This is a genomic window from Terrabacter aeriphilus (assembly GCF_039542985.1).
Taxonomy (GTDB): Bacteria; Actinomycetota; Actinomycetes; order Actinomycetales; family Dermatophilaceae; genus Terrabacter; species Terrabacter aeriphilus.
Genome location: NZ_BAABIW010000028.1, coordinates 111630 through 224235, shown reverse-complemented (window position 1 = coordinate 224235; position 112606 = coordinate 111630). Strand labels below are relative to the sequence as shown.

The window sequence follows — 112606 nt, the reverse complement described above, 5'->3', positions numbered from 1 at the left end:
CGGGCGGGCACGCGAAGACGGCCGAGCCATTGTGTTCGATGTACTCGTTCAGCCCGTCGGCCTTGGCGAGCGCGCGCTGCATCGGCACGAACTGCCGACCGGGGTCGCGCATGTAGGCGAGGAAGAAGAGGCCGGCGTCGAGGTGCCCGACGCCGTCGGAACCGTCGGTGAAGTTGTAGCCGCGGCGCAGCAGCCGGATGCCGCGGAGGTGGCTCTCGTGGGCGAGGCGCACGTGGGCGTTCATCGGGATCGCCGGCGTGCCGTCGGGGCTCTTCCTGGCGAAGTCGGGGGCGTCGAACTCCTTGGTCTGGCCCAGAGGGGCGCCCTCCTTCTTGTCGCGACCGATGACGTCCTCCTGCTCCTGCAGGCTCGTCCGGTCCCACACCTCGACGTGCATGCGGATGCGACGGGCGACGAGGTAGGAGCCGCCGGCCATCCAGGCTCCGCCACCGGTCTCGTCGTCGGGCCCCACCCACACGTGCTGCGCGAGGCCCTCGGGCTCCTCGGCCTTGAGGTTGTTGGTGCCGTCCTTGAAGCCGAACATGTTCCGCGGCGTGGCCTGCGCGGTCGAGGTCGACGACGTGCGACCGAAGCCGAGCTGCGACCACCGCACGGCCACGACGCCGAAGCCGAGCCGCACGAGGTTGCGCACGGCGTGCACCGCGACCTGCGGGTCGTTCGCGCAGGCCTGGATGCAGAGGTCGCCACCGGTGCGGCGCGGGTCGAGCTGGTCGCCGGTGAAGGCGGGCAGCTCCCGCAGCGCGGCGGGCCGCCTCGGCGCGAGGCCGAAGCGGTCGTCGAAGAGCGACGGGCCGTAGCCGATGGTGATCGTGAGGCCGGATGCCGGCAACCCGTAGGCCTCGCCCGTGTCCTCGGGTGCCCGGTTGGGTCCGCCGCCGACGAGGCCGCCGGGGGCGGCCTCGGCGCCGGCCGTCATCCGCTCGGCCGCCCGCGTCCACTGCTCGAGGAGCGCTCGCAGCTGCTCCCGGTCCGTCGTCACCACGTCGAGCGCGACGAAGTGCAGGCGGTCCTGCGCGGGCGTGACGATGCCGGCCTGGTGCTCGCCGCGGAACGGGACGGCCGCGTCGAGCGCCAGCGCAGGCGCTGCGGTGGGCGACGGGGCGCCTGCCGCGCCGGCGTCGTCACCGCGCGAGACGGCATACGCCGTCCCGGCACCGGCGACCGCGACTGCGGCCGTCCCGGAGACGCCGAGGAGCCGGCGACGGCTGAGGCCCCCGTCGGTCACCTGGCCTCCAGGACTCCGGGCACCTTCGACACCTGCTCGGAGAGCGCGTCGAGCGAGACCGTGAGGGCCTTGATGTCGGCGTCGGTGAGGGCCGTGTAGCTGACGTAGTCGGCACCGTCGTGGTGCTTCGCCAGCAGGCTCGACAGCTCGGTGAAGCGGGCGTCGAGGGCCTTCTGCAGCGCGGGGTCGCGCTCGGCGACGACCGGGCGCAGCACGGCGAGCGCCTGGCGCGAGCCCTCGAGGTTGCCGTCGAAGTCCCAGAGGTCGGTGTGCGAGTAGCGCTCCTCCTCGCCCGTGACCTTGCCGGTGGCGACCTCGTCGAGCAGGGCCTTGGCGCCGTTCGCGATCGACAGGGCGGTGGGCTCGACGGTCTTGCTCTTGCCCGCGATCTCGGTGACGTCGGCGAGCAGGCGGTCGGCGATGGCGCCGGAGTCCTTCTGCAGGCCGTCCTTCCAGAGGTCCTTCTCGAGGCGGTGGTAGCCGGTGAACTCCATGCCGTCGGCGATGACGTCCTCGCGGCCGTCGATCCTGGGGTCGAGGTCGCCGAAGCTCTCGGCGACGGGCTCGATGGCCTCCCACGGGTGGCGCGCCTTCGCGTAGAGCGACTTGGCCTTCGCGACGTCGCCGGCCTTGACGGCCGCGACGAAGCCCTCGGTGTTCTCGACGAGCTCGTCCGCCTCCGACGCGACGTAGGCCCGGTAGTCGGTGATCGCCGTGGCGACCGTGGCGTCGGCGCTGCCCTTGACGGCCGTGCCGGTCACGGTGAACGGTGCCCGGATGCCGTCGCCGACCATCCCCGGCTTGCACGCGGTCGTCAGGGTGCCGGGCTCGGTGATCTCGACCTTGAGCTCGCGCGTCAGGCCCGGGGTGATGTTCTCGACCTCGGAGACGATGCGGTCGCCCTCGGCGTAGAGGTAGAACTCGTTGACCTTGGTGCCGGTGTTGTTCACCTGGAAGGTGACGGTCCCGGCCTTGGCCGTCGTGGCGCTCAGCGTGCAGGCGGTGTCGGTGGCCTCGACGGTGATCGGCCCGCCCGCGCCGCCGGCGGCGGTCGAGCCCGCCGTCGCGGCGGGCTTGTCGGTGCACGCGCCGAGCCCGAGGCCGGCGACGAGCGTGAGGGCGAGTGGCAGGGCGGTGCGGGGCAGGGTGGGGCGGGGCATGGCGAGGTCTCCTGTGGTGCTTCGGTGCGAGAAGGGGGGCCGCGTCAGGCGGCGACGGTGGGGCGCGAGCCGGCCGGGCACGCGGCGGCGGGCGTCGCCGGGGTGGGGCGGGCCGGGCGCAGGAAGAGCGTCAGCACGACGGCGACGTAGAGCACCCACGCGACCGCCTGGAGCAGCGTCGTGGCGGGTGTGAAGTTGAAGATGCCCTTGAGCAGGGTGGCGTACCAGCTGCCCGGGTCGACGGTGGCGCTGACGTCGAAGGCCAGGGTGGTGAGACCGGGCAGGAAACGCGCCTCCTGCAGGTCGTGGATGCCGTAGGCGAGGATGCCGGCCGCGACGACGACGAGCAGGATGCCGGTCCAGCGGAAGAAGACGGCGAGGTTGATCCTCACCGCGCCGCGGTAGATGAGCCACCCGAGCACCACGGCGCCGGCGAGCCCGACGACCCAGCCGATGAGCGGCTGGTTGTTGCCCGCGCCGGCTGCCTCGGTCGTCGCGTAGAAGAAGATCGCGGTCTCGAGGCCCTCGCGCCCGACGCCGAGGAAGGCGACGAGGGCGATCGCGAAGGGGCCGAGGTCGAGGGCGCGGTCGAGCTTGCCCTTGAGCTCGCCCGAGATGGTGCGCGACGCGGACTTCATCCAGAAGACCATCACCGTGACGAAGCCGACGGCGAGGATCGAGGCGCTGCCGCCGATGAGCTCCTGCGCCTCGAAGGACAGCTGCTTCGTGCCGTAGGTGAGCAGCGCGCCGAGCGCGACCGAGAGGGCCACGGCGACCCCGACGCCGGTCCACACGTGGCGCAGCGCCCAGCGGCGGTCGGACTTGACGAGGAAGGCGACGAGGATGACGACCACCAGGGCGGCCTCGAGTCCCTCGCGGAGTCCGATGAGCGCGTTGCTCGCGAGCACGGCGTGCCCTCTCTCTCAGGATGTTCCCAGCAATTACGCCACAGCGACGTGACGGAATTCAGGAAAGCACAGGCAAGGCTTGCCTAACAACCCGGTCCCGGTGTCAGAGTCGCCACATGAGCCCGCCGACCCCCTTCGCCGGCTTCCCGCCCGGCGCCCTGTCCTTCTACGCCGAGCTGGAGGAGCGCAACTCGCGCGACTGGTGGCTCACCCACAAGGCGGCCTACGAGCGCGACGTCCGCGAGCCGATGCTCGCCCTGCTCGACGCGCTCGAGGACGAGTTCGGTCCGGCGAAGCTCTTCCGGCCCAACCGCGACGTGCGCTTCAGCGCCGACACGTCGCCCTACAAGACCCACCAGGGCGCGCTCGTCGGGTCGGGCTCGGTGCTCGGCTATTACGTGCAGGTCAGCGCCGACGGGCTGCGGGCCGGGGGCGGCTTCCGGGCCGCGAGTCCCGCGACGACCCGGCGCTTCCGGGCCGCCGTCGACGCGCCGGCGAGCGGCACGGCGCTCGAACGCGTGCTCGCGGCCCTCGACGCCGAGGGCTTCGAGCAGCTCGGCGAGCGGGTGCGCACCACCCCGCGGGGGTATGCCGCCGACCACCCGCGCATCGAGACGCTGCGCCACAAGGAGCTCATGGTCGTGCGCGACCACGGCGCGCCGGACTGGCTCGCCACGACCGAGGCGCTGGACCGGGTGCGTGACACCTGGCGCACGGTGCGCCCGCTCCACGAGTGGGTCAGCGAGCACCTCGGCACCGACTGAGCACCAGGCCCCGATCCGACGGAAACCCCCCACGGCCCGGCGCACGGCGAGACCATCGGAGCGACGGGTGGGGAAGGGGGTCGGCCATGCACGTGCTGCGGGCGCGACGGGTGTTCGACGGCGAGCGGTTCGTCCCCGACCACGGGCGCGGCGCCGACGTCGTCGTCGACGGGCCGCGCATCGTCGAGGTCGGGCCGCTCCGGGAGCATTCGGTCGACGTGCGGGTGGACGACCTCGGCGACGCGACGATCCTGCCGGGGCTCGTGGACGGCCACCAGCACCTGACGTGGGACTGCTCGCCCGCACCCCTGGCCTGGCACGAGGCCGCGGACGACGACGCCCTCCTCGCGCGCGGCCGCGCGAACGCGCGGCGGGCGCTCGCGGCCGGCGTCACGACGGTGCGCGACCTCGGCGGCCGGGGCCTCGTGACCCTCGCCCTGCGCGACGAGCTGGCCCGCGCCCCCGCGGCCGGGCCGGGAGTGCTCGCGGCAGGGCCGGCCCTCACGACCCCCGGCGGGCACTGCTGGTTCCTCGGCGGCGAGTGCTCCGACGTGACCGAGCTCCGGTCCGCGGTGACCCGGCTGGCCGCGGCGGGCGCCGACGTCGTCAAGGTGATGGTGACCGGGGGCAACGTGACGCCGGGGTCGCTGCCGCACGAGTCGCAGTTCGGCGCGGTAGCGGTGCGGTCGGTGGTGCGCACGGCCCACGAGCTGGGGCTGCCCGTCGCCGCCCACGCCCACGGCACCGACGGGGTCGCCGCCGCGCTGGAGGCGGGCGTCGACACCATCGAGCACGCGACCTTCATGACGGCCGAGGGCGTCGCCCGGGACCCGGCGCTCGTCGAGCGCCTCGTCCGCTCGGGCACCCCGGTGTCGCTGACCGGCGGGGCCGCGCCCGGTCCGCTGCCGCCGGCCATCGCCGCGCGGATGCCGGCCATCCTCGACCACGTGCGGGGCCTGCTCGCGAGCGGCGCCCGGTGCTTCTTCTCCACCGACGCCGGGATCGGGCCACCGAAGCCGCACGACGTGCTCGTGCAGGGGGTCACCCAGGTCGTCATCCAGCTCGACGTGGCACCCGAACGTGCGCTCGCCATGGTGACCGGGCTGGCCGCCGACGCCCTGGGGATCGCCGGCCGCGCGGGTCGGCTGCGGCCGGGCGCCCCGGCCGACGTGCTCGTCGTGCGGGGCCGCGTCGACGAGGACGTCGAGGCGCTGCTGCGCCCGATCCGGGTGCTGCACCACGGGGTCGACGTGCTCGAAGCGCCGCCGACCCCGACGCCGGCGGACTAGATTCGCGGCGTGACCCGAGCGAACCGACCTGTCGACGCCCACATCATCGGGGCCGGCCCCGCCGGGCTCGCGACGGCGGCCGCCCTGCGGCAGCGCGGTCTCCATGCCGTCGTGCTCGAGCGCAGCGACGGCGTCGGCAGCTCGTGGCGGGCGCACTACGACCGGCTGCACCTGCACACGCCCCGTGAGCTGTCGGGGCTGCCGGGGCTGGCGATCCCGCGCGAGATGGGCCGGTGGGTGGCCCGCGACGACGTCGTGCGCTACCTCGAGCTCTACGCCGACCACCACGACCTCGACGTGCGGCTGCGCACCGGCGTCAGCCGGGTCGACCCGACGCCCGACGGGCGGTCGTGGACGGTGACCCTGGAGGACGGCACGGGCCTCACGGCGCCCTACGCCGTCGTGGCCACGGGCTTCAACCACACCCCGCGCGAGCCCGACGTGCCCGGGCTGGCGGACTACACGGGCGAGGTCGCGCTCGCCCGGCACTACCGCAACGGCGCCGCGCACGCCGGGCGCGACGTGCTCGTCGTCGGCACCGGCAACACCGGCACCGAGCTCGCGGTCGACCTCGTCGAGCACGGCGCGGGCCGGGTGCGGCTCGCCGTGCGCACCGTGCCGCACATCCTGCGCCGCAACACCGGGCCGTATGCCGCGCAGTACACCGGGATCGCCGTGCGACGGCTGCCCGCCGCCTTCGTCGACCGCGCGGCGGCGGTCGTGGAACGGCTGCAGGTGCCCGACCTCTCGGCCCGGGGCCTGCCGCGGCCCGACACCGGTCTGCTCACCCGGGTCGAGCGCGACAACGCGATCCCCGTGCAGGACGTCGGGATCGTCGACGCGATCCGCCGCGGTGCGGTCGAGCCCGTCGCGGCCCTCCGAGCGTTCGACGGCGACGCCGTCGTGCTGGCCGACGGGTCGCGGATCACGCCCGACCTCGTCGTGCTCGCCACCGGCTACGGCCAGGGGCTCGAGCCGCTCGTCGGGCACCTGGGCGTGCTCGACGAGCGCGGCCGGCCGGTCGAGAGCGGCGGTCGCACGGCACGCGGGGCCCGGGGCCTCTGGTACGTCGGCTACACGAACCCGATCTCCGGCATGCTGCGCGAGATCTCGATCGACGCCCGACGGATCGCCCTGGCGATGGCCCTGCGCAAGCGCGAGGAGATCCGGCAGCTCCGCGCCGCCACCCCCTGACGCCCGGGGCTCAGGGCTGGTGCCGGCCGCCGAGGCCGAGGAAGGCGGCCGCCACACCCTCCGTCTCGGCGACCGCCCGCGCGAGCGCCTCGTCGCTCGGCACGCCGGTCGCGAGCAGCGCGTGGTGGCGCGTCATCGCGGCCGCGGCGACGTCGTCGGGCACCGGCGCCACGGCCGCGACCACCGAGCGCGCGCCGAGCGAGAGCAGCGAGAGGGCGAGGCCGAGCGACTCGTGGCCGGGCCGGGCCGACGCGAGGCCGACGTCGCAGGCCGAGAGCACGACGTGGTCGGCGCGCACACCGGTCGGCTGCAGCTCGTGCGCGAAGACGGGGCCGTCGTGCAGCTGGAGCGAGGAGAAGAGCGGCGACTCGGGCTGGTGGGTGCCGTGCGCGGCGACGTGGACGATGCCGGGACGGGCCAGGGCGGCCACGAGCTCGCCCCGGCGGGAGGGCTCGGCGAGCCGCGCCGTCGCCCCCCACGTGCGGACGATGGCGCGCCCCTCCGCGGCGGCGCGGGGCACCGACGGGCCCACGCTGACGTGCACGTCCGCCGGCACGTCCAGGAGCGCGTGCGCCGCGGCGTCGCGCCCCGCGGCCCGGCGGGCGAACGACGTCAGCGACAAGGCGCTCGTGAAGGGCCGCCCGCCCATCGAGGGCAGCAGCGCCCACGGCAGGGCCGTCAGCTCGGGCGAGGCCACGAGCACGAGCCCGCGGTCGGTGCGCCACGGCCGCAGCAGCGCGTCGTCGAGCTCGGTCGCGCTGCTGCGCAACGACGACCACACGGCGCCGGCCAGCGGACCGAGGTGGTGCGTGGCGGCTGCCCGCAGGTCGGCCCGCACGCGGTGCGCGAGCTCGGCCGCCCGGTCGGCGGGCATGAGGTCGCGCAGGTGCGCCCGGCCTCCGACCACCCCGACGGCGCCGATCCGTCCGCGGTGGCGGAAGAACCAGACGAGGTCGCGGTCGAGCCGGAGCAGGTGGTCGCGTGCCTCGCGCACACGCACCGGCACCGCTCGCGAGGCCGCACCGCTGCGGCTGAGCGCCCAGTCGCGGTCGCGGATCTGGCGCTCGAGGCGAGCGGCGTGCTCGTCGAGCTCGCGCAGCTGGGCCGGGTCGGCCTCGCCACGCGCCTGGGCCCGCACCGCGCGCAACGCCTCGGTCAGCCGGGCGAGGCGCTCGTCGTCGGGTCGGCCGAGCGAGGGCAGCCGGTCGGTGGCGCTGCGCCAGCGCTCGAGCGCCTCGAGCACCGCCGCGCTCCCCCGCGGCACGGCCAGCTCGAGGTCGAGCTCGGCGAGGCGGGCGCCGTGCACCGCCCTCGCCGTGCGCAGGTCGAGGCTCGCGCTGCCCTCCTGGCCGGCCGCGAGCCGACGCGACGCGCGCGCGAGGATGCGCCGCGCGGGTGCCGCCTCACCGGTCGCGACGAGGGTCATCGCCGTGACCGCGGCTGCGTCGAGCTCGTCGGAGAGCGACCCGGTCGAGACGCGTTCGAGGCTGAGCAGGCGGGTGTTGGCGGCGGGCGCGTCACCGGCGAGCAGGAGGGCCTGGGCGGCGACGACGCGCGCGGCGTCGGCGAGCTCGGGGTCGCCGAGCTCGGTCGCCGACTCGACGAGCGCGTCGGCCGTCGCCGCTGCCGTCGCTGCTGCCGTCGTCGCGGCCGTGGGGGCCGCGAGCGCCGGCGGAACCGCTCCCTCGGGGTCCCGGTTCGCCCGGCGCTCCCGGTCGAGGTCGACGAGCAGCCCGACGAGCACCGCCTTGGCCTCCCAGGCCGTCGCCCCGAGGCGGGCGTAGGCCTGGCGCGCCGCCGCTGCCGCAGCCGCCGCGAGGTCGAGGCGGCCGAGCAGCCGGTTGGCCCTCGCGAGCTCGAGGTCGAACTCGGCGCGGATCTGGTCGTGCCCCTCGCCCGTCAGCGACGCGAGGCCGGCGTCGAGGGCCTCGGCCGCCTCCTTGACGAGCCCCGCCTCGAGGAGCACGCGCGCCCGGTCGAGGCGCGCCGGGCCCTTCCAGACGTCGGCCTCGACCTCCTCCGCGTCGGCCATGTCGGCGAGCGAGCGCGGCACGTCGCCGAGCAGGTAGGCGGCATACCCCTCGTTGTGCCGCGCCATGAACTCCTGCTCGCGCGCACCGAGGTCGCGCGCGAGCCGGGCGGCCTCGCTGAAGGAGTCGAGCGCCTCCTGCGGGCGCAGCAGCTCGAAGGCGAGCATGCCGCGGCTCAGGTGCACCGAGCACTGCTCCTGCTCGGTGAAGGCGTCGAGCCGGCGCACCGCGCCCTCGAGGCCGGCCCATGCCGACGCGAGATCACCGACCCGGCCGTGCAGGTTGGCCCGCTGGTAGTCGAGCCGGGCCCGCAGGGCGTCGTCGCCGAGCGCGTCGACGACCTCCTCCGCCTCGGCGAGGCGCAGCCGGGCGGGCTCGAGGCCCTCGAGCATGAACTCGGTCAGCGCCAGCGTGATGAGGGTCTTGCAGCGCAGCTCGAGCGCCGCGACCGTGGGCCGCGCGCCCCCCGCGCGGTCGATCTGGTCGAGGGCGGCCGCGAGCTGCCGGGCCGCCTCGGCCGGGCGTCCCGCGACGTTGGCTGCGGCGCCCTGCTCGCGCAGGGTGCGGGCGCTCTCGAGCAGATCGATGGTCCCGCCGGCCTTCCCTCAGGCGCCGGCCACCCGCTCCCGCACGAAGCCCAGGCCCGGGTCTCAGATCTGGATCGTCGGGGTGATGACCGGACGCACGTCCTTGTCGTCGGGGTCGGTCACGACGAAGTGCACCGGCCCATGGGGTAGATCATCCAGAACGAACCGGCCGTGCGCATCCGAAATCACGACAGAGCTCCCCTCGGAGGTCACCGCCTCGATCTGCGCACCCGGGGTCGTCACCCAGCCGTCGACCCGCACGAGGTCGCCGTCGGCGGCCTCGCTGGGACCGGCCGAGACCATGAGGCTGACCGACGCGGCCGTGAAGGTCACCGAGTCGGTCGGCGTCGGCTCCACCCCCGCCCCGACACCGGCCTCCGCCCCGCGCGTCGTGAGGAGGGCGGAGTCCATCAGCTCGGCGACCTCGGCGTGCAGCGCCCGCACCGTGATCTCGAACTTCACCCGCTCCGCGAGCTCGCCGGGCACGGGGTCGGCGTGCGCGAAGAGATCCCGCACGTGCGCCAGGTTGGCGAGGTCGCGGTCGTCGAGGGCGTCGGTGTGAGATGACATGTCAGGCCGCCCATCCGGGGTCGGAGCCGAGGGTCGTCCTCAGCTTCTGGAGGCACCGGCCGCGGGTCGGGCCGATGCTGCCGACCGGCATGCCGAGCGCCTGCGCGATCGCGGCGTAGTCGGGCCGGTCGGCGAACGCGATGACGCGGAGCAGCTCCTGGCACCGCGGTGACAGGCTCGACACGTGCTTCCACAGCACGCGCTGGCGCTCGGTGAGGACCGCCTGGGCCTCCGGGCCGAGCTGCTGGGCCGGTGCCTCGGGCACCTCCTCGACGCCGATCTCGCGGCGCGCGCCGCGGCCGATGCGCCACACCTCGCGCTTGACGACGACGACGAGCCAGCCGAGCACCGCGGCCGGCTCGTGGATCGAGTCGGCGCGGTCGACGAGCTGGAGGAACGCCGTCTGGATGGCGTCCTCGCACGAGGCGGGCGAGCCGCCCTGCGATCGGGCCGCGTTCCACAGCACGGGGGTCACGAGGTCGACGAGCTCGGAGAGTCGCTCGCGCTCGCCCTCCCGGTAGGCCGCGAAGGCGCGGCCCGCGAGAGTGCCCAGGCCGTCGGAGGCGGTGGGGGTCGGTGTCATGGCTTCGTCCTTCCGATGCAGGTGCGCAGGGCCCGGATCGCCCGCTTGCGCATGGCGGGGGCCGAGACGTCGGTGAGGTCGCCCTCGTCGACGAGGGTCGCGGCGAGCTCCGCGGCGAAGACGGGGGTCGAGAACGACGTGCCGCTCCACACCCCGAAGCCGCCGGTGTAGTCGTCGGGGTCGACGGTGCACCGCACGGCGCCGTCGGTGGTGACCTGCGACGACGGCTGGCCCATCCCGTTCGTCAGCGGCAGGGTGCTGACGACGGACGCGCCGGCCCGCACCGCGCTGACGAGCGGGAGGGTGTTGGAGAAGAGCGCCACGCTGGCGCCGTCCGGGTTGGTCGCCCCGACGCTCGCCAGCGGCGGCACCGACCTCGCAGTGACCCGCTTGGGCGGCTCGGCCGCGAGCGCCGCGGGCACGAACGGCGCGCTCGTGCCGTCGTTGCCGACGCCGGCCGCGACGAGCACCCCGCGCTCGGCGAAGCGGTCGAGCAGGTCGGCGACGGGACCGGAGGTGTAGGTGCGGTCCTCGGCGTAGTAGCCGAGCGAGAGGTTGAGCACGTCGACGACCTCGGAGGGGTCGTGCTCCTGGCCGTGCACGTGCCGGTCGAGGAGGGCCTGCAGGACGTCGAGCAGGTAGCTCTCGTCGACGACGCCGTCGTCACCCATGACCCGGATCGACAGGATGGTCGCCTCGGGGCAGACCTGCCGCACGAGCCCGGCGATGAACGTCGCGTGGCCCTGGAGCAGGCCCACCGGCTCGCTCGGAGCCGGGCTCGAGCCCGCCCCCGTCGACCCCGTCGAACCGGGCCCCCCGGTCGTGAGCAGCGGCACGAGCCGCCCCTCGCGCAGCTCCATCCGCACGACCCGAGAGGTGGGTCCGAACCACGGGTGGTCGGCGACCGCCGTGTCGGGCACGACGACGACGGGGTGGCGGTCGAGGGGCCGGGCGCGCAGCGCGGGGTCGGGAAGGGCCAGCGCGACCGGCATCCGTCCGCCGCGGCCGGGCACGGCGTACTCCTGCAGCGCCGAGCCACCCACGCCACCCCAGTAGCCGCCTACCCCGCCCCAGTAGCCGCCGACCCCGCCCCAGTAGCCGCCCACGCCGCCCCAGTAGCCGTCGGCCGGTCGGAGCACGTGCTCGAGGCTGAGCGCCTCCGCGACCGGGTCGCCCGCCTCCCGGAGCCGCTGCAGCACGCTCCAGGCGTCGACGGGGTCGATGGGCGAGCGCGTCGACCGCAGCGTGATGCTCGTGCCCCACGAGGGCGCGTCGGGGTCGCGCGGGCTGCCGTCGGCGCGCGGCGTCACGTCGAAGTCGAGCTCCAGCCGGCCGAGCGCCTCGCGGAGGTCGCCGAGCCCGCGCGGCCGTCCACGGACCGTCCGCAGCAGCAGCCGGTCGGACAGGTAGAGCGCCGGCAGCGGCGTCGCGCCGTCGGTCAGCCGCAGCGCCGTGGCGGGGTCGAGCGCGCGGACCGGCGGCCGCTCGGGGCGGCCGGGGGTGTCGGGACCCGACTCTGACATCGACGTTCCTCCTTCAGCGACGGACTCCGGGGCGGTCGACCCCGTGTGAAAAGACCCTGTCACCGGACTGAGTGCGCGTACTCGTTTTCCTGATACATCGACCCGCCCGAAACACCTCGATCCGGGATGTATCAGGCTGCCCGCTCACGACTCTCTCTCGCAGGGGGACGTGGTCGTCGGGCTGCAGCAGGGGGCTGTGGAGGGGCAGCCGGCCCGAGGACCGTGCAGGGAGACCGGTGGGTGGCGGGGGGCCACCGCCGGTGCGTGGGGCGTCGGTGCGGGAGGCACCGGCGCCCCCGTCCCCGCCCCACCGCCGCCTCGTCACGATCGTTGCCGAGCCGGTATGCCGGCACGCCGCGTCGCGCTCGCCTCACCCGGTCGCGGGGCCGCATACTTCTCGAAACGCCCACGGGGGCGGGCGACACGACGACGGGGAGCTCCATGGCACGGCCGGCACGACGGACAGCACGCGCACGCACGACGGACGGCGCACGGGGCACGAGGACCGGGCACGCCGGCGCCGGAGTGGTGGTCGCGCTGACGGCCGCCCTGACCCTCGGCGCCTGCAGCAGCTCGACCCCGAGCACGCCCGCCGCTGCGACGCCGTCCGTGACCGCCTCCGCAGTCGGCCCGGAGACGACGGCTCCGAACGACCCCCTGCCCGTGCCGACCGAGTCGGCCGACCCGCTGACCCCGACCCGCCCCACGCCGAGCGCCACCACGCCCCCGCCGAGCACCCCCGCCACCGTGTCGCCCACCCCGGCCCCCACGCCCCCCACACCCGCAGCGACCACCGCGACGGCGGACCCCGGCTCGGTGGCCGGTTCGTGCGAGCGGACGCTGACGGCCTACCCCGTCCTCGCGCCGGGGGCGAGCGGACCAGCGGTGCGCGCGCTCCAGTGCTTCCTCAACGACGCGGACTACGGGCCGGTCGCCGTCGACGGCGTCTACGGCGCGCAGACGCGGGCGGCCGTCAAGCGGGTCGAGGCGACCTACGAGGGCCCGGCGCCCCAGCCCGGCCGCATCGACTCCGGCACGTGGGTCCTGCTCATCGCCCGGTCGCTCGGCACCGCGACCCTGGAGCAGGGCGCCAAGGGCCCGGACGTGACCACCCTGCAGCGCGCGCTGCGCGCCGCCGGGGCGACCGTCACCGTCGACGGGGTCTTCGGGGCCGCGACGAAGCGCGCCGTGCAGCGGCTGCAGGACGCCAACCGCATCGGGGCGGACGGCGTCGTCGGCGAGGAGACGCTCTTCCTGCTCAAGATGGGCGCGACGATCGGCTGACGGCCCTTTCCGCCCATTCCGGGCCCGGGCCCGGACCGCCCGCGCGGCCGGCGCCGGCTCAGGCGCGCAGCTGCTCGAGCCAGGCCCGGGCGGTGTCGAAGTCCGCGTCGGCCGTGCCCGGTCGCACCGTGGGGCGGGCCTTGTCCGCGCGCGGGTAGGAGCCGAGGAAGCGCACCTCGGCGCACACGCGGCGCAGGCCCATCAGGGTCTCGCCGACGCGCGCGTCGAGCACGTGGCCCTCGACGTCGATCGAGAAGCAGTAGGACCCCATCGCCTCACCGGTGGGCCGGGACTCGAGCCGGGTCAGGTTGACCCCGCGCACGGCGAACTGCTCGAGCAGCTCGAGCAGGCCACCGGCGTGGTCGTCCTTCTGGAAGAGCACGACCGTGGTCTTGTCGGCGCCGGTGGGCTCGGGCAGCGTGCCCGGCCGCGAGACGAGGACGAAGCGCGTCACCGCGGAGGCGTTGTCGCCGATCCCCTCGGCGAGCACGTCGAGGCCCTCGTTGCGTGCCGCGACCGGCGCGCACACCCCGGCGTCGAACATGACGTCACCGGGTGCGCCGAGCGCGGCCGCGCTCGCGGCGGTCGAGAGCGTCGGCACGTAGACGGCATCCGGCAGGTGCTCGCCCATCCAGCCGCGCACCTGCGCCCACGCGTGCGAGTGGGTGCCGACGCTGCGGACCTGCTCGAGGGCGACCCCGGGGCGCGCGCAGAGCACGAAGGTGATCGGCACGAGCACCTCGCCGAGCACGACGAGCGGGTCGCCGGTCGCGAGGGAGTCGAGCGTCGCGGACACGCCGCCCTCGACGGAGTTCTCGATGGGCACCATGGCCGCGTCGATCGCGCCGGCCCGCAGTGCAGCGAGCGCGGCGTCGACCGACCCGTAGGGCAGGTGCTCACGCCCCTGTGCCCCGTCCCAGGCGTCGAGGGCCATCTGGGTGAAGGTGCCGCGCGGGCCGAGGTAGCCGAAGCGCTGCAGCTCGTCGGGGGTGCGGGGCGGGGTCACGACGCGTCCCTGGCCCGCTCGGGCGAGGCGCCCCCGCGGTCCGCCGGGGCCGTGCCGCTCTCGCCCTTGGTGGCCGAGACGAGCGCCTGCTGCTCCTCGGGCGTCAGCGTGATGCTCGAGCGGCCGCCGACGACACCCTTGGCATAGGTGCGCGACTCCCCGCGGGCGTGGATCGAGCTGAGCACGATGCCGTCGCCGAGGTCGTCGACGACGGCCGCGGAGAAGGACAGCCGACCACCCATGTCGCCGAAGGCGTCGTACCGCACGACGGCGACGTTGCGCAGGCTCTGGCGCACGTCCTCCTCGGTGCTCTCGAGGCTCGCCCGCAACCGCGCGAGCTCGGCGGCGAGCCGGTCGATCCGGTGGTTCTGCGAGGCGGCGACCCGGGCGATGTCGGTCACGCCGTCGTCGCCGAGCACGGCGAAGTCACGGCGCACCCGGGCCAGGCGGAGCTGCGCGCCGACCGCGACCGCGAGTGCGAGCAGCGCGACGACGACGGCGGCGATGGCCACGGTCGTCAGCGTCGAGTCGTCCACGGTCGCCCACCCTAGCCGCGGGCGGGGGCCACCACCGCCCGGTTCCAGCCCGTGGCCGGCAACCCCACGGACAGACCCGGTTTGTACGCTTCATGCGTGATCCGCCACCACCCCGTCAAGACGCTCGTCGTCCTGCTCGTCGCGCTCGTGGCCGGACTCACGCTCGCCTACGCCAACCGCACGACCGTTCCGGTGCCGCCGACCGCCGAGCCGAGGCCGGGCGAGTCGCTCGTCGTCGTCGGCCTCGGCGGCCTCTCGTGGGACGACGTGTCGGCGAAGGACACGCCCACGCTGTGGGGCCTGCTCCGCGACGGCGCCGCCGCGTCGGTGTCGGTCAAGGGCCTGCGGCTCACGACCTGCCCCACCGACGGCTGGGCCACCGTCTCCGCCGGCGAGGCGGCCGGGCCCGAGTCGGGCGAGGCGCGGCCGGAGTGCGCGCCGCTGCCCTCCGTGCTCGGCGACGCGACGTCGGGCTTCACCGTCGACGGCTTCGACGCCCTCGCGACCGCGTCGCGCGACGCCGAGTTCCGGGCCCGCCTGGGCCTGCTCGGCGACAGCTTCGCCGCGGGGCCGGGCTGCCTGCAGGCCGTCGGCCCCGGCGGTGCCCTCGCGGCATCGACGTCCGACGGCACGGTGGCGAGGTACGCGCCGTTCCAGGCCACGACCCTGACCTCCGACCTCGCCCAGTGCCCGGTCAGCATCGTCGACGTCGGCGGCATCGAGACGACCGACCCCGACCCGGTGCGCCACCGCGAGCGGGTCGCCGGCATCGAGCGCCGCCTCGACATCGTGCTCGACGCGATGCCCAACGGCGCCGACCTGCTCGTCGTCGGCCTCGCCGACCGCGACCGCCAGGAGCGGCTGCGACTGCTCGCCGCGACCGGGCCGCACTACGCCCCGGGGATGCTCGCGTCGGCCTCGACGCGCCTCGTCGGCGTCGCCCAGCTCTCCGACGTCACCGCGACGATCCTCCAGCGCGGCGGCGTCGCCCCCGTCGCGGCCATCGGCGGGCGCGCCCTCAGCGTCGTGCCGGCCGCCAACAACAGCGAGTCGACGGCCGCCGCCAAGCTGACCTCGCTCACCGACGTCGACACGCTCGCCGACGCGATGCACCGCATCGTCGCGCCCTTCCTCGTCGTCTGGCTCGGCGCCACCCTGCTCGCCATGGGCGGCCTCTGGCTCGTGCTGCGGCGCGCGCGGCCGTGGGACCACCGGATGACGCGCGCCCGGGTGCTGCGCCTCGTCCGGCTCGTCGGGATGGGCTCGGCGGCCATGCCCGCCGCGACGTTCCTCGCGAACCTCGTGCCGTGGTGGCGGGCCTCGACCACGACGCCGGTGCTCGTCCTGCTGCTGCTCGCCCTCGTGCTCGCCATCAGCGCCGTGCTGACGGTGGTCTGCCTGCAGGGCCCGTGGGACACCTCGGCGCTCGGCCCGCTCGCCGCCATGTCGGCCGTCACGGCGGGCGTCATCGGCATCGACGTCGTCACCGGCTCGGCGCTGCAGATCTCGTCGATCTTCGGCCTGCAGCCGCTCGTGGGCGGCCGCTTCTACGGCATGGGCAACGTCGCCTTCGCCGTGTACGCCGCCGCCGTGCTGCTGCTCTGCGCGGCCCTCGCGCACGCCCTGGTGCGCCGCGACGCCCCACGGCTCGCCGTCACCGCGGTCGTCGTCGTGGGCGGCGCGGCGCTCGCCGTCGACGTCCTGCCCGCCTGGGGTGCCGACTTCGGCGGCCCCATCGCCCTCGTGCCCGCGCTCGGCTTCCTGCTCATGGGCGTCATGGGGTGGCGCACCTCCGTGCGCAACGTCGGGGTCATCGCGCTCGCGGCCGGGCTCGTCGTCGGGCTCGTCTGCTACCTCGACTGGCGCCGACCCGAGGCCGAGCGCTCGCACCCCGGTCGCTTCCTCCAGACGGTCATCGACGGCGGCGCGTGGGACGTCGTCTCGCGCAAGCTCTGGGCCAACGTCGTGCTCGCGGTCCACCTGCCCGTGCTGCTCGTGGTCGTCGTCGGCCTCATGGTCGTCGTCGGCATCGTCGTCGCTCGGCCGGGCCGGCTCGGCACCGAGCCGCTGCGCCGCCTGCTCGAGGAGGCGCCGCTGCTGCACCGCGGCCTGCTCGCCGTCATCCTGATGGCCGTCCTCGGCTTCCTGACGAACGACTCGGGCGCCGCCATCCCGCCCGTGGCCGCGCTCTTCACCGTGCCGCTCGTGACATCGGCCGTCATGCACTTCCTCGCCATCGAGGCCCGCCGCGCGCCGGTGCGCCGCCGCCGCGACCGCCACCACCTCTGAAGGCTCCCGGCCTCTTCCCCGGCAACACACCGAGGAAGAGGCAAACCACCGGGATCGGATGCCGGTGCGTTGCGTCTTCCTCGGTGTGTTGCGTGGGGGTGGGGTGGGGGTGGGGTGGGTCAGCCGGGGCCGAGGCGGCGGCGCAGGCGGCGCACGCCGAGCGCCAGCGCCACGTCGCGGTACTGCGCGGCCCGGTGCACCTGCGAGCGCCAGTCGCTGCCGGTCACCCGGTGGTGCAGGTCGCAGGGAACCTCGAGGATCGTCAGGCCCGCGTCGAGCACGTCGACCGTCATGCCGACCTCGACGCCCCACCCGCGGGCGAACGGCGTCGCGGCCTCGACGGCGGCCGGCGAGAGGCACCGCATGCCCGACAGCGGCTGGGTCGGCGTCCAGCCGGTGAGCTCCTCGATGCCGGTGCGGGCGAGGCCGACGACGAGGCCGTGGCCGCCGGCGGTGCCGCGCTGCGTGGGCAGGATCGCGATGGTGAGGTCGGCCTCGCCCCGGTGGACCGGGCCGACGAGCGCCCCGACCGCGCCGGCCGACGACTCGAGGTCGGCGTCGGCGAAGAGCACCGCGGCGTCGCGCGCGAGGCGCCCGACGCGCTGCAGGCCGGTGACCCGGCCGAGGCCGCTCATCATGGCGTCGGCCTTGCCGTGGTTGCGCGCGAGCCGCACGACCTCCGCGCCCTCGCGGGCGGCGACCGTCGCGGTGCCGTCGCTCGACCCGTCGTCGACGACGACGACGGTCGCCACCCCGGGGATGGTGCGGACGCCGCGGATCGTCGCGGCGATCCGGGACGCCTCGTCCTTGGCAGGGATGACGACGGCAACGGCGGGCGATGGCGTCGTCATGGCGGGCAGCGGGTCAGCGCAGCGTGACCTGGCGGTTGGTGAGCCCGGCCCGGGCACCCCGCTCGGCCGCGGTGAGCGGCTCGGTCGCAGCGGCCGCCGCGTCGATCTTCGTGCGCATCGCCGCGACCGCCTCCTCGAAGTCGGCGGCCCCGGCCTGCGGGTCGACCTCCCAGACGGGGATGAGCAGGCCGCTCGAGCGGAAGCAGCCGAGCAGCCGGCCGTCGCCGCCGAGGTGGCTCTCGCCGGCGGCGTGCAGGCGCGCGAGCGCGTTCGTGGCCGCGTCCTCGTCGAAGGGCAGCACCCAGCGCACGTAGGTCCGCTCGCCGATGCGGCACCAGAACACCGACGGCGCGGCGTCGAGCTTGACGGTCGGGATGGCCGACTCGTTCGCGCGGTCGAGCGACTCCTTGCCCTCGGCGTCGAGGTCGGCGTCGGCGACCCAGAAGTCGAAGCCCTCGTGCAGCTGCATCTCGAAGGGGGCGTCGGGGTCGAGCACGTCCTGCAGGCGCGGGCTGTCGGCGGTGGCGACCGGGAGGACCGTGACGGGCGAGCCGGGCTCGGCCGCGGCGGCGAGGGCGATGGCGGAGGCGATGTCGCGGCTCGTGTCGCCGCTCGCGTTGCCGGACTGGATGCCGACGAGCACCTCGCCGGTCTCGCGGTGCAGGCCCGGCCAGGCGAGGGGCAGCACGGTCGCGATCGTCACCTCGGCGGGGGCGCCCTCGGGGGCGCGGTCGGCGGCGAGGCGCACCGTCGCGGTGGCGGCCGGCACGATCTCGCGCATCGCGACCCAGTCGGTCTCGTTCGGCAGGCCCTCGAAGGGCCGGGCCACGAACGGGGCCGGGAGCGGACGTGCGGAACGGTCAGCGCGCTCGCTGCGCGGACGACGTGATGCCTTACCCATGCGCGCCACCCTAGTGCCGCGCCGCGGGTCAGCCGAACGCGGTCGCGAGCGGGGCGAGGGCCAGCACGTCCTCGGGGGTCGCGAGCCCCACGGGCGCCACGAAGGCCGTCGTGACGCCGCGCCCGACCAGGCGGGCGAGGCGCTCGCGGTGCTCGGCCGGGGTGCCGGCGTGGTGGCGCGCGGCGAAGGCCGCAGCCGGGGTGCGTCCGCGGTGGCGCTCCACGCGCGCCCACGCGTCGTCGCGGTCGCGCCCGACGACCGGCAGGTCGAGCACCGTCGCGTGCACCTCGCCGGGGTCGCGACCGTGCTCCCGCACGAGCTCGAGGTAGCGGTCGAGCCGCGCGAGGCCGCCTTCGCCGGAGGGCACGTTGCAGCCGTCCCCGAGCGTCGCGGCGATCCGCAGCGTCCGCTCCCCCGAGCCCCCGACGAGCACCGGCATCGACCCGACCGGGCGGGGGTAGCAGGTCGTCTCGGGCAGCGAGACGAGGCGTCCGGCATACGGCTTCGTGCCGGGCGCCCAGAGCGCCCGCATCGTCTCGATGCCGGCCTCGAGCGCGTCGAGCCGCTCGCGGGCGCCCGGGAAACCGAGGCCGTATGCCGCGTGCTCGCGGTCCCACCAGCCCGCGCCGACCCCGACGAAGCAGCGGCCGCCGGAGAGGGCCGAGAGCGTGGCGGCGGCCTTCGCCGTGATGCCCGGGGCACGGAAGGTGACCGGCGTGACGAGCGTGCCGAGCTGCAGCCGGGTGGTCACGGCGGCGAGCGCCCCCAGCGTCACCCACGGCTCGGGGATCGGGTCCCACGCCCGGCCCACCTGCGGGATCTGCACGAGGTGGTCCATGAGCGCGAGGCCGGCGAGGCCGGCCGCCTCGGCGGCGCCGGCCATCCGCGTCACCCACGGGAGCAGGTCGTCGTCGGCCGGGAAGCGGGAGAGCTGCAGCACGACGCCGCGCAACCCGCGCGGGGCCGGGGCGTCGGCCCACGGGGTCGACTCGGCTCGTGGAGGAGCGGGTGGAGAGGTGCGGGCCGGGGCGGGTGGCGGGGTGGCGTCGGCGGCGGGGCGGACGTGGTGCACGGCGTCCCAGCCCTCGTCGGCGAGGGCTGCGACGGTGCCGGTGACGGACGCCAGCTGGCTCGTGAGCACGCGCGCGGGGACGGCCCGTTCGCGCGCGGCGTTGCGCGAACGGCACACCGATGCAGGGGTGTCGAGCACGACGACGACGGCCGGCAGGCCTGCGCGGCGGGCCAGGTCGAGCCAGCGACGCCTCCGCGCGGCATCGGAGCCGAGCGTGTCGACGACGGTCGTCAGGGTGCGCCCGAGCCGCGCCTGCACGATGTGCTCGAGCAGCGCGAAGGCGTCGGTCGAAGCGTCGAGGTCGTGCGGGCCGCTGCCGACCAGCCCCCGCAGGGTGTCGGACGAGACGACCTCGGCGGCACGGAACCGCGAAGCGGCCCACGTCGACTTGCCCGAGCCGGACGCCCCGACGAGGACGACGAGCGCCGGGTCTGGGAGCGCCGGGTCGCGGAGCGCCGGGTCGGGGAGCTGAGGGCCACGGGGCTCCGGCTCGGGGGTCGGCGCCTCGGGGACCACGGCGCTCGGGTCAGTGCGAGCGCCGGCGGGAGGGCCCGCCGAGCGAGGCCCACACCGTGCGCCCGTGGGACTCCTCGATGACGCCCCACTCGTGCGCGAGCGAGCGGACGATGCGCAGGCCGCGACCACCCGGGGCCCACGTGGTCGGGGGTGCGGGGCGCGGCACGGTCGGGCCGCCCCCGTCGGAGACCTCGACCTCGACGACGTTGTTCTTGACCTTCCAGTGGATGCGGATGGCACCGTCCGAGAGCGGCTTGGCGTGCCGGATGGCGTTGGCCACGAGCTCGCTCACGACGATCTCGGCCTCGTCGACCACCTCGGCCGGCAGCTCACGCGCCAGCAAATCCTCGACGAGCGCCTTGCGGATCCGCGGCGCAGCCGCGGGCGCCCATTGGATGCGGACGGTGCGCTTCTCCCCCGCCGGTGGCGTGGGTGGACCGCCCCCGGTGTCGCCGCGTGTGACTCGCGTCGCGGACCCCGTCGTCGCTGCCGCGCTGCGCGCGGCACCGACCTCGGACCCGCTCCCCTGACTGCTCGCCATGCCTGGGCCTCCTCATGGGCCGTCGTCCCCCCGTTCGGGGCACGCTAGCCAAACCTGGGCGCCACCTCAACGCCGCCCGCGTCGCGATCCGGTCACGACCCGCCGGTCTGATGCGCTCTACGACCCTCTAGCCCCATCCGTAGAGACGAGGTCGACCGACGGCGCCCGACCTGTGCACCCTCCACGTACCCATCCGTCGAGGTCTTGCCGAACGACCGCTCGCGACATATCGTCGACATATCGCGACTGTTCGAGTCGTCTCGGGAAGGAGACCACGATGCACACACACCACAGCACCAGGCGGGAGTCGGGCTGGGACGGCGGTTGGGGCGGCGGCTGGGGTCCGGGCCGTGGCGATGGCCCCGGGTTCGGCGCCTGGCCGGGCGGCCCGGGCCGCGGCCCCCACGGCCGCGGACGCCCTGGCCCGCCGCCGTGGGTGGCCGACCTCGTGCGCCACTTCGGCGGACCGGGCCTCGGCCCGGAGTTCGGTCCGCGCCGGGGGCCCCGCGCCCGCCGCGGCGACGTGCGGTCGGCCATCCTCGACGTCCTCGCGGGCGACGAGATGAACGGCTACCAGCTCATCCAGCAGATCTCCGAGCGCACCGGCGGGGCATGGAAGCCGAGCCCCGGCTCGGTCTACCCGACCGTGCAGCAGCTCGAGGACGAAGGGCTCGTCGAGGGACGCGACGTCGAGGGCCGGCGGCTGCTGCGCCTCACCGACGCCGGGCGCGCGTACGTCGAGGAGAACGCCGAGGAGATGGCGGCCACCTGGCGCCCGTTCGAGGAGGCGACCGACGAGGAGGCGGCGCCGCGGAACTCCCGCGGCGACGACCTCATGCCGCTCGTCGGCCAGGTCATGGGCGGCATGTGGCAGATCGTCACGACGGGCACCTCCCAGCAGCGGGCCGAGGCGGCGGAGGTGCTGACCGAGACCCGGCGCAAGCTCTACCGCCTGCTCGCCGACGGCGACCCCGAGTAGACCGGCCGGGTGGATCCGCCCTGCACCCCGAGCGCGTCAGTCGCGCTCGGGGTGCAGACTGGCCGCACAGCGTCACCACCTCATCGGGCAGGATGAGGTGGTGAACCAGACCGGCCGCAGCGGACCATCGGGCCTCCTCGTCGCGGGCACGTCGTCCGACGCCGGCAAGTCGGTCGTCGTGGCGGGCCTCTGCCGCGCGTTCGTGCGCCGGGGCCTGCGCGTCGCGCCGTTCAAGGCCCAGAACATGTCGAACAACTCGATGGTCTGCCTCGACGGCGGCGAGATCGGGCGCGCCCAGTGGCTGCAGGCCGTCGCCGCCCGTGTCGAGCCCACGACCGCGATGAACCCGGTGCTGCTCAAGCCGGGCACCGACCGGCGGTCGTTCATCGTCGTGCGCGGCGAGCCCGCCGGCACGCTCGAGGCGGGGCAGTATGCCGCCGGGCGCGGCCACCTGCGCGACGCGGCCTTCGCGGCCTACCGCGAGCTCGACGACGCCTACGACCTCGTCGTCTGCGAGGGCGCCGGCTCGCCCGCCGAGGTCAACCTGCGCGCGGGCGACTACGTCAACATGGGCCTCGCGCGCGAGTTCGGGCTCCCCGTCGTCGTGGTGGGCGACATCGACCGGGGCGGCATCCTCGCCGCCCTCTACGGCACGTGGGCGCTGCTCGACGAGGACGACCGTGCGTTGTTGAAGTCCTTCGTCATCAACAAGTTCCGCGGTGACGTGGCCGTGCTGGAGCCGGGGCTCGACACGATCACCGAGCGGACGGGCGTGCCCTTCCACGGCGTCATCCCCTGGCTGCTCGACGTGTGGCTCGACAGCGAGGACACGCTCGAGGTGGGGCACTGGCGCGCCTCGACCGCCCTCTCGGCCACCTCGCGCGACCGGCTCAAGGTCGCGGTCGTCCGGCTGCCTCGCATCTCGAACGCGACGGACGTCGACGCCCTGGCGGCCGAGCCCGGGGTCGACCTGCTCGTCACCGTCGACCCCGCGGTCGCCGAGTCGGCCGACCTGCTCGTGCTGCCCGGATCCCGTTCCACCGCAGGTGATCTCGAGTGGCTCCGCGAGCGTGGCCTCGCCGACGTCGTCGCCGCTCGCGTCGCGGCAGGTCGCCCGGTGCTCGGCGTCTGCGGCGGCTACCAGATGCTCGGGCGCGAGATCGAGGACGACGTCGAGGGCCGGGTCGGCCGCGTGCCGGGGCTCGGCCACCTGCCCGTCCGGGTCGAGTTCGGCGAGGCCAAGGTGCTCGCCCGCCCCGAGGGCGCCTGGGCGGGGCACGTCGTCGACACCGCCTACGAGATCCACCACGGCATTGCCAGTCACGTCGAGGGCGATGCGGATTCCCCTGTGGCGCAACCATTCCTCGACGGGTGGCAGGCTGGCGCAGTCTGGGGAACCATGTGGCACGGCGCCCTGGAGAGCGACGACTTCCGTCGCGCCTGGCTCAGCGAGGTCGCACTGGCCGCTGGGTCCGAGTGGCGGCCTCGTCCCCGCGCCACGGGTTTCGCCGAGCGCCGCGAGCGGATGCTCGACACGCTGGCCGACGCGCTGGAGCAGCACGTCGACCTCGATGCGCTCCTCGGCCTGACCCGGATGGGAGGCCCGTCATGATCCGCAGCATCCGCGTCATCGGCATCGGGATGGGCGACCCCGCCCACGTCACGGGCGAGGCCGCCCGAGCGCTCGCCACCGTCGACGTCTTCCTCGTCGCCGACAAGGGCGAGGCCACGGCCGACCTCGTCGCGGCCCGGCAGGCCGTCTGCGACGCCCTCATCCCGGCCGACCACGCCTACCGGCTCGTCGAGGTCGCCGATCCCCGACGGGGGCCGGACGCCGAACGCGACGACACGGCATACGGCCGCGGGGTGCGCGACTGGCACGCGGCCCGGGTGGCGGCCTACGCGGAGGTCATCGAGGCGCTGCCTGCTGGCGAGTCGACGGTCGGCTTCCTCGTGTGGGGCGACCCGGCGTTCTACGACTCGACGATCCGGATCGTCGACGCCCTCGTGGAGCACTGGGCGGCAAGAGGACTCGCGGTCGAGCACGACGTCGTCGCGGGCATCAGCGCGCCGCAGCTGCTCGCGGCACGGCACCGCATCCCGCTCAACCGCATCGGCGCGCCGATCCACGTCACGACCGGCCGCCGCCTCGTCGACGAGTACGACCCGGCGCTCGGCGACGTCGTGGTCATGCTCGACGGACGCCTCGCCTGCGCCGAGCTGGCCGACGCGTTCCCCGACCTCGAGCTCTTCTGGGGTGCCTACCTCGGCACCCCCGACGAGCTGCTCGTGCGCGGGCGCCTCGGAGACGTCGTCGGTGAGGTGCAGCGGGTGCGGGCCGATGCCCGGGAGCGCCACGGCTGGGTCATGGACACCTACCTGCTGCGACCGACGGCCGACGCAGCTGCTGCGGGCCCGCCGGCCTTCCCCCCGACCGGCCCGCTCGGCGACGGCGTCCTCACGGTGCGGCCGTTCACCGTCGCCGACTGGGAGGTCCTGCGCGACGAGCACAACAACGAGGAGTCGCTGCGCTGGGACTTCGAGGGACGACCGGTGAACGACGCCGAGGCCCGGCGGCGGACGGCACTCTCGGTCCGCGGGTGGAGGCTGGGGCGGGTGGCTCGCTTCGTCATGGTCGACGCGGCGACGGGGCGACCCGCCGGGACGATCGGTGTCATGCGGGTGGGGCCGCCGGGCACCGGGCTCGTCGGCTACGGCGTGCTGCCGGACTTCCGCGGACGCGGCTTCACGACGCGCGCCCTGCGACTCGTGTCCCGGTGGGCCTTCGACGAGGCAGGACTCGCGCGGCTGGAGCTCGGGCACAAGGTCGGCAACGAGGCATCCGGGCGGGCGGCGGCGAGGGCCGGCTTCCGCGCCGAGGGCCGGCTCAGCGGGAGGCTGCCCAACCCCGACGGCACCCGCTCCGACGAGATCTACTACTCACTCGTGCGGGGCGAGCCGACGTCGTGAGGCCCGGCCGATCGGTCAGCCGCCCTGGATCCGGTCGAGGAAGGCGATGACGCGCTGCTGCACGAGCGTGGCGGCGTCCGCGTCGTGGGCCTGCGAGCTGGCGTCGGCGAAGAGGTGGCCGCAGTCGGCATAGGTGAACAGCTCGCCGTCACCGGCCGCCGCCACGATCTCCCGCGCGGCCTCGACATCTCCCTCGTCCATGAAGAACTCGTCGGCCTCGCCGCCGTGCACCTGGAGCGGGACGCCCGCCGGCCAGTCGGCGGCGAACTCGCCCAGCGGGATCGCGGCGTCGAGCAGCACGGCCCCGGCGGCGCCCGGACGCGTCTGCGCGAGGCGCTGGGCGGCCATGACGCCGAGGGAGAAGCCGGCATACACCGTCGCCGCGGGCAGCCCGTCGGCCGCGGCGACCCCCTGCTCCTGCAGCGCGGCGAAACCGATCGAGCGGGCCTTGGCCATCCCCTCGTCGAGCGTCGCGAAGCTCTCACCGCCGTAGAAATCGGGGGCGTGCACGGTGTGCCCGGCCCCGCGCAGGGCGTCGGCGAAGGCGAGGAACCCCGGGGTCTGGCCCTGGGCGTGGTGGAGGAGGAGGACGTCGGCCATGCTTGCTCCTGTGCTCGATGGTTTCCCTGCTGTTGATCCGACAATCTAGACTGATCCAACAATGTCGATCAATAGCCCGCAGCTACCCGACTACGAGCTCCCCGACACGGTGGAGCTGACGACCCCTGCCCAGCTGCGGGCCATCGCCGACCCGCTCCGCTCGTCGCTGCTCGACCTCGTGCTCGAGCGCGCGGCCACGGTGGCCGAGCTCGCGACGGCGGTCGGCCGACCGAAGAGCACCGTCGCCCACCACGTCGGCGTGCTCGTCGACGCCGGGATGCTCCGCGTCGTGCGGACCCGACGCGTGCGCGCCATCGACGAGCGCTTCTACGGCCGCACCGGCCGCACCATCACCATCGGCGTCGCGCGCCACCCCGGCGACCCGACGGTTCCCGTCTGCGTCAACGGACTGTCGGTCGCGGCTGCGGAGTCGGTGCCGGCGCACGAGGACGACACGCTCTACTCGACGCTCCGGCACGTGCGCATCCCGCGGGAGAGCGCCTCGCAGTTCTGGGGGCGCGTCGAGGAGCTCGTGCGCGAGTTCACCGCCCTCCCGCGCTCGGGCGACACCGTCTACGGCCTCGCCGTCGGCCTCTACCCCACCGACCAGCCGGTCCTGCCCGAGGCAGGCCCCGCCGCCGAGGAGACACCGTGACCGACCCGCATGCCTTTCGCGTCAGTGCCGTCTCTCTCGACTGTGCCGACCACGCGGGGCTCGCGGCCTTCTACGCGGAACTCTTCGACGGCACGCTCCTCTGGTCGCACAGACACGCGTCGGCTGTCGACGTGGGCGGCCTGGTCCTCGTGACGCAGCAGGTCGCGGACCACCGCGAGCCGACGTGGCCGGGCGCCTCGATCGTGCACCTCGACGTCACGGTCGACGCCGACGACCTCGACGCCCAGGCCGCGCGCGCCGTCGGCCTCGGGGCCCGCCTCGCCGACCCGCAACCCGACCCCCGCTGGCGGGTCGTCCTCGACCCGGCGGGGCACCCGTTCTGCCTCACGCCGTTCGGGCCCTGAGCCCGGCCCTGCGCCCGTCTGCCCGTCAGCGACGGCGGCGGGGCGCCGCCGAGCGCGGCGGCGCGGCCCGCATGTGGTCCCGCACCGGTGACAGGAGGTCACCGAGCGCCACCACGTCGTCCGGCGACAGCGGCGCGAACAGCTGCTGCTGCAGCACCTCGACGTGCCCCGGCATTACCCGCTCGATGACGGCGCGGCCGGCATCGGTGACCGTGACCGTGGTGCTGCGCTCGTCGTCCGGCGACGGCGCGCGCGAGACGAGACCGGCCTTCTCGAGCAGCCCCGCCTGGTAGGTCAGCGCGCTCCGGCTGTAGACCACGGTGTCGGCGAGGTCGGTCATCCGCGCGCTGCCCGTCGGCGAGTCCAGGGCCAGACGCGCGAGCAGCTGGAACTGCACGTAGCTGAGGTCGCCGTCGTCGCGCAGCTGCTGCTCGACCGCGTGCCGCAGCAGGCCGGCGACCTCCATGAGGGCGAAGTACGCGCCGAGCTGGACGGGGTCGAGGGGGGCAGGCCTGGACGACATGACGCCAGCCTACAGGTGCTTCACATTCGAAGGTCTTGCTTTGAATGTGAAGCACTGCTACGGTCCCCACATGCTTCGAATTCGGAGCACCTGACGACAGCAGAGAGAGGCTCCGCCATGAAGGCCATCCGATTCCACGAGTACGGCGACGCCGACGTCCTGCGCTACGAGGACGTCCCGACCCCGACCCCCGGCCCCGGCGAGGTGCGCGTCCACGTCGCCGCCACGTCGTTCAACGGCGTCGACGGCAACATCCGCGCCGGCCGCATGCAGGGCCCGATGCCCCTGCACCTCCCGCACGTCCCCGGCCTCGACGTCGCGGGCACCGTCGACGCGGTGGGCGACGACGTCGACGGGCTCCGGGTGGGCGACCACGTCGTCGGCTTCCTCCCCTTCACCGTCGACGGCGCGTCGGCGGAGTACGTCGTCACCGACGCCGCGGGCCTCGCGATCGCACCGGAGTCGATCCCGCTCGCCGACGCTGCCGCCCTGCCCCTCGTCGGGCTCACCGCCTGGCAGGCGCTCTTCGAGCACGCCGGGCTCCGCGCCGGTCAGCGGATCCTCGTCAACGGCGCGAGCGGGGCGGTCGGCGGCTACGCCGTCCAGCTGGCCCGGGCAGCCGGTGCCCACGTCGTGGCGACGGGCGGTCCCGACGCCGCGGACCACCTGCGAGCCCTCGGTGCCGACGAGGTCGTCGACCACACCGCGGCGGACGTCGCCGCGGCCGTCACCGATCCCGTCGACGTCCTGCTCAACCTCGCTCCCGTCACCCCCGAGCAGCTCGCCGCGCTGGCCGGCCGGGTCGGCGACGGCGGGGTCGTCGTCAACACGACGGTGTGGATGCCCGCGCCCACCGACGAGGCGCGCGGCGTCCGCGGCATCGACCTCTACGTCCGCAGCGACGCGACGCAGCTCGCCGGGCTCGTCGCGCGGGTCGACCGCGGCGAGCTCGTCGTCGACGTGGCCGAGCGGGTGGCCCTCGAGGACCTGCCGTCCGTGCACGCCCGCGCCGCCGAGGGTGCGCTGAGCGGCAAGGTCGTCGTCGTCCCGGCCGGGTGACCGCGTCGACGCAGGGCGACCTAGTCCTCGAGGTCGCCCTCGACGTCGAGGTAGACCTGCTGGAGGTCGGCGAGCAGCTGCGGGTCGGGCTCCGCCCACAGGCCGCGGTCGACGGCCTCGTGCAGCCGCTCGACCATCCCGTGCAGCGCCCACGGGTTGGCGTGCTGGAGGAAGTCGCGGTTCTCCTTGTCGAGCACGTAGGTCTGCGCGAGCTGCTCGTACATCCAGTCGGTGACGACGCCCGCGGTGGCGTCGAACCCGAAGAGGTAGTCGACCGTCGCGGCGAGCTCGAAGGCTCCCTTGTACCCGTGCCGCCGCATCGCCGCGATCCACCGGGGGTTGACGACGCGGGCCCGGAAGACGCGCGCCGTCTCCTCCGTCAGCGTCCGGGTGCGCACGGCATCCGGCGTCGTCGAGTCGCCGACGTAGGCCCTGGGCTCGCGACCCGTCAGCGCGCGCACCGTCGCGACCATGCCGCCGTGGTACTGGAAGTAGTCGTCGCTGTCGGCGATGTCGTGCTCGCGGGTGTCGATGTTCTTGGCGGCCACGTCCATCCGCGCGTACGTGCGCTCCATGTCGGCCCGAGCAGGTATGCCGTCGAGCTCGCGCCCGTAGGCGAAGCCGCCCCACGTCGCGTAGACCTCCGCGAGGTCCTCGTCCGAGCGCCAGCTGCCCGACTCGATGAGGGGGAGGATGCCGGCGCCGTAGGAGCCGGGCTTGCTGCCGAAGATCCGGGTCGTGGCCCGTCGCGCGTCGCCGTGCTCGGCGAGGTCGCCCGCGACGTGGGCCCGGAGGTAGTTGTCCTCGGGTGACTCGTCGAGGTCGGCGACGAGGCGCACCGCGTCGTCGAGCATCGCGATGACGTGCGGGAAGGCGTCGCGGAAGAAGCCGGAGATGCGGACCGTGACGTCGACGCGCGGACGGCCGAGCTCGGCGAGCGGCACGGCGTCGAGGCCGACGACGCGGCGCGACATCTCGTCCCACCGGGGGCGCACGCCGAGCAGCGAGAGCACCTCGGCGATGTCGTCGCCGGAGGTGCGCATGGCCGACGTGCCCCAGACCGACAGGCCGACCGAGCGCGGCCACTCGCCGGTGTCGGCGCGGTGCCGCGCGAGCAGGTCGTCGGCGAGCCGCTGGCCCGTCTCCCAGGCGAGCCGGCTCGGGATCGCCTTGGGGTCGACGGAGTAGAAGTTGCGGCCGGTCGGCAGCACGTTGACGAGGCCGCGCAGCGGCGAGCCCGACGGCCCGGCTGGCACGTAGCCGCCGTCGAGCGCGTGGAGCACGGCATCGATCTCGCCCGTCGTGGCCCGCAGGCGCGGGACCACCTCGCGGCACGCGAAGGCCAGCGAGCGGCATACGCCCTCGGTGTCGACGCGAGTGTCGACGCGAGTGCCGACGCGAGTGCCGACGGCGGCCCCGTCGCCGAGCTGCTCGCGCACGATGCCGGGCACGGCGGCCTCGTCCCAGCCGGCGTCGGCGAGGGCGGCGACGAGTGCGGACGCGCGCTCCTCGGCGGCGTCCACGGACGTGCGCTCGGTGTGCCCCTCACCCAGACCGAGCGCCGTCCGCAGACCAGGCACCGCGCCGACGGCACCGGCGAAGACCTGGTTGGCCCGCAGGATCGCGAGCACGAGGTTGACGAGGCCCTCCCCCGTGGGGGCCTCGCCAAGGATGTGGAGGCCGTCGCGGATCTGGACGTCCTTGACCTCGCAGAGCCAGCCGTCGACGTGCATGACGAACTCGTCGAACGCGTCGTCGTCGGGGCGGTCGGTGAGGCCGAGGTCGTGGTGCATCTGCGCGGCCTGGATGAGGGTCCAGATCTCGGCCCGCAGGGCCGGCGCCTTGGCAGGGTCCATGACCGAGACGTTGCCGTACTCGTCGAGCAGCTGCTCGAGCCGGGCGATGTCGCCGTAGGACTCGGCGCGGGCCATCGGCGGCACGAGGTGGTCGACGATCGTCGCGTGCGCCCGCCGCTTGGCCTGGCTGCCCTCCCCGGGGTCGTTGACGAGGAAGGGGTAGACGAGCGGGATGGAGCCGATCGTCGCGTCCGGCCCGCAGGCGGCGGACAGCGCGAGGGTCTTGCCCGGGAGCCACTCGAGGTTGCCGTGCTTGCCCATGTGGACGATCGCGTGCGCGCCGAACTCCCTTGCGAGCCAGTCGTAGACGGCGAGGTAGTGGTGCGTCGGCGGCAGGTCGGGGTCGTGGTAGATCGCGATGGGGTTCTCGCCGAAGCCGCGGGGTGGTTGGACGAGCACTACCACGTTGCCGGCGCGCAGGCTCGCGGCGACGAGCTCGCCGTCGGCATCGGTGTGCCGGTCGACGAAGACCTCGCCGGGGGCCTCGCCCCAGTGGGTCGACACGGCCTCGCGCAGCGCCGCCGGGAGCGTGTCGAAGTGCTCGCGGTAGCGGGCGGACGGGATGCGGACCGGCTGGCCGGTCAGCTGCTCCTGCGTGAGCCAGTCCTCGTCCTGGCCGCCGGCCGCGATGAGGGCGTGGATGAGGGCGTTGCCGGCGGTCGTGTCGGCGGTCTCGCCGTCGACGGGCTCGAGCGGGCCGGTGCCGGGGATCTCACCCGGGGCGCCGACGTCGTAGCCGGCGTCGCGCATGGCGCGGAGCAGCCGGACGATCGAGACCGGGGTGTCGAGGCCGACGGCGTTGCCGATGCGCGAGTGCTTCGACGGGTACGCCGACAGCACGATCGCGATGCGGCGCTCGGCCGGCGGGGTGCTGCGGAGGAGTGCGTGGTTGACGGCGAGCCGGGCGAGGCGGGCGCAGCGCTCGGCGTCGGCGACGTAGTGCGGCAGGCCGTCGGCGTCGGTCTCCTTGAAGGAGAACGCGGTGCCGATGATGCGACCGTCGAACTCCGGCACCGCGACCTGCGTCGCCACGTCGAGGGGGCTCATCCCGTCGTCGCTCGCCTCCCACTGGCTGCGGCCCCACGTCAGGCACAGACCCTGGATGATCGGCACGTCGAGTGCGGCGAGGGCCTGCACGTCCCAGGCCTCGTCGTCCTCACCGGCGCTGGCGGTGCCGGGCTTGGTCCCGCCCGCTGCCAGCACGGTCGTCACGAGCACGTCGTAGGCCGTGAGGTGCTCGAGCAGGTCGGTCGGCGCGTCGCGGAGCGACGACACGTGCACCGGCACGCCGATCCCGCCGGCCGCGTCGACGGCGTCGGCGAGGGCGTGGACGTAGGCGGTGTTCTCGGCGGCGAACTGCGCCCGGTAGAAGAGGATCCCGACACGGGGGCGGGGCGCGTCGTCGGCGGCCGGCTGGGGCGCGGGGCGGTCGAGCACGCCCCACGTCGGCAGCGCGACGGGCGGCTCGAAGCCCTCCCCGGTCATGAGGAGCGTGTCGCCGAGGAAGGCGTGCAGCTCACGCAGGTTCGCGGCACCACCCTCGGCGAGGTAACGGTGGGCCTCGGCGACGACGCCCGGGGCGACGGTCGAGAGCTCCATCAGGGCGGCGTGCGGGGTCTGCTCGCCGCCGAGCACGACGAAGGGCTTGCCCGTCGAGCGGATCCGGCGGAACCCCTCGCACAGGTCCTGCGGGCCGCCGAGGATGCGCGCCACGACGACGTCGGCGGCCTCGATCGCCTCGGCCATCGAGGTGTGGCCGGGCCGAGAGGGGTTGGCGAGCAGGTAGTCGGCACCGCTGCCCCGGGCGCAGAGCAGGTCGGTGTCAGACGTCGAGAGCAGCGCGATGCGCGTCACAGGAACTCCTCGGCGGGGTGTCCACGCCCCGCGGTCGAAAGGAAACGAAGCGCTGCCGGCAGTTCCTGACTCACCTCCACCCGGTGGGGTGGCGGCTCACAGTGGCGGGACCGTCCCGGATTCTCACCGGGTTCCTGGGTCGACGACGCTGGGCCCACCATAGCCCGAGACGGGCGCCTTGACGACGCGAGGTCCGGGCCTATCCTGTGCCGCGTGACCGCCCCGACGAGCCGAGCCCGCCGGGCAGGCGATGCCTGCCCGGGCCTGCGCCGACCCTTCCCGGCGGCCGACGGCTCCATCGTCCGGCTCCGCCCGGCGGGCCTCCCCGTGCGGGTGCAGGCACTCGTCGCCCTGCTCGATGTCGTTGCAGCACAAGCGGATCCGTCGCTCCAGCTGACGTCTCGAGCGGCGCTGCAGCTGCGCGGTCTTGCCGACCCGCTGCCGGCGTCGGTCGTGGACGGCATCCGCAGCAGCGGCCTCGTCCCGTCGGCGACGCACGAGCTCGTCCGCAACGTCGTCGTGTCGCCGCTCTCCGGCCTCGACTCGCGCGGGGTCGCCGACCTCCGGCCCCTGACGCGCTCCCTGGACGTGGCGGTTCGCGCCGACGCCGAGCTCGCCGCGCTCGGGGGACGGTTCCTCTTCGTCCTCGACGACGGCCGTGGCGACGTCATCAACACGGCGGCCGACCTCTCGTTCGTCGCGACCGGCCCGGGTCGCGGCATCGTCCGGGCCGGCCGGGCCGACCACGGCTGGGATGTGTCGATCGACTCGGCCGTGCCCACGATCGTGGGTTTGGCAAGGGAGTTCGTGGGCCGCGCTGCCGGTGACGAATCCATCTGGCACGTCGACGATCTCGACGATCCTCTGGGCGGGAGTGCCACTGCACGGCTGCCGGCCCTCCCCGCTCCGTCGCAGCCCCTCGGAGCGGTCGGCGACCATGCCGTCGTGGCGGTGCCGCTCGGCCTCCTGCGCCCCGACCACGTGGCCGCCCTCGGCCGCCACGCCGAGAGCGTCCGGGTCACCCCGTGGCGCTCCCTCGTCGTCGAGGGAGCCGCCTCCGCGCTGCCGCACCTCGAGGCGGCGGGGCTCGTGACGCACGCGCACTCGCCGTGGGCGAGGATGCACGCCTGCACCGGGCTCCCGGGCTGCGCGCGCTCGGCGCTCGACACGCGCGCCCTGGCCCGCGAGCTCGCTCCGGTGCTGCCCGACGGTCGCCTGCCCGTGCACGTCAGCGGGTGCGAGCGGCGATGCGGGACGCCGGAGACGGCATACGTCGACGTCCTCGAGCCCACGTCGCTCGACGACGCGCTGCACCAGATCGCCGCCCAGCCGGCGGAGGACGGATCTCGGAGGGTGGACGGGTGATGGACCTGAGGACGACGACCGAGGCGGCACTGCCGCCGACGCGCCGCTACGACTACGTCACCGACGGGGCGGAGATCTACCGCCGGTCGTTCGCGACGATCCGGGCCGAGGCGCGGCTCGACCACCTGCCCGAGGACGCCCGCGTCGTCGCCGTGCGCATGGTGCACGCGAGCGGCGACGTCGACCTCACCGGGCAGATCGCCGTCCACCCGCGGCTCGTCACCGCCGCCCGCACCGCCCTCCGGTCCGGCGCGCCGATCCTCACCGACGCGCACATGATCGCCTCGGGCATCACCCGAGCGCGACTGCCCCGAGACAACGAGGTCGTCTGCACCCTGCGCGATGAGCGCGTGCCGGAGCTCGCGCGGCGTTGGGGGACAACGCGATCCGCGGCTGCCGTCTCGCTCTGGGGGGATCGCACCGAGGGTGCCGTCGTCGCCATCGGCAACGCCCCGACGGCGCTCTTCCACCTGCTCGAGTCGATCGCCGACGGCGGTCCTCGGCCGGCCGCGATCGTCGGCATCCCCGTCGGGTTCATCGGGTCGGCCGAGTCGAAGGTCGCGCTCGCCGACAACCCCTTCGACATCCCGTGGCTCGTCGTGCACGGACGCCGTGGTGGGTCGGCCCTCGCCGCCTCGGCCGTCAACGCCCTGGCCCGCGAGGAGGAGCTGTGACCGGCACGCTGCGTGGGGTGGGCGTCGGCCCGGGCGACCCCGAGCTCGTCACCGTCAAGGCGGCCCGGCTCATCGGCTCGGCCGACGTCGTGGCCTTCCACAGCGGGCCGCGGGGCGACTCGATCGCCCGCCGGATCGCCGCCGACTACGTCCGCGACGGCGTCGTCGAGGAGCTGCTCGCCTACCCCGTGACGACCGGGTCGACCGACCACCCACTCGGCTACCACGGCCTCATGGCCGACTTCTACGACGCGTCGGCCGAACGGCTCGCGGCCCACCTCGACGCGGGTCGCGACGTCGTCGTGCTCGCCGAGGGCGACCCGCTCTTCTACGGCACGTTCATGTACCTCCACGACCGGCTCGCCCACCGCTACGACACCGCCGTCGTGCCCGGGGTGACCTCCGTGAGCGGGTCGGCCGCCGCCGTCGCCACCGGCCTCTGCCGGCACGAGGACGTGCTGACGATCCTGCCCGGCACCCTCCCCGTGCCCGAGCTCGCCCGGCGCCTCGCCGACACCGAGGCCGCGGTCGTGATGAAGCTCGGCCGCACCTTCGAGAACGTGCGCGAGGCCCTACGCCAGGCGGGCCGCCTCGACGAGGCGCGGTACGTCGAGCGCGCCAGCTCCGACGCGGAGCGCGTGCTCCCGGTCGCCGACGTCGACGCTGCGACCGTGCCCTACATGTCGATGGTCGTCGTGCCCGGCAAGGACCTCAGGGCGGATGCAGCCGGCCGCGCGCTCGCGTCGCCCGAAGCGGAAGCGGCTGTGCTGCATACGGACCCAGCACGTATGCCGTCCGGCGAGGTGGTCGTCGTCGGCCTCGGCCCGGGACCCGACCGGTGGCTGACGCCGGAGGCCTCCGCCGCGCTGGCTGACGTCTCGCACGTCGTCGGCTACGCGCCCTACGTCAACCGCGTGCCGCAGCGCGAGGGCCTGACCCGTCATGCGTCGGGCAACACCGTCGAGGTCGACCGGGCCCGCGACGCGCTCGAGCTGGCGCGCGCGGGTGAGCGGGTCGCCGTCGTGTCCGGTGGTGACGCCGGCGTCTTCGGCATGGCCTCCGCCGTGTTCGAGGCCGCGGAGACCCACGGCTACGGCGACGTGGCCGTGCGCGTCCTGCCCGGACTGACCGCCGCCCAGGCCGTCGCGGCCCGGGCCGGCGCCCCGCTCGGTGGCGACTTCGCGATCCTGTCGCTCTCGGACCGGCTCAAGCCGTGGGAGGTCGTCGAGCGCCGGCTGCGCGCGGCAGCGGCCGCCGACCTCGTCGTCGCGCTCTACAACCCGGCCTCGCGCAGCCGCACCGGGCAGGTCGCCCGGGCGCGTGAGGTCCTCCTCGAGGAGCGCGACCCCGACACCGTGGTCGTCGTGGGCCGTGACGTCGGCCGGGCCGGGGAGTCGCTGCTCGTGACGACGCTGCGCGACCTGGACCCCACGACGATCGACATGTCGTGCCTCGTCATGGTGTGCGCCTCCGGCACCCGGGTCACTGAGGCCGGGCAGGTCTGGACGCCGAGGTTCGTCCGCTGAGGGTGCGCCGCCCTCGCCACCGGTCAGGGGCGGGTTGCTAGGTTCGCCCGATGCAGCTGACACGGATCGGGCCGGAGCACTGGGAGACGTTCCGCGAGGTGCGGCTCCGGTCGCTGTCGGACTCGCCCGCCGCCTTCGGCTCGCGGTACGAGGACTGGGTCGACGCGGCCGAGGAGCGCTGGCGGGCCCGCCTCACCGACGTGCCGCTCACGCTCGTCGCGACCGACGGGGAGGCCGTCGTCGGCGTCGCGAGCGGCTCCCCCGACGGCGACGACTGGGTCGAGCTCATCTCGATGTGGGTGGCGCCGGAGGCGCGCGGCACGGGCGTCGCCCGCCTGCTCATCGACGCGGTCGCCGCCTGGGCCGAGGAGCAGGGCCGGGGCACCTGCCTCATGGTCCGGCGCGACAACGACCGGGCCCGCGCGGCCTATGCGCGCGCCGGCTTCGTCGACCGGGGCGTGCCCGACGACTGGCCCGACGACGAGCTGGTGGAGCACCGGATGGAGCTGCGGCGCTGACGCGCGCCGCAGCCCCATCCTCCCCCTCGCCCCTCCGCGGTCAGCCGCCGATCGGCGTCGGGTTCGTCGGGTCCGGGGGCACGGGCAGCGAGCCGCGGACCTGGTTCTGGGCCTGGCAGTCCTTCGTGCAGTTCGTGGCGCCCTGGCTCAGCTCGACGGCGTCCTCGCCGAGCACGCCGCCCATCCGGCCGCCGGAGGTCACCGTCCACGTCGTGGCCGTGCCGGTCTGCGAGGTCTTCGTCGCCACCTGCGGGCTGTCCTTGCCGAGCAGCATCTCGTGCGCGCCCGTCGGGCTCTGCGCCGACGACACGGCGTCGATCCCGTTGCCGAAGTTGACCTTGCCGGTGAACGGGTTGACGAAGTAGAAGAGCGTCGGGCCGAGCCGGTGCGTCAGGGTGACCGGCGTGCCGTACTCGGGCTCCATCTGGAAGATGCCGCCCTGGGGCGCGTCCTTGGCCTGCACCTTGAGCTTGCCGCCGGCCGTGCGGAACGTGGCGACGAGGGCGTCGTCGCGCACCTGGAGGTCGAGCACCGGCGTGGCGCGCTGCGCCGGGGAGAGGGTCGGCACCTTGCTCGCGAAGACGACCGTCGGGCTCGTCACCATCCGCTCCGCGGACGGCGCACCGGTCAGGGTGTAGTCGTAGACGCCGAGGGTGGCCGGGTCGATGGTGAAGGTCGTGTGCACGCCCCGGACCGTGACGACGCCCTGCACCCGCGCGCCCGACACCTTCGCGTCCTTGCCGGGGGCCGGGTCGTACGTCGTCCCGTTGACGGTGACGGAGTAGTTGCCGGTGCCGCCCGTGGCCGCGGAGCCGCCGTCGTCGCCTGGCTCGCCGCCCTTGGCGACGGCGGTGCCGGTGAGGCTGAGGCCGAGCAGGGTGCCGGCGGCGAGGGCGGCGCCTCCGCGCCGCAGTCCCCGAGTCGTGGTGCGCATGCGTGTTCCCTTTCATGGGTTCGTCGTGAGGCACCGGTCGGGTGCGTCACGACGAGCCAAGCGGAACCGGGGTACTAGTCGAAACCCGGACGAAGGTACTAATCCGCCCATCGCCGGCACGGGCCGCCGTCCCGAGCAGCCCCGCCGTGGAAGGTCGGTACCCCTGGGCGGGGGCCGACCTTCCACGCCCCCGGTCAGACGGTGGCCCACGACGTGGCGAGCCCGCTCGGCGCGAAGGTCGACTCGACCACGGCGCCAGGGGTTTCGGCGATGCCCGGTCCTCCGCGCACGACCCACGCGGCGACGGCGTCGACGATGGCGTCGTCGAGCACACCCCGCACCCACACCGGCCGTCCACCGGCCCGGCGACCGGAGGGCGACGGCGTCACGACGACGACGTTGGACTCGTCGCAGGCGAGCAGGCAGCCGCTGCGCATCACCCGGGCGTGGCCGGCGACCGCAGCCTCCAGCCGGGCGAGCAGCCCGTCGTGGTCGACGCCCGGGTGCTTGGCCTCCGTGCCGCAGCAGCAGTCCCGGCAGACCCGCACGAGGCACCGGCCCGACCCGGCCCCGCCGACGTGTGCCGTCACGCCGACCCGGCGGCGACGACGCCGACGCGCTCGGGCACCCTCCCCCTCCGGTCGAGCCGCTCGACGAGGAGCCCGAAGACGAGGCCGAGCGTCAGCCACAGGGTCGCGAGCTGAGCGAGCGAGGCGACGCGGAAGTCCCAGAGCAGGGCGGCCGGAACGTCGGCCGGCACGGCGTCCGGCGAGCTCGGCACCGCGACGAGGACGACTACGACGAGGGCCACCACGGCCACGACGTCGAGCGCGGAGCGCGTCGGTCGCGACGTCCCTCGCCGGGCCAGGGCCCGGTCCAGTGCCGGCACGACGAGGGCGATCGCGACGCCCAGCAGGAGCACGACGGCATAGAGCAGCGTGCGCCGGCCGACGGTCTGCGGGTCGCCGACGGCAGGCGGGTTCGCCGGGATCTTGAGGGCGGGCAGGAGGCTCACCGAGGCGAAGCCGACGGCGGCGAGGACGAGGGAGCGGCCGACGTCGTTGCCGCCGGGGAGCCGGCCCCTCACCCGCGCGAAGACCACGGCGAAGACGACCCCGACGGCGAGGCCGACGAGCACCGACGTGGCGGCGCCGCCCACGACCTGCGCCGTGCGCGAGACGAGCGGCTCACCCCCGCCGTGCGCCGGTGCGGACGAGCCGCCGTGCACCGAGCGCAGGTCCTCGACGACGAGGGCCCGACGGATGACGGGCTCGACGACGAGCCAGATCGTGACGGCGGCCGCGAGGCCGGCGAGCACGCCGGCACAGACTCCGCGCCGCAGCACGGAGCCGAAGCTCAGCCCCACCTCAGTGGCAGGGGACGCCGAGAGCGTGACGCGCGTCGTGCGTCAGCTCGTGGAGCATCTCCGCAGCGGGAGCGCTGAGCAGCGCGCCGTTCTCCTGCGTGACGACGTGGACGGCGAAGACGGCGACGGCGAGCAGCAGCCAGGCCCACACGGGGACCTGGATGGATGCGCCGGACCGGCTGGAGGGGACGACGGATGCAGCAGTGGTCATGGCAGAGTGACCCTTTCTTTCCATGCCTCGTGGACAGATCGCGCCGCAGCCGGTCTCCTGGCTTCCAGATCGTCACGCCTCCCCAGCCTTCCCAGCGACCGTGCGCCGACGTGTGCCGGCCCGAGGTCGCCAGTGGCGGTGTCGGGGACTTGCTCCCTGGTCACAGTGGCGAGGACCACGTCGGAATCACACCGACTTCCCGTGCACTGCGGCACCCGCATCCTGACACAACGGCTCGCCGCGCGCCATGGGGACCTCGGCGCGAGAGCGAGTTCGTATGCGGCTCAGTCGCTTTCGCGTCCGCCTGAGATGCGCGTGCCGTAGAGGTGCGAATCCGCGAAGTCGTCGTGGTCGCGGGCCCCGAGCGCCTTCCCGACGAGGATGACGGCCGCCTGCCGCAGGTCCGCGGCCTCGACCTGGTCGGCGATGTCGGTCAGCGTGCCGCGCAGGACGAGCTGGCTCGGCTGCTCCGCGTCGGCCACGACGACGACGGGGCAGTCGGCTCCGTAGTCGTCGACGAGCGACGCCGCGAGCGACCGGGTGTGGCGGATCGCGAGGTGCAGCACGAGGGTGGCCCGCGACCGCGCGAAGTGCGCGAGCGACTCCGTGGCCGGCATCGCCGTGGAGTCGCGGTGCGCCCGGGTCAGCACCACGGACTGGGCGACCTCGGGCACGGTGAGCTCGCGGCCGACGAGGGCCGCCGCCGCCGCGTAGGCGGGCACGCCCGGCGTGACGTCCCACGGCACCCCCACCCGGTCGAGCCGCCGCGTCTGCTCGGCCACGGCGGAGTAGAGCGAGGGGTCGCCGGAGCAGAGACGCGCCACGTCGCGGCCGGCCTCGTGGGCGCGCAGGCAGTGGGCCGTGATCGCGTCGAGGTCGAGCCGCTGCGTGTCGACGAGCTCGGCCCCCTCGGGGCAGTGCGCGAGCACCTCGTCCCCGATGTAGGTGCCGGCGTAGAGGCACACGGGCGCGGCCGCGATGAGCCGGACGGCGCGCACGGTGAGCAGGTCGGCCGCGCCCGGGCCGGCGCCGATGAAGTGGACCGTCACGGGACGACCTCCGGATCTGTTGGGGGGACGGAGCGCTCGACGCTCCACTGGACGATCGGCCGGGCCGGCTTCCAGCCGTGGAGGCGACCGATCGGCTCGAGCTCCTCGACACCGATCCGGCTCAGCGAGCCGCCGAACCGCGTCCGCGCGTCGTGCAGCAGCAGCTCGGTCTCGACGGTCACGCCGTGCACGACGAGGCGGCCACCGGGCGCCAGGGCGCTCCAGCACGCGTCGAGCACCTCGCGCGTCGCGCCCCCGCCAACGAAGACGGCGTCCGGCCGGGGCAGCGCCGCCACGGCGTCGGCCGATGCCGCCTCGACGACGTGCAGGCCGGGCACTCCGAGCCGCCGCGCGTTGCGCCGGATGCGCTCGGCGCGACCCCGGTCACGCTCGACGGCGTGCACCTCGTTGCGTGGGTGCGCCCGGGCGAACTCGATCCCGACCGACCCGGCGCCGGCGCCGAGGTCCCACATCACGTCGCCCGGCTGTGGCGCGAGGTGGGCGAGCGCGGCCGCCCGCACGATGCGCTTCGTCAGCTGGCCGTCGTGCTCGAACGCCGACTCGGGCAGGCCCGGCACGAGCGACCTCCCCGGCCGCGACGGCTGGTCGTCGCAGCGCACGCAGACGAGGTGGAGCCGCGTGGCGGGACGACCGTCCCACGACGCCGCGACGCCGTCGGTGCGGGTCTCGTCCGCCGAGCCGAGGTCACCGAGCACGGTGAGGTGGCTGCCGGCATACCCCTCCTCGACGAGCACGGCGGCGACGCGGGCCGGGGCGTCCGCACCGGAGGTGAGCACGACGAGCCGGGCCCGCGGGGCGAGATGACGTCGCAGCAGGTCGACGTCGCGGCCGACGAGCGTCACGACCTCGGAATCCTCTGCAGCCCAACGCATCCGGGCTCGCGCGAGTGCGACCGACGAAACTCCGGGGTGGATGTGGACGGCCTCTTCACCGAGTTCCCGCACGAGCGTGGCGCCGATGCCCGACACGAGCGGGTCACCGCTCGCCAGCACGACGACCCGGCCCGGGCCGGCGTCCTCGAGGGTGCGACGCAGCCCCGGCAGGAGCGGCGACGGCCACGGCACGAGGCGGCGACCGGGGCGCGCGTCGAGCATGCGGAGGTGCCGCTCGCCACCGACGACGACGTCGGCCGACTCGAGCACCCGGCGGGCCTCGGGGGCCAGGGAGTCGAGCCCGGATGCGCCAACGCCCACCACCTCGATCACAGCGGCGACCCTAGCGCGGCCCCGGCTGGCTGTTCGATTTGCCCGTTTTAATCCATTTGGCCGTGATGCCCTCCATCATGGGCATCGCCCGACGTCGGGGGACGACGGTGACGCATGTCCGGGCTCCAGGGGAGGAAGACCGACATGAGTGTGACGTTCGACCCGGTGACCGGGCACCTGCGCCTCGACGCCGAGGCCTTCGACGTGCTCGTCGAGCACGCCGAGCGGCCCGCCCAGCAGCCCACGCGACCGCCCGCCGGTGGGCGCTCGACGCCGGGCGACGCGCTCGCGCGGCTCGTCGCCGGCGGGGTCCTCGTCGACGGCCGTCCGCACCCCCGGCTGCGTGAGACCCTCGTCGGCGTGACGGCGTCGCGGGGCTCGGTGCAGGTCGTCGTCGGTGACGACGAAGGGGTGCGCCTGCACCATGCCTGGCTGGGCGCGACCGCGGTGGCGGTGCTCTCCGACCGTGGTGACGGCACCTTCGACCTCGGCCCGTCACACACGACGCAGCTGCCCGGGATGCTTGCCGCGTGGGCCTCCCTCGCCGCGGGACCGGAGCTCGCGGCCGCCACGGTCGCCGTGCCCGACGTGCTGCTCGAGGAGCTCGCATCGCACCGCCGCGGCCTGCGCCGTGCTGCGGCCCAGGCGCTCGCCGACGCGCTGGGTCCGTGGCCCGCCGCGCGGGACGGCGTGCACTCGGGCGGCTGGCGACTGGCGACCGTCGACGTCGCCCTCGCCACCGGGGAGCAGACGCTCGCGCAGCACCTCGCCTGGCTCGACACCGGGGCCGGCCTGCTCCGGGCCGAGGCGGTCGAGCGCGACGTGCGCCTCACGCCGACCACGTCGACCGAGCTGCGACGCGACCTCGCGACCGTCGTGGCGACGGGTGGCTGACCCACCGCTCCTGCGACACGCTGCGACGTGGCAGACTGCCGCTGGCGACGCGGAGAGGAATCCGGTGCGAATCCGGAGCGGTCCCGCCACTGTGAACCCCCGACCAGCCGGTCGGGGGAAGCCAGGACATCTCCCGTCGCTGGTCGTGCCCGCCGGGCGCGGCCGGTCCACCGACGCGGGCGAGGCACCCGCAGGAGGCTCGCCATGCGCGACGGTTCGAACGCACCCTCGATCCCGGCTCCGACCGGGTCGAGCGACCACTTCCCCTTCACGGCCGTCGTCGGCGCCGACGACCTGGCCCTCGCCCTGGTGCTGACCGCGGTGTCGCCCGAGGTGGGCGGCGTGCTCGTGCGCGGCGAGAAGGGCACCGCGAAGTCGACGATGGTGCGTGGGCTCGCGGCCGTGCTCCCCCACCAGTCCGTGGTCACGGCGTGCCGCTTCGGCTGCGCGCCGGGCGACACGGCCGCCTGCCCGGACGGCCCCCACGACACCGACGCGCCGGCGCACACCCGGCCGGCGCGACTCGTCGAGCTGCCCATCGGCGCGACCGAGGACCGCGTCGTCGGCTCGCTCGACCTCGAACGCGCCCTCGCACGGGGCGAAACCGCCTACCAGCCGGGGCTGCTCGCCGCCGCGAACCGGGGCATCCTCTACGTCGACGAGGTCAACCTGCTGCACGACCACCTCGTCGACCTCCTCCTCGACGCCGCAGCCATGGGCCGCAACACGGTCGAGCGCGACGGGGTCTCCGTCGCGCACCCGGCGCGGGTCGTGCTCGTCGGCACGATGAATCCCGAGGAGGGAGAGCTGCGTCCGCAGCTGCTCGACCGTTTCGGCCTCACCGTCGAGGTCGCCGCCCCGCGCGATCCCTGCCCCCGTGCCGAGGTCGTACGCCGTCGGCTCGCCTTCGACGCCGACCCCGCCGCGTTCGCGGCCCGGTTCGACGACGACCAGCAGGCCCTGCGGGCACGCATCGACGAGGCCCGGGCCCGCGTCCGGCAGGTGCGCCTCACCGACGCCGTGCTCACCCGCGTGGCCACGGTCTGCGCGGGCTTCGAGGTCGACGGCCTGCGCGCCGACATCGTCACCGCCCGGGCGGCCGTCGCCCACGCCGCGTGGGCCGGGCGCACGCACGTGACGCTCGCCGACGTGCGCGCGGCCGCGCGGCTCGCGCTGCCGCACCGCCGGCGGCGCAACCCCTTCGACTCCCCCGGCCTCGACGAGGCCCTCCTCGACGAGCTGCTCGGCGACGACGAGCCCGATCCGGGCACCGACCCCGACCCCGGCACCGACCCCGGTGGCCGGGGCCCGGAGCAGGGCACGGGCGGCGACGGCGAGTCGGACGCCGCACCCACCGACGGCGGGACGACCGGGCAGCGGACCGACACCGAGCACTCACGCGAGCCGCAGCCTGCGGGGCGGGTCGACGGCACCTCGGGACCCTCCGGAGCAGCCGCCCCGGAGACGCCCACGCGCTCCTCCGTCGACACGGACCCCGCGGACGCGCCTTCCACGGCCGGCCCCGCTGCCGGGAACGGGGCCGGCAGCGACGGCATCGCGGCCCCCGCGACCCAGCCCTACGCGGCGCGCCTGTTGCGCGCCAAGGGAATCGGACACGGTGAGGCGGGCCGGCGGTCGGCAGCCCTGACGACGACCGGCCGCCGGGTCGGCTCGACGAGTGCGCGCACCGGCCCGGTGCACCTGCCGGCCACGATCCGGGCGGCCGCCTCGCGGGGCGTCCACGACCGGACGGCCGGCGCATCCGGACGGCTGCGCGTGACCGCCGGCGACCTGCGCCGCTCGGTGCTTCAGGGCCGCGAGGCGAACCTCGTGCTGCTCTGCGTCGACGCCTCGGGGTCGATGGCCGCCCGCAAGCGCCTCGAGGCGGTGACGGCCGCCGTGCTGTCGCTGCTGCTCGACGCCTACCGCCGCCGCGACAAGGTCGGGCTCGTCACCTTCCGCGGCTCGGGCGCCGAGCTGGCGCTGCCGCCGACCGGGTCGGTCGAGGTCGCCGTGCGACGGCTGCAGGGACTGCCCCACGGCGGACGCACGCCGCTCGCGGAGGGGCTCGTGACGGCATACGAGACCGTGCGGATCGAGCGCCTGCGCGACCCCAGCCGGCGCGCCCTCCTCGTCGTCGTGACGGACGGGCGGGCCACGAGCGGGCCCGACGCGCTCGGCCGCGCGGCGCGCGCGGCCAGCCACCTGCGGCACGAGGGCGTCGAGTCCGTCGTGCTCGACTGCGAGTCGGGCCGCTTCCGGATGGGGCTGGCCGCGCGGCTCGCCGAGCAGCTCGGGGCCGAGCACCTCCCGGTCGACGAGCTCGCGGCCTCGGCGATCGTCGGCGCCACCCGCGCGGCGACGGGACGGGCCGCCTGATGCGCGGCCAGCCGGGAGCCGTGCCCGACGACGGCCTCACCACGCGCCAGCGGCGCAACCGCCCGCTGCTCGTCGTGCACACCGGAGACGGCAAGGGGAAGTCGACCGCCGCCTTCGGGCTGGCGCTGCGCGGCTGGAACCAGGGCTGGTCGGTCGGCGTGTTCCAGTTCGTCAAGAGCGCCAAGTGGCGCATCGGCGAGCAGACGGCCGTCGAGACCCTGGGCGAGCTGCACCGCGAGACGGGGCGGGGCGGCCCGATGGAGTGGCACAAGATGGGCGCCGGCTGGTCGTGGAGCCGCAAGGAGGGCACCGACGACGACCACGCCCTCGCGGCACGCGAGGGCTGGGCGGAGATCAAGCGCCGGCTCGCCGCGGAGACGCACGGCGTCTACGTGCTCGACGAGTTCACCTACCCGATGGCCTGGGGGTGGGTCGACGTGGACGACGTCGTCGAGACGCTCCGGAGGCGTCCCGGCCACCAGCACGTCGTCATCACCGGGCGGCGCTGCCCCGAGCCGCTGCTCGAGCTCGCCGACCTCGTCACCGAGATGCGCAAGGTCAAGCACCCCTTCGACGCCGGCCAGAAGGGCCAGCGGGGGATCGAGTGGTGACCGCCCTGCCGCGCCTCGTCGTCGCGGCCCCGGGCTCGGGCCACGGCAAGACGACGGTCGCGACGGGCCTGATGGCCGCGCTGCGGGCGCGCGGGCTGGCCGTCGCGGGCGCCAAGGTGGGGCCTGACTACATCGACCCCGGCTACCACTCGCTCGCGACGGGGCGCCCCGGGCGCAACCTCGACCCCTTCCTCTGCGGGGCCGACCGCGTCGTGCCCCTGCTCCTGCACGGCGCGGCCGCCCACGGCCACACCGACGTCACCGTCGTCGAGGGCGTCATGGGCCTCTTCGACGGTCGGGTCGGCGGGGACGGCGACGCCTCGACGGCCCATGTCGCAACGCTGACGCGGTCGCCCGTCGTGCTCACCGTCGACGTCAGCCACACGACGCGCACGGCGGCCGCGATCGTGCACGGCCTGGCGACGTTCGAGCCGGGCGTCCGGGTCGCCGGGGTCGTGCTCAACAAGGCGGCCTCGCCGAGGCACACGCGTGAGGTGCGCTCGGCGCTCGAGGCCACCGGGGTGCCGGTGCTCGGGGTGCTCCCGCGCGATGCCGGCATCGAGACCCCGTCGCGTCACCTCGGCCTCGTGCCCGCAGCCGAGCGCGAGGAGGCCGCGGCCACCCTCGAGCGGCTGGCGGCACGCGTCACCGAGCACGTCGACCTCGACGCGGTGCTCGCGATCGCCCGCACGGCGCCCGACCTGCCGGGGGTCGCCTGGGACCCGGTGCTCGCCCTCGAGGGCGTGCCCGGCCTGCCGGCGACGCCCGGTCCACGCGTCGGCGCGCCGGTCGTCGCCGTGGCGGGCGGCCGCGCCTTCACCTTCCGCTACGCCGAGACCGACGAGCTGCTCCGCGCGGCCGGGCTCGAGCCGGTCGTCGTCGACCCGGTGCGCGACCGTGCCCTCCCCGAGGGCACGGCCGGCCTCTACCTCGGCGGCGGCTTCCCCGAGGTGCACGCCGCCGACCTCGCCGCGAACGAGCCGCTGCGCCGCGACGTGCTGCGCGCGGTCCGCGGCGGCCTGCCGACGGTCGCCGAGTGCGCCGGCCTGCTCTACCTCGCCGAGGCCGTCGACGGCCACCCCATGGTCGGCGCCGTGCCGGCGGCGGCGCGGATGGGTCCGCGCCTCACCCTCGGCTACCGCACGGCCGTCGCACCGGTCGACTCCCTGCTGGCGCCCGCCGGCAGTCGGGTCACCGGGCACGAGTTCCACCGCACCACCGTCGACGCGCCCGTGCCCGGCAGCCCCGGCAGCCCCGGCAGCCCCGCCTGGCTCCTCGACGGTCGCCCCGACGGCTTCGCGCTCGACCCCGCCGGCACCGGCCGGGCCACCCTCCACGCGTCCTACCTGCACACGCACTGGGCCGGACACCCCTGGCTCGCCGCGCGGTTCGCCTCGGACGTGCACGCGTATGCCGGCACGTCCCCCGCACGCCGGAGGGCGTCGTGAGCGGCGGGCCGGGCCGCCTGCACCCGCACGTCGACCTGCACCACCACGGTGACCGCGACGCGGCCCCCGGGCTCGTCGACCTCGCGGTCAACGTCCGGCTGCCCGCCCCGCCCGGGTGGGTCGCCGACGCGATCACGGCCTCGCTGCACGACCTCGGCCGCTACCCCGACCCCGCGCCGGCGGTCGACTCGATCGCGACCCGGCACGGCGTCGACCCGGCGTGCGTGCTGCCGACGGCCGGGGGCGCCGAGGCGTTCACCCTCGTCGCGCGAGCCGTCGCGGGCGACCGGCCCGCGGTCGTGCACCCACAGTTCACCGAGCCTGAGGCGGCGCTGCGCGCGGCCGGGCGCCCCGTCGACCGCGTCGTCCTCGACGCCGGCGACGGCTTCCGGCTCGACCCCGCCGCCTTCGCGCCGGCGGGTGACCACGCCGGCGCCGACCTCGTCGTCGTCGGTAACCCGACGAACCCGACCGGCGTGCTCCACCCCGCAGCGGACCTCCGGGCGCTGGTCCGCCCGGGTCGCGTCGTCGTCGTCGACGAGGCCTTCATGGACGCCGTGCCGGGCGAGCCGGAGTCGCTCGTCGGCGGCGACCTCACGGGCCTGCTCGTCGTCCGCTCGCTGACCAAGACGTGGGGCCTCGCCGGGCTGCGGGCGGGCTACGTCGTCGGCGATCCGGGGCTCGTCGCGGCCCTGCGCTCGGTGCAGCCGCCCTGGTCGGTGTCGAGCCCGGCCGTCGCCGCGACGGTCGCCTGCCTCTCGGAGCGTGCCGTCGCCGAGGCCGACGCGGCTGCCGCGACGTTCGCCCGCCACCGCGCGGTGCTCGTGCGGGAGCTCGCCGGCGTCGGCCTCGCGACGGCGGCGCCGTCCGCCGCCCCCTTCGTGCTCGTCGACACGGTGCCCCTCGGGCCCGCCTCGGTGCGGGAGGACCTCGCCCGCCTCGGCTTCGCCGTGCGCCGGGGCGAGACCTTCCCCGGGCTCGGCCCGACCTGGATCCGCCTCGCCGTCCGTGACCCCGAGACCTCTCGTGCCGTCGCGACGGCCCTCCACGACCTGAGGAGACGGCGCCGTGTCGCCTGAGCTGAGCTTCGCCGGACTGTCCGTCCTCCTCGCGCGGGTGCACCCGCACACGGTCGCGACGGTGCACGCCCTCCTCGACGACGGCGCCCGCGTCACCGTGGCGTCTCGACCGGAGGCCCTGCCCACGTCGCTGCGCGACCTCGCCGAGCGGGGCCTCGTGGCGCTCGACGCGCAGGCCGACCCGACGGCCTTCGACGTGGTCCTCCGCGGCGACCCGTCGGCGCGCCCCGCGCCGGCCGGCACCGAGGCCCCCGGCACGCGCACCGTCGGGTCCGTCACCCTGCTCGGGGGCGGGCTCGGCGACCCGTCGCTGATCACCGTCGCCGGCATCGAGGCGATCCGGGTGGCAGACGTCATCGTCCACGACCGGCTCGCCCCGCTCAGCGCCCTGCGGCACGCGCGCGACGACGTCGAGGTCGTCGACGTCGGCAAGATCCCCCGGGGCGAGTTCACGCCGCAGGAGCGCATCAACGAGCTGCTCGTCGAGCACGCCCTCGCCGGGCGGAACGTGTTGCGCTTCAAGGGCGGTGACAACTTCGTCTTCGGGCGCGGTGGCGAGGAGGCCGAGGCGTGCACGGCGCGCGGCATCCCGGTCGCCGTCATCCCCGGCATCTCGTCGAGCATCGCGGCGCCTGCCCTCGCCGGCATCCCCGTGACGCACCGCACCCTGGTCCAGGGGTTCACCGTCGTCAGCGCCCACGTCCCGCCGGGCGACCCACGGAGCACCCTCGACTGGGGCGCCATCGCCCGCAGCCGAACGACCGTCGTCGTGCTCATGGGGGTGGCGACGCTGGGTGCGGTCGCCGCGACGCTCGTCGGCGAGGGGCTCGCACCGTCGACCCCCGCGGCCTTTGTGGCGGACGCCGGGCTGCCGAGCATGCGCACCGTGCGGGCACCGCTGTCGCAGATCGACGCCGTCGCGCGCGCTGCGGGCCTCGGTGCGCCCGCCGTCGTCGTCATCGGCGACGTCGCCGCCCTCGACGTCCTCGCATGAGCCGTGCGGCAGGGCTCGCCCTGGGGTGGTGCGTCGACCAGTTCGTCGGCGACCCCCGCCAATGGCATCCTGTCGCCGGGTTCGGCTCTGCCGCAACCCTTCTCGAGAAGAGGACGTATGCCGTCAGCCGCCCCCGCGGCACGGTCCACGTGACGCTCCTCGTCGCCGCGACGGCCCTCGCGGGACTCTCCGCGGAGCGCGCGACGCGGGGCCGGGCGACCGCGCACACGCTCGCCACCGCGGCTGCTACCTGGGCCGTGCTCGGCGGACGGTCGCTGCTGCGCGAGGCGTCGGCCGTCGACGCCCACCTGCGCGTCGGCGACCTCGGGGCGGCCCGACGGCAGGTGGGCAACCTCGTCGGGCGGGACACGTCACGACTCGGGGCCGACGAGGTCGCCCGGGCCTGCATCGAGTCCCTCGCCGAGAACACCTCCGACGCCGTCGTGGCGCCACTGCTGTGGGGCGGTCTCCTCGGCATACCGGGTCTCCTCGGCTACCGCGCCGTCAACACGCTCGATGCGATGATCGGGCACCGGAGTGAGCGCTATCGCGAGTTCGGCTGGGCCGCAGCGCGACTCGACGACGTCGTGAACTGGGTGCCGGCCCGGGTCGCCGGCGCCCTCGCGCTCGCGTCCGCACCGTCGGCGGCCCGCGCCCGCGCCGGGTGGACCGCGGTCCGGCGCGACGCCCCCGCCCACCCGAGCCCCAACGGTGGCGTCATCGAGGCCGCCTTTGCCGGGGTGCTCGGCGTGCGGCTCGGGGGCCGCAACAGCTACGAGGGTCGGGTCGAGGACCGCGGGTCGCTGGGCGAGGGCGAGGCGGCCGCTGCCGCGGACATCGCGCCCGCCCGACGGTTGGCGCACCGGGTCTCGGCCGGCTCGCTCGCCGTCTCGGTCGCGACGGCCGCGGTCGCCGCCGCCACCTCGAAACGCACCGACCCAGGAAGGGTGGCCTCTCGACGGGTGAGGACCCACGAGAGCTGGCCTCTCGACGGGTGAGGACCCACGAGAGCTGGCCTCTCGACGGTGATCAGGGGGTGGGGTCGGGGGCGGTGTCGGGGTGCAGGTCCACGTCGTCGCCGACGGTGATCGTGCCGGACGTCAGCAGCCGGAAGACCGTGCCAGCGCGGGCGTGCAGGGCGCGTGCGGCGCCCGGGCCGAGGGTGTCGTCGAGCAGTCGGCAGGGCGCGGCGATGCGCACGACCTCGAGCTCGACGTCGCCGACCCGGATGCGCGCGCCGGGCTTCGTCGGCACGTCACCGCCCGAGATCGTCAGGTTGCGCCGGGTCAGGCCCGGGTCGACGGGACGGCCGAGGTCGGCGGCGGCCGCCTCGAGGTCGGGCAGCGACTGGATCGTCACGTGCCGGTGCCGGCTGCCGTGGTAGCGGTCACCGACGAGGCCCGCCCCGGCCTCGGCCTCCACGCTCGGCACCGACCGCGTCGGCAGCCGGCGCCCCTTGGCGACGTGGATCGACGCGACGGTCGGTGGGGCGTGCTCGGGATCCATGCCGCCAAGGCTAGGCGTCGGGCTCGGGCTGCGCGGGCACGGGTGGGATGCGCAGCCCGGGCGGCGGGTGGCCGTGCTGCCCGCGATACCACTCGGCATACGCGGCGACCGCGGTCGGGAGCGTCGGGAAGATGCGGTCCGCGCCGATGCGCTCGACGAGCCCGCCGGCCTCGAGCGAGCGCCGGAGGTCCTCCTTGACCCGCGCCATCGCGACGACGATCCCGCGGCGCTCGAGCGTGCCGCGCAGCGTCTCGAGGGCGTCGACGGCGGTGAGGTCGACCTCGGTGTTCGCCTCGGCGTTGAGCAGGAACCACTCGACCCGCTCGTCCGTGGACGCGGCGTCGACGACCGCGAGCGCCCGCTTCGCGAAGTCGTCGGCGTTGGCGAAGAACAGCGGTGAGTCGTAGCGGTAGACGACGAGGCCGGGCACCTGCACGGCGTCCGGGTGGTCGTCGATGTCGTGCATGCCGGCGACGTCGGGCACGTAGCCGAGCACGCCGTCGTGCGGGTGCACGATGCGCCGGAGCAGGTCGAGCACCGACAGCGCGATGGCCGCCCCGATGCCGGGCAGCACGCCGAAGAGGAGCACGGCGGCGGTCGTCGAGAGCGCGAGCACGAGCTCGCTCCGGCGGAAGGCGGCGATCCGGCGCAGCTCGGCGACGTCGACGAGCCGGATCGCGGCGAAGACGACCACGGCCCCCAGGGCCGCGGTCGGGAAGGCGCCGATGACCGGTCCGAGCCAGAGCAGCGTCGCGACGACGAGCACGAGCGAGACGAGGGAGTGCAGCTGGGTGCGCGCGCCCATGGCGTCGGCGATGACGGTGCGGCTGCCGCTCGAGCTGATCGGGAAGCCCTGGAGCACCCCGGCCGCGACGTTCGCGCCACCGAGGGCGAGCAGCTCCTGGTTGCTCTCGATGCTCTCGCGGTGACGCGCGCCGAACGCGCGCCCGGTCAGCACGTTGTCGGAGTAGGCCACGACGGCGATGCCGAGGGCGGCGGGCAGCAGCGCCCAGACGTCGGCGTCGCGCACGTCGGGCAACCGCACCGCGGGCAGCCCCTCGGGCACGGCACCGACGAGCTGCAGCCCCGCGCGGTCGGCGAGCCCGAAGACGGCGACGACGACGGTCGCGCCGAGCATGGCGATGAGCGGGCCCGGCCACGTCGGGGCCGTGCGGTGGAAGACGACGAGCACGGCCAGGACGGCGAGCGCCAGCACCAGCGTCGGCAGGTGGGTGTCGCGAAGGTGCGTCACGGCATACCTCAGCTCCTGCACGAAGGAGTCGCCCTCGACGCGGATGCCCATGACCTTGCCGATCTGGCTCACCACCATGAGCGCCGCGATCCCGGCCATGTAGCCGACGAGCACGGGCTTGGAGAGCAGCTCGGAGAGGAAGCCGAGCCGGAGGAGGTAGCCGGCGAGGCACAGCACCCCGACGGCGACGGCGAGCAGCGCCGCCATCTCCTCGCGCGCCACCTCGCCGCCGGCGGCCGTGACGAGCGCCCCGACGCCGGCCGCCGTCATGAGCGCCGTCGTCGACTCGGGGCCGACCGACAGCTGCCGCGACGAGCCGAGCAGGGCGTAGACGAGCAGTCCCGGCCCGACCGCCCACAGCCCGGTGACCGCGGGGAGCCCGGCCACCTCCGCGTAGGCGAGCACCTGCGGCACGAGGTAGGCCGTCACGGTGATGCCGCCGAGCACGTCGCCGCGCAGCCACACCCGGTCGTAGCGGCGCAGCACGGCGACCCCGGGGAGCAGCCGCTCCCACGGCGCCCCGTCGCGCGCGCCTGCCGTCACGCGACGAAACTACGCGAGGACGGATGCCGTCAGGCCCGTTTCCCGTCGACCGCCCGCACCGCCTGCACCGCCCGCACCGCCGCGTCGACCGTGGTCACGACCCGCACCCCCGGCGGCAGCGGGGGCCGGCGCACGACGACGACCGGCACGCCGAGGTCGTGGGCGGCCGCCAGCTTGGCCTCGGTCAGGGCGCCCCCGGAGTCCTTGGTGACGAGCACGTCGATGCGGCGGTCGGCGAGCAGGGCGTGCTCGGCGGCGTACGGGTAGGGGCCGCGGGCCTGCAGCACCTCCCACGAGGCCGGAACCGCCCAGCCGGGCGGGTCGACGACCCGGGCCAGCACGTAGCGGTCGTGCCACGTTGCGAAGGTCTCGAGCTGCTGGCGCCCGGTCGTGAGGAACGGCCTGCTGCCGAGGCGCTCGGCGGCTCCCCGCGCGGCCGCGACGTCGTCGACCCACGTGAAGCCGCCGGCGAGCGCGTGCTCCGACCAGCCCGGCCGGTGCAGGCGCAGCACGGGTGTGCCGGCCCGGGCGCACGCGGCCACGGCGTTGCCGGTGATCGTCGCGGCGAAGGGGTGGGTGGCGTCGACGACGACGTCGTAGCCCTCCTCGTCGAGGTGCCGGGCGAGCCCGTCGACGCCGCCGAACCCCCCGACCCGGAGCCCGCCGACCGGCAGCGCCGGTGCACTGACCCGCCCGGCGAGGCTCGTCACGACCTCGGCCCCGCCCGCGACGAGGCGCGCGGCGAGCGCCCGGGCCTCGCCGGTGCCCCCGAGGACGAGGACCCGCACGCTCAGGCGGACATCCGCAGGCGGCGGGTCATCTCGCCGACGGCCACGGTGATGGAGTGCCCGAGGTGGATGCAGCTGCCCTCGATCTCGTTCTGCTGGCTGCCACCGAGGCCGATGACGACCTCGGGGTGGGTGCGCGAGACGGTGTCGACGATGTCGCTCGCGGCGGTGATGTCGATGTTGCGGGGCACGGCCATGACGATGCCGGCCGCGCGCCGCACCTCGATGGCGCGCACCCACTCCTCGGCGGGCAGGTCGGCGCCGACGTAGACGGTCGCGAAGCCCGCCCGCCGCGCGGCGACGGCGAAGGCGAGCAGGCCGAGCTCGTGGCGGGCGCCGGGGGGCAGCCCGATGAGCAGGGTGGGGCCGTCGGCGCGGCCGGCCGCGGCCTCGTAGGCGGCCGCGAGACGGCGCTGCACGGCATACGACACGAGGTGCTCGCCGGCCACCGTGAGGCGCCCGTGCGCCCACTCCTCGCCGACGAGGCCCAGCGTGGGCATGAGCCAGTCGTCGACGACGTGCTCGAAGGTGCCCAGGGCGAACCGGGCGTCGAGCACGGCCGTCGCCGAGGCGGAGTCGAGGCGCTCGGCGGCCCGGATGAAGGCTTCGGCGTCCTCGGACTGGTAGCGGCCGCCGCCGCGCAGCGGCGCCACCTGTCCCCGCCGACCGTCACCCCGCCCGGCGCCACGACCGTCAGCACGACCGTCGGCGCGCCCGACACCCCGCGAGCCGTTGGCCGGCTCGCGCCCGGCGTCCGGGCCACCGGCGTCGCGGCCCGAGAGACGACGGAGGGTCTCGGCGGCGGCCTCACGGGCCGACCAGCCGCTGCCGACGAGCGAGTTCATGATGGCGAGGGCGCGCACGTCCTCGGGGCCGTAGAGGCGGTAGCCACCGTCGGAGCGCTGCGGGTGCACGACGCCGTAGCGCCGCTCCCAGGCCCGCAGGGTGGCGACGCTGATGCCGGTCAGCTCGGCGGCTCGCTTGATCGTGTACACGGGCGCTCCCCTAGGACAGTCTGCTCAGGGCCTGCCGCATGCCCCGCTCCGCCTCGTCGCCCAGCTTCTTGAAGGCGGGCGCGAGCAGGGGCGCGACGAGCCGGGCGACGCCCTTGAACTCGAAGTCGGCGCGGTAGGTGACGGTGGTGCCCTCGGTGCCGCCCTCGAGCGTGCGCACGAAGGTCATGGTGTCGTGCGCGACGACGGTGGCGTTCTCGCCGCGGAGGGCGAAGCGCTCGCCGGGCACGCTCTCGGTCACGAGGTAGTCGAGCTCGGTCTCGCGCCCGAGGAAGCGGGAGGTGTTGCGGTAGCGCGTGCCGACACCGCCCTCGCCCGCGACGCGTTCGGTGTGTACGGTTCCGGGGTCCCACTCGGTCGTGTTCGTGAAGTCACTGAGGTAGGCGAAGACCCGGTCCACGGGCTGCTGCACCGTCACGCTGCGCTCGACGTCCATGCCTTCTCCAACCTTTGACAGACCTTTGACAGCCACCATACGGTGTGGCCGAGGGATGGACAACGCAGCGGCGCCGGTTGCGGTCCCGCTCCAATCCGGTCGGGGCGCCACGCCGAACCACACGGGACCCAACAGCAGGAGGCCTCGGTGACTCGTTCCGACCGACCCGTACCCACCCCGGGGGCTCAGCGCCCCACGGCAGCCGTCATCGGCGCCGGCATCTCCGGCCTCACCGCCGCGCACGTGCTGAGCACGACGCACGACGTCACGCTCTTCGAGGCCGACACGCGCCTCGGTGGCCACGCGCACACCCACGACGTCGTCGGCCGCGACGGGTCGCTGCGCATCGATAGCGGGTTCATCGTGCACAACGAGCGCACCTACCCGCACCTGCTGCGCCTCTTCCGCGAGCTCGACGTGCCCACCCAGGCCACCGAGATGAGCATGAGCATCACGTGCGGCGGCTGCGGCCTGTCGTATGCCGGCGGACGCGGCGCCAAGGGCATGTTCGCCCAGAAGCGCCGTCTCGCCGACCCCCGGTTCGTCCGGATGCTCACCGAGGTGCCCCGCTTCCACAAGGCCGCCCAGGCACTGCTGCTCGACGGGTCGCAGGACCCGACGTGGGGCGAGTTCCTCGCCGCGCAGGGTTTCTCCGAGTACTTCGTGCGGCACTTCGCCATCCCGCTCGTCGCGTGCGTGTGGTCGTGCGGCGACCTCGACGCGTCGGTCTACCCCGCGCGCCACCTCTTCCGCTTCCTCGACCACCACGGCATGCTCACCGTCACCGGCTCGCCCACGTGGCGCACCGTGACGGGCGGCTCGGCCACCTACGTCGACCGCCTCGTCGAGCGCCTGCCCGACGTCCGCCGCGACAGCCCCGTCACCGCCGTGAGCCGCCATGACGACGGCGTCGACGTGCTCGTCCGCGATGGCCAGACGGCCACCTTCGACCGTGCCGTCGTCGCGACGCACGCCGACTCCGCCCTCGCGCTGCTCGCCGACGCGACCCCCGACGAGAAGCGCGACCTCGGCGCCATCGGCTACTCGCGCAACACGACGTGGCTGCACCGCGACTCCTCGGTGCTGCCGCGACCGCAGCAGGCCAAGGCCTCGTGGAACTACCGCATGACGGCCTGCGACGCCCCGGCCCCCGACGTCACGGTCAGCTACTGGATGAACCGGCTGCACGGCATCACCGACGCCGACGACCACGTCGTCACCCTCAACCCCGAGGGGATCGTCGACGAGTCCCTCGTCACGGCGCGCATGACCTACGACCACCCGATCTTCACACGGGAGGCCGTCGAGGCCGCGGGCCGGCTGCGCGACGCCGGCGGCGAGCGCCTCGCCTTCGCCGGGGCCCACCTCGGCTGGGGCTTCCACGAGGACGGCTGCCGCTCGGGCGTCGAGGCGGCGCAGTCGCTCGGGGTGCGCTGGTGACCGTCCGGCTCACGCCGCCGCCCGTGCCGGCCCTCGTCGACGGGACGGTCGCGCACGCGCGGCGTACCCCGCTCCACCACAGCTTCACGTACGGCCACTACCAGTGGCTCGTCGACGTCGACGACCTGCCCCGGCTGCCCTGGCCCGCCCGTGCCCTCGCCCGCTTCGACGCGCGCGACCACCTCGACGGCGGCAGCCTGGGAGGTGGGCTGCGCGGTGACGTCGAGCGCTTCCTCGCCGCCCGCGACGTCACGCTCTCGCCCGACGACCGCGTGCTCATGCTCGCCAACGCGCGCGTGCTCGGCCACACCTTCGACCCGCTCAGCGTGTTCTGGTGCCTGCGCCCCGACGACACGCTCGTCGCCGTCGTCTTCGAGGTGCACAACACCTACGGCGAGCGCCACGCCTACCTGCTCGACGTGCACGACGACGGCACCGCGACGGTCGGCAAGGCGTTCTACGTCTCCCCGTTCAACGACACCCGGGGGGAGTATGCCGTCCGGCTCGTCCTCGACGAGGGCACCGTCGCGGTGTCCGTCGCCCTCGACCGCGACGGTGAGCGCATCCTCTCCGCCGCCACCCGCGGCACGCCCGTGCCCGCGACGAGCCGTACCCTGTTCCGACTCGTGCGGCGGCACGGCCTCATGACGCAGCGCGTGACGACCCTGATCCGGGCCCACGGCATCCGTCTGTGGCTGCGCCGCCTGCCCGTGATGCCCCGCCCCCGCCACCCTGAGGAGGCCGTCCGATGACCGCCCAGTCCCCCGTCTCACCCGCGCTGTCGATGGCGCAGCCGATCTGCCTGCGCCGCCCGAGCCTGCGCGTGCTCTGCGTGCGGGCCCGCCTCGCCCGCAGCATCCTGGCCCAGGTCGCCAAGCGCGTGCCGGTCGACGTCGTGCTGCCCGACGGCTCGCTCCTCGACGGCGGCACCCGGCGCCCCGACCGCCCGGCCCTGTCGATCGTGCGCCCCACGGCCCTCTTCGAGCGGCTCGCGCACCACCCGAAGATCGGCATCGGCGAGGCCTACATGGCCGGGGACTGGAAGGCCGCCGAGGGCACCGACCTCGCCGAGCTGCTCATGCCGTTCGCCGAGCGGATGACGACCGCGGTGCCGGAGGGCTGGCTGCGCCTGCGCGGCTTCGTCGACCGCCGCATCCCGAGCATCCAGAACAACTCGCTCCTCGGCTCGCGCCGCAACATCGAGGCGCACTACGACCTGTCCAACGACCTCTTCGCGACCTTCCTCGACGAGACGATGAGCTACAGCTCGGCGATCTTCGACGGGGACCAGCCGCTGCGCACGCAGTCGTTCGAGGACGCGCAGCTGCGCAAGGTGCACGCCATCCTCGACATGGCCAAGGTCGGCCAGGACACCCGTGTCCTCGAGATCGGCACCGGCTGGGGCACGCTCGCCCTCGAGGCGGCCCGCCGGGGCGCCACCGTCACGAGCGTCACGCTCTCCAAGGAGCAGGCCGCGCTCGCCCGGCAGCGGGTGGCCGACGCCGGGTTCACCGACACCGTCGACATCCGCATCCAGGACTACCGCGAGGTCGACGGCGAGTACGATGCCGTCGTCAGCGTCGAGATGATCGAGGCCGTCGGCGAGGAGTACTGGGAGACCTACTTCCGCACCATCGACGAGCGCCTGGCCCCCGGTGGCATCGCGGCCGTCCAGGCGATCCTCATGTCGCACGAGCGGCTCATGGCGACGAAGCACTCCTACGGGTGGATCCAGAAGCACATCTTCCCCGGCGGCCTCATCCCGAGCCTCGAGGCGATCAGCGGCACGACCGACGCCGCGACCTCCTTGCGGGTGACCGGCGTCGACGCCTTCGGCGCCGACTACGCCGAGACCCTGCGCCGCTGGCGCGAGACGTTCCTCGACCGCTGGCCGGAGGTGCACGCCCTCGGCTTCGACGAGACGTTCCGGCGCAAGTGGGAGTTCTACCTCGCCTACTGCGAGGCGGGCTTCGCAACCGGGTACCTCGATGTGGCACAGATCCGGTTCGAGCGGACGGGCACCACGGTCCCGGCCTAGGAGGCGACGCATGGCGAGCGAGCGGACGACGGCGATCCTCTGGTTCCGGCGCGACCTGCGCCTGCACGACCACCCGGCGCTGCTCGCCGCGCTGGAGTCCGCCGACGAGGTGCTGCCCGTCTTCGTCCTCGACCCGCGGCTGCTCGACACCGCCGTGCCGCGCTCGCAGCGGCTCGTGGCGTCGGTGCGCTCGCTCGCGGCCGACACCCGGGACGCGCTCGTCGTGCGCCGGGGCGATCCCGTCGACGTGATCCCCCGGCTCGCCCGGCAGGTCGGCGCCCGCCAGGTGCACGTGACCCGCGAGACGACGCCCTTCGGCGCCGCCCGTGACCGGGCCGTCGAGCGGGCGCTCGCCGACGACGACCGCGAGCTCGTCGCGACCGGCACGCCGTATGCCGTCGGGCCCGGCATCGTCCTCAACGGCTCGGGGGCGCCCTACAAGGTCTTCACCCCGTTCTCCAGGGCGTGGCGCCAGCACGGCTGGCCCGCCCCCGCCGAGCGGCCCGCGCGCATCGCGTGGGCCCACCCACGGGTGGCGTCCGACGACCTGCCCGAGCTGCCCGACGGCATCCGGCTCGAGGCCGGCGAGGCCGCCGCGCGCACGCGGTGGGCCACGTTCCTCGACGACGGGCTCGACGCGTACGGCGACGAGCGCGACCGGCCCGACCTCGACACGACGAGCCGGATGTCGGCCCCGCTCAAGTACGGCGAGATCCACCCCCGCACGATGCTCGCCGACATCGCGGCACGCGGCGCCCGCTCGAAGGGCGCCGGCACCTACTCCACCGAGCTCGCGTGGCGGGAGTTCTACGCCGACGTGCTGCACCACAACCCCCGCTCGGCGTGGCACGACCTGCGCCCGGAGCTCGCGAGGCTGCCCTACGACTCCGGCGCCGAGACGGACCGGCTCGTCGACGCGTGGCGCGAGGGCCGCACCGGCTACCCGATCGTCGACGCCGGCATGCGCCAGCTGCTCGAGGAGGGCTGGATGCACAACCGGGTGCGGATGATCACCGCGAGCTTCCTCACCAAGGACCTCCACGTCTGGTGGCCCGTCGGCGCCCAGCACTTCCTCGACCACCTCGTCGACGGCGACATCGCCAGCAACAACCACGGCTGGCAGTGGGTGGCCGGCACCGGCACCGACGCCTCGCCGTACTTCCGCGTCTTCAACCCCGTGACGCAGGGCCGCAAGTTCGACCCCGACGGCGAGTACGTGCGCCGCTGGGTCCCCGAGCTGCGCCACCTGACCGGCGCGTCGGCCCACGAGCCGTGGAAGCACGACAACGGGTACGAGAAGGACTATCCCCAGCCGATCGTCGACCACGACGACGAGCGCAAGGAGACCCTGGCGCGCTACGAGCGGGCCCGACGCTAGCGACCGGAGGAGAGCACAGATGCGGGGCCCCGTCGCCGAGCTGCGCGCGTTCGTCAACGCGGCGCTCATCGAGAAGGTCCAGCGCGACCACCGCGACAGCCCGGCCGTCTTCCGCCGGCGGCAGCTCGTCGTGGCCGTCACCTTCGTCGTCGGCACGGCGGTGCTCGGCTGGGCGCTGCGGATCACCCCCGGCGACCCGCTCTTCTACGTCGCGACGATCGCCCTCGCCGCGGTCTGGCTCGTCGGGGCCCTCGTCTCCGGACCCCTCCACGCCGGGATGGGCCACACGCGACGCGGGGAGCAGGCCCGCCCGATCGTGCAGTCGCTCGTGCTCGGCGGCCTGCTCCTGCTGCTCTTCCTCGTCGGCGCGCTCGTCGTGGCGCGCATCCCGGTGCTGCGCGAGCCCGTCGACCAGCTGCTCGACCACGCGCGCTTCGGCGCCTTCGCCGCCGTGCTCGCCATCACCTTCGTCAACGGCGTCGTCGAGGAGATCTACTTCCGCGGCGCCCTGTATGCCGCTCTCCCCCGCCACCAGGTCACCCTGACGACGGTGCTCTACGCCCTGACGACCGTGGGCAGCGGCATCCCGCTGCTCGTCCTCGCCGCCGCCGTCATCGGCCTCGTCACGGCGCTCCAGCGCCGGGTCACCGGCGGCTTCCTCGGCCCGATCATCACGCACGTCGTGTGGTCGACCGGGATGCTCGTGCTCCTGCCCCCCGTCCTCCAACTGACCAGGTGACCTCATGACCTCCTCCCGCACCGCCCTCGTGACCGGCGCCTCCGGCTACATCGGGGGGCAGGTCGTGCCGCGCCTGCTCGACGAGGGCTGGACCGTGCGCGTGCTGACCCGGCACCGCAGCTCGATGGACGACCGGCCGTGGCGCGACCGCGTCGAGGTGGTCGAGGGCGACGTGTCGTCCGCCGACGACATGCGGCGGGCGCTCGACGGCGCCGACGCGGCCTGGTACCTCGTGCACTCGATGGATGACAAGCCCGACTTCGCCGAGCGCGACCGCGAGGCCGCGACGATCTTCTCCGAGGCGGCCAAGGCCGGCGGCGTCTCGCGCATCGTCTACCTCGGCGGCCTGCACCCCGACGACGAGGTGCTCTCGCCGCACCTCGCCTCGCGCGTCGAGGTCGGCCGCATCCTGCTCGACTCGGGCGTGCCGACCGCCGTGCTGCAGGCCGCGGTCGTGCTCGGTGACGGCTCCGCGTCGTTCGACATGCTGCGCTACCTCACGACGCGCCTGCCGGCGATGGTCGCGCCGAAGTGGCTCGACAACCAGATCCAGCCGATCGCGATCGACGACGTCGTGACGCTGCTCGTCGGCGCCGGCAGCCTGCCGGCCGAGGTCAACCGCACCTTCGACATCGGCGGGCCCGAGGTGATGACCTACCGCGAGATGATCGCCCGGTTCTCCGACGCGACGGGCCGCCGCCGACCGGTGGTCGTCACGGTGCCCGTGCTGACGCCGCGCCTCGCCAGCCACTGGGTGGGACTCGTCACGCCGATCTCGGCAGGCCTGGCCAAGCCGCTCGTCGGCAGCCTCGTGCACGAGGTCGTCGCCAAGGAGCGCGACATCGAGCGCCACGTCGACGTGCCGGGTGGCTACACCGACTTCGACACCGCGGTGCGCTCGGCCATGCGCACGGCCCGGCCCGACACCGTGATGCGCAACCTCGCGCTCGCGGGCGCGGCCACCGCCGCGACCGTGGTCGTCGGCTCGCTCGCGACGAAGCCCGACTCGAACTGGTACCGCTCCCTCGACCTGCCCGACTGGCAGCCACCGGCGATCGCGTTCCCGCTCGTGTGGAGCGTGCTCTACACCGACATCGCAGCGAGCTCGGCCACGGTGCTCAACGCACTCGACAAGGACGGCGACGCCGCGGGCCGCCAGGCCTACCTCAAGGCCTTCGGCACCAACCTCGCGCTCAACGCCGCGTGGAGCTGGCTGTTCTGGCGCTCACGCCGCCCGTGGGTGGCCGCGGCCGAGGCTGCCCTCCTCACGGCGAGCTCGGCCGACCTCGCCCGCCGCGCGGGCCGGGTGAGCCGCGGATCGGGCGTCGCCCTCTCGCCGTATGCGGCGTGGTGCGGGTTCGCGACCGTGCTCTCGGCCGCCATCGCCCGGCGCAACCCCCGTCGCTGACGTCCTCTACGGCTCTCTAGCGCCGAGCCGAGACGGGGGTAGAGCACGCCATCGAGCCGGGCCGCTCAACCGACGCCGGGCTCGTGCGCGAAGGCGCGCCGGTAGGCGACCGGCGGCACACCGATCTGGCGCTGGAAGTGGTGCCGGAGCACGGCCGCGGTCGCGAAGCCGCTCGCGTGCGCGACGTGCTCGACGTCGAGGTCGGTCGACTCGAGCAGATGGCGGGCGCGGAGCACCCGCTGGCTCGTCAGCCAGCGGTGGGGCGTCGTGCCGACCTCGGCGGCGAACCGGCGCGCGAACGTGCGTTCCGAGAGGGCGGCCCGCCGGGCGAGCGACGGGATCGAGTGCTCCTCGTCCAGGCGCTCGGAGACCCACTCGAGGAGCTCCTGCAGCCCCTCGCACGGCTCGGTCGGCAGCGGCGTCTCGACGAACTGGCGCTGGCCGCCGGAGCGGTGCGGCGGCACGACCATGCGGCGCGCGATCCGCGTGGCCACCTCCGAGCCGAGCTCGGAGCGCACGAGGTGCAGGCAGGCGTCGATGCCGGCGGCAGTGCCCGCGCTCGTCAGCACGGGACCGTCCTCGACGTAGAGCACGTCGAGGTCGACGCGCGCCCCGGGATTCTCGGCGGCGAGCTGCGCGGCGTGCCGCCAGTGCGTCGCACACTCGCGCCCGTCGAGCAGGCCGGCCGCGGCGAGCTGGAACGCGCCCGAGCAGACGGAGAGCACCCGGCCGCCGGACGCGACGGTGTCGCGGAGCAGGTCGAGCACGGCCGGGTGGTACGGCCCGTCGACCGCGCCGCCGGGGATCGCGACGAGGTCGGCGCCGCGTGCGGACTCGAGGGGCAGCGGCGCCACCACACCCATGCCGGTCGTCGTGCGCAGCACCTCGCCCGGCCGGGTCGAGCACACCCGGAAGTCGAAGGGCGGCACCCCGTCGTCGGTGCGGTCGACGCCGAAGACCTCGCAGAGCACGCCGAGCTCGAAGGTGGCGACGGGCTCCTCGGCGACGACGGCAACGGTGCGCAACATGGGATCAGGGTCGCAGCACTGGCAGGATCTTGTCGAGCATCGACGGTTCTGCCACTCGTGGCAGCATCACGATGGGCGCAGACTTTCTGCCATGGACATCCTCTTCTTCCTCATCCTCGTCGGACTCGTCGTCGCGGCCCTCGAGCCGCACCACCGCAGGACCTTCCGGCTCCCCCGGGCGCCGTTCGGCGCGGACGCGGAGGTCGACCGCGACCTCGAGCGCGTGCTGCACGACGCCCCGATCGCGCACTGAGCCCACCGAGCTGCCGATCCCGGCTACCCCGCCCGGCGCCGCGTCAGCAGCACGCCCGCGATGCAGAGCGCCCCGCCGACGAAGGTCAGCGGCGGCGGCACCTCGCCGAGCAGGCCCCACGCGATGAGCGTCGCGAGGAACGGCACGAGGAACGTCGTCAGGGTCAGCCGGCCGGCATCGCTGCGGGCGAGCACGTAGGCCCACGTCGAGAAGGCGATGGCCGTCGGGAAGACGCCGAGGTAGGCGATCCAGCCCAGCGTCGCGGCGTCGGCGGTGCGCACGACCTCGACGAGCTCTCCCGACCACGGCAGGCAGACGACCGCGCCGATGACGCACGCGAGCCACGTGACCTCGGGCCCCGGCAGCCGGCCGAGGAGCGGCTTCTGCGCGAGGACGCCGACGGCATACGTGACGGCGGCGAGCACGGCCAGCCACACGCCCACCGGGTCACCCTTCTCGCCCGACGCGAAGCCCTGGGCGATGACGATCACCCCGCCGAAGCCGACCGCCATGCCGAGCAGCAGCCAGCGGCTCATCCGCTCGCCGAGGAACACGGTGGCCAGCAGGGCCACGAGGATCGGACCGATCTGGACGAGCAGCGCCGACGTGCCGGCGTCGATGCGGCGCTCGGCCTCGTTGAGCGCGAGGTTGTAGACGCCGAACCAGCCGATGCCGCAGAGCAGCAGGAGCGGCCAGTCGCGGCGCGCGGGCCACGTGCGCGGCCGGCGGAAGACGAGCCCGCCCAGCGCCACCGACGCGACGAGGAGCCGACCCAGCGAGAGCGCGCCCGGCGGGACGTCGCGGCCGAGGTGGCGGATCGCCACGAACGCCGACGCCCAGAGCAGCAGGGTGACGGCGACCGCGCCGAGGACGAACCCCGCGCCGCGACGCGACCTGCGGACCACCGGGCGCGAGGCGCCGGGGTCGGGGGCACTGGCTGCACCGGGGTCGGGGGCGCTGGGACGGACGGTCACGCGAGAACCCTAGGGGCCGACACCGACACGACCACGCGCCCGTCAAGCACCGCTTGCCGATCGCGCTGCTCATAAGTTAGCGTTGGGACCATGCAAAGGCATGGTTATGAACGCGGGTCACGTGAGAACTGTCGCCCGCTCGGGAGCGCCGGCACGCGCTGACGCCTCCCGAGCGCCACCGACCCGACCACCACCGCACCTCCCGGAAGGCCCACCATGTCCCGCGGCACCCAGCGCACCACCGTCGACCTCGCCCTGACCGCCCGGCGCCTCGCCCGCCAGCACTCCCTCTGGCAGGGGCTCGTCGACTTCGACCCGATCACCCGCTACTACGCGCGGCTGCACGCCGACGCCGACCACGAGGCCTGGCTGCTCACCTGGCTGCCCGGGCAGGGCACACCGTGGCACGACCACGGCGGCAGCGCCGGCTCGTTCGTCGTGCTCCAGGGCGTGCTGACCGAGGAGGTCGCGGGCTACCGCTCGGCGCGCGACCTCGACGACGTGCGGCGCGCCACAGGCCCCGGCGTGCTGCTGACCCCGGGCGACCAGCGCAGCTTCGGCACCCGGCACCTGCACCGCGTGACGAACGCCGGCTCCGACCCGGCCGTCAGCCTGCACGTCTACGCCCCGAAGCTGACCTCCATGACGAACTACCGGGACGTCGACGGCGTGCTCGAGGTCGAGGAGCAGGCCGAGGTCGGGGTCGACTGGTGAGCCGACCCCGTCCGCGCACCATCGACGAGGTCCTCGCCGACGCCCGCTCCGGGCTCCACCGACTCACCCCGGCCGAGGCCGAGTCGGCCCGCACGCGAGGCGCGTTCGTCGTCGACATCAGGCCCGTGGCTCAGAGGGCGTCCGAGGGCGAGCTGCCCTTCGCGACCCCGATCGAGCGCAACGTCCTCGAGTGGCGCCTCGACCCCTCGAGCGACGCCTCGCTGCCGGTCGCGAGCCATGACCTCGAGGTCGTCGTGCTCTGCCAGGAGGGCTACACCTCGAGCCTCGCGGCGGCCGCCCTGCAGGAGCTCGGCATCCACCGCGCGACCGACGTCATCGGGGGGTATGCCGCGTGGCGCGCCCACCTGGACGCCGCGCCGCCGGTGCCGCGGACGCCGCCGCCGTCCTGACGGCCTCGGTGAGCCGGTCGAGGTGCGCCGACGGGAGCCGCCAGCGCTGCCAGTAGAGCTCGACGTCGACGTGGTCGCGCGCACCGAGGCGCACGAGCTCGCCCGACTCGAGCAACGGCGCGAGCTGGGTCGTCAGGAGGGCGCCCCACCCCAGCCCGGCGCGTACCGCGGCGACGAAACCACCACCGTCGGGCACCTCGTGCGTCGGCGGGGCCACGTCGACCCCGTGGCGGTCGAGGATGTGTTGCTGGATGTCGTCCTTGGCGTTGAAGCGCACGAGTGGCATTGCGCCCCAGTTGATCCCGCGCCCTGAGCGATGGCGCTCGAGCAGGCCGGGCGTCGAGGCGGGCACGTAGCGCATCGTCACGAGCGGCTCGGTCGAGCAGCCCTGCACGGGTGACGGGTCCGACGTCACGGCCGCCAGCACCTCGCCGGAACGGAGCAGCCGGGCCGAGTGGTCCTGGTCCTCGACGCGGAGGCGCAGCACGGCGTCGTCCCAGCGCGCGGCATGCGTCAGCACGGACCCGAACCACGTCGCCATCGAGTCGGCGTTGACGACGACCGGCAGGTCGACGCGGTCCCGGGCGTCGGCCGCCAGCCCGGCGAGCGCCTCGGACTCGAGCAGGCCCTGCTGGCGCGCGAGCCGGACGAGCGCTTCCCCTGCCGACGTCGCCCGGCACGGCGTCGACCGGACGACGACGACCTGACCGATCCCGGCCTCGAGCGCCCGGACGCGCTGGCTGACCGCCGACGGCGTCACGTGCAAACGGCGAGCGGCTGCCTCGAACGTGCCGGTGTCGACGATGGCGAGCAGCGTGGCCAAGTGGTCGGGATGGATCGGCATGAAGACAGGCTAATGATGGGTGAGGATCTTTCGCTTCACTGATCGCCGTCCGGCCCCTACGGTCGACGGGTGACGTCCATCCTGCCCGGCTTCCTCACCATGGCCTCGCTCATCGTGGCCATCGGTGCGCAGAACGCCTACGTGCTCCGCACCGGCCTCGCGCGCCGGCACGTCGGGCTCGTCGTCACCGTCTGCGCCATGAGCGACGCCGTCCTCGTCGCCGCCGGAGTGCTCGGCGTCGGCGGTCTGGTCACGGCACACCCCGGGCTGCTCACCGTCGTGCGGTGGGTGGGGGCGGCATACCTCGTCGGCTACGGGCTCCTCTGCCTGCGCAACGCCCGCCGGCCCTCCGGGCTCGAGGCGACGCACGGGTCGGCGTCGCGCGGCGGCGTCCTCGCGACCGTCCTCGCCCTGACCTGGCTCAACCCGCACGTCTACCTCGACACGGTCCTGCTCGTCGGCTCGCTCGCCAACCAGCACGGGCCGGACGGGCGCTGGTGGTTCGCCGCAGGGGCTGCCGTCGCGAGCGTCGCGTGGTTCACCGCCATCGGCTACGGCGCCCGGCTCCTCGCGCCCCTCTTCGCCCGGCCGGCGACGTGGCGCGTCCTCGACGTCGCCATCGCCCTCGTGATGTTCGCCATCGCCGCCACCCTCGTCCTCGGCTGAGGTAGCAGGTCCCGGGATCTGAGGTAGCGGGCAGGCACGGATAGGGAGCTCGCCCGATGTGGGGGTCTACCTCAGCGGCCGAATCTGGAGGAGTCCAGAAACGGCACGACCAGAGGAAAGACCATGACCATGCACTACATCGACTTCCGCACCGTCCAGGTCGAGATCGAGTCCCGCTACCCGCAGCGCCGTCGCGTCCGCCGCGACTCGTCGCTCGAGATCATGCGCCGCACCATGGCGCGGGTCTCCCGTCAGGAGAACAACCCGGGCCGCGCACGGTGACGACAGTGACGACGGCGACGCGACCCGTGTCGCAGGCCGTCCCCCCGCTGTCGGCGGAGTACGCGATGATGCCGCGTATGCCGCTGCGCACCGGCCCCCTCATCGGACGCGACACCGACCTGTCCCGTCTCGCCGACGCCATCGGGCTGCGCCCCGCGCCGGGCGCGCGGCCCGGTGGCGTCGTCGTGCTCTCCGGCGACGCCGGCATCGGCAAGTCCCGCATCGTCAGCCGGCTCCTCGACGACGCGACCGAGGCCGGCTGGTTCACGGCCGTCGGCCACTGCGTCGGCCAGGCCGGCAGCAGCCTCGCCTACCTCCCCTTCGTCGAGCTCGTCGGCACCATCGACGCCACCCACCCCGAGGTCGTCGAGCGCGTGCTCGACACGCACCCGAGCCTCGGCCACCTGCTGCCCGGCAGGCCCACCGCGCCAGCCACATCCGACGTCCCCACCGGCCGCAGCACCGACCCCGGACAGGTGGCCGAGTCGGTCCACGCCCTGCTGTCGGCACTCGGCGACGCCCAGCCGTCGCTCATCGTCGTCGAGGACGTCCACTGGGCCGACCACTCGTCGCGCGACCTCATCACCCTCCTGCTCACCCGTGGCTTCACCCGCCCGGTCGGCCTCGTCGTGACCTACCGCTCCGACGACCTCTACCGCCGCCACCCCCTCCACGAGACGCTCGCCGTGTGGGCGCGCATCGCGGGGCTCGAGCACGTCGAGCTCGCCCCGCTCCCCGACGACGCCGTCCGGGAGCTCGTCTCCGGCATCGAGGGCGCTCCCACCGACCCCGGCACCGCCGCCGAGATCGCCCGCCGCGCGCAGGGCAACCCCTTCTTCGCCGAGGAGCTCGTCGCGAGCGCCGCCGCGGGCCAGTCGCTCACCGGCGGCCTGAGCCGCGTGCTGCGGGCCCGCGTCGACCAGCTCGACGACACGGCGCAGCGGGTGGTGCGCGCCGTGGCCCTCAAGGGCGGCCAGTTCATCGGCCACGACCTCCTCTCGCGCGTCGTCGGCCTGCCCGACGACGAGCTCGAGGCCGCGCTCGCCGCCGCCGTCGAGCACCACGTCCTCGAGACCCGCTGGCCGCCGGCCTACACCTTCCGCCACGCCCTCCTCGGCGAGACCGTCGCCGACGGCCTGCTGCCGGGTGAGCGGCTCCGCCTCCACCGGGCGTATGCCGCCGTGCTGGCCGAGCACCCCGGGCTCGCCCCCGCGTCCGAGCTCGCCCGCCACGCCGCGGCGGTCGGCGACCTGCCGACGGCGGTCACGGCGAGCCGGGCGGCGGCCGAGGCGGCCATGGCCGTCGGCGGCCCGCAGGAGGCGCTGCTCCACCTCGAGCGCGCCCTGGCCTGGCTCGACGAGGACGACCCGCAGCGCGACGAGCTGACCCTTCGTGCGTCACGCGCGGCCATGGTCGCGGGCGACGCGCTCCGGGCGATGGACCTGCTGCGCGACCGTCTCGACCACCCGGGGGCCGCGCAGGATCCGGGGGCGCGCGCCGACCTGCTGTCGGCGCTCGTCGTGCGGTCACGGGTCCTCGACCTGCCCGTCGACTCGATCGCGATGACCGACGAGGCCCTCGCGCTCATCGGCGACGAGGCCGACGAGCGCCGGGTCCGCGTGCTCGTCGCGCGGGTGCAGGCGCTCGTCGACCACGGCTCGTTCGTCGAGGCCGCGGTCGTCGGCAACGAGGTCTCGCTGATCGCCGAGCGGCTCGGGCTCGGCGGCGCGCTCGCCGAGGTCCGCACGATCCTCGCGCGCGTCCTTGAGGCCCAGGAGGACCTCGACGCCGTCGAGACGCACCTGCGCTCCATCGTCGCCGACCTCGGCCCCGACGACCCGCTGCTGCTCCGCGGCCTGCACCAGCTCGCCTCGCTCGCCCACCGGCGCGGTGACCTCCCGGGGTCGCTCGCGCTCTACGACCGCGGCGCGGACGTCGCGCGGCGGATGCACCGCGAGTGGGCACCGTGGGGCCAGGAGTGCCGCCTCCTTGGCGGCATCACCGCGTACGAGCTCGGCGACTGGGACGGCGCCCTGCGGCGGCTCGACCTCGCCGGCCGCCCGGCCCCGCAGCCGGGCCGCACGATCTTCACCGGCGCCGCCCTCCTCGTGCGCTCCGGTCGGGGTGAGCCGGTCGACCCCGACCTCGTCGCGACGATGCGCGAGTGGTGGCACGTCGACGGCCTCTGCGTCGTGCTGACGGTCATGCCGGCGGTCGACGTGCTCGGCCACGCCGGTGACCTCGCCGGGATGCTTGACGTCGTCGAGGCCGCCGTCACCTTCCTCGACGCCGCCTGGGGCGAGTACCACGCGCTCGTGCGGCTCGGCGCGCTCGTCGCGGGACAGGCCGCCACCCTCGTCCCGCACGCCGACCCGGCGCTGCGGGCCCGCGCGCTCACCCTCGTAGCGACGCTCGCCGAGCGGGGCCGCCGGATCAGCGACCTGCGGCCTGCGGTCGAGGCGGCGATCCGGCCGAAGTTCGAGCGCTCGGCGCCCGAGTCCCTCGAGGACACGAGCCGCGAGACGTGGGCGTGGACGGCGCGCCTCGAGGCCGAGCTGCTCCGGCTCCAGCGGGTCGCCGGCGTGGACGACCCGCCGCCCGTCGCCGACCTCGTCGGCGCGTGGCGCGAGAGCGTTCACGCCTTCGAGCGCTACGGGCACGTCTTCGAGACCGCGCGCTCGCAGGCCCGGCTCGCGGAGTCGCTGCGAGCCGCCGGCGACGACGCGACCTCACGCGACGTCGCCGAGCGCGCCCGTGAGGTCGCGGTCCGTCTCGAGGCCAAGCCCCTGCTCGCCGAGCTCGACGACGTGCGCCCGACCCAGACCGCCCCCGACCTCACGCCGCGCGAGCTCGAGGTGCTCGCCCTGCTCGCGCAGGGCCTCTCCAACGGGCAGATCGGCAAGCAGCTCTACATCAGCACGAAGACCGTGAGCGTCCACGTCTCCAACCTGCTGGCCAAGCTCGGCGCGTCAGGACGCACCGAGGCGGCGGCCATCGCCCGGCGCCGGGGCCTCGTCACGGGCTGAGTCGGACCAGCCGGGCCAGTCGGGTCAGCCGGGCCAGCCGGACCAGCCGGACCAGCCGGGCCAGTCGGGTCAGGTTCTGGCACCGGCGAGGACGGCGGCCCCCGGCCGGGACCGGCGCAGCCCCGGCGTCAGCGCGAGCGAGACGACGACCGACGCGACGGCCATGACGCCCATGGCGCGCGCGGCCGCGACCGGGCCCGTCCCGAGGACGCTCGCCACCGTGCCGCCGACCAGCGCGCCGAGCGCCTGACCCACCATGAGCCCCGTGCCCTGCAGGCCGAAGACCTGACCGCGGGCGCGCGCCTCGGTGTGCGTCACGAGCCGCTCCTGCAGGGGCAGGCTCGCCGAGTAGCCGATCGACGCCACGAAGGCGAGCGCGGCGGCACACGGCAGCGACGGCACGAGGAAGAAGGCGAGGTAGGGCACGGCGAGGAGGAGGCGCAGCGGGCCGATGAGCCGGTCGCGGACCGCCACGGGGAGGAAGCGCCCGACGACGACGTCGCCGAGCAGCATGCCCGCGGCCGTGACGGCGAAGAGGTAGCCCGCGCGCTCGCCCGCGAAGGGCACGAAGAGCGCCTCGCACCCGACGACGAGTCCGTTGGGCACCCACATCGTCAGGTAGAGCGGCCGGATGACGCGCGAGCCGAGCAGGGCACGGTTGACCTCCCGCGTGCGGCGCACGACCGAGGCCCCGGCGTGCCGTGGCGGGTGGTCCGACAGGCCGAGGCGCAGCAGCACGACGGCGAGGAGGAGGGCACCGGCGGCGCCGAGGAAGAGCTGCGTCGTCGTGAAGGTGATGAGCAGCAGGCCGCCGACGCCGTAGCCGACGATCTGCATGCCGCCGACCGCGATGTTCATCGTCGCCCGGCCGAGGATGAAGCCGTCGGGCGGCAGGATGTCGGAGACGAGCGCCATCATGCTGCCGCCGAGGGCCGACGTGATGAGCGGACCGACGGCGAGGAGCGCGAAGCGCCAGCCCCACGGCAGGCCCGGGATCGCCTGGAGCAGGTCGCTGACCATCGTCGTCGTGAAGACGAGCACGAGGGCGGTCCGCGGGCGCACGAGGTCCGAGCCCGAGCCGAAGAGCGTCTGCCCGACGATCCGCATGAGCGGCGCGCCGAACATCGCGAGCGCCGTGAGCACCGGCGACCCGGTGGCCGCGAAGGTGATGGTGCCGAGCGCGAGGGAGGCGACGGCATACGCCCCGATGTTGATGCACTGGACGAGGAAGAGGACCCGGAACTCGCGGACGGCGAACAGCTGGCGGTAGGTCTTCACGGGCTCACCCTGACGAACCCGAGGGCGCGGGCGCTAACGTTTCGGCAGGAGGCGAAACATGGGGACCTGGCAGATCTCGGCGGACCTGCTCGCGCGGAGCCGCTTCGTCATCTCCCCGCGCATCGAGACGGTCGGCGCGCTCAACGACCTCGTGCGCCCCTCCGACCCCGAGGGGCGGGCGCTCGCCGCCGCCCACGGCGAGGCGTTCCGGGCCATGCTCGACGAGCACCCCGTGCGGCGGGTCGTGCTCGAGCACAGCTGGAGGCCGCAGTGGATCTCGGACTGGCTCTGCCTGCCGCCGGCCACGGGTGGGCGCACCTTCGCCGAGGAGCTGGACGACGTGCGCGACCTCGGCGACGACGTCATGCGCGACTGCCTCGCCGAGAGCTCGCCCACGCGCGAGCTGCCCGACGTGCTGCTCGCCGACGGGCTGACAGGGCACGGCGCCGAGCTGCTCGACTGGGTGTGGACGCACGTCCTCGCCACCGACTGGGCGCGGCGCGAGCGGATCCTGCACGCCGACGTCGTCGCCCGCACCTCGCGGCTCGCCACGCAGGGGTGGGCGGCCGTGCTGCAGGACCTCGGCCGCGACCGCGAGTGGGTCGGCGACGGCCACCTGCGGATCAACCACTACGACCTGCCCTCGCGCGTGCTGCCCGACGACGCCGACCTCTTCTTCGTCCCCGTCAACCACCGCGCCCGCTGGGTGGGCTGGCTCCTCCCGCAGCGGTATGCCGTCTACTACCCCGTCGCCGGAGCGCTGGCCCGCGTCGACGCCGGGGCCCCCGACGGGCTCGCGCGCCTCGTCGGCCGCAACCGCGCGCGGATCCTCACCGCGATCGGGTCCCCGTCGAGCACGAGCGGACTCGCGGCCACGACCGGGCTCGCGGTCGGGTCGGTGGGCGACCACCTGCAGGTGCTGCTCGCCGCCGGGCTCGTGCTGCGCCGGCGGTCGGGGCGCGAGGTGCTCTACTGGCGCACCGCCGTCGGCGACGCCCTCGTCGCCTCGGGCTCGGGCCCGAACTCGTGAAGCTGACCCGGATCTGGGTAGTCCTCCCCATGTACGACCCCGGCGACCGCCCCTAGCGTCCGTGCTGCGGACCGCGACCGCGACCGCACCACCGACACCCAGGGGTCAGTCATGTGTGAGCTCCACGAAACCACCACTCCCGCCGTCGGGCGCCGCACGCTCCTCCGTGGCGCCGGCGGCCTCCTCCTCGGTGGCGGCCTCGTCGCCGCCACCTCGAGCGCCGCCCAGGCCGCCACGTCCCAGAACGGCTGGCCGGCCGGCTCGTCGTCCACGGTCCCGCTCGCGACGCTCTCGGTCGGTGCCGCGACCTTCCCGGCCGGCGTGCGGCGCGGCGACGTCCACGTCGTCCTCGGCTACGTCGCGCGGCGCTTCGACAGTGAGGTCGAGGCGCTCGTCAAGGGGTGGTGCTGGGGCCACAGCTACCGACCGATCTCGGGCAGCACGACCCTGTCGAACCACTCGAGCGGCACGGCGATCGACCTCAACGCGCCCCGTCACCCGCTCGGGAAGTCGGGCACCTTCACGGCCGCGCAGCGCTCGCGCATCCGGGCGATCCTCACCTCCTGCAACGGGGTCGTGCGCTGGGGCGGTGACTACTCGGGCCGCAAGGACGAGATGCACTTCGAGATCAACGTGCGCCCGGGCGACGCCCGGCTCGCCGCCCTCGCGAAGCGGATCGGTGGCAGTGGGGGCGGCACGCCGACGCCCGCACCGATCGCCTGGACGACCGTCAAGCGCGGCGCGAGCGGCTTCCGGGTCACGGCGATCCAGCACCTGCTGCGCGCCCGGGGCCAGAGCCTGACCGTCGACGGGTCGTTCGGCCCCACGACGCAGGGCAAGGTCGTCGCGTTCCAGCGGTCCACGGGCCTGTCGGCCGACGGCGTCGTCGGCCCGAAGACGTGGTCGGCGCTCGTCGTCACGGTCAAGCGCGGCTCCACGGGCCAGGCCGTCGTCGCGGCCCAGAAGCTGCTGACGCACCGGGGCTACGCCCTGACCGCCGACGGTGCCTTCGGGGCCGTGACCACGTCGAAGACCCAGGCCTTCCAGCGGGCCCGTGGCCTGACGGCCGACGGCGTCGTCGGCCCGCGCACCTGGGCCAAGCTGACCGCCTGAGGCCGGCCCGTCCGGACCGGCGCCCTGGCGCAGACGCACGTGTGCCGCCGAGACCGAGGCTCGGCGGCACACGTCGTTCGCGGTCGGGGTGGCCGATGCCACCCCCGCACCCGGCGAACGGATCAGTTCTTGAAGGCGTCCTTGACGTTCTCGCCGGCCTTGCGCGCGGAAGCCTCGGTCTGGTCCTTCTGGCCCTCGGCCGCGAGGCGCTCGTTGTCGGTCGCGTCGCCGATGGCCTCCTTGGCCTTGCCGGCGAGGTCCTGGGCGGCGTTCTTGGCCTTGTCAGCGATACCCATGATGCATTCCTTCTCTCGTGGTGCCGACCGCGATGGCGGCCGGGGTCTGGTGGGGTTGCGCGGGGTTCGGGCGACCCCGCGCGGGTCAGGCGACCCGGCTCGGCGCCGGGGCGCGGCGACCGACGACGACCCGGACGCGCAGGCCGACGCGGTCGTCGGTGGCGCGGGCGAGCTGCTCCGCGACCTCGGCCACGGCTCGCTCGATGCTGCGCACGTCGGCGCGCGCCGACGTCGTGGCCTTGAGGTCGACGAGGGGCCGGCCCTGGGCGTAGGCCGTCGTCGAGCGCACGCTCGTGACGTCCGGCCGGGTGCGGAGCGCGCGGGCGGCGGCGTCCGCGACGGCCCCGACGTCGTAGCTGAGCCTCCCCTGCGGCGAGCTGCCGGGTAGTCCGAGCCGGCTCGGGCGCGACCGCGCGAGGTGTGCCAGCAGCCACCAGAGGCCGAGCCCGACGAGGAGCAGGCCGGCGGCGGCGAGCGCCCAGGCCCACCACCCCTGGCTCGGGGCGTCGGCCACGCCGGAGGCGAGCACGAAGCGGTCGGGCATCCCGGAGAGCGTGCCCAGCCGCCACAGCAGCCCGAGCACGCCGGCGGCGAGCAGGAGCAGCCCGGCGAGCAGCACGAGGGTGCGGTCGACGGCGACGGTGCGGCGGGTCATGAGTGGTCTCCGATCGCTCGGGTCGTGACGCGGACCGTGGGCGTCGAGGCGAGCCCGCTCAGGGAGTGCTCGACGGCCTCGGTGATGCCGGCGGCCACGCCGGGGTCGGTGCTCGTCGTGCGGGCGAGCACCCGCACGACGCGGCGCGTCGCGGTGGCGCGTGCCTCCACGACGCCGTCGACACCCGACGCCGCGCTGCGCGCGATACCGGCGACGGCCGACGGGGTGAGCCACACGAGGGAACGGTCGCCCACGGCGAGGTCGCGGCGCGGGCGCGGGCGCACCGCCACCACGACGACCCAGAGGCCGAGGAGCGCGAGCACGACGCCGGCGGGGACGTACCACGCCTGCGGTCGCACGCTCCGCAGCTTCTCCACGAGCGAGCTCGTCACGGCGGTGCCGTCGAGAAGGCCCGCGAGCACGGCGGCGTCGCGGAGCAGGAGCACGCCGACGGCCGTGACGAGCAGGCCGAGCAGCACGGCCCAGCCGGTGGCCGGGGGCGCTCCGGTCGGAGCCGGCGCCCCGACGGGCGAGCCGGTGCGCACCCGGTCCGGCCCGGGCGTGCGAGCCGGGGACTGCGGTGGTGTCGCGGTCACTGGACCCGTCTCCTCTCGGGGATGTCGGTGGGCAGGTGGGCGACGTGCACGTCGACGGCGTCGACGGTGAGGCCGGCCAGCTCGGTCAGGGCCCGGGCGACGCCGTCCTTGGTGCGGGTGGCGACGTCGGCGAGCGAGCTGGGCCAACGGGTGGCGATCTCGACGGAGGCCCGGGCCCGGTTGCCCGCGACGACGACCTCGACGCGCGGCAGCGAACGCCCGGTCACCTTCTCCAGGGTGTCGGCGTGCCGCAGCACGCCGTCGACCTCGAGCACGGCCGCCTCGACGATGCGCTCGACGGCCCGGTCACGCAGGACGAGCGTCCCGCGCGCACCGGCGTCGACGAGCTCGTTGGGCTCGGTGGGCTCGGTGGGCTCGGTGGGTTCGGCGTCATTCACGGCCGCGCCCACCCAGGAGGCGGCCGAGGTCGAACTCGCCGTCGCGCTGGCCGCCGAGGAGGAAGCCGACGCCGCCGAGCACGAGGGCGAGCAGGAAGCCGGTGAATCCGCCTGCGGCGCCGGCGACTCCGAGCAGGAGGCCGGCGAGGAGGCCGACGGTCGAAGTGGTCATGTGTCTCATCTCCAGGAGTTCGAGTGGTCAGGGGCCGTGATGGCGGGTCGCATCGTGGCGGTTCGCGTCACGGGGTGTGGCCCGGCGCGATGTCCGTGGAGGCGTCCGGGTTGACGTCCGGAGCGGCCTCCGTGGGGGCATCCGGCGTGACGTCCTCGACGGTGACGTGGACGGGCAGGTCGACGACGGAGCGCACGGCGCGCCGCACGTCGTCGGCCACCTGCCGCACGGGCCGGCCGCTGCCGACGGTCACGTGGACCTCGGTGCGGTCGTCGCGCTGCCGGATGCCGACGACACGGCGTCCCGGCAGGTAGGTGGCGGCCACCCCGAGCGGGCCCCCGTGCAGGCCGGTCACGCCCTGCACCGCGAGGACGGCCTCGCCGATGCGGTCGACGAGCCCGGCGGGGTCGGGACGACCAACCTGGTCGTCCGGGCCGACCCCGCCGTCCGCCGGCACTGCACCCATGGGTGTCACTGCACCCGGGGGGCCTCGGTGGGAGCGTCGTCGCCGCCCTCGTCGAGGTAGACGTCGTGCACGGTCACGTTGACCTCGACGACGTCGAGACCGGTCATCCGCTCGACGGAGGAGATGACGTTGCGACGGATGTCGGTGGCGAGGTCGGCGATGGCGATGCCGTACTCCGCGACGATGTCGATGTCGATGGCGGCCTGCGTCTCGCCGACCTCGACGCCGACGCCCTGGCTCTGGTTGACCCGGCCACCGGGGATGCGCTCGCGCAGGGCGCCGACGGCGCGGGCGGCGCCACCACCGAGGTCGTGCACGCCCGAGACCTCGCGGGTCGCGATGCCGGCGATCTTCGACACGACGGTGTCGCTGATGATCGTGCGGCCCTGGCTGTTCGAGCCGGAGGCGTCGGAGGGGGCCGTGCGGGTCTGGGAGGCGTTGGTGTCAGCCATGGTCACTGCCTTTCGTGTGTTCGTGCTGTCACAGGTGTAGTCGCGCCGACCCGGCGGAACCGCACGCTCCGATCACTGTGACCTGCGTCATACCCGTCCGGGCGCCGCGTCCGGACGCGGCGACTCGGCACGGCGACCGAGCGGGTACGTCCCCTCCGTGACCGACCGTGCCGACCGCAGTGACGCGAGCCTTGCCCGCGACGCCGCCCTCGGTGACCGCGTCGCCTTCGAGACGCTGCTCCAGCGCCACGGCCCGGCCCTGCACCGCTACGCCCTCCGCTCGTGCTCGACCGCCGCGGACGCGGAGGACGTCGTGCAGGAGACGTTCGTCGCCGCCTGGCGTGGCCTGGCCCGGTGGGACGGTCGGGCCAGCGTCAAGACGTGGCTCTTTGCCATCGCGGCCCGTAAGGTGGCCGACTCGGGGCGTCGACGCCGCGCCGTCCCGATCGACGACGAGCTGCTCGAACCCATGGCGTCCCCGGAGGCCGGGCCCGACGAGCGGGCGCACGAACGTGAGCTGGTCGAGGCCCTGGAACGCGCCCTCGACGAGCTGCCCTACCGGCAACGGGCCTGCTGGGTGCTCATCGAGGTCGAGGGACTCAGCCAGGCCGAGGTGGCCTCGGTGCTCGGGATGACTCCCGACGCCGTCCGGGGCACGATCTTCCGAGCGCGGCGCAACCTGACGGAGAGGATGGTGAGATGGCGGTGAACGGCAGGCCGCACGACCCGTCGACCCCGGAGCCCGCGGGCCCACAGGCCACGGCGGAGGAGCAGCAGCGCGCCGCCGACCTCGTGCGCCTGGGCGCCGAGCAGATGCGAGCCACCCCCGCGCCGGGCTGGTTCGACGTCGCGGCGCGGGTGACCCAGGCCGTCCGCTCCGCCACGCGCCGCGGGGTCGAGATCGACGCGGCCTGGCAGGTCGTCGACCCGTTCGAGCCCTCCTCCTCACCGACCGCCACCCCCACCGCCGTGCCCGCCGAGCCCTCTGGGGACCGGCTGCGGATCAGCGACCTCGTCCTCGTCGACGCGCTGCGTCGCGCGCTGGCCGCCGTCCCGCGGTGCCAGCCGAGCGCCGTCGACCTCCTGCTCGACGAGGACACCGCGGCCGACGGCACGCGGGTCGTGCGGTGCAGCGGCGCGCACGTGAGTCTCGTGGCGGCCTTCGACGTCGACCTCCACGCCGTGGCCGGGCAGGCCCGGTCGATCACCCTCGAGACCCTCACCGACCTGCTCGGTCCCCCGCCGGACGGCCTCTCTCGTGACGCGGTGGTCGACGTCGAGATCGTCGACGTCACCCGCGAGGACCCCCGGACCTGATCCCGCCGACCGCCCGGGGGCGCCGACGTCCGCCACGGTGCGCAACGTCGTGCGCGCGCCCAAGGTTCACCGCCGACCTCTGTCTTTCTGCGCCGGGGCCGGACCAGCATGGACCCATGGACACTCACCTCGGTGTGCCGACCGGCACCCCCTCGCGTCGCCTCGTCCTCGGCTCGGCCGCCGCCGTCGCCGTCACCGCCCTCAGCGCACCCACCGCCACCGCCCACGACAACGCCCACGACTCCGGTCACGGCCACCACCACGGCCGCCTGCCCGCGCGCATCGACCTCCCGACGGGCACCCAGCCCGAGGGGATCACCTCGAGCCCCGACGGCACCTTCTACGTCGGCTCCGTGGCCGACGGTCGCGTCGTCACGGGGAGCCTGCGCGGCGGCCCGGTGCGCACCCTGCTGCCCCCGGCCGCCGGCCGGTCGCTCCGGGGCCTCTTCCACGTGCGCCGCACCGGACTCGTCTGGGCCGTCGGCTCGGTCGGCGCCGTGGGGCACGTCTGGGCCCTGCACGCGCGCACCGGCGCGGTCGTCGGTGACGTCGTCGTGCCGGGCGCCGGCTTCCTCAACGACCTCGTCGTCACCCGCGACGCGGTGTGGGTCACCGACTCGTCGGTCGACCGCCTCACGGTCGTGCGGCTGGACCGGCACGGCCGCCCGGCCCGCACGGCACCCCGCTTCGTCCCGCTGGGCGGCGAATGGCCGTCGAGCCCGCCGAACTCGTTCAACGCCAACGGGATCCGCGTGCTGCCGCACGGACCCATCCTGCTGAACCACAGCCGTGTCGGTGGCCTGTGGCAGGTCGACGCCCGCACCGGCACGGCCCGCCGGATCCCCGTCGCCGGCGGACCGCCCATCACGAGCGGCGACGGGCTCGAGCTCGTCGGCCACACCTCGTACAACGTGCGCGGCAGCGGCCCCCAGGACGTCAGCGTCGTGCGCCTGCGCTGCGACGACGGCCGCGTGCGGGGTCGCCACGTCGCCACGCTCACCGACCCGACGCTCGACGTGCCCTCCACGGCGACCGCCTCGCTCGGCGCGCTCTGGGTCGTCAACGCCCGCTTCGGCATCCCCGACCCGGCCACGGCGCCCTTCGCCATCACCCGTCTCGGCCGGGTGTGAGGCCGCTCGTGCCGCCGGGTCCCGCACCTCGGGTGCACGGGAGCATGGACCCGGCGGCACGGTGCGCGCACACTGGGCAGATGACCGACCACCACCGCCCGACCACCACCCGGCGGCTGCTCGTCGCCGCTGCCGGTGCCACGCTCGTCGCGCTCTCCACGCTCGCCGCCGGGTCTGCGGCCGCGGCCGCGCCCCGGGCGTCCTCGACGGTCGTCCCGGCCGTCCGGACCACGCTCGCCGACGCCCGCCTGCCGGAGGCCGCCACGCCCCACACCGCCGCACCCCACACCGCTGCACCCCACGCCGCTGAACCCCACGCCGTCCCGACCCGCGCCGGGTCGTGCAGCGTCGCGATGATGGACGACCTCTAGGCCGCGTCGCCCACCGGCCAGTCCCCGCGCCACGTCGACCGCGGGCTGACGTAGGGGCTGATGAGCGCGACGAGTCCCGGGTCCGCCTGCCCCGCCAGCACGTGGGAGGCGATCCGCCGCGCCGCGCCGGCCAGGAAGTCGGCGAGCTGCACGCGCGGGTCGTCCTGGGAGTCGACGAACGCGATGCCCTCGAGCCGGTCGGCACCGCCGTCCGCGCTCGCCCCGACCGCGGTGCGGATGGCCGCGTCGGTCAGGGTCGCCTGCACGTCGTGCACCACCCAGAGCGGCCGACCGCTCGCGCCCCAGTGCCGCAGCACCTCGGTGAGCGCCGGCACGATGGGGTCGAGCGCCCCGCGGCCCCGCGCCACGAGCGCGAGCAGCCCGTCGGCGTCGGTGGGCACCGCCCCCGCGAGCCCGGGCGCCAGGTCCCGCACCTCGTGCAGGCCGCGCCGCAGCGCGAGCGCGCTCGCCGTCGCCTCCTCGAGCGACCGGGCGCGCACGAGATCGTTGAAGTCGGCGAGCACCACCTCCCACCCGGCCGACCCGAGCCGTCGCGCGGCACCCCGGTGCAGCCGCAGGGCCTGCCGAGCCAGCCGCGTGCGCGAGCCCGTCGAGGGCTCGAGCAGGTCGAGCATGCGGCCCGTGAGGTGCAGGGCCTTGTCGGTCAGGTGCACGTGAGCCCGGCCGAGCAGCGGGCCCTCGGGCCCGAGCAGCCACTCGAGCAACTGCCGGTTCTGCGGGCGCAGCACGACGCTGGCCTTGACCTCGGTGGCCGGCGAGCGGGCCTCCACCCGCACCCGCTCGATCGTCTCGAGGGCCGCCACCGTCGTCACGTCGACGCTGGCGTGCGCGAAGGTGTCGGTGCTCCCGCGCACGAGCTTCTCGCCCTCCGAGCCCGACTCGTCGCACGCCACCTCGAGGACGGTGGTCGGGCGCTCGGGCGCGGCGGGCGGCATACCTCATCCTGCGTCGCCGGGGGCGCGACGCCAACCGGGTTCGCGACCCACGGTGGAGATCGGGGGAGAACGGGTACGACGCGCGCGCTCGGCCGCGGGACCCGCCCGACCCCGGGCGCGACGGGAGGAGCCCGCTCATGACGCCGTCGGCTCCAGCCGAGGCCCGTGCCTCGATCGACCTGCTCGAGCAGACGCTCGAGAGCTTCGACGAGACCGGTGGCCACAGGGTGCTGAGCCGTGCCTTCGAGACGCTCGGCGTCGAGGAGGCGCTCGCGCACGTCGTGCTGCCCTACCTGCGCGAGATCGGCGAGCGCTGGGCGGCGGGCTCGATCGGGGTCGCCCAGGAGCACTTCGCGAGCAACGTGCTGCGCTCGCGGCTCGGCGTGCTGCTCGGTGCGCTCGAGCGCACCGACGGCCCCCTCGTCGTGCTCGCCTGCATGCCCGGGGAGCAGCACGAGTTCGGCCTGATGGCCACCGGCATCGTGCTCTCGCGCCTCGGTTGGCGCACCTGCTACCTCGGTGCGAGCACACCGCCCGCCGAGCTCGCCCGCACCTGCCGCACGCTGCGGCCCCACGCCGTCGTGCTCTCCGCCCGTCGTGCGACGGCCTTCGCCGCGCACGCCCCCGTGGTGCGGCGGATGGCCGAGACGACCTCGGTGCACCTCGCGGCGCCGGGCGCCACCGCGGAAGTCGCCACGCTGTGCCACGCCGATCGCCTCGTCGGCGACCCGGTGACCGCCGCCCGTCGCCTGCACGCGGACGCCGGGGTCGACGCGATGGACCACCTCGACCACCCGGACCACCCGGGCCACCTGGGACACCCGGACCTCGACGAGTCGACCGCGGTCTGAGCGCCGTGGCCTGGACCGGGCACCTCCCCGCGAGCCGTGAGTACCGCCGCATCCTCGTCGGGCTCGGCGCCGCCGGCGTCGCGACCTTCGCCCAGCTCTACTCCCCGCAGGGGCTGCTGCCGACGCTGGCCCGCGGCCTCGGGGTGAGCCCGGCCGACGCCGCCCTCTCCGTCTCGCTCGCCACCCTCGGGGTCGCCGTCGCGGTGCTGCCGTGGTCGTGGGTCGCCGACCGGGTGGGGCGGCTGCGCGCCATGCAGGTCGCCATCGTCGCCTCGACCGTGCTCGGCGTGCTGGTCGCCCTCGCGCCGACCATCGAGGTGCTCCTCGCCCTCCGGCTCGTCGAGGGCATGGCGCTCGGTGGCCTGCCCGCGCTCGCCGTCACCTACCTGCACGACGAGGTGCACGACGAGCACACGGCCGCCGCCGCCGCGGCCTACATCTCCGGCACGACCGTCGGCGGGGCAGCCGGGCGGCTCATCGCCGGCCCCCTCGCGGGCCTCGTCGGCTGGCGGCCGGCGCTGCTCACCGTGGCGGGGGTCTGTGCCGTCGCCTCCGTCGTCTTCCTCCGGCTCATGCCGCGCCCCCGCGGCTACCGACCGAGCACCGCGGCCACGGCGCGCACCGTCGCCGACGGCATCCGGACGAGCCTGCGCGACCCCGCCCTCCTCGCGCTCTACGCCCAGGGCGCCCTGCTCATGGGCGGCTTCGTCGCCGTCTACAACTACCTCGCCTTTCGGCTCGAGGGGCCGGAGTTCGGCCTGCCCGCCACGGTCGGCTCGCTCATCTTCGCCGCGTATGCCGCCGGCACCGTCAGCTCGCGCCTGACCGGTCGGTGGGTGCCGCGCCTCGGCCGCCGCCGGGTGCTCACGCTCGGCACGCTGACGATGGTGGCCGGCGCGCTGCTCACCCTCTCGGGCCGCCTCGCGCTCGTCGTCGTCGGCCTGCTCGTGCTGACGGCTGGGTTCTTCGCGGCGCACGCCACCGCCTCGGCGTGGGTCGGCGCTCGTACCTCGACGGGCCGGGCCCAGGCGACGGCGCTCTACAACGTGCTCTACTACAGCGGCTCGGCCCTCGTCGGCTGGCTCCTCGGCTACGCGTGGTCGGGCCGGGGGTGGGGCTCGGTCGTGACCGGCGTCGTGACGCTCGCGGCCGCCGCCCTCGTCGTCGCGCTGACCGTGCTGCCCGGTGACCGGTCGCGACGCGTCGTCAGTCGCTCGAGCCGCTGAAGCCGCTCGACGGGAGGTCGCGCTCGTCGTCGGCGAGCGCCTGCACGACCCGCGCCGCCACGGCGTCCGGCTCGAGGCCCCGGGGCAGCCGTGGCGCCTGCCCGGCGACGGGCCGGGACGCGAGCCCGGTCTCGGTGTGCGGCGGGCGCACGTCGAGCACCCGGATGCCGCGCCGGCGCAGCTCCCCGGCCAGGGCGGTGTCGAAGGCGGTGAGGCCGGCCTTGGCGGCACTGTAGGCGGCCATCCCGGGCAGGGCCCGTTCCGCCACGACCGCGCTCACCTGGGCGAGGAAGCCGCCCTGCGGGATGACCCCGAGGGCCGCGCGGGCGAGCCGGATCGGGGCGACGAGGTCGAGCAGCAGCACCTCGTCGAGGGTGTCGTCGTCGAGGTCCTCGATCCCGCCGAAGGCCACGACGCCCGCCGCGTTGACGACGCCGGTCAGGGGCGCAGCCGCGGCGGCGGCCTCGACGACGGCCGCCGGCCCGTCGGGCACCGTCAGGTCGCGCGCCACGGTGGCGACCACCGCGGCGCCGAGCTCGTCGGCGAGGGACCGCAGCCGTGACTCGTCGCGCCCGGCGAGGCTCACCCGGGCGCCGGCCCCGACGAGCCGCCGGGCGATGGCGCTGCCGAGCCCCCCGGTCGCTCCGACGACGAGCACGTGGGCCTGGGCGAGGTCGGTCATGCCGCCATCCTCACCCGCGCGCGCCGACTCCGGAAGAGGCGCTCCCGGTGGCCCGACCCACCGGAACGAACGCGGGGCGGCCGGGGAGGCGGGCTCTCAGGACGTCGACGGGTGGACCGGCCGCACGAAGCACGAGCGGCAGCGGGCCTCGTAGCTGAACGAGCCGTCGTCGGGCAGCGCCTCGGAGCCGCCGAGGTGCTCGAGGAACGGCTCGCCCGACCGGAGCACCTGGGTGTGCGTGGCGCTGAAGTCGCGGCACTGGTCGCAGACCGCGCGGCGGTAGGTCACGGAGTCGGGGCCGAGCTCGAGCAGGGCCCGCACCGGCGCGAAGAGCTCGCCGCGGTGGTCGAGGTCGATGCCGGCCACGACGACGCGCGTGCCGCGGCGGAGCAGCTGCTCGACGACCGCGACGTCGTCGAGGTCGAACATGTGCACCTCGTCGACGGCCACGACGTCGAGCTGCTCGTCGAGCGCCCCGTGCAGCGACCCGACCTTCGTCGTGGCGAGCTTCCCACCGCTGCGCGAGGTGACGCCGGTGTCGCGCACGTGCCGCTCGGACTGGTAGACGCGGTGGCGGACACGGGTGAACTGCAGCGGCGACAGGAGCGAGATGAGGGCGAGGCTCTTGCCCGACTTCATCGGCCCGAGCACGACGTCGAGCGACACCTCCGAGGCGGTGCGGACGGCCGGCCTGACGTCGTCGATCGTGGTCACGGGCCAGAACGCTATCGGCCGGCGCCGACACCGGCGAAACCGCGGTGGACCGTGGCTCAGGGACCGTTGCCCTGGGCCCCGCGGATCGCGGCGGCACCGCACTCGCTCGTGATGCCCGAGCCGTTGACCGTCTCGACGAAGGCGTCGCCGTGACCGGCTGCCCGGGCCGAGGCGCCGACGAGCCAGCACGCGTCGGTGTCGGTCGGCACCGTCGCGCCGCCGACGTCGACCGTCGCCACCTGCGAGCCGAGCATGGCGAACTGGTCGTCCTGGCGACTGACGAACCAGGCCCAGCCGATGACGTTGGCGAGCAGGAGCACCAGGGCGAGCCCCACGCTCACCGGCCGCCGGAGGGAGGCCTCGAGGCCCGACAGCGGTGCGTCGACACCCGCCTCGGTCGGCGGCCGGGGGTCCGGGGTGGCGGACGGCTGCTGCCGGTCCTGGGTCTGCGTCGGGTCGCTCTCGTCCATGAGATCCCTCTGTGATGGGCGCGCCGTCCTGGCGCGATGCAGGTGCGAGGGTACTGGTTCCGCGGCGCCCGCCCGGCCGAAACCGGGTGGACCCGTGCGTGGCCCCGCCCTAGCGTGGCCGGCGTGCCGATGCATGCCGACGAGGTCCGCGCGACGCCCGAGCTCGGCGGGCGGCTCGTCGCCGAGCAGTGCCCGCAGTGGGCGCACCTGCCCGTCACAGCGTTGCCCGACGACCTCGAGGGCACCGACAACGTCCTCTTCCGGCTCGGCGAGGCCCACGTGGTGCGGATGCCGAAGATCGGCTGGGCGCAGCACCAGGCCACCTCCGACGCGCGGTGGCTGCCGCGCCTCGCCCCGCACCTGCCGGTGACGGTGCCCGTGCCCGCCCACGTCGGTCGGCCCGCCGCCGACTTCCCGTATGCGTGGTCGGTCGTCCCGTGGGTCGAGGGCACCACGCCGCCCCGGCTGGGCACCGACGACGTGGCCCTCGCGGGCGAGCTCGCGGCGTTCGTGCGGGCGCTGCAGGCGGTCGACCCGACGGACGGACCGACGAAGCCACCCGGGCACCGGGGGACCCCGCTGCGCCACGTCGACGAGGCGGCGCGCCGGGCGCTCGGGCGCCTGCGCGACCACGACGACGGGCTCGACCTCGACGCCGCCGCGCGCGCCTGGGGGCTCTGCGTGGCAGCGCCCGACTGGCACCGCCCGCCGGTCTGGCTGCACGGCGACCTCCAGCCCGGCAACCTCGTCGTCGACGGCGGGCACCTCGCGGCCGTCATCGACTGGGGGGCGATCGGCGTCGGCGACCCGGCCCCCGACGTGACCGCCGCGCTCTGGACCTTCACCGGCGACGCCCGCCGCGCCTGTCTGGACGCCCTCGCGCCCGACGAGGCGACGTGGCTGCGGGCCTGCGGCTGGGCGCTCGCGCCCTCCCTCACCGGCATCGACTACTACCGGCACACCTTCCCGCGGATGGCAGAGCACGGCCGGCAGATGGTGCGCGCGGTGGTCGCCGCGCTGACCTGAGGTGACTTCAGGCCTGTCTACTCGCCGGTCACCGGGCTGGCGTGGAAGGCTGCGGGGTGCGACACCACCCCCGTCTGAAGGAGCTCCGATGATCTCGCGCATCGCCATCGTGAACCGCGGGGAGGCCGCGATGCGTCTGATCCACGCCGTGCGCGACCTCAATGCGGCAGCGGGACCCGACGGGCACCGCATCGAGACGATCGCGCTGCACACCGAGGGCGAGCGCCGGGCGATGTTCGTGCGCGAGAGCGACCACGCCTACGACCTCGGGCCGGCGTCCGCCCGGCCCTACCTCGACTACGCCGTCCTCGAGCGGGCACTGCTCGAGTGCGGCGCCGACGCCGCGTGGGTCGGCTGGGGCTTCGTCGCGGAGCACCCCGCCTTCGCCGAGCTCTGCGACCGCATCGGCGTCACCTTCATCGGCCCGAGCGCCGAGGCGATGACGAAGCTCGGCGACAAGATCGGCAGCAAGCTCATCGCCGAGGAGGTCGGCGTGCCCGTCGCGCCGTGGAGCCGCGGCGGCGTCGACACCCTCGAGGACGCGACGGCCGCGGCCGCGCGCATCGGCTACCCGCTCATGCTCAAGGCGACCGCCGGTGGCGGCGGCCGCGGCATCCGTCGCGTCGACTCCGACGCCGACCTCGCCGACGCCTACGAGCGCACCCGCGACGAGGCGCAGCGGGCCTTCGGCTCGGGCGTCGTCTTCCTCGAGAAGCTCGTGACCGGCGCGCGCCACATCGAGGTCCAGGTCATCGCCGACGGCCAGGGCACCGCCTGGGCCGTGGGCGTGCGCGACTGCTCGGTGCAGCGCCGCAACCAGAAGGTCATCGAGGAGTCCGCCTCGCCGGTGCTGACCCGTGAGCAGGAGGACGAGGTGCGCACGAGCGCCGAGCGCCTCGCCATCGCGGTCGGCTACGCCGGCGCCGGCACCGTCGAGTTCCTCTACCACCCCGGCGAGCGCTTCTTCGCCTTCCTCGAGGTCAACACCCGCCTGCAGGTCGAGCACCCGATCACCGAGGTCGTCACCGACACCGACCTCGTCAAGCTGCAGATCCACGTCGCGAACGGCGGCCGCCTCGACGACCTGCCGCACGGCCGCCCCACGCAGCGCGGGCACGCCGTCGAGGCCCGCCTCAACGCCGAGGACCCCGACCGCGACTTCGCGCCGAGCCCCGGTCGCATCAGCCTGCTCACCTTCCCCGCCGGCCCCGGCATCCGGGTGGACACCGGTGTGGGAGAAGGGGACTCGATCCCCGCCGACTTCGACTCGATGATCGCGAAGATCATCGCCCACGGGCGCGACCGCGACGAGGCGCTCGCCCGCCTGCGCCGCGCCATGGCCGAGACGACCGTCGTCATCGACGGCGGCGCGACGAACAAGAGCTTCATCCTCGACCTGCTCGACCAGCCCGAGATCATCGACGGCTCCGCCGACACCGGCTGGATCGACCGTGTCCGCGCCGAGGGCCGCCTCGTCTCCCACCGCCACTCCGGCGTCGCGCTCGTCGCCGCCGGCATCGAGGCCTACGAGGACGCCGAGGCCATCGAGCGCGCCCGGCTGCTCGAGTCCGCCCGCGGGGGCCGCCCGCAGGTGCAGCACACGGTCGGCCGCGCCGTCGACCTCAAGCTGCGCGGCACGGCATACAAGGTCGTCGTGCTCCGCACGGCCTCGCACCGCTACCGCGTCTCGATCGCCAACGGTGGCGACCCGCACGTCGTCGACGCCGCGCTCGACCGCATCGACGCGTATGCCGGCCGCATCGTCGTCGAGGGGCGCGCGCACCGCCTCGTCACGGCCACGCACGGGCCGGTCCACCTCGTCGAGGTCGACGGCGTCACGCACCGCGTCTCGCGCGACGAGGGCGGCGTCGTGCGCTCCCCCGCGCCGGCGCTCGTCGTCGCGACCCCGGCCGCCGTCGGCGACGAGGTCGCGGCGGGCGCCCCGGTGCTCGTGCTCGAGTCGATGAAGATGGAGACGGTGCTGCCCGCCCCGTTCGCGGCGCGGGTGCGCGAGCTGCTCGTCGCCGTCGGCAGCCAGGTGGAGACCGGTGCCCCGCTCGTGCGCCTCGAGCCGACGGGCGACGAGGAGGAGGCCGCCGAGACGGCCGACGCCGGCAGCGTCGACCTCGACCTGCCCGACTCCGACGCGCGCAGCGCCAGCACCCGTGAGCGCGTCGAGCGCGGCATCGCCGACCTCTCGGCGAGCGTGCTCGGCTTCGACGGTGACCCCGCGGGCGACCGGCGGATGCTCGAGGGCTACCTCGCGGCCCGCGACGAGCTCGCGGCCGAGGGCACCATCCCGCTCGCCGAGGAGATCGGCGTGCTCACCCTGCTCACCGACGTCGCCGAGCTGAGCCGCAACCGGCCGGCCGCCGAGGAGCGGCACACCGAGCTGCTCGTGCACAGCCCGCGCGAGCACTTCCACTCCTACCTGCAGAGCCTCGACGTCGACCGCGCCGGGCTGTCGGCGGACTTCCGCGACAAGCTCGCCCGCGTGCTCGCCCACTACGGCGTCACCGACTTCGAGCGCACCCCCGACCTCGAGGAGGCGGTCTTCCGCATCTTCCTCGGCCAGCAGCGCTCGGCGCCCGAGGTGCAGCTCGCCACGTCGCTCCTGCAGCGCTGGCTCGCCGAGCCCATCCCCGCCGCGCCCCTCGACGCGGCGGCCCGCGACACGCTCGACCGCCTCGTCGTGGCGACCCAGCTGCGCTTCCCCGTCATCGGCGACCTCGCCCGCAGCGTGCGCTTCCGCTGGTTCGACCAGCCCCTCGTCGACGAGGAGCGCGAGAGCGTGCTCGCCGGCGTGCGCGACAAGCTCGCCTCCCTCGCGGCCGAGCCGGACGCCGCCGACCACGCCGCCCGCATCGACGAGCTCGCGGCGATCCCCGAGCAGATCGTCCGGTTCCTCGCCGAGCGCCTCCACGAGGCCGCGCCGGAGCGGCTGCCGGAGCACGAGCCGATGCTCGAGGTGCTCATCAAGCGGCACTACCGCGAGCACGAGCTGCACGGCCTGCACACCTTCACCGAGGGTGGGCGCCCCTTCGCCACGGCCGACTACACGCTCGCCGACCGGCCGACCCACCTGACGTCGACGATCGGCGCCGTCACGGAGCTCGCCCCCGGCAGCCCGCTCGACGCGGCCGTCTCGAACGACGTGTGGGCCCGCCCGGACGGCCACCAGTCGGTCGTCGACCTCTACCTGCGCTGGCCGGAGGAGCCGGCGGCGCCCGACGAGGCCAGCGACCGGCTCGCGGCCCTGCTGCAGCAGCTGCCCTTCGCGCAGGACGTGCGCCGCGTCGCGGTCGCGGTCAGCGCCGGTGGCGGTCGGCCCGTCGGCTACTTCACCTTCCGCCCCGTCGACGGCACGCTCGTCGAGGACCGGCTCGTGCGCGGCGTGCACCCGATGGTCGGACGCCGGCTCAACCTGTGGCGGCTCAGCGCGTTCGAGGTCACCCGCCTCGAGGCGCCCGAGGACGTGCTGCTCTACGAGTGCGTGGCCCGCGACAACCCCGAGGACCGGCGCCTCGTCGCCCTCGCCCAGGTGCGCCAGGTCGTCGTCGTGCGCGACGAGTCCGGCCAGGTGACCGGCCTGCCGCACGTCGAGCGCGCCATCGCGAACTGCCTCGAGGCGATCCGCCGGGTGCGCACGAGCCGCGGCGCCCGGGGCTCCAAGCTCGACATGAACCACGTGTGGGTGCAGATCTGGCCGACCATCGAGGCCGACCTCGGCCAGCTGACGGCCCTGCAGGGCAAGATCGCCCCCGTGACGGCCGGCGCCGGCATCGAGGAGGTGCTCGTGCAGGCTCAGGTCGCCGGCGCCCCCGGCGAGGCCCCCGCCCCGATCGCGGGCCGGTTCTTCTACCAGCCCGGCTCGGGCGTCACGGGCTCGCTCGGCGCCCCGCCCACCGAGCCGCTCAAGCCGCTCGACGACTACGCCTCCAAGGTCGTGCGGGCCCGCCGTCGCGGGCTCGTCTACCCCTACGAGCTGCAGTCGATGATCGCCGGCCCGGGTGGCACCGTCGTCGAGCACGACCTCGACGACGCGGGCGCGCTCGTGCCCGTCGACCGTCCGCAGGGCCTTAACAAGGCCGGCATCATCGTCGCCGTCGTCAGCTCCCCGACCGACCGCCACCCCCAGGGCGTCACCCGCGTCGTGCTGTCGGGCGACCCGCTGCGCTCGCTCGGCTCGGTCGCCGAGGCCGAGTGCGCGCGCGTCATCGCGGCCATCGACCTCGCCGAGCGGATGCAGGTGCCGCTCGAGTGGTACTCCCTCTCCGCCGGCGCCCGCATCTCGATGGACTCCGGCACCGAGAACATGGACTGGGTGGCCCGCGCCCTCAAGCGGATCATCGAGTTCACCCAGGCGGGCGGCGAGATCAACGTCGTCGTCGCCGGCATCAACGTCGGCGCCCAGCCCTACTGGAACGCCGAGGCGACGATGCTCATGCACACCAAGGGCATCCTCGTCATGACGCCCGACAGCGCCATGGTGCTGACGGGCAAGCAGTCGCTCGACTTCTCGGGCGGCGTCTCGGCCGAGGACAACTTCGGCATCGGCGGCTACGACCGCGTCATGGGCCCGAACGGCCAGGCGCAGTACTGGGCCCAGGACCTCGCCGGCGCCCGCGGCATCCTCATGGCCCACTACGACCACGCCTACGTCGCGCCCGGCGAGGCCGGCCCGCGCCGCGTGCCGACGAGCGACCCGTCGCACCGCGACGTGACGCTCTTCCCGCACGACCTGCCCGACTCGGGCTTCACGACGGTCGGCGACATCTTCAGCTCGCTGACGAACCCCGACCGCAAGAAGCCCTTCGACATCCGCACGGTCATGCGGGCCGTCAGCGACCAGGACCACGCGCCGCTCGAGCGGTGGGCGGGCATGGCCGACGCCGAGACCGCCGTCGTCTACGACGCGCACCTCGGCGGCATCCCGGTCTGCCTCGTCGGCATCGAGTCCCGCTCGGTGCCGCGCCGCGGCTTCCCGCCCACCGACGGCCCCGACACCTACACGGCCGGCACGCTCTTCCCGCGGTCGAGCAAGAAGGTGGCGCGCGCCATCAACGCGGCGAGCGGCAACCGGCCCCTCGTCGTGCTCGCGAACCTGTCGGGCTTCGACGGGTCGCCGGAGTCGATGCGGGCCCTGCAGCTCGAGTACGGCGCCGAGATCGGGCGGGCCATCGTCAACTTCGAGGGCCCGATCGTCTTCACCGTCGTCTCGCGCTACCACGGCGGCGCCTTCGTCGTCTTCAGCAAGACGCTCAACCCGCGCATGACGGTGCTCGCCGTGGAGGGCTCGTTCGCATCGGTGCTCGGTGGTGCCCCCGCGGCGGCGGTCGTCTTCTCCCGCGACGTCGACGCCCGCACGGCAGCCGACCCGCGGGTCACCGAGCTCGAGTCGCGCGTCGCGACGGCCTCGGGCGTCGAGCGTGCGCGCCTCGCCACCGAGCTCGCCGAGCTGCGCTCGTCGGTGCGGGCCGAGAAGCTGAGCCAGGTCGCCTCCGAGTTCGACGCGGTGCACAGCATCCACCGGGCCGTCTCGGTCGGCTCGGTCGACGCCGTCATCGCGGCGCACGAGATGCGGCCGCGCATCATCGCCGCGCTCGAGGCCGGACTGGAGCACTGACCCGGTGGCCGGGGAGAGCGGGAGCACCAGCACGCAGGCGTTCGTCGAGGGCGTCCGCGCAGCGGCCGAGGGCACGCCGTATGCCGTCGCGGAGCGCCCCTACGGCTTCGACCTGACCATCGACCTCGCCGACGCCCGGTGGCTGACGCTCACGAGGGCGCACGGCCTCGAGCGCGTCCTCACCCACGAGGTGCACGTCAAGGGCGGCGGCCGCTACGGCATCACCGACGTCGAGCACACCGTCCGCTACGGCGCCGGCGCCGGGGCCGACGGTGCGGCGTCGCTCGGAGCCTCCCGGAGCGTCAGTCGTGGCCGGCTGCTGCGCTACTCCAGGCAGGTCGAGCTCGGCGTCGACGCCGACACCGGTCGGCTCGGCAAGGTCCTCGACGACCGCTTCCGCGCCGGCGAGGGCCGCGACCTCGTCCGCGGCGTGGCCCGGGAGCTGGGCTGGCAGGAGGCGATGAACGCCGAGCAGAAGGGCGGCCTCGTCGTCGGCATCGTCGCCCTCGTGCTCACCGTGGGGGTCTTCGCCGCCGTCGGGATCAACGCGCTGCTGCGCTGACCCCGCCCGTCAGCGCTGGGCGGGCGCGGGCACGCTCAGCGAGGTGACGCCGCCCAGGTCGAGCCACACGGCATCCGGGGTGCGCACGACGCGCACGAGCACGTCGTCGCAGCCGGGGCAGCGCCCCACGAGGCCGGGCTCGGGGCCGTAGACGCGCAGCGCCGCGACCTGCGTCGAGCCGCCGCAGCCGCGGCACCGGACGACCGCGGTCGTGACGTCGAGCGCGAAGAGCTCCGAGAGCGGGCCCGCCATCAGGTTGCCGTCCCAGTCGGGTGTGGTCATGGTGCTGGCCTCCTCACGGGCCGCTCGGCCCGAAGCGTTCGGTGCGGATGCGGTCGGGGTCGTGGCCGAGACCGACGAGCAGACCGGCGACCGCCTCGACGAAGCCGGTGGGCCCGCAGACGTAGACGGTCGGTGCCGCCGCCGCGGACCAGCCGTCGGCCACGAGGTCCGCCGCCCCGATCCGACCCGCCGGGCGCGGGTCGCCCTCGGGCGCCCGCCGGGTGTGGACGAGCCGCAGGTCGACCGTGCCCGCCGCCGCGAGCGCTGCGAGCTCGTCGGCGTGGATGACGTCCTCGGGCGCCCGCACCGAGTAGACGAGCCGGAACGCGGGCCCCGTCCCCCGCATCGGCGCCTGACCCCCCGCCTCGGCCCGCGCGCGCAGCATGGCCATGACCGGAACGACCCCGGAGCCGCCGGCGACGAGCAGCACCGGCTCCGGCTGCTCGGGCCGCCAGACGAACCAGCCGCCGACCGGTCCCCGCAGCCGCACCGTGTCGCCCACGGCGAGCCCGTCGGTCAGGAAGGTCGAGACCTCGCCGTCGGGCACGCGCTGGACCGTGAGCTCGACGTGGTCGCCGTGCGCCGGCGCCGCCACCGAGTAGCTCCGCGTCGCGGTGTAGCCGTCCGGCGCCGTGAGGCGCACGTCGACGTGCTGCCCCGGCAGGTGGCCCGGCCAGTCGTCGACGGCGAGCACGAGGGTGACGGCCGAGGCCGTCTCGGCCCGCCGCTCCACGAGCGTCGCGTCGCGCCAGGCGCGTCGGGCGCTCAGTCCCCCTGGTACCGCTGCTCGCGCCATGGGTCCCCGTAGTCGTGGTAGCCGAGCTGCTCCCAGAAGCCGGGCGAGTCCTCGAGCAGCAGCTCGATGCCGCGCACCCACTTGGCCGACTTCCAGAAGTAGAGGTGCGGCACGAGCAGCCGTGCGGGGCCGCCGTGCTCGGCGGGCAGGTCGTCGCCGTCGAACTGAAAGGCGACCCAGGCCTGACCGTCGAGGAGGTCCTCGAGCGGCAGGTTGGTCGTGTAGCCGCCGTGGCTGTGCACGAGGGCGAAGTCGGCCGCCGTCTCGACGTCGCCGAGGAGCGTGTCGAGCGAGACGCCCCGCCACGACGTGTCGAGCTTCGACCAGCTCGTCACGCAGTGGATGTCGACGGTCACGTCGTCGGCCGGGAGGGCCATCAGCTCGGCCCACGACCACGTGTGTCGGGTGCCGTCCTCGGTCGTGACCCACAGCTCCCACGCGTCGATGTCGACCCCGGGCGTCGGCCCGGCCGAGAGCACCGGGAAGTCACCCGTCAGGTACTGCCCCGGCGGCAGCCGGTCGTCGCGGCCGCGCGGGCGGCCCTGGAAGCCTCGCGTCACGAAGTCCATGTCGACGAACTGTACGGCTCCCCGCCCCTCGCTGTCCGCCCTCCGGGCAGGGTCACGTCCGCTCAGCCGGCGAGGACGGCATACGCGAGCAGACCCGTCGCCACGGCCCAGGCGGCGAGCGCGCCGAGGTGCAGCCGCGGGTGGAGCGTCACGGCGCCGAGGACCTCGCGCAGGAAGGCGGTCGGCACGAACGTCCACGCGGTCGGGGCGCCCGAGACGTCGGCGTCGATGCCGAGGCGGCGCGTCAGCAGCGCCGCACGCCCCACGTGGTAGCCGCTCGTCACCACGCGCACGTGACCGTCGACGAGGCCGCGGGCGCGGAGGATCTCGCGCGAGAGCAGCAGGTTCTCCTCCGTCGTCGTGGCGCGGTCCTCGGTGGCCACGCGCCCGGGCGGCACGCCGTTCGCGACGAGGTATGCCGTCATGGCCACGCCCTCGGCCATCGGCTCGTCGTCGCCCTGGCCGCCGCTCGGGACGAGGAGCGGCCCGTCGCCGGGCCGCGCGCGCTCGCGCTCGGCGCGCCACACGGCCGCGCCCGCGTCGAGCCGGTGGGCGAGCAGCTGCGGCACCGTGCCGCCGACGAGGCCCGAGCCGAGCACGACGACGGCGCTCGGGGCCGGGCGCGGTCGGTGGCCCCGGTGGGCGAGGCAGTAGAGCAGGTAGGAGAGGAAGGAGAGTCCCGGCAGGCCGGGCAGCAGCAGGACGACGAGGGTGACCACGTCGGCCGCGGCGACGGCTGGGGCCCCCACGGCGCCCGCCGCAGAGCCGGCCGACCCGAGCAGGGCCAGGCCGGCGAGCGTCGCACCGACCATGGCGACGCCGAGCGCGAGCGCGGCGACGTCGAGCCGGGTGCGGCCCTCGGGGCGCAGCACCCGCAGGCCCGTCACGACGAGCAGCAGGCCGAGCAGCAGCGCCCCGACCGCCGGGAGCAGCACCGGGGCGAGCGGGCTCGTCGGTGCCGCCGCCCACGTGGCCGCCGTCATTAGCGACCAGAGCCCGGCCGCGAGCAGCACGCCGACCCGCCACCGGCGCGGCTCGGCACGCAGTGCCACCGCGCCGAGACCGAGCAGGCCGGCGCCGACCCCGGCGAGGGCGGCGGTCGCGGCGGGGCCGACGACCACGCTCAGGCCTGGGTGCGCAGGTAGCGGCCGAAGTGGGGCACGGTGAAGGCGATGAGGCCGCGCTCGCCCGAGTAGATGAGCCCCTTCTTGATGAGCGCGTCGCGGGCCGGCGAGAGCGACTGCGGCTTGCGCCCGAGCACGTCGGCCACGGCCGAGGTCGGCACGGCCTCCCGCTCGGCGCCGCCCTCGCCGTCCTCGGCGGCGGCGTCGGCCATGGCCCGGAGGTACTCCCGCTCGGCGGGCGTGGCCCGCTCGAAGCGGGACCCGAAGAAGCCGACCGCGAGCTCGGACTCGGCCTCCGGCACGGCCACGCGGATGTCCTCGAGCGTGACGGGCGAGCTCGGGGTGACGTCCCAGACGACCTTGCCGTAGGCCTGGATGAAGTAGGGGTAGCCGGCCGTGACGGCATACATCTCGTCGAGCGCCTCGGGCGTGTAGGCGCAGCCCTCCTCCTCGGCCGGGCCGACGAGCGCCCGGTCGGCGGAGTCGCGCGGCAGCCGGTCGATCCGCGAGTAGCGGAAGAGCCGCTCGGAGTAGGACTTCGACGCCGACAGCACCGCCGGCAGGTGCGGGAGGCCGGCGCCGACGACGATGACGGGCAGGCCCGACTGCGAGATCTCGTGGCAGGCCGCGCAGAGCGCCGACACGTCCTCGGGGTCGAGGTCCTGCATCTCGTCGATGAAGAAGGCGACGCCCTTGCCGACGTCGGCGGCGAGGCCCCCGATGTCGGTGAAGAGCTCGACGAGGTCGATCTCGACGTCGCCGGAGTCGGCCCGGCCGGTCACCGCGGGCGCGTCGATGCCGGGCTGCCAGCGCTCACGCAGCTTCGCGCCGGTCTGCGCCTCGCGCAGCGCGAAGGCCTTGACGATGCCGAGCACGTGGTCGACCTCGTCGGGCTGCGGGTGGCCGAGCTCGCGCACGGCCTGGTGGGCGGCCGCGGCGAGGGGCCGGCGCAGCCGCTGGTCGGGCCGGGCCTCGAACTTGCCGGTGCCCCAGTCGGCGCGCACGGCCGAGCTGCGCAGCGCGTTGAGCAGCACCGTCTTGCCGACGCCGCGCAGGCCGGTCAGCACGATCGAGCGCTCCGAGCGGCCGCGGGCGATGCGCTCGAGCACCACGTCGAACGAGCGCAGCTGCTCGTCGCGACCGGCGAGCTCGGGCGGGCGCTGGCCGGCGCCGGGGGCGTAGGGGTTCGTGACGGGGTCCACGCTCGGAGGCTATACGCGCCTCTACGGAAAACCCGAGACATCGGTACAGAGCGCCAGCGTGTCGCACCGGACCCACCGACTCGCCACCCGCGCCCGGCCGAACCTTCGGATCCCGCAGCATCCGGGCATGAAAAAGCGCCGTTCCGCACGGTCAGGGGTGGTCATGCGGAACGGCGCGAGGGAACTATAACGCGGGCGAGCCGGTCCCCGTCAACCGATCGCGACGATCTCGAAGATCTCGTCGGGGTGGGCGATCGCGTCCTGCTCGGCCACGAGGCGCATCTCGTCGGCCCCGACGGCGTGCGTGCGCTCGAGGACGGCATACATCGTCGCCGCCGTGCGGCGCAGCGCGACCTGCGGCCCGTCGGTGAGGTGGTGCGCGAGGAAGAGGGCGGCCGTCACGTCTCCGCCGCCCCGGACCGTCATCGGCAGCAGCGGCGTCGTGACGACCCACGCGTCGTCGGCGGTGACGCACGCCATCTGGATCGAGCCCTCGGGGGTGTCGGCCGTGAGGGCGCTCGTCACGAGCACGACGGAGGGGCCGCTGGCGACGAGCTGGCGGGCGGCCGCGACGAGGTCGGCCTGGGTGCGCACCTCGCGCCCGACGAGGAACTCGAGCTCGAACTGGTTCGGCGTCACGATGTCGGCCCGGGGCACCACGTGGTCGCGCATGTACTCCGGGATGCCCTCGCGCACGAAGAACCCGCGGCCGACGTCACCCATGACCGGGTCGCAGCAGTAGACGGCGGACGGGTTGGCGGCCTTGACCCGGGCCACGGCGTCGAGCACGACCTCGCCGACCGCCTCGGCGCCCTGGTAGCCGGAGAGCACGGCGTCGATCGTCGGGAAGGCGCCCCGCTCCTCGACGCCGGCGATGACGGCCGCGACGTCGGTGGGCGCGATGAGCGGCCCGCGCGTCGAGCCGTAGCCCGTGTGGTTGCTGAAGGTCACCGTGAGCACGGGATAGACCTCGTGGCCGAGCCGCTGGAGCGGGAAGACCGCGGCCGAGTTGCCGGCGTGGCCGTAGGCGACGTGGGACTGGATCGACAGGATCTTCACGGGCCCACCCTAGCCGCTTGAAAAGCGTGAGTAGTTATAGGGATACTATAACTATGCTGTGGCAGGTCGACCCCACCTCGAGCACCCCGCTCCACGCGCAGATCGCGGCGTGCGTGCGCCGGGAGCTCGCCGCGGGGCGCCTCGCGCGCGGCGACCGGCTGCCCGCCGCCAAGGAGGTGGCGAGCGTGCTCGACGTCAACCTGCACACGGTGCTGCGGGCCTACCAGTCCCTGCGCGACGAGGGCCTCATCGACCTGCGCCGCGGGCGGGGGGCCGTCGTCAGCGCCACCGACCCCGGCGGCGACGCGCGGCTACGCACCCTCGCGGCCGAGATCGTCGCCGAGGCCCGCCGTGTCGGCGCCACCCCCGCCGACCTCACCCGACTCATCGAGAGCGAGCTCCAGCGATGATCACCGACGGCCGACCCACCCGAGCCCTCGCTGCGAGCGCCCTCGTCGGACCGGTGCTCGCCGTCGCCGGGGTCGCCCTCACCGCGTCGGTGCGCACCCGGCTGCCCGAGCAGGTCGCGGTCCACTGGGGGCTCGACGGCCCCGACCGCTTCGCCACCGTGACCGGCGCCACCGTGACGGCCGCCGCGATGACGACGCTGCTGCCCCTCGTTCTCGTCGGCCTCGGCGCGGCCGTGCACCCGAGCGGGCGCGGGGTGCTCGCCGGCTTCGCGGGCGCCATGGCGGTCTTCCTCGCCGGCCTCTCCTTCGGCGGCCTCACCGCGCAGCGGCCCGGCCAGGAGCCGTCGGCCTTCCCGCTCGCGTGGGCCGTGCCGACGCTCGTCGTCGCGGCCCTCGTCGGGCTCGCCCTCTGGCGCTGGGGGCGGCTCGCCCCTCCGTCGGTCGACGGGCCGCGGCCGGCCGTGCCCGCCGGCGCCGCCCGCCTCGACGTGCCACCCACGACCCGCCTCGCGTGGACCGGGCGCGCGGCCCTGCCGGGGCGCGCCGTCTGGCTCATCGCCGTGGTCGCCGTGCTGCCGCTCCTCGTCGTGGCCGAGCTCGGCCAGCCCTGGGTGCTCGCGATCGGTGCCGTCGTCGTGCTGCTCCTCGTCGTCACCTGCTCGGCGCGCGTCGTCGTCGACGCCGACGGGCTGCGCATCACGAGCCTCGTCGTCACGTGGGGCCGGGTGCCCCTCGAGCGGGTCGCCCGCGCCGACGTCGGCACGGTCTCGCCGCTCGGCGACTTCGGCGGCTGGGGCTGGCGCATCGGCCGCGACGGCCGCCGGGGGTTCGTCACCCGCGGCGGTGAGGCGCTCGTCGTCGAGCGCATCGGCGAGCCGCCCGTCGTCGTCACCGTCGACGACGCCGACGAGGCCGCCGCCGTGCTCAACACCCTGGCCGCGCGCCTGCGCTGACCGGGCCCATGCCACGGGTCGCCGACGGGCCGGTGTCACATGACGGCGTTCGTGTCACGATGGACGCCATGAGCGCCATCCCCACGACGTCCGTGACCGAGCTGCCCGACGACGCCGTCATCGTCGACGTCCGCGAGCCCGACGAGTGGGCGGCGGGGCACGCCCCGAACGCGATCCACATCCCGCTCGGCGAGCTCCCCTCACGCATCGACGAGCTGCCCGAGTCCGACGCCACCGTCGGCGTCGTGTGCCGCATGGGCGGCCGGTCGGCCCGCGCGGTCCAGTGGCTGGTCCAGCAGGGCTACGACGTCGCCAACGTCGAGGGCGGCATGGTCGCCTGGGAGCGCGCCGGCAAGGCCCTGACGGCCGACGGGAACCCGAGCATCATCTGAGCGTCGGAGGAAGGTGCGAGAGCGGACATGACCGACAGGGCCGGCGGGGAGCACCGCCGCGAGCCGGAGCAGCCCGACCCCACGAGCGACGCGTGGTCGGCCTGGTTGCCGCGCCTCGACCGTCCCGAGGGCACGCTGCCGCAGGCCTCCGGGCCGGCGCCGGCCGCTGACGCCGCGCCCCCGCTCCCGCCGCCGACGCTCCCCCCGGCACCGACCCTGCCGCCCGGGTCGTGGCGTCGCACCGGGCCCCCGTCGCCCGCACCACCTCTCCCGCCACCCCTTCAGGCACAGCCGACGTATGCCGTGTCGCCGCCGAGCCGCCTGCTGCTCGCCGTGCTCTGCACCGTGCTCTGCTTCCTGCCGTTCGGCATCGTGGCGATCGTCAGGTCGGTGTCGGTGGGGCCGCTCTGGCGCCGGGGGCGCTTCGGCGAGGCCGAGGCGGCGTCGCGGTCGGTGCTCGCCTGGTGCCTGGCCGCCGCGCTCGTGTGGCCGGTGCTGCCGCTCCTGCTGGTCATCGCGATCTTCGCCCTCTGAGCCGGCCGCGGGCAGTGGCCGGCCCAGAGGGTGGGACGTCTCAGGCCGCGCGGACGACGACGCCCTGGGCGACGACGACGCGCACGCGCTCGCAGGCCCCGCCGTCGTCGAGCGGGCTGCCGTCGACGACGAGCAGGTCGCCGGCGCCGCCCGGCAGGAGCCGACCGACCCGTCGCGACCAGCCGAGCAGCCGGGCCGCGCTCGTCGTGGCCGCGCGGAGGGCGTCGAGCGGCGTCAGCCCGGCCTCGACGAGCAGGCGCACCTCCGAGCCGATGGGGGCGACCTCGGTGCCGAAGGAGTCGGTGCCCGCGACGACGGTGACGCCGCGCTCGTGCGCCTCGCGGACGGCCCGCATGAGGATCGGCGTGTACTCGCGGCCACGGGCGTCGAGCACGGGGTCGCTCGAGCCGATCATGCCGCTGATGGCGGCGAGGGTCGGGGTGAAGTGCGTGCCGCGGCGCGCCATCTCCGCGATCGTGCGGTCGCTGACGAAGACGCCGTGCTCGATGCTGCGCACACCGGCGCGCACGGCCCCATCGATGCCCTCGGCGCTGTAGGCGTGGCAGAGCACCGGGCGACCCTTCGCGGCCCGCACCACGGCGCTCAGCTGCTCGCGGTCGTAGACGAGCTCGCGCGGGTCCTGCTCGGCGAGGCCGGCGCGCGGGTTGGCCCGTGTCTTGACCACGTCGACGCCGCGCTTGACGTTGACCCGCGTCACGTGGGCGATGTCGGACGTCGAGGTGACCCCGTTCGGCAGGGCCGCCAGCGGGGCGAGCTCGGGGTCGGCGAGGGCCGAGTCGCCGAGCTGGGGCGAGACGAAGACGCCGGCCGCGCGCATCCGGGGCGCGAGGCCGGGCGCCCGCTCGGGCAGCGAGCGCATCGCGACGTCCTGGTAGAAGGTCGACGAGCCGCTGCGCACCGTCGTGGCGCCGGCGAGCAGCAGGGCCCGGGCGTCGGCCAACGCGTTGGCGTGCACGTGCACGTCGACGAGCCCGGGCACCACCCAGCGCCCTGACGCGTCGATCCGGCGCGCCCGCGAGCCGACGGCGGCGACCGCCCGACGGGTGGCGTCGCGCGACCCGACGGCGAGCACCGTGCCGTTCCGCACGACGACGACACCGTCGTGCACGACGTGCCCGGTCAGCGGGTCGACGATCGACCCGCCCTCGACGACGAGGGAACCCACCGTGCCCGGTCGGCCACCGTGGCCGTGGTCGGCGCCGGTCGTCGCGGGATGCGCGCCACCGGCGGCCGCGGCTGAGGAGGCCGAGGCGATCCCCCCGGCCGTGACGCCCGCGAGCACGGCGGCGCCGGCGATGACGTTGCGGCGCGAGAGCGCGGCCGGGGGCAGGGTCGGCGTGGCGTCGTGGTCGTGCAGGCACATGGTGGACCTCCGGGGGTTAGGCTCGACCGAGCCAGTTTTGGTATACCAATTTGGTATACCAGCGAAGGAGGGCCGGTCAATGCCTACCCGCGAGGAACATGCGTCGTCGCTGCGCGACTCGGTGACGCAGGCCCTGCGCGCGCGCATCGTCGCGGGCGAGCTGCCGCCCGGCACCAGGGTCGTCGAGCGTCAGCTCGCCGAGCAGCTCGGCGTCTCGCGCGTACCGGTGCGCGAGGCCCTGCGCTCGCTCGAGCGCGAGGGCTTCGTCGAGGAGCGCGCCACCCGGGGCATGGTCGTGCGGCGGCTCGACCCCGACGACGTCGAGATGCTCTTCGCCGTGCGCGAGTCGCTCGAGGCGGTGCTCGCGCAGCGGCTCGTGGCCGTGCTCGACGACGCCGGCCTGGCCGCGCTCGACGAGCTCGTCGGCCGCGCCGAGGGCCACGCCGACGCCGGCCGGCTCGGGCTCGCCGTCGCCGCGAACGCCGACTTCCACTCGGCCCTCGTCGAGCTCGCGCGCAGCAGCGTGCTCAGCTCGATCATCGAGCCCGTCTCGGGCCGGATGGCCTGGCTGCTCAACCAGCACACCGATCCCGCGGCGATGCTCGCCGAGCACCGCTCGATCGTCACGGCCCTGCGGTCACGCGACGCCGAGCGGACCGCGGCGGTCTTCCGCGCGCACCTCGCGACGAGCCGCGACGCGGTCAGGCGCGCGGGATCGGCGTAGCCGGGGTGCAGACGAGGTCGTCCCCGGCGGGCGCGGTCGCCGCGACCTGCACGACGCCGTCGCCCACGGCCGAGGGACGGGCCTGCGCGACCTCACCGTCGACCTGCAGGCAGAACTGCCACTGCGCCACGGACGGGTCGACGGGCGTGCGCGGGGCCTCGAACGACTCCGCCGGCACGTGCAGGCGCGGGGGCGACACGGCATACGCCCTCCCGGTGAGGCTCGCCCCGGGGGCGATCGTGTGTCCGCCGACGACGGGCGCCGCCGCGAAGCGCACGTTCGGCGCGGGCGCGAAGCCCTGCTTGCTGAGGCGCAGCACGCCGTCCTGCTCGTAGACCCACACGTGCTCGCGGTCGACGTCGGCGGCGAGGGTGGCGCTGCCGAGGTCGCGCGGCACGACGTCGCGGGCGAGCACGGGCTCGGAGGTCGTGTTCGTGACGGTGTACTGCACGACGTAGCCGGGCGTGGCGGCGATGCCGGCCCCGACCGCGACGCCACCCGGGCCGCCGGGCGCCAGTTGCGCCTCGAGCCGGATGCCGTTCGCCCCCACGGTCTCGGCGCCCGAGCCCGCCTCGGTCGTGGCGGGGGTCGCGTCGCCGCCACCGGCCGGGGTGGCCACGGACGACGGCGTCGACGAGCCGCACGCGCTCGTCACGAGCACCGCCCCGAGGGCGAGCGCGACGGCGGGTCGCAGCGCGCGGGAGGCGACGGGCAGGGCCTGCGGCAGCATCGGCTTCATGAGGGGGAAGACAACCACGGCCGGCAGACCGTTGCATTTCGGGCGCAACCGGATCCCGCGAGATGCCGCCCCCCAGGCACCCCGCTCAGCGGAGCAGGCGCGACATCCGGCGGTCGGCGAGGGGCTTGCCGCCGGTCTGGCACGTCGCGCAGTACTGCAGCGAGGTGTCGGCGAAGGAGACCTCGCGCACGATGTCGCCGCAGACGGGGCACGGCTGACCGGTGCGCGCGTGCACGCGCATGCCCGCACGCTTGGCGTCCTTGAGCTCCTTGGCCGGCTTGCCCGACGCCGCGGCGACGGCGCCCGTGAGCGTGTCGCGCAGGGCGGCGTAGAGCCGGTCGACGACCTCGGGGGCGAGCGTGCCCGCGATGGCGAAGGGGCTGAGCTTCGCGACGTGCAGGATCTCGTCGGAGTAGGCGTTGCCGACACCGGCGATGAACTCCTGGTCGCGCAGCAGCCCCTTGATCTGCGTGCGCCGCCCCTCGAGCATCGACCGGAAGCGCTCGAGGGTGAAGTCGTCGGCCAGCGGGTCGGGGCCGAGCCTCGCGATGCCGGGCACCTGGGCCGGGTCGCGCACGAGGTAGGCGGCGAGCGACTTCTTCGTGCCGGCCTCGGTCAGGTCGAAGCCGGAGCCGTCCGAGAGGCGCACCCGCAGGGCGATGGGCGACTTGCCCGGACGCACGACGGTCGCCGGCAGCTGGTCGGACCACCGCAGCCAGCCGGCGCGGGCGAGGTGGAAGACGAGGTGGATGCCGTCGGCGTCGATGTCGAGGAACTTCCCGTGCCGCGACACCCCGTCGACGGGCGAGCCCTGCACGGCCTGCGGCGGCGGGTCGAAGGTCTTGAGCACGCTGAACGAGGCCAGCTCGAGGGAGTCGATGGCAAGGCCGTCCAGCCGCTCGGCGAGGAAGTCGACGAGCGCCTGCACCTCGGGCAGCTCGGGCATGCCGTCAGTCTGTCACCCGATCGGCGTCGTTGCGGGGCGGACGCGAGGGCTGTTCGTCGGCGGCGACGGCCGGCCCGAGCCTGCCCACGCGGTCGAGCGCGCGCAGCATCGCGTGGCCGTCGGGGGCGGAGAACGTCGGCACCGACCGGGCGGCCCACGAGCGCAGCGGCGCGTCGATCTTCATCGGGTTGGAGAGCACCTGCTCGGTGGGCGAGAGGTGGCGGATGCAGATCGCGTCGACGCGCTCGGGCCGCGCCTCGGCGAAGTCGGCGTAGATCTGCGGGTCGTGCTGCCCGTCGTCGCCGACGAGCAGCCAGCGGATGTCGGGGAAGTCGCGGGCGAGCCGGTCGAGGCTCGTGCGCTTGTGGGCCTGGCCACTGCGGAACCAGCCGGTGTTCGTCGGGCCCCAGTCGGTGAGCATGAGCGGGCCGAGCGGGAAGCCGTTCTCGACGAGGAAGCGGTTGAGCGTCGCGGACGTGTTCCACGCCCCGGTCGAGACGTAGACGATCGGCGCACCCGGGTGGGCCGAGAGGATGCGGCGATACATCGGGGCCATGCCCGACACGGCGTGCCGGGCCTTGCCCCGGCGCACGAAGGTGTTGAACGCCGCGATCATCGGGCGCGGGAGCATCGTGGTGATGACGGTGTCGTCGATGTCGCTGACGATGCCGTGCGTCACGCCGTCGGCGACGATGAAGACGTCGGCCGCCACCGGCTCGGTGCCCTGCACCTCGACGAGCACCTGCTGCCACCCCGGGGCGAGCCCGTGGTCGCGGGCGACGATGTCGACGTGGCCGCCGCGGTCGGAGCGGCCGTAGACCTCGCGGTCGCCCGCGGTCACCTTGACCGGCACGCCCGTCGCCGGGGAGGTGAGGAAGGCCCGCCAGCCGCGCTGGTACTTCGCCGGGCTGAGCGCGCCCGTCGCGTCCTGGCGCGCCTCGGGGCCCTCGGTGCCCTCGCGACCCCTGCGCCCGAGCAGGACCCGCGCGTAGACCCGGACGAACGACGACGAGCCGTAGCCGACGTGGGTGATGACCCGGTTGCCCCACCCGCGCCCGCGCAGCACGCGCTCGACCTGGTCGTGGACGGCGTCCTCGACGAGGGCGGCCGCGTGCGGTCGTGACATGGCCACAACCTACCCGGCGGCGCCATCAGGTGGACCCCGACGGGCGCCCGGGCGACGGGCCGGGTTTGATGGGCGGCGTGCACCCCATCGCCGAAGTCCTCAGCAAGGCCGCGGGCGGCGACTTCCCCGCCGTCGACGGCTCGTGGCAGCGCGTCGACCCCTGGCGCCCCGGCATCGAGGGCGTGCTCGCCTTCACCGGCCACGCCTGGCTCGCCGTCGACGACGACGTGTCCGACGGCACGCTCACCTCGCTCAGCCCCGACGGCTACGGGGGCGCGAGCAACCCGCGCCTCGTCTCGCGCCTGGCCGGCACCGGCTGGATCGACGCGCTCGACGTCGTCCTCGTCGCCCGCGGCACGGGGGGCGAGCCGCGCCTCGTGCCACGCAGCGACCTGCGCAACCACCCGCGCGCCGAGCACGCCACGCTCGTGCGCAGCGAGGTCGTGACGTTCGGCTACGCCGCGCCCGACGACCACACCCTCGTGACCCTCTCGACCGGCATCGGCGGCCTGCCCGAGGTGGGGCTCGAGACCGACCCGGCCCACGAGCACAGCGGGGCCGACGTCGCCCGTGACGCCCTCGCGCTCGTGCCCGAGGGCGAGGTCGTCGTCGCCGCCTGCGCACCGGGCAACGCCCGCGCGCTCCGCGCCTTCATCTCGGCCGGCTACGAGCCGGTCGCGTCCGTGCAGCTCTGGCGCCCGGAGCGTGACCAGCGCGCCTGAACGGGGGCGCTCCGGGCGGGCGACCGGTTCGTGACGAGCCGTCCGCGGCCCGGGCCCGTACCGTGGAGGCCATGTCCAGGGGAACTCGTCGTCGTTCGTTCGTCGCGCTGTCGGTGACCGGCGCGCTCGTCATCACGGCGACCGCCGGGTGCTCGCTCTTCTCGTCGCCGCCCGCACCCGACGACACCGCCCGCGCCCTCGCGGCAGGCCTCGCCTCGGGCGACCTCGGGGCGGTCGAGTTCAAGGGCACGACGCCGGTCAAGGCGACCGCGTTCGTGCGCGCCGCCTACAAGGGTGTCGGCGACCTGCGCCCGCAGGTGTCGCTCAGCGAGATGAGCCACAACGAGGACTCCGACCACGCGACGGCGACGCTCTTCAGCCGGTGGGACATCTCCGACTCGCCCACCGACTGGACCTACGAGACGCAGGTCAACCTCACGCTCGTCGACGACCGCTGGCAGGTGTCGTGGACGCCGGGCGTCGTGGCGCCCCAGCTGGCCGCCGACGAGACCCTCGACATCGCCCGCAAGTGGCCCCGCCGCGCCGACATCGTCGACGCCTCGGGCGCCAAGCTGATGACCGAGCGGGAGGTGTCGGTCGTCGGCATCGACAAGTCCACGGTGTCGGGCCCCGAGGCGGCCGCGGCCGCGCGCAAGCTGGCCGCCCTGCTCGACATCGACCCGACGAGGTATGCCGCCAAGGTGGCCGCCGCGGGCCCGCGCGCGTTCGTCGAGGGCCTGACCCTGCGCCAGACCGACCCGCTGCTCGAGCGCAACGGCGCCGCGATCGAGAAGCTGACCGGGGCCCTGACGGTGCCGGCGCTCAAGGTGCTCGGGCCCACCCGCACGTGGGCCGCGCCGATCCTCGGCACCGTCGGCGAGGCCACCGCCGAGCAGATCGCCGCATCGAAGGACACCCTCGAGGCCGGCGACACCGTCGGCAAGAACGGGCTCGAGTACCGCTACGACGCCCAGCTGCGCGGCACCCCGGGCCTCGCGGTGCACGCGGTCAAGAAGGGCGCCGACGGCAGCGTCCTCGACAAGCGGGAGCTGTTCGCGGAGGCGTCCGTCGAGGGCAAGCCGCTCGTCGTGAGCCTCGACCAGAAGGCGCAGACGGCTGCCGAGGCCGCACTCGCCCGGGAGACGAAGCACCCGACGGCGCTCGTGGCCGTCCGGGTCTCGACCGGGGAGGTCCTCGCGGCCGCGGTCGGCCCGGGCGCCGGCGGGTCGACGCTCGCCCTCGCCGGCAAGGAGGCCCCGGGCTCGACGTTCAAGATCGTCAGCTCGCTGGCGCTCGTGCGCAAGGGCGCCACCGCCGACACGAAGCTGCCGTGCACGAAGACGCTGACGGTGAACGGGCGCCGGTTCAGCAACTACACGACCTACCCGGCCGACCGGCTCGGCGACATCCCGCTCAAGACGGCGCTCGCGTTCTCGTGCAACACGGCCTTCATCAGCCAGCACGAGAAGGTGAGCCAGGCCGACCTCGCGCAGGCCGCGCAGTCGCTCGGCATGGGCGAGAAGCTCGACCTGCCCTTCACCGGGTTCCTCGGGTCGGTGCCGGCCACCGACGACGTCGTCGAGCACGCGGCCTCCTTCATCGGGCAGGGCCGGGTCGAGGCGTCGCCGCTGACGATGGCCGTCGTGGTCGCCTCGGTCATGAAGGGCCAGACGGTGCGCCCGACGCTCGTCGCGTCCGAGGGCACGCTGCCCTCCCCGGCCACGCCGCTCGACCCCACCGAGGCGAGCGTGCTCCGTGCGGAGATGCGCGAGGTGGTGAAGGTGGGCTCCGGCACCGTGCTCGCCCCGATCGGCGTCGAGTTCGCGAAGACCGGCACGGCCGAGTTCGGCACGAAGAACCCGCCGGACACGCACGCCTGGATGGTGGCCGGGCGCGGCGACATCGCGATCGCGGCCTACAACGAGGTCGGCGAGAACGGCGTCACCGGCGCGGCGCCCTTCATCCTCAGCTTCCTCAAGGCCAGCAACCTGCGCTGAGGTCGGCAGCACCCGACCCCTCGAGCGCCGAGTGCCCGGCTCCCCCTGCGGGGGGGGCCGGGCACTCGGCATGCTGCGGGTCGGTCTCAGCGGGCCCGGACCACGTCCACGTCCGCGGCGCGCACGAAGGCGAACCGGTGGCCGAGCGAGATCTGGTAGTACCGGTCCGTGCCGACGACGTCGACGTGGTCACCGGGGGTGTCCGGCGAGAACGTCGTGGCGCGGTAGTAGTCCGTCGGCACCGTGAGGTCACCCACGGCATACCGCTGCCCGGAGGCGAAGGTGTACTGCAGCGGCGCGATCGCCTGCGCGGGGATGCCGGCCGGGTAGGCCGACGCCTCCGGGTAGGCCCGCCCGTAGACGGGGACGCTCGTCCGGCCGGCCTTGGGCACGACGTACTCGCCGCGCACCGGGATCGCCGTGGGGTGGCGCGAGGGGTTCTCGAACCATCCCTTGACGCCGTTGAACCAGACGGCCGTCCAGTCACCACGGCGCTCCGCCACGGCGAGCACGAGACCGGCCTGGGCGCGGGCGCCGATGTCGGAGACCGACGTCGTGCTCGGCGCGCCGTTCGGCTTGCGGCCGATGTCGTTGACGAGCGGCGCCGACGCGTCGGGCGCCTGGTGGAGGTAGACGAAGTTCGTGCCCTGCGGCGTGCAGGCCACACCGGCCGTCGTGCACGAGGTCACCGGCTGCACGTTGCGGTCGAAGCCCGGCACGATCCGCACGAGCTCGGAGCGCGGCGAGGCGCGGTGCGCCTGCAGCGGCGCGCCGAGGAGCGAGAAGTAGTGCTCCCAGTCCCAGTAGGGCCCCGGGTCCCAGTGCATGCCGGCCACGTTGGCGGCCGTCACGCCGGGCACCTGGTCGTGGCCGACGATGTGCTGGCTGTCGAGCGGGATGTCGTAGCGCTTGGCGAGGTACTTCACGAGGCGGGCCGACGAGCGGTACATCGGCTCGCTGAACCACTCGGCGCCGGTCGCCGCGAAACCCTCGTGCTCGAGGCCGATCGAGTGCGCGTTGACGTACCAGTTGCCGGCGTGCCAGCCGACGTCCTTGGCCTCGATGTGCTGGGCGATGTGCCCGTCCGAGGAGCGGAGCGAGTACTGCCACGCGAGGTAGGTCGGGTCCGTCACGAGCTTGAGCGTCGTGTCGTAGCTCGCCTCGGTGTTGTGGATGACGATGTTCGTGATCTTCGGGGCCCGCGGACGGTTCGCGAGGTCGTGGTTGCCGTAGTCGCCGTTGCCGAGGTCCTGGTAGGGCGCGGGGATCCACTCGCAGTCGAGGCCGGGCGGGCAGTCGACCGGGCCGGCGTTGTGCTTCTTCTTCAGGCCGAGCCGGTCGAGCTGCGTGCGCTGCGGCTTCACCGACGAGGGCAGCAGGGCGACGTCCTTGCCGTCGACCGTGCGGCGCGCGGCGCCCGTGGAGATGACGCCGTAGGCGTCGTCGGCGAACGCGGCGGCCACGTCGTCCTCGGTCGAGCCGGACGCGTCGGCGACGGCGGCGTACCACTGGCCGGCATCCGTGCCCTGGCCGCTCGGCAGCCCGAGGCGGCGCTGGGTGTCGGCGAGCAGGGCGGCGCCACCGCGGATGTTCGCGGTCTCGTCGGTGCGCAGGGCGTCCTCGCGCAGGCCGGTGAGCGCCGCAGCGCGGCCGAGGGTGTCGGCGGCCGGCGCGGCGTCGGCGGCCGGCGGCGCCGTGCCGAGGCCCTTGCCCTCCGCGCGGTCGCCCAGGCCGGCGTCGACCAGGTGCATCGGGCCGTAGCCGCCCGAGGTGCTGTGGCCGGGACGGAAGTCCCAGCGCGTCTGGGCGTACGACACGGCCTCGAGGACCGTGCGGGGCACGCCGAACTCGGCTGCGGCGGCCGCGAAGGCGCGCTCACGGCTGCCGGAGTCGGTGCCGCTGGCCGCGGCGGCCGGGCCGGAGGCCTGGGCGGTGGGCCCGGCGAGCGCCAGGCCGGCGGTCACCGCTGCTGCCGCGCCGAGCGCGACGGCGGACCGCCGTGCCCTGCGGGCCCCTCCCCTGGGTGTGGTGCTAAGTGTCACGCGATCTCCCTTTCGTGTGGAAAAGTTCCACGGCTGGCCGTCGGAACCCTCTGGGGCAGAGCAAACACCCCCTGCCGCGGACCCGCCACTCGAAACCCACGTCGTGGACCGCGACCTGCGAGACGCGGCCCCGACGCGACGAGGCCGGTGTGCCGGGTGGTGACCACCCGGCATACCGGCCTCGTGCGGAGGTGCGTGTCGGTCAGAAGTTCGTCGCGACGTCGTCGACGACGAAGCTCGTCTGGGCCGAGGAGTCCTCGGTCGCCGCGAACTTCAGCGTGACGTTCGTGCCCTTGTAGGAGCTGAGGTCGACCGTCTTCTGGACGTAGGACGCCTTGGGCGTCGACAGGTTGGAGTAGCTGGCCTTGGCCACGCCGTTGATCGAGACCGTGGCCTTGTCGTAGGCGGTGGTCGTCGTCGTCTCGGCCGTGTCGATGCGGATCCAGTAGGTCAGCGTCGGCGAGGTCGCCGTGGACGGCACGGCGAAGGTCTGCGACTCGCTCTCGGAGGCCGTCGAGCCGTTGCCGCCGAGCCACAGCTTGTACGAACCGCCGTGCGCCGGGCGACCGGTGTCGTTCGTGATCGGGCCGGCGCTGCCGGTCCAGCCGGTCTGGCCCGACTCGAAGCCGCCGTTGGTCAGGGCCGCCCCGGTGCCGCCACCCCCGCCGCTCGTGCCGCAGGTCTCGGTGCTGGCCGGGGCCGCGATGGCGCCCATGGCGTTGTCGACCGCGGTGCACTCGGCCGAGCCGACGCCGTAGAGGTCCTTGGCGGCCTTGATGACGCCGGTGCGGGCGGCCGCGTAGTTGCTCGACGAGGTGAGGTACGTCGACAGCGTGCGGTACCAGATCTTCTCGACCTTGAGGTGGCCGATGCCGGTCACCGTGGAGGAGTCACAGGTCGGGCTGTTGTAGCTGACGCCGTTGATCGTCTTGGCGCCCGAGCCCTCGGAGGCCAGGTAGTACCAGTGGTTGAGCGGGCCGCTCGAGTAGTGCGGGTCGAGGCCGCCGAGCGAGCTGCTCCAGCAGTCCTTCGAGGCGCCGTCCTTGCTCGGCTTGTCCATGTAGCGCAGCGGCGTGCCGTTGCCGTTGAGGTTGATCTCCTCGCCGATGAGGTAGTCCGGCGTGTCGGAGGGGTTGTTGGCGTACCACTCGACGGCCGTGCCGAAGATGTCGGACGTCGACTCGTTGAGGCCGCCCGCGTCGCCGGAGTAGTTGAGGCCGGCGGTGTTCTCGGTGACGCCGTGGCTCATCTCGTGGCCCGCGACGTCGAGCTCGACGAGCGGGGCCGCGTTGCCGGCGCCGTCGCCGTACGTCATCTGCGTGCCGTCCCAGAACGCGTTGACGTAGTTCTGGCCGTAGTGGACGCGGCTGCGGGCGCCGGTGCCGTTGTTCCAGATGCCGGCCCGGCCGAGCTGCGTGTTGTAGTAGTCGTACGTCGTGCCGGCGCCGTAGTGCGCGTCGACGGCCGCCGACTGGCGGTTGCTCTGCGAGCCGTTGCCCCAGACGTCGTCGGCGTCGGTGAACGTCGTGCCGTTGCCCGTCGTCGCCTGGTTGAGGTCGGTCGTGTAGTTCCCGTGGGAGTCCTTCATCGTGTACGTCGTGCCGGCCGTGGTGCCCAGCGTGACCGTGCCGACGAAGATGCCGTTGCCCGTGCCGTGCTTGACGTCGTCCCAGCTCGTCAGGGTCTTGCCGGTCGTCGCGTCGACGATGGTGTGCAGGCGCGTCGGGGTCTGGTCGGCCTTGATGCCCTCCGTGACGACCTCGTAGGCGAGCTTCGGGCCGGTGGCCGACTGGAACACGACGAGCTCACCGGGAGTCGCCGTCTCGCGGTTGGCCTTCGACGCCGCGAGGCCGGCCTGCCGGGCCTGGCTCTTCGCGATCGTGGGGGTCGTCGTCGCCGGGGTGACGTTCTTGCGCACGTTCCACGTCACGCTCTTGACGGCGCCGCTGGCGTCCTTGTGGCTCACGAAGTCGCCACCGATGACGCGGAGGCCGTCGATGGTGCGGGTGTAGCGCACGTGGGTCGCGCCGTTCGGGTCCGAGATGACGGACTTGACGGTCAGCTGCTCACCCTTGGCCAGGCCGAGGGCGCTCGCGGACGCGGCGGCCCGGGACTGCTCGGTCGCCTTGAGGCTCTGCGACTCGGGTGCCGGCGCCGTGTCGCGTCCTGCACCGGTCGCTGCGCCCGCCGGGATCGCCGGCGAGATGGCGAGGGCGAGGGCGAGCAGCCCTCCGGTCGCCAGCCCAGACTTCAGTCGGTTCACGAATTGCTCCTTGTCAGGTTGCGGCACGGGGGCCGCGTGGAGGGGTCCCGCCGTCTCAGGAGTCGAGGTCGGGGCGGAACCAGCGTGACGCTCGCAGCCGTCGCGAATCGCGGTCAACGGAGATTGCCAAGACTTTGCCAAAAGTGCGCCAAGTCATGAGGAGGGCTTGGCGGCAACAGGATTCGCCGTTGCCCGCGACTTGGGTGATCTCCCAGCAACGGCGACAGCCGTAGGTCAAGCGTCCGGATCGCCCGCCGCGCGGCGGCGCGCACGCTCGAGGTCGGCCGGCGTGTCGACGTCGAGGGCGACCCGGTCGTGGTCGGTGACGGGCACCCGTGGCACGCCGTCGGCGAGGTCGCGCATGCTCCGGCCGTAGGGGTCGCCGAGCGCCTCCAGACGGCGCCCGAGCGCGTCGGTGCGCCAGGCGGCGCACAGCCAGTTGACCCGGTCGGCGGGGTCCACCGTGACGGCGAGATCGGCCGACGCGAGGGCTGCGACGAGCCGCTCGACGTGGTCGGGAGTGACGAAGGGCAGGTCGGCCGCGAGGAGGACGACGGCATACGGGAACCGGGTGCCGCTGGGGGGGCCGTCGGCAGCACGGGCGTCGTCGAGGAGGGTCGCGAGCGCCGTGGCGAGGCCCGAGACCGGGCCACCCCCGGGAACGGGCTCCCTGACCACGCGGACCCCCTCGGGCACGCCCTGACCGGGCCCGACGACGAGCGTCGGACGGTCGCCGGCCGCGTCGAGGACCCGCGCGACGAGTGGACGTCCGTCGACCTCGAGGAGGGGCTTGTGGGCGCCCATCCGGCTGCTGGCGCCACCGGTGAGCACGACGACGACGGGCGGTGCGACGGCTGGGGTCGACGGCACCCTCGGAGTCTCGCACGGGGCATGGCAGTCTGGACCCATGGGGCGGGTCACGGTGCGGCGCAAGGTCACGACGATCGATCTCGCGGCGCCCTCGTCGACCACCCGGCCCGACACGCTGAGCGTCGAGGAGCCGCTGGAGCTGCGGGTGGGCGGGGTGCCGCTCACCGTGACGATGCGCACCCCGGGGCACGACATCGAGCTCGTGCACGGCTTCCTGCTCTCCGAGGGGCTGATCCGGTCGGCCGACGACATCGTGCTCGCGCGCTACTGCGAGGGCGCCGTCGTGTCGGGCGAGAGCGGCTTCGACGAGAACACCTACAACGTCATCGACGTGACGCTCGCCCCCGGTGTGGCCGCGCCCGCCGCCTCGGCGACGCGCTCGTTCTTCACGAACTCGTCGTGCGGCGTGTGCGGCAAGGCGAGCATCGAGCAGCTGCGGGCGAAGTCGGCCCACGAGGTGCGCGGCGACGACACGCGTTTCGCCGCCGCGACCGTGGCTGCGCTGCCGGATCGCCTTCGCGCAGAACAGCGCTCGTTCGACAAGACGGGCGGGTTACACGCAGCCGGTCTCTTCACCGCCGAGGGCGAGCTGCTCGTCGCCCGTGAGGACGTCGGCCGGCACAACGCCGTCGACAAGGTGGTCGGCTGGGCGCTGCAGAACGGCCACCTGCCCGGCACCGGGCGCGTGCTCGTCGTCTCGAGTCGCGCGTCGTTCGAGCTGACGCAGAAGGCCATCATGGCCGGGATCCCCTGCCTGGCAGCGGTTTCCGCGCCGTCGTCGCTGGCGGTCGAGTGCGCCGAGGACGCCGGCATGACGCTGCTCGGCTTCGTGCGCGGCACGCGCCTCAACGTGTATGCCGGCAGCCACCGCATCACGCCACCCTGACACCTCGGCGTCACCCCCTCGACCGAGTCCACCCGATCCACCTGATCCACCGAGCGACTGGAGGCCACCCGTGGCGATCTACGCGGTGCACTACACCTATCCCGACGACGCGACCGAGATGCTCACGGTGCGACCCGAGCACCGCGAGTGGCTGAGCGGGCTGCCGGGGCTGCTCGTCGCCGGCATGTACCAGGAGGGCCTCGACGAGGTCAGCGAGGGCGAGCCCACCGACCAGGAGCCCGCCAACGCCGGCTTGATCGTGGTGAGCGGCGACTCGATCGAGGACGTGACCGCCACGTTCGACCAGGACCCGTACTGGCTCGGCGGCTACATCCTGCGCCGCGTGGTGCGCCGGTGGGACCCCCCGCTGGGGCCCTGGGTCGCGGACCCCACCAACTCACCCGGCTGACCGCGCCCGGGCCGGGCCGGGACCACCTCGAGCGGCCCCGGACGGGCCCGCCCTGCCCGCGGAATCCCGACCGGTCCTTGTGGACAAGCCCTTCTCGTCGAACATACGTTCGAATAGAATGAGGCATGAGCACGACGGCCGGGCACGACCCGGGAGCAGGCGCCGACGCGCCCTCTCCGGGGTCGACGGCGCCCGACGATCGTGGCGGGCTCGCTGACCTCCTCGACGAGCTGTCCCGCCTCGATGGCGCAGCGCTCGACGATGCCGCCCGCATCGACCAGCTGACCGCGCTCGAGCGTGCCAAGGCCGCGGTGGCCGCTGCGCAGGTGCGCGTCACGGCGGCCTTCGCCGCCTCGCAGGCGCAGACGTCGCGTGAGTGGTGGGACCGGGCCCGGGAGTGCGCCGACGTAGGCGACTTCGACGGGTGGCGCGCCGCGCGCGACCGGGCGCGGGCGGCCGCCCTCCCGGGTGACGACCGCCGCCGCGCGGGTGACTCCGACCACGATGCTGCGTCGTCTGGGGCCGCGTCGCCGGGTTCTCGCCGCAGGCGGCCGTCCGCCGTGACCGGGGTGGCCGCGCAGGTGGCGCTGGCCCGGCACGAGTCGCCGGTGCGCGGAGCGGCGCACCTGGCCATGGCGCTCGCCCTGACCACCTCGATGCCCTGCACGCTGGCCGCGCTCGAAGCGGGCGAGCTGAACGAGTGGCGGGCCCAGATCCTCGTGCGCGAGACCGCCCTGCTCACCGACGAGCAACGCCGCGTCGTCGACGCCGAGGTCGTCGGCGACCCCGCCGAGCCGGTCGGGGCGCTGGGCGACCGCGAGCTCGCCCGCCGGGTCCAGGCCGTGGCCTATCGCCTCGACGCCGAGGCCGTGCTGGCGCGGGCGCGCCGCGCCGAGTCCGAGCGGCGCGTCACGCTTCGACCGGCCCCCGACACGATGGCCTACCTCACCGCGCTGCTCCCGGTCGCGCAGGCCGTGGCCGCGTACGCCGCCCTGACCGCCGCCGCCGACTCCGCGCGCGCCGGGGGTGACGAGCGGAGCAAGGGGCAGGTCATGGCCGACACCCTC

General features: G+C 74.8%; 109 protein-coding genes, 1 pseudogene and 3 riboswitches (1 of these 113 running past the window's edge). Of the genes and pseudogenes, 55 read left to right on the top strand and 55 right to left on the bottom strand.

Going from position 1 to position 112606, the window contains the following annotated elements:
- The 3 genes in view from efeB to efeU are tightly spaced (at most 44 nt apart) and all read right to left on the bottom strand, a layout consistent with a single transcriptional unit that may run on beyond the window.
- A protein-coding gene (gene efeB / locus ABD979_RS19615) for an iron uptake transporter deferrochelatase/peroxidase subunit (protein ID WP_345509224.1) crosses the window boundary here: on the bottom strand, positions 1-1246 show its 5' portion. It extends 44 nt beyond the left edge of the window; only the first 1246 of its 1290 coding nucleotides appear in the window; the start codon lies at positions 1244-1246; its stop codon lies off the left edge, out of view.
- Positions 1243-2406: an iron uptake system protein EfeO gene (efeO, locus tag ABD979_RS19610; RefSeq protein ID WP_345509223.1), complete on the bottom strand. Its 1164-nt coding sequence runs from the start codon at positions 2404-2406 to the stop codon at positions 1243-1245. The genes efeB and efeO overlap by 4 nt, the downstream gene beginning before the upstream one ends.
- Positions 2407-2450: 44 nt before the next feature.
- Complete coding sequence (efeU, locus tag ABD979_RS19605; RefSeq protein WP_345509221.1) at positions 2451-3314, bottom strand: iron uptake transporter permease EfeU; 864 nt, start codon at positions 3312-3314, stop codon at positions 2451-2453.
- Between the two features lie 116 nt (positions 3315-3430).
- On the opposite strand from efeU, the gene ABD979_RS19600 reads away from it, so the two are divergent.
- The 3 genes from ABD979_RS19600 to ABD979_RS19590 all read left to right on the top strand — a co-directional run bounded on the left by ABD979_RS19600 (position 3431) and on the right by ABD979_RS19590 (position 6561).
- Complete coding sequence (locus ABD979_RS19600; protein ID WP_345509220.1) at positions 3431-4078, top strand: DUF2461 domain-containing protein; 648 nt, start codon at positions 3431-3433, stop codon at positions 4076-4078.
- A gap of 86 nt (positions 4079-4164) precedes the next feature.
- Positions 4165-5367 carry an amidohydrolase family protein gene (locus ABD979_RS19595; protein WP_345509218.1) on the top strand — a complete coding sequence of 401 codons (1203 nt, stop codon included), beginning with the start codon at positions 4165-4167 and terminating at the stop codon, positions 5365-5367.
- A 9-nt stretch (positions 5368-5376) separates the two neighbouring features.
- The gene (locus ABD979_RS19590; RefSeq protein ID WP_345509217.1) at positions 5377-6561 is read left to right on the top strand and encodes a flavin-containing monooxygenase; all 1185 of its coding nucleotides are present in this window, start codon (positions 5377-5379) and stop codon (positions 6559-6561) included.
- Between the two features lie 10 nt (positions 6562-6571).
- Here ABD979_RS19590 and ABD979_RS19585 read toward each other — a convergent pair whose 3' ends face one another.
- The 4 genes from ABD979_RS19585 to ABD979_RS19570 all read right to left on the bottom strand — a co-directional run bounded on the left by ABD979_RS19585 (position 6572) and on the right by ABD979_RS19570 (position 11854).
- On the bottom strand, positions 6572-8983 hold the full coding sequence (locus ABD979_RS19585) for a CHAT domain-containing protein (RefSeq protein ID WP_345509216.1): 2412 nt from the start codon (positions 8981-8983) through the stop codon (positions 6572-6574).
- A 258-nt stretch (positions 8984-9241) separates the two neighbouring features.
- A complete protein-coding gene (locus tag ABD979_RS19580) occupies positions 9242-9748 on the bottom strand; it encodes a hypothetical protein (protein ID WP_345509215.1) in 507 nt (168 codons plus the stop codon).
- A gap of 1 nt (position 9749) precedes the next feature.
- Complete coding sequence (locus ABD979_RS19575; protein ID WP_345509214.1) at positions 9750-10331, bottom strand: RNA polymerase sigma factor; 582 nt, start codon at positions 10329-10331, stop codon at positions 9750-9752.
- Complete coding sequence (locus tag ABD979_RS19570; RefSeq protein WP_345509213.1) at positions 10328-11854, bottom strand: S8 family serine peptidase; 1527 nt, start codon at positions 11852-11854, stop codon at positions 10328-10330. The genes ABD979_RS19575 and ABD979_RS19570 overlap by 4 nt, the downstream gene beginning before the upstream one ends.
- A gap of 609 nt (positions 11855-12463) precedes the next feature.
- Here ABD979_RS19570 and ABD979_RS19565 point away from each other — a divergent pair.
- Complete coding sequence (locus tag ABD979_RS19565; protein WP_345509212.1) at positions 12464-13138, top strand: peptidoglycan-binding domain-containing protein; 675 nt, start codon at positions 12464-12466, stop codon at positions 13136-13138.
- Positions 13139-13196: 58 nt separating this feature from the next.
- Here ABD979_RS19565 and pheA read toward each other — a convergent pair whose 3' ends face one another.
- Together pheA and ABD979_RS19555 are read right to left on the bottom strand one after the other, a co-directional pair.
- Complete coding sequence (gene pheA, locus ABD979_RS19560) at positions 13197-14144, bottom strand: prephenate dehydratase (protein WP_345509210.1); 948 nt, start codon at positions 14142-14144, stop codon at positions 13197-13199.
- Positions 14141-14680 (bottom strand): DUF4446 family protein, encoded by a 540-nt coding sequence (locus ABD979_RS19555; RefSeq protein WP_345509209.1) that lies wholly within the window; start codon positions 14678-14680, stop codon positions 14141-14143. Before ABD979_RS19555 ends, pheA begins: the two co-directional genes overlap by 4 nt.
- Before the next feature lie 96 nt (positions 14681-14776).
- Between ABD979_RS19555 and ABD979_RS19550 the strand changes: the two genes are divergently transcribed.
- Positions 14777-16969 carry a hypothetical protein gene (locus ABD979_RS19550; protein WP_345509208.1) on the top strand — a complete coding sequence of 731 codons (2193 nt, stop codon included), beginning with the start codon at positions 14777-14779 and terminating at the stop codon, positions 16967-16969.
- Positions 16970-17088: 119 nt separating this feature from the next.
- On the opposite strand, the gene ABD979_RS19545 is transcribed toward ABD979_RS19550, so the two are convergent.
- From ABD979_RS19545 to ABD979_RS19530, 4 genes are read right to left on the bottom strand one after another with little or no spacing between them, the layout of a single operon-like run.
- Complete coding sequence (locus ABD979_RS19545; RefSeq protein ID WP_345509207.1) at positions 17089-17820, bottom strand: glycosyltransferase family 2 protein; 732 nt, start codon at positions 17818-17820, stop codon at positions 17089-17091.
- A gap of 13 nt (positions 17821-17833) precedes the next feature.
- Positions 17834-18721 (bottom strand): DUF5926 family protein, encoded by an 888-nt coding sequence (locus ABD979_RS19540; protein ID WP_345509206.1) that lies wholly within the window; start codon positions 18719-18721, stop codon positions 17834-17836.
- Positions 18722-18749: 28 nt separating this feature from the next.
- On the bottom strand, positions 18750-20309 hold the full coding sequence (locus ABD979_RS19535; protein WP_345509205.1) for an LLM class flavin-dependent oxidoreductase: 1560 nt from the start codon (positions 20307-20309) through the stop codon (positions 18750-18752).
- Between the two features lie 10 nt (positions 20310-20319).
- Entirely contained in the window at positions 20320-20850 is a 531-nt protein-coding gene (locus ABD979_RS19530) for an ATP-binding protein (RefSeq protein WP_345509204.1), read from the bottom strand.
- Between the two features lie 277 nt (positions 20851-21127).
- Here ABD979_RS19530 and ABD979_RS19525 point away from each other — a divergent pair, with 277 nt between their 5' ends.
- The 3 genes from ABD979_RS19525 to cobF all read left to right on the top strand — a co-directional run bounded on the left by ABD979_RS19525 (position 21128) and on the right by cobF (position 24799).
- On the top strand, positions 21128-21829 hold the full coding sequence (locus ABD979_RS19525) for a PadR family transcriptional regulator (RefSeq protein WP_345509203.1): 702 nt from the start codon (positions 21128-21130) through the stop codon (positions 21827-21829).
- Positions 21830-21929: 100 nt separating this feature from the next.
- Positions 21930-23441 carry a cobyric acid synthase gene (locus tag ABD979_RS19520; protein WP_345509202.1) on the top strand — a complete coding sequence of 504 codons (1512 nt, stop codon included), beginning with the start codon at positions 21930-21932 and terminating at the stop codon, positions 23439-23441.
- Positions 23438-24799 (top strand): precorrin-6A synthase (deacetylating), encoded by a 1362-nt coding sequence (gene cobF / locus ABD979_RS19515; protein WP_345509200.1) that lies wholly within the window; start codon positions 23438-23440, stop codon positions 24797-24799. Before ABD979_RS19520 ends, cobF begins: the two co-directional genes overlap by 4 nt.
- A 15-nt stretch (positions 24800-24814) precedes the next feature.
- On the opposite strand, the gene ABD979_RS19510 is transcribed toward cobF, so the two are convergent.
- On the bottom strand, positions 24815-25399 hold the full coding sequence (locus tag ABD979_RS19510; protein WP_345509199.1) for a dienelactone hydrolase family protein: 585 nt from the start codon (positions 25397-25399) through the stop codon (positions 24815-24817).
- Positions 25400-25460: 61 nt separating this feature from the next.
- Between ABD979_RS19510 and ABD979_RS19505 the strand changes: the two genes are divergently transcribed.
- Positions 25461-26054: an ArsR/SmtB family transcription factor gene (locus tag ABD979_RS19505; RefSeq protein WP_345509198.1), complete on the top strand. Its 594-nt coding sequence runs from the start codon at positions 25461-25463 to the stop codon at positions 26052-26054.
- Positions 26051-26419, top strand: coding sequence for a VOC family protein (locus ABD979_RS19500; RefSeq protein WP_345509197.1), 369 nt, complete (start codon positions 26051-26053; stop codon positions 26417-26419). The genes ABD979_RS19505 and ABD979_RS19500 overlap by 4 nt, the downstream gene beginning before the upstream one ends.
- Before the next feature lie 25 nt (positions 26420-26444).
- Here ABD979_RS19500 and ABD979_RS19495 read toward each other — a convergent pair whose 3' ends face one another.
- The gene (locus ABD979_RS19495) at positions 26445-26942 is read right to left on the bottom strand and encodes a MarR family winged helix-turn-helix transcriptional regulator (protein ID WP_345509196.1); all 498 of its coding nucleotides are present in this window, start codon (positions 26940-26942) and stop codon (positions 26445-26447) included.
- A 117-nt stretch (positions 26943-27059) separates the two neighbouring features.
- On the opposite strand from ABD979_RS19495, the gene ABD979_RS19490 reads away from it, so the two are divergent.
- Complete coding sequence (locus ABD979_RS19490) at positions 27060-28001, top strand: NADP-dependent oxidoreductase (protein WP_345509195.1); 942 nt, start codon at positions 27060-27062, stop codon at positions 27999-28001.
- A gap of 20 nt (positions 28002-28021) precedes the next feature.
- Here ABD979_RS19490 and cobN read toward each other — a convergent pair whose 3' ends face one another.
- Positions 28022-31711, bottom strand: coding sequence for a cobaltochelatase subunit CobN (gene cobN, locus ABD979_RS19485; protein WP_345509193.1), 3690 nt, complete (start codon positions 31709-31711; stop codon positions 28022-28024).
- A 40-nt stretch (positions 31712-31751) separates the two neighbouring features.
- Positions 31752-31885, bottom strand: a riboswitch (cobalamin riboswitch).
- A gap of 39 nt (positions 31886-31924) precedes the next feature.
- Between cobN and ABD979_RS19480 the strand changes: the two genes are divergently transcribed.
- The 4 genes from ABD979_RS19480 to ABD979_RS19465 are packed head-to-tail and all read left to right on the top strand — an operon-like array spanning position 31925 to position 35794.
- Positions 31925-33076, top strand: a complete 1152-nt coding sequence (locus ABD979_RS19480; protein WP_345509192.1) for a precorrin-3B synthase — start codon at positions 31925-31927, stop codon at positions 33074-33076.
- A complete protein-coding gene (locus ABD979_RS19475) occupies positions 33076-33750 on the top strand; it encodes a precorrin-8X methylmutase (RefSeq protein WP_345509190.1) in 675 nt (224 codons plus the stop codon). Before ABD979_RS19480 ends, ABD979_RS19475 begins: the two co-directional genes overlap by 1 nt.
- On the top strand, positions 33747-35276 hold the full coding sequence (locus ABD979_RS19470) for a precorrin-2 C(20)-methyltransferase (protein ID WP_345509189.1): 1530 nt from the start codon (positions 33747-33749) through the stop codon (positions 35274-35276). Before ABD979_RS19475 ends, ABD979_RS19470 begins: the two co-directional genes overlap by 4 nt.
- A gap of 50 nt (positions 35277-35326) precedes the next feature.
- Positions 35327-35794, top strand: a complete 468-nt coding sequence (locus ABD979_RS19465; RefSeq protein ID WP_345509188.1) for a GNAT family N-acetyltransferase — start codon at positions 35327-35329, stop codon at positions 35792-35794.
- A gap of 40 nt (positions 35795-35834) precedes the next feature.
- Here the strand turns inward: ABD979_RS19465 and ABD979_RS19460 are convergent, their stop codons facing one another.
- The 6 genes from ABD979_RS19460 to cbiE all read right to left on the bottom strand — a co-directional run bounded on the left by ABD979_RS19460 (position 35835) and on the right by cbiE (position 40580).
- Entirely contained in the window at positions 35835-36728 is an 894-nt protein-coding gene (locus ABD979_RS19460; protein WP_345509187.1) for a hypothetical protein, read from the bottom strand.
- 194 nt (positions 36729-36922) lie between these two features.
- Positions 36923-37318 (bottom strand): hypothetical protein, encoded by a 396-nt coding sequence (locus ABD979_RS19455; RefSeq protein ID WP_345509185.1) that lies wholly within the window; start codon positions 37316-37318, stop codon positions 36923-36925.
- Entirely contained in the window at positions 37315-38073 is a 759-nt protein-coding gene (locus ABD979_RS19450) for a CbtA family protein (protein WP_345509184.1), read from the bottom strand. The genes ABD979_RS19455 and ABD979_RS19450 overlap by 4 nt, the downstream gene beginning before the upstream one ends.
- 22 nt (positions 38074-38095) lie before the next feature.
- Positions 38096-38305, bottom strand: coding sequence for a CbtB domain-containing protein (locus ABD979_RS19445; RefSeq protein WP_345509183.1), 210 nt, complete (start codon positions 38303-38305; stop codon positions 38096-38098).
- A 30-nt stretch (positions 38306-38335) separates the two neighbouring features.
- Positions 38336-38531: riboswitch (cobalamin riboswitch) on the bottom strand.
- Positions 38532-38589: 58 nt separating this feature from the next.
- Positions 38590-39354, bottom strand: a complete 765-nt coding sequence (locus ABD979_RS19440; protein WP_345509182.1) for a cobalt-precorrin-4/precorrin-4 C(11)-methyltransferase — start codon at positions 39352-39354, stop codon at positions 38590-38592.
- Positions 39351-40580 carry a precorrin-6y C5,15-methyltransferase (decarboxylating) subunit CbiE gene (gene cbiE, locus ABD979_RS19435; protein WP_345509181.1) on the bottom strand — a complete coding sequence of 410 codons (1230 nt, stop codon included), beginning with the start codon at positions 40578-40580 and terminating at the stop codon, positions 39351-39353. Before cbiE ends, ABD979_RS19440 begins: the two co-directional genes overlap by 4 nt.
- A gap of 144 nt (positions 40581-40724) precedes the next feature.
- Here cbiE and ABD979_RS19430 point away from each other — a divergent pair, with 144 nt between their 5' ends.
- The 7 genes from ABD979_RS19430 (at position 40725) to ABD979_RS19400 (ending at position 48983) form a co-directional block, all read left to right on the top strand.
- Positions 40725-41474, top strand: coding sequence for a hypothetical protein (locus ABD979_RS19430; RefSeq protein WP_345509180.1), 750 nt, complete (start codon positions 40725-40727; stop codon positions 41472-41474).
- Between the two features lie 25 nt (positions 41475-41499).
- Positions 41500-41626, top strand: a riboswitch (cobalamin riboswitch).
- A gap of 52 nt (positions 41627-41678) precedes the next feature.
- Positions 41679-43853: a VWA domain-containing protein gene (locus ABD979_RS19425; protein WP_345509179.1), complete on the top strand. Its 2175-nt coding sequence runs from the start codon at positions 41679-41681 to the stop codon at positions 43851-43853.
- Complete coding sequence (cobO, locus tag ABD979_RS19420; RefSeq protein WP_425584010.1) at positions 43853-44464, top strand: cob(I)yrinic acid a,c-diamide adenosyltransferase; 612 nt, start codon at positions 43853-43855, stop codon at positions 44462-44464. Before ABD979_RS19425 ends, cobO begins: the two co-directional genes overlap by 1 nt.
- The gene (locus tag ABD979_RS19415) at positions 44461-45912 is read left to right on the top strand and encodes a cobyrinic acid a,c-diamide synthase CobB (protein WP_345509178.1); all 1452 of its coding nucleotides are present in this window, start codon (positions 44461-44463) and stop codon (positions 45910-45912) included. The genes cobO and ABD979_RS19415 overlap by 4 nt, the downstream gene beginning before the upstream one ends.
- Complete coding sequence (cobC, locus tag ABD979_RS19410; RefSeq protein ID WP_345509177.1) at positions 45909-46991, top strand: Rv2231c family histidinol phosphate aminotransferase CobC; 1083 nt, start codon at positions 45909-45911, stop codon at positions 46989-46991. The genes ABD979_RS19415 and cobC overlap by 4 nt, the downstream gene beginning before the upstream one ends.
- Positions 46981-47985 carry a uroporphyrinogen-III C-methyltransferase gene (gene cobA, locus ABD979_RS19405; RefSeq protein WP_345509176.1) on the top strand — a complete coding sequence of 335 codons (1005 nt, stop codon included), beginning with the start codon at positions 46981-46983 and terminating at the stop codon, positions 47983-47985. The genes cobC and cobA overlap by 11 nt, the downstream gene beginning before the upstream one ends.
- Positions 47982-48983 carry a cobalamin biosynthesis protein gene (locus ABD979_RS19400; protein ID WP_345509175.1) on the top strand — a complete coding sequence of 334 codons (1002 nt, stop codon included), beginning with the start codon at positions 47982-47984 and terminating at the stop codon, positions 48981-48983. The genes cobA and ABD979_RS19400 overlap by 4 nt, the downstream gene beginning before the upstream one ends.
- A gap of 31 nt (positions 48984-49014) precedes the next feature.
- On the opposite strand, the gene ABD979_RS19395 is transcribed toward ABD979_RS19400, so the two are convergent.
- From ABD979_RS19395 to ABD979_RS19375, 5 genes are read right to left on the bottom strand one after another with little or no spacing between them, the layout of a single operon-like run.
- Positions 49015-49491, bottom strand: a complete 477-nt coding sequence (locus ABD979_RS19395) for an MOSC domain-containing protein (protein WP_345509173.1) — start codon at positions 49489-49491, stop codon at positions 49015-49017.
- A 10-nt stretch (positions 49492-49501) separates the two neighbouring features.
- Positions 49502-51286: a SulP family inorganic anion transporter gene (locus ABD979_RS19390; protein WP_345509172.1), complete on the bottom strand. Its 1785-nt coding sequence runs from the start codon at positions 51284-51286 to the stop codon at positions 49502-49504.
- A 29-nt stretch (positions 51287-51315) separates the two neighbouring features.
- Positions 51316-52074, bottom strand: a complete 759-nt coding sequence (locus ABD979_RS19385) for a cobalt-precorrin-6A reductase (RefSeq protein WP_345509171.1) — start codon at positions 52072-52074, stop codon at positions 51316-51318.
- Positions 52075-52076: 2 nt separating this feature from the next.
- Positions 52077-53069: a MerR family transcriptional regulator gene (locus ABD979_RS19380; protein ID WP_345509170.1), complete on the bottom strand. Its 993-nt coding sequence runs from the start codon at positions 53067-53069 to the stop codon at positions 52077-52079.
- Positions 53070-53079: 10 nt separating this feature from the next.
- Positions 53080-53523 carry an SRPBCC family protein gene (locus ABD979_RS19375; protein ID WP_345509169.1) on the bottom strand — a complete coding sequence of 148 codons (444 nt, stop codon included), beginning with the start codon at positions 53521-53523 and terminating at the stop codon, positions 53080-53082.
- Between the two features lie 147 nt (positions 53524-53670).
- Between ABD979_RS19375 and ABD979_RS19370 the strand changes: the two genes are divergently transcribed.
- Genes ABD979_RS19370 through ABD979_RS19345 form a run of 6 tightly spaced genes read left to right on the top strand, consistent with a single transcriptional unit; the run spans position 53671 to position 60526 of the window.
- Entirely contained in the window at positions 53671-54963 is a 1293-nt protein-coding gene (locus tag ABD979_RS19370; RefSeq protein ID WP_345509167.1) for an NAD(P)/FAD-dependent oxidoreductase, read from the top strand.
- On the top strand, positions 54960-55715 hold the full coding sequence (locus ABD979_RS19365) for a DUF1365 domain-containing protein (protein ID WP_345509165.1): 756 nt from the start codon (positions 54960-54962) through the stop codon (positions 55713-55715). Before ABD979_RS19370 ends, ABD979_RS19365 begins: the two co-directional genes overlap by 4 nt.
- A complete protein-coding gene (locus tag ABD979_RS19360; RefSeq protein ID WP_345509164.1) occupies positions 55712-57001 on the top strand; it encodes a class I SAM-dependent methyltransferase in 1290 nt (429 codons plus the stop codon). Before ABD979_RS19365 ends, ABD979_RS19360 begins: the two co-directional genes overlap by 4 nt.
- A 10-nt stretch (positions 57002-57011) precedes the next feature.
- The gene (locus ABD979_RS19355) at positions 57012-58379 is read left to right on the top strand and encodes a cryptochrome/photolyase family protein (protein WP_345509163.1); all 1368 of its coding nucleotides are present in this window, start codon (positions 57012-57014) and stop codon (positions 58377-58379) included.
- 19 nt (positions 58380-58398) lie between these two features.
- Positions 58399-59118 carry a CPBP family intramembrane glutamic endopeptidase gene (locus ABD979_RS19350; RefSeq protein ID WP_345509162.1) on the top strand — a complete coding sequence of 240 codons (720 nt, stop codon included), beginning with the start codon at positions 58399-58401 and terminating at the stop codon, positions 59116-59118.
- Between the two features lie 4 nt (positions 59119-59122).
- Positions 59123-60526 carry a tryptophan-rich sensory protein gene (locus ABD979_RS19345; protein ID WP_345509161.1) on the top strand — a complete coding sequence of 468 codons (1404 nt, stop codon included), beginning with the start codon at positions 59123-59125 and terminating at the stop codon, positions 60524-60526.
- Between the two features lie 65 nt (positions 60527-60591).
- Here the strand turns inward: ABD979_RS19345 and ABD979_RS19340 are convergent, their stop codons facing one another.
- Positions 60592-61554: a GlxA family transcriptional regulator gene (locus ABD979_RS19340; RefSeq protein WP_345509160.1), complete on the bottom strand. Its 963-nt coding sequence runs from the start codon at positions 61552-61554 to the stop codon at positions 60592-60594.
- A gap of 91 nt (positions 61555-61645) precedes the next feature.
- Here ABD979_RS19340 and ABD979_RS19335 point away from each other — a divergent pair, with 91 nt between their 5' ends.
- The gene (locus ABD979_RS19335) at positions 61646-61807 is read left to right on the top strand and encodes a hypothetical protein (RefSeq protein ID WP_345509159.1); all 162 of its coding nucleotides are present in this window, start codon (positions 61646-61648) and stop codon (positions 61805-61807) included.
- 23 nt (positions 61808-61830) lie between these two features.
- Here the strand turns inward: ABD979_RS19335 and ABD979_RS19330 are convergent, their stop codons facing one another.
- On the bottom strand, positions 61831-62781 hold the full coding sequence (locus ABD979_RS19330) for a DMT family transporter (RefSeq protein WP_345509158.1): 951 nt from the start codon (positions 62779-62781) through the stop codon (positions 61831-61833).
- Positions 62782-62997: 216 nt separating this feature from the next.
- On the opposite strand from ABD979_RS19330, the gene ABD979_RS19325 reads away from it, so the two are divergent.
- Both ABD979_RS19325 and ABD979_RS19320 read left to right on the top strand, forming a co-directional pair.
- Positions 62998-63495: a cysteine dioxygenase gene (locus ABD979_RS19325; protein WP_345509156.1), complete on the top strand. Its 498-nt coding sequence runs from the start codon at positions 62998-63000 to the stop codon at positions 63493-63495.
- Entirely contained in the window at positions 63492-63905 is a 414-nt protein-coding gene (locus ABD979_RS19320; RefSeq protein WP_345509155.1) for a rhodanese-like domain-containing protein, read from the top strand. Before ABD979_RS19325 ends, ABD979_RS19320 begins: the two co-directional genes overlap by 4 nt.
- Here the strand turns inward: ABD979_RS19320 and ABD979_RS19315 are convergent.
- Positions 63829-64749, bottom strand: coding sequence for a LysR family transcriptional regulator ArgP (locus tag ABD979_RS19315; RefSeq protein WP_345509154.1), 921 nt, complete (start codon positions 64747-64749; stop codon positions 63829-63831). The genes ABD979_RS19320 and ABD979_RS19315 overlap by 77 nt on opposite strands.
- A gap of 69 nt (positions 64750-64818) precedes the next feature.
- On the opposite strand from ABD979_RS19315, the gene ABD979_RS19310 reads away from it, so the two are divergent.
- The 3 genes from ABD979_RS19310 (at position 64819) to ABD979_RS19300 (ending at position 68723) form a co-directional block, all read left to right on the top strand.
- Positions 64819-65415: a LysE/ArgO family amino acid transporter gene (locus tag ABD979_RS19310; RefSeq protein WP_345509153.1), complete on the top strand. Its 597-nt coding sequence runs from the start codon at positions 64819-64821 to the stop codon at positions 65413-65415.
- A 123-nt stretch (positions 65416-65538) separates the two neighbouring features.
- Entirely contained in the window at positions 65539-65697 is a 159-nt protein-coding gene (locus ABD979_RS19305; RefSeq protein ID WP_345509152.1) for a hypothetical protein, read from the top strand.
- 5 nt (positions 65698-65702) lie between these two features.
- Positions 65703-68723 carry a helix-turn-helix transcriptional regulator gene (locus ABD979_RS19300; RefSeq protein WP_345509151.1) on the top strand — a complete coding sequence of 1007 codons (3021 nt, stop codon included), beginning with the start codon at positions 65703-65705 and terminating at the stop codon, positions 68721-68723.
- Positions 68724-68792: 69 nt separating this feature from the next.
- Here ABD979_RS19300 and ABD979_RS19295 read toward each other — a convergent pair whose 3' ends face one another.
- Positions 68793-70001: an MFS transporter gene (locus ABD979_RS19295; RefSeq protein WP_345509150.1), complete on the bottom strand. Its 1209-nt coding sequence runs from the start codon at positions 69999-70001 to the stop codon at positions 68793-68795.
- Between the two features lie 58 nt (positions 70002-70059).
- Here ABD979_RS19295 and ABD979_RS19290 point away from each other — a divergent pair, with 58 nt between their 5' ends.
- Both ABD979_RS19290 and ABD979_RS19285 read left to right on the top strand, forming a co-directional pair.
- Complete coding sequence (locus ABD979_RS19290) at positions 70060-71031, top strand: winged helix-turn-helix domain-containing protein (protein WP_345509149.1); 972 nt, start codon at positions 70060-70062, stop codon at positions 71029-71031.
- A gap of 111 nt (positions 71032-71142) precedes the next feature.
- Positions 71143-72144, top strand: a complete 1002-nt coding sequence (locus tag ABD979_RS19285) for a peptidoglycan-binding protein (protein ID WP_345509148.1) — start codon at positions 71143-71145, stop codon at positions 72142-72144.
- Positions 72145-72266: 122 nt separating this feature from the next.
- Here the strand turns inward: ABD979_RS19285 and ABD979_RS19280 are convergent, their stop codons facing one another.
- From ABD979_RS19280 to ABD979_RS19250, 7 genes are all read right to left on the bottom strand, one after another.
- Positions 72267-72440 (bottom strand): CsbD family protein, encoded by a 174-nt coding sequence (locus ABD979_RS19280; protein ID WP_345509147.1) that lies wholly within the window; start codon positions 72438-72440, stop codon positions 72267-72269.
- An 85-nt stretch (positions 72441-72525) separates the two neighbouring features.
- Positions 72526-73095, bottom strand: a complete 570-nt coding sequence (locus tag ABD979_RS19275; protein ID WP_345509146.1) for a hypothetical protein — start codon at positions 73093-73095, stop codon at positions 72526-72528.
- Positions 73092-73691 (bottom strand): DUF6286 domain-containing protein, encoded by a 600-nt coding sequence (locus ABD979_RS19270; protein ID WP_345509145.1) that lies wholly within the window; start codon positions 73689-73691, stop codon positions 73092-73094. The genes ABD979_RS19275 and ABD979_RS19270 overlap by 4 nt, the downstream gene beginning before the upstream one ends.
- On the bottom strand, positions 73688-74089 hold the full coding sequence (locus ABD979_RS19265; protein WP_345509144.1) for an Asp23/Gls24 family envelope stress response protein: 402 nt from the start codon (positions 74087-74089) through the stop codon (positions 73688-73690). The genes ABD979_RS19270 and ABD979_RS19265 overlap by 4 nt, the downstream gene beginning before the upstream one ends.
- The gene (locus ABD979_RS19260) at positions 74082-74261 is read right to left on the bottom strand and encodes a DUF2273 domain-containing protein (RefSeq protein WP_345509143.1); all 180 of its coding nucleotides are present in this window, start codon (positions 74259-74261) and stop codon (positions 74082-74084) included. Before ABD979_RS19260 ends, ABD979_RS19265 begins: the two co-directional genes overlap by 8 nt.
- A gap of 67 nt (positions 74262-74328) precedes the next feature.
- On the bottom strand, positions 74329-74727 hold the full coding sequence (locus ABD979_RS19255) for an Asp23/Gls24 family envelope stress response protein (RefSeq protein ID WP_345509142.1): 399 nt from the start codon (positions 74725-74727) through the stop codon (positions 74329-74331).
- Between the two features lie 5 nt (positions 74728-74732).
- Complete coding sequence (locus tag ABD979_RS19250; RefSeq protein WP_345509141.1) at positions 74733-75179, bottom strand: Asp23/Gls24 family envelope stress response protein; 447 nt, start codon at positions 75177-75179, stop codon at positions 74733-74735.
- Between the two features lie 157 nt (positions 75180-75336).
- Between ABD979_RS19250 and ABD979_RS19245 the strand changes: the two genes are divergently transcribed.
- The 4 genes from ABD979_RS19245 to ABD979_RS19230 all read left to right on the top strand — a co-directional run bounded on the left by ABD979_RS19245 (position 75337) and on the right by ABD979_RS19230 (position 77997).
- On the top strand, positions 75337-75888 hold the full coding sequence (locus tag ABD979_RS19245) for an RNA polymerase sigma factor (protein ID WP_345509140.1): 552 nt from the start codon (positions 75337-75339) through the stop codon (positions 75886-75888).
- Complete coding sequence (locus ABD979_RS19240; protein ID WP_345509139.1) at positions 75879-76496, top strand: hypothetical protein; 618 nt, start codon at positions 75879-75881, stop codon at positions 76494-76496. Before ABD979_RS19245 ends, ABD979_RS19240 begins: the two co-directional genes overlap by 10 nt.
- A gap of 116 nt (positions 76497-76612) precedes the next feature.
- Positions 76613-77626, top strand: a complete 1014-nt coding sequence (locus ABD979_RS19235) for an SMP-30/gluconolactonase/LRE family protein (RefSeq protein ID WP_345509138.1) — start codon at positions 76613-76615, stop codon at positions 77624-77626.
- Positions 77627-77706: 80 nt separating this feature from the next.
- Positions 77707-77997, top strand: a complete 291-nt coding sequence (locus ABD979_RS19230; protein WP_345509137.1) for a hypothetical protein — start codon at positions 77707-77709, stop codon at positions 77995-77997.
- On the opposite strand, the gene ABD979_RS19225 is transcribed toward ABD979_RS19230, so the two are convergent.
- Positions 77994-78953: a hypothetical protein gene (locus ABD979_RS19225; RefSeq protein ID WP_345509136.1), complete on the bottom strand. Its 960-nt coding sequence runs from the start codon at positions 78951-78953 to the stop codon at positions 77994-77996. The two genes, ABD979_RS19230 and ABD979_RS19225, sit on opposite strands and share 4 nt — an antisense overlap.
- 137 nt (positions 78954-79090) lie before the next feature.
- Here ABD979_RS19225 and ABD979_RS19220 point away from each other — a divergent pair, with 137 nt between their 5' ends.
- Together ABD979_RS19220 and ABD979_RS19215 are read left to right on the top strand one after the other, a co-directional pair.
- Entirely contained in the window at positions 79091-79804 is a 714-nt protein-coding gene (locus ABD979_RS19220) for a cobalamin B12-binding domain-containing protein (protein WP_345509135.1), read from the top strand.
- Between the two features lie 5 nt (positions 79805-79809).
- Positions 79810-81030, top strand: a complete 1221-nt coding sequence (locus ABD979_RS19215; protein ID WP_345509134.1) for an MFS transporter — start codon at positions 79810-79812, stop codon at positions 81028-81030.
- On the opposite strand, the gene ABD979_RS19210 is transcribed toward ABD979_RS19215, so the two are convergent.
- From ABD979_RS19210 to ABD979_RS19200, 3 genes are all read right to left on the bottom strand, one after another.
- Positions 81011-81712, bottom strand: coding sequence for an SDR family NAD(P)-dependent oxidoreductase (locus ABD979_RS19210; protein WP_345509133.1), 702 nt, complete (start codon positions 81710-81712; stop codon positions 81011-81013). The genes ABD979_RS19215 and ABD979_RS19210 overlap by 20 nt on opposite strands.
- 96 nt (positions 81713-81808) lie before the next feature.
- Positions 81809-82426 (bottom strand): thymidine kinase, encoded by a 618-nt coding sequence (locus tag ABD979_RS19205; protein ID WP_345509132.1) that lies wholly within the window; start codon positions 82424-82426, stop codon positions 81809-81811.
- Between the two features lie 56 nt (positions 82427-82482).
- Complete coding sequence (locus ABD979_RS19200; RefSeq protein ID WP_345509131.1) at positions 82483-82896, bottom strand: hypothetical protein; 414 nt, start codon at positions 82894-82896, stop codon at positions 82483-82485.
- A 129-nt stretch (positions 82897-83025) separates the two neighbouring features.
- Between ABD979_RS19200 and ABD979_RS19195 the strand changes: the two genes are divergently transcribed.
- The 3 genes from ABD979_RS19195 (at position 83026) to ABD979_RS19185 (ending at position 90110) form a co-directional block, all read left to right on the top strand.
- Entirely contained in the window at positions 83026-83922 is an 897-nt protein-coding gene (locus ABD979_RS19195; RefSeq protein ID WP_345509295.1) for an aminoglycoside phosphotransferase family protein, read from the top strand.
- Between the two features lie 88 nt (positions 83923-84010).
- Positions 84011-89548 carry an ATP-binding protein gene (locus ABD979_RS19190; RefSeq protein ID WP_345509130.1) on the top strand — a complete coding sequence of 1846 codons (5538 nt, stop codon included), beginning with the start codon at positions 84011-84013 and terminating at the stop codon, positions 89546-89548.
- 4 nt (positions 89549-89552) lie between these two features.
- Positions 89553-90110, top strand: coding sequence for a hypothetical protein (locus ABD979_RS19185; RefSeq protein WP_345509129.1), 558 nt, complete (start codon positions 89553-89555; stop codon positions 90108-90110).
- A gap of 9 nt (positions 90111-90119) precedes the next feature.
- Here the strand turns inward: ABD979_RS19185 and ABD979_RS19180 are convergent, their stop codons facing one another.
- The 6 genes from ABD979_RS19180 to pdxY form a co-directional block, all read right to left on the bottom strand.
- Positions 90120-90392 (bottom strand): DUF6510 family protein, encoded by a 273-nt coding sequence (locus ABD979_RS19180; protein WP_345509128.1) that lies wholly within the window; start codon positions 90390-90392, stop codon positions 90120-90122.
- Between the two features lie 13 nt (positions 90393-90405).
- Positions 90406-91188 (bottom strand): ferredoxin reductase, encoded by a 783-nt coding sequence (locus ABD979_RS19175; RefSeq protein ID WP_345509127.1) that lies wholly within the window; start codon positions 91186-91188, stop codon positions 90406-90408.
- Complete coding sequence (locus ABD979_RS19170) at positions 91158-91757, bottom strand: sulfite oxidase-like oxidoreductase (protein WP_345509126.1); 600 nt, start codon at positions 91755-91757, stop codon at positions 91158-91160. Before ABD979_RS19170 ends, ABD979_RS19175 begins: the two co-directional genes overlap by 31 nt.
- A gap of 62 nt (positions 91758-91819) precedes the next feature.
- On the bottom strand, positions 91820-92878 hold the full coding sequence (locus tag ABD979_RS19165; protein ID WP_345509125.1) for a YdcF family protein: 1059 nt from the start codon (positions 92876-92878) through the stop codon (positions 91820-91822).
- A 2-nt stretch (positions 92879-92880) separates the two neighbouring features.
- Positions 92881-94083: an ATP-binding protein gene (locus ABD979_RS19160; RefSeq protein WP_345509124.1), complete on the bottom strand. Its 1203-nt coding sequence runs from the start codon at positions 94081-94083 to the stop codon at positions 92881-92883.
- A gap of 210 nt (positions 94084-94293) precedes the next feature.
- The gene (gene pdxY, locus ABD979_RS19155; RefSeq protein WP_345509123.1) at positions 94294-95142 is read right to left on the bottom strand and encodes a pyridoxal kinase PdxY; all 849 of its coding nucleotides are present in this window, start codon (positions 95140-95142) and stop codon (positions 94294-94296) included.
- 53 nt (positions 95143-95195) lie between these two features.
- Here pdxY and ABD979_RS19150 point away from each other — a divergent pair, with 53 nt between their 5' ends.
- The 4 genes from ABD979_RS19150 to ABD979_RS19135 all read left to right on the top strand — a co-directional run bounded on the left by ABD979_RS19150 (position 95196) and on the right by ABD979_RS19135 (position 97431).
- Positions 95196-95552 carry a GntR family transcriptional regulator gene (locus ABD979_RS19150; RefSeq protein ID WP_345509121.1) on the top strand — a complete coding sequence of 119 codons (357 nt, stop codon included), beginning with the start codon at positions 95196-95198 and terminating at the stop codon, positions 95550-95552.
- Positions 95549-96505 (top strand): DUF1648 domain-containing protein, encoded by a 957-nt coding sequence (locus tag ABD979_RS19145; RefSeq protein ID WP_345509120.1) that lies wholly within the window; start codon positions 95549-95551, stop codon positions 96503-96505. Before ABD979_RS19150 ends, ABD979_RS19145 begins: the two co-directional genes overlap by 4 nt.
- Positions 96506-96573: 68 nt before the next feature.
- Positions 96574-96897, top strand: a complete 324-nt coding sequence (locus ABD979_RS19140; protein ID WP_345509119.1) for a rhodanese-like domain-containing protein — start codon at positions 96574-96576, stop codon at positions 96895-96897.
- A gap of 27 nt (positions 96898-96924) precedes the next feature.
- Positions 96925-97431: a CD225/dispanin family protein gene (locus ABD979_RS19135; protein ID WP_345509118.1), complete on the top strand. Its 507-nt coding sequence runs from the start codon at positions 96925-96927 to the stop codon at positions 97429-97431.
- Positions 97432-97471: 40 nt separating this feature from the next.
- On the opposite strand, the gene ABD979_RS19130 is transcribed toward ABD979_RS19135, so the two are convergent.
- Positions 97472-98815, bottom strand: a complete 1344-nt coding sequence (locus ABD979_RS19130; RefSeq protein ID WP_345509117.1) for an amidohydrolase family protein — start codon at positions 98813-98815, stop codon at positions 97472-97474.
- Between the two features lie 79 nt (positions 98816-98894).
- Here ABD979_RS19130 and ABD979_RS19125 point away from each other — a divergent pair, with 79 nt between their 5' ends.
- A complete protein-coding gene (locus tag ABD979_RS19125; protein ID WP_345509116.1) occupies positions 98895-99539 on the top strand; it encodes a GntR family transcriptional regulator in 645 nt (214 codons plus the stop codon).
- Here the strand turns inward: ABD979_RS19125 and ABD979_RS19120 are convergent.
- From ABD979_RS19120 to ABD979_RS19110, 3 genes are all read right to left on the bottom strand, one after another.
- Positions 99517-100296: a hypothetical protein gene (locus ABD979_RS19120; protein WP_345509115.1), complete on the bottom strand. Its 780-nt coding sequence runs from the start codon at positions 100294-100296 to the stop codon at positions 99517-99519. The two genes, ABD979_RS19125 and ABD979_RS19120, sit on opposite strands and share 23 nt — an antisense overlap.
- A 67-nt stretch (positions 100297-100363) precedes the next feature.
- Positions 100364-101224, bottom strand: a complete 861-nt coding sequence (locus ABD979_RS19115; protein ID WP_345509114.1) for an Fpg/Nei family DNA glycosylase — start codon at positions 101222-101224, stop codon at positions 100364-100366.
- Positions 101225-101228: 4 nt separating this feature from the next.
- Complete coding sequence (locus ABD979_RS19110) at positions 101229-102350, bottom strand: App1 family protein phosphatidate phosphatase (RefSeq protein WP_345509113.1); 1122 nt, start codon at positions 102348-102350, stop codon at positions 101229-101231.
- A 77-nt stretch (positions 102351-102427) separates the two neighbouring features.
- On the opposite strand from ABD979_RS19110, the gene ABD979_RS19105 reads away from it, so the two are divergent.
- Positions 102428-103072 carry an N-acetyltransferase gene (locus ABD979_RS19105; RefSeq protein WP_345509112.1) on the top strand — a complete coding sequence of 215 codons (645 nt, stop codon included), beginning with the start codon at positions 102428-102430 and terminating at the stop codon, positions 103070-103072.
- A gap of 71 nt (positions 103073-103143) precedes the next feature.
- On the top strand, positions 103144-105069 hold the full coding sequence (locus ABD979_RS19100; protein WP_345509111.1) for a penicillin-binding transpeptidase domain-containing protein: 1926 nt from the start codon (positions 103144-103146) through the stop codon (positions 105067-105069).
- Positions 105070-105155: 86 nt separating this feature from the next.
- Here the strand turns inward: ABD979_RS19100 and ABD979_RS19095 are convergent, their stop codons facing one another.
- The 3 genes from ABD979_RS19095 to mobA all read right to left on the bottom strand — a co-directional run bounded on the left by ABD979_RS19095 (position 105156) and on the right by mobA (position 110244).
- Positions 105156-107111 (bottom strand): N-acetylmuramoyl-L-alanine amidase, encoded by a 1956-nt coding sequence (locus ABD979_RS19095; RefSeq protein ID WP_345509110.1) that lies wholly within the window; start codon positions 107109-107111, stop codon positions 105156-105158.
- A 202-nt stretch (positions 107112-107313) separates the two neighbouring features.
- Positions 107314-109374 carry a M4 family metallopeptidase gene (locus ABD979_RS19090; protein WP_345509109.1) on the bottom strand — a complete coding sequence of 687 codons (2061 nt, stop codon included), beginning with the start codon at positions 109372-109374 and terminating at the stop codon, positions 107314-107316.
- Between the two features lie 234 nt (positions 109375-109608).
- Positions 109609-110244, bottom strand: coding sequence for a molybdenum cofactor guanylyltransferase (gene mobA / locus ABD979_RS19085; RefSeq protein ID WP_345509108.1), 636 nt, complete (start codon positions 110242-110244; stop codon positions 109609-109611).
- A gap of 37 nt (positions 110245-110281) precedes the next feature.
- On the opposite strand from mobA, the gene fdhD reads away from it, so the two are divergent.
- From fdhD to ABD979_RS20130, 3 genes and pseudogenes are all read left to right on the top strand, one after another.
- Entirely contained in the window at positions 110282-111130 is an 849-nt protein-coding gene (fdhD, locus tag ABD979_RS19080) for a formate dehydrogenase accessory sulfurtransferase FdhD (RefSeq protein WP_345509107.1), read from the top strand.
- A 70-nt stretch (positions 111131-111200) separates the two neighbouring features.
- The gene (locus tag ABD979_RS19075) at positions 111201-111539 is read left to right on the top strand and encodes a YciI family protein (protein ID WP_345509106.1); all 339 of its coding nucleotides are present in this window, start codon (positions 111201-111203) and stop codon (positions 111537-111539) included.
- 125 nt (positions 111540-111664) lie between these two features.
- Positions 111665-112576 (top strand): annotated as a pseudogene (locus tag ABD979_RS20130) (DUF222 domain-containing protein); the annotation flags it as partial.
- Between the last annotated feature and the right edge of the window lie 30 nt (positions 112577-112606).

Coding starts and splice junctions, on each gene's coding strand:
- ABD979_RS19220 (WP_345509135.1), top strand. CDS start 79,091: ATGACGCCGTCGGCTCCAGCCGAGGCCCGTGCCTCGATCGACCTGCTC.
- ABD979_RS19575 (WP_345509214.1), bottom strand. CDS start 10,331: ATGACACCGACCCCCACCGCCTCCGACGGCCTGGGCACTCTCGCGGGC.
- ABD979_RS19395 (WP_345509173.1), bottom strand. CDS start 49,491: ATGGATCCCGAGCACGCCCCACCGACCGTCGCGTCGATCCACGTCGCC.
- ABD979_RS19530 (WP_345509204.1), bottom strand. CDS start 20,850: ATGGCGAGCAGTCAGGGGAGCGGGTCCGAGGTCGGTGCCGCGCGCAGC.
- ABD979_RS19350 (WP_345509162.1), top strand. CDS start 58,399: ATGCGGGGCCCCGTCGCCGAGCTGCGCGCGTTCGTCAACGCGGCGCTC.
- ABD979_RS19325 (WP_345509156.1), top strand. CDS start 62,998: ATGTCCCGCGGCACCCAGCGCACCACCGTCGACCTCGCCCTGACCGCC.
- ABD979_RS19460 (WP_345509187.1), bottom strand. CDS start 36,728: ATGCGCACCACGACTCGGGGACTGCGGCGCGGAGGCGCCGCCCTCGCC.
- ABD979_RS19425 (WP_345509179.1), top strand. CDS start 41,679: ATGCGCGACGGTTCGAACGCACCCTCGATCCCGGCTCCGACCGGGTCG.
- ABD979_RS19580 (WP_345509215.1), bottom strand. CDS start 9,748: ATGTCATCTCACACCGACGCCCTCGACGACCGCGACCTCGCCAACCTG.
- ABD979_RS19145 (WP_345509120.1), top strand. CDS start 95,549: ATGATCACCGACGGCCGACCCACCCGAGCCCTCGCTGCGAGCGCCCTC.
- ABD979_RS19475 (WP_345509190.1), top strand. CDS start 33,076: ATGGACCTGAGGACGACGACCGAGGCGGCACTGCCGCCGACGCGCCGC.
- ABD979_RS19355 (WP_345509163.1), top strand. CDS start 57,012: ATGGCGAGCGAGCGGACGACGGCGATCCTCTGGTTCCGGCGCGACCTG.
- fdhD (WP_345509107.1), top strand. CDS start 110,282: ATGGGGCGGGTCACGGTGCGGCGCAAGGTCACGACGATCGATCTCGCG.
- ABD979_RS19490 (WP_345509195.1), top strand. CDS start 27,060: ATGAAGGCCATCCGATTCCACGAGTACGGCGACGCCGACGTCCTGCGC.
- ABD979_RS19570 (WP_345509213.1), bottom strand. CDS start 11,854: ATGTCAGAGTCGGGTCCCGACACCCCCGGCCGCCCCGAGCGGCCGCCG.
- ABD979_RS19260 (WP_345509143.1), bottom strand. CDS start 74,261: ATGACCACTTCGACCGTCGGCCTCCTCGCCGGCCTCCTGCTCGGAGTC.
- ABD979_RS19190 (WP_345509130.1), top strand. CDS start 84,011: ATGATCTCGCGCATCGCCATCGTGAACCGCGGGGAGGCCGCGATGCGT.
- ABD979_RS19525 (WP_345509203.1), top strand. CDS start 21,128: ATGCACACACACCACAGCACCAGGCGGGAGTCGGGCTGGGACGGCGGT.
- efeO (WP_345509223.1), bottom strand. CDS start 2,406: ATGCCCCGCCCCACCCTGCCCCGCACCGCCCTGCCACTCGCCCTCACG.
- ABD979_RS19115 (WP_345509114.1), bottom strand. CDS start 101,224: ATGCCCGAGCTGCCCGAGGTGCAGGCGCTCGTCGACTTCCTCGCCGAG.
- ABD979_RS19315 (WP_345509154.1), bottom strand. CDS start 64,749: ATGCCGATCCATCCCGACCACTTGGCCACGCTGCTCGCCATCGTCGAC.
- ABD979_RS19100 (WP_345509111.1), top strand. CDS start 103,144: ATGTCCAGGGGAACTCGTCGTCGTTCGTTCGTCGCGCTGTCGGTGACC.
- ABD979_RS19235 (WP_345509138.1), top strand. CDS start 76,613: ATGGACACTCACCTCGGTGTGCCGACCGGCACCCCCTCGCGTCGCCTC.
- ABD979_RS19240 (WP_345509139.1), top strand. CDS start 75,879: ATGGCGGTGAACGGCAGGCCGCACGACCCGTCGACCCCGGAGCCCGCG.
- ABD979_RS19465 (WP_345509188.1), top strand. CDS start 35,327: ATGCAGCTGACACGGATCGGGCCGGAGCACTGGGAGACGTTCCGCGAG.
- ABD979_RS19505 (WP_345509198.1), top strand. CDS start 25,461: ATGTCGATCAATAGCCCGCAGCTACCCGACTACGAGCTCCCCGACACG.
- ABD979_RS19280 (WP_345509147.1), bottom strand. CDS start 72,440: ATGGGTATCGCTGACAAGGCCAAGAACGCCGCCCAGGACCTCGCCGGC.
- ABD979_RS19345 (WP_345509161.1), top strand. CDS start 59,123: ATGACCTCCTCCCGCACCGCCCTCGTGACCGGCGCCTCCGGCTACATC.
- ABD979_RS19400 (WP_345509175.1), top strand. CDS start 47,982: ATGAGCCGTGCGGCAGGGCTCGCCCTGGGGTGGTGCGTCGACCAGTTC.
- ABD979_RS19585 (WP_345509216.1), bottom strand. CDS start 8,983: ATGCTCGAGGGCCTCGAGCCCGCCCGGCTGCGCCTCGCCGAGGCGGAG.
- ABD979_RS19335 (WP_345509159.1), top strand. CDS start 61,646: ATGGACATCCTCTTCTTCCTCATCCTCGTCGGACTCGTCGTCGCGGCC.
- ABD979_RS19225 (WP_345509136.1), bottom strand. CDS start 78,953: ATGCCGCCCGCCGCGCCCGAGCGCCCGACCACCGTCCTCGAGGTGGCG.
- ABD979_RS19135 (WP_345509118.1), top strand. CDS start 96,925: ATGACCGACAGGGCCGGCGGGGAGCACCGCCGCGAGCCGGAGCAGCCC.
- ABD979_RS19445 (WP_345509183.1), bottom strand. CDS start 38,305: ATGACCACTGCTGCATCCGTCGTCCCCTCCAGCCGGTCCGGCGCATCC.
- ABD979_RS19230 (WP_345509137.1), top strand. CDS start 77,707: ATGACCGACCACCACCGCCCGACCACCACCCGGCGGCTGCTCGTCGCC.
- ABD979_RS19125 (WP_345509116.1), top strand. CDS start 98,895: ATGCCTACCCGCGAGGAACATGCGTCGTCGCTGCGCGACTCGGTGACG.
- cobO (WP_425584010.1), top strand. CDS start 43,853: ATGCGCGGCCAGCCGGGAGCCGTGCCCGACGACGGCCTCACCACGCGC.
- ABD979_RS19180 (WP_345509128.1), bottom strand. CDS start 90,392: ATGACCACACCCGACTGGGACGGCAACCTGATGGCGGGCCCGCTCTCG.
- cobF (WP_345509200.1), top strand. CDS start 23,438: ATGATCCGCAGCATCCGCGTCATCGGCATCGGGATGGGCGACCCCGCC.
- ABD979_RS19430 (WP_345509180.1), top strand. CDS start 40,725: ATGAGTGTGACGTTCGACCCGGTGACCGGGCACCTGCGCCTCGACGCC.
- ABD979_RS19250 (WP_345509141.1), bottom strand. CDS start 75,179: ATGGCTGACACCAACGCCTCCCAGACCCGCACGGCCCCCTCCGACGCC.
- ABD979_RS19600 (WP_345509220.1), top strand. CDS start 3,431: ATGAGCCCGCCGACCCCCTTCGCCGGCTTCCCGCCCGGCGCCCTGTCC.
- ABD979_RS19195 (WP_345509295.1), top strand. CDS start 83,026: ATGCATGCCGACGAGGTCCGCGCGACGCCCGAGCTCGGCGGGCGGCTC.
- ABD979_RS19290 (WP_345509149.1), top strand. CDS start 70,060: ATGGGGACCTGGCAGATCTCGGCGGACCTGCTCGCGCGGAGCCGCTTC.
- ABD979_RS19510 (WP_345509199.1), bottom strand. CDS start 25,399: ATGGCCGACGTCCTCCTCCTCCACCACGCCCAGGGCCAGACCCCGGGG.
- ABD979_RS19540 (WP_345509206.1), bottom strand. CDS start 18,721: ATGGGTAAGGCATCACGTCGTCCGCGCAGCGAGCGCGCTGACCGTTCC.
- ABD979_RS19210 (WP_345509133.1), bottom strand. CDS start 81,712: ATGACCGACCTCGCCCAGGCCCACGTGCTCGTCGTCGGAGCGACCGGG.
- ABD979_RS19305 (WP_345509152.1), top strand. CDS start 65,539: ATGACCATGCACTACATCGACTTCCGCACCGTCCAGGTCGAGATCGAG.
- ABD979_RS19255 (WP_345509142.1), bottom strand. CDS start 74,727: ATGGGTGCAGTGCCGGCGGACGGCGGGGTCGGCCCGGACGACCAGGTT.
- ABD979_RS19200 (WP_345509131.1), bottom strand. CDS start 82,896: ATGGACGAGAGCGACCCGACGCAGACCCAGGACCGGCAGCAGCCGTCC.
- ABD979_RS19110 (WP_345509113.1), bottom strand. CDS start 102,350: ATGTCACGACCGCACGCGGCCGCCCTCGTCGAGGACGCCGTCCACGAC.
- ABD979_RS19175 (WP_345509127.1), bottom strand. CDS start 91,188: ATGGCGCGAGCAGCGGTACCAGGGGGACTGAGCGCCCGACGCGCCTGG.
- ABD979_RS19285 (WP_345509148.1), top strand. CDS start 71,143: ATGTGTGAGCTCCACGAAACCACCACTCCCGCCGTCGGGCGCCGCACG.
- ABD979_RS19545 (WP_345509207.1), bottom strand. CDS start 17,820: ATGACGACGCCATCGCCCGCCGTTGCCGTCGTCATCCCTGCCAAGGAC.
- ABD979_RS19595 (WP_345509218.1), top strand. CDS start 4,165: ATGCACGTGCTGCGGGCGCGACGGGTGTTCGACGGCGAGCGGTTCGTC.
- ABD979_RS19375 (WP_345509169.1), bottom strand. CDS start 53,523: ATGGACGTCGAGCGCAGCGTGACGGTGCAGCAGCCCGTGGACCGGGTC.
- ABD979_RS19340 (WP_345509160.1), bottom strand. CDS start 61,554: ATGTTGCGCACCGTTGCCGTCGTCGCCGAGGAGCCCGTCGCCACCTTC.
- ABD979_RS19150 (WP_345509121.1), top strand. CDS start 95,196: ATGCTGTGGCAGGTCGACCCCACCTCGAGCACCCCGCTCCACGCGCAG.
- ABD979_RS19275 (WP_345509146.1), bottom strand. CDS start 73,095: ATGACCCGCCGCACCGTCGCCGTCGACCGCACCCTCGTGCTGCTCGCC.
- ABD979_RS19130 (WP_345509117.1), bottom strand. CDS start 98,815: ATGTGCCTGCACGACCACGACGCCACGCCGACCCTGCCCCCGGCCGCG.
- ABD979_RS19360 (WP_345509164.1), top strand. CDS start 55,712: ATGACCGCCCAGTCCCCCGTCTCACCCGCGCTGTCGATGGCGCAGCCG.
- ABD979_RS19140 (WP_345509119.1), top strand. CDS start 96,574: ATGAGCGCCATCCCCACGACGTCCGTGACCGAGCTGCCCGACGACGCC.
- ABD979_RS19495 (WP_345509196.1), bottom strand. CDS start 26,942: ATGTCGTCCAGGCCTGCCCCCCTCGACCCCGTCCAGCTCGGCGCGTAC.
- ABD979_RS19170 (WP_345509126.1), bottom strand. CDS start 91,757: ATGGACTTCGTGACGCGAGGCTTCCAGGGCCGCCCGCGCGGCCGCGAC.